Below are 115343 nucleotides of genomic sequence, written 5' to 3' on the forward strand. Positions count from 1 at the left end.
CCCCAGGGTCAGGTCCAGGACCGTCAGCGACTCCTCCGCGCCCTCGGGACCCACCGGCACCAGGGCCTTGGGGAGGGTGTCGGTGTAGGGGCGCAGACGGCGCCCGGCGCCGGCAGCCAGTACGAGGCCTATCATCGCGGTTTCTCTCCTTTGTTTCAGCTGTGCCGAGGCACTGTACGTCGTGACCCGGCTCGGGCACCCGGGGAGAACTCGCTCCAAGGCCCCGACAAGAGGGTGTGGCCCTGCCCGAAGGGACAGGACCACACCCGGTGGGACGAGGCTCAGTCCTCGTCCGCGGCGGTGGAGACCGTGGTGGTCTTCTTCGCCGTCGACTTCGCGGCGGCCGTCTTGGCGGTCTTCGCCGTCTTCTTGGCCGTCGTCTTCTTGGCGGCCGTCTTCTTGGCCGCGGTCTTCTTGGCGGCCGTCTTCTTCGCCGTGGCCTTCTTGGCCGCCGTCTTGCGGGCGGTCTTCTTGGCCGGCGCGGCCTCCTCGGCGGTCTCCCCGGTCTCCGGAGCCTCGGCGGCCGGGGCCTCGGTGGCCTCCTCCGCCGTGGCCGACGGGACGACCACGACGGCCGCCTCCTCGGGCGCGGTCGGCGCGGTGGCCTTGCGCACCGCGCGGCGGCGCGGACGAGCCGGGGCGGCGGCGCTCACGGCCTCCGCCGGCTTCTCGCCCTCCGCCGGAGCCTCGGCGACCGGAGCGGGCTGCTCCGCCGGGGCCTCCGCGACGGGCGCGGTCTCGGACACCGTCACCACGGCGGCCTCGGCGCCCGCGGGAGAGCCGGCCGGGGCCGACACCTTCCGGGTCGCCCGCCGGCGCGTACGGCCCTTGGGCGCGGCCTCCTCGGCGGCCGGGGCCTCGGCCTGCGGCGCCGGAACCACCTGGTCCTCGGCGGCCACGGGCTCGGCCAGCGCCTCGACGGCCGGCTCCGGCCGCACCGGGAGCGCCGCCGCCTCCTCGGCGGTGACGTCCTGAGCGGTCGGAACCGCGGCCTCCACGGCCTGCTCGGCCGCGGCGGTCTGCTCGGTCCCGGCGGCCTCGCTCGCAGCGGCCCTCTCGGCCCTGGACGCCCGCCCGGCCTTCTCCGCCTTCGGCGCGCCCGCCGGAGCGGACACCCGGCGGCTCGCCCGGCGCCGCGAACGGCCACGGGTGGCCGCCGCCTCGGCCTCGGCGACGCTGCTGTACAGCTCCTCGTCGGGCGCGAACTCGGGTGACGGCAGGGCCACCGGCTCGGCGGCCTCGGCGGCCACCTCCACGGCGGTCTCCACCTCGGGCTCGACGGCCTCGCCGGTCTCCACGGCCACGGCGGCGGTCTCGTGCACGTGCTCGTGCGCGGGCTCCGGCGCCTCGGCGCCCCGGCCGCGCTTCTTGCGCTTGCCGCCGCCACCGTTGGCGGTCGCCTGGTCCAGGTGGACGATGACACCGCGCCCGTTGCAGTGGACACAGGTCTCGGAGAACGACTCCAGCAGGCCCTGGCCGACGCGCTTGCGGGTCATCTGGACGAGGCCCAGCGAGGTCACTTCCGCGACCTGGTGCTTCGTACGGTCGCGGCCCAGGCACTCCAGCAGGCGGCGCAGCACCAGGTCCCGGTTCGACTCCAGGACCATGTCGATGAAGTCGATCACGATGATGCCGCCGAGGTCGCGCAGCCGGAGCTGGCGCACGATCTCCTCGGCCGCCTCCAGGTTGTTCCTGGTGACCGTCTCCTCCAGGTTGCCGCCCTGGCCCGTGAACTTGCCGGTGTTGACGTCGATGACGACCATCGCCTCGGTCCGGTCGATCACCAGCGAACCGCCGCTGGGCAGCCAGACCTTGCGGTCCAGCGCCTTGGCGAGCTGCTCGTCGATCCGGTAGGTGGCGAAGACGTCGACCTCGGAGGTCCACCTCGACAGCCGGCCGGCCAGGTCCGGGGCGACGTGCGAGACGTACCCGTGGATCGTCTGCCAGGCCTCGTCACCGCTGACGATGACCTTGGAGAAGTCCTCGTTGAAGATGTCGCGCACGACCCGGACGGTCATGTCCGGCTCGCCGTACAGCAGCGTCGGCGCGTTGCCGCCGTTCTTGGCCTTCTTCTGGATGTCCTCCCACTGCGCCTGCAGCCGCTCGACGTCCCGGCGCAGTTCGTCCTCGCTCGCGCCCTCGGCGGCGGTGCGCACGATGACGCCCGCGTCCTCGGGGACGATCTTCTTGAGGATGGTCTTCAGCCGGGCCCGCTCGGTGTCGGGCAGCTTGCGGCTGATGCCGGTCATCGAGCCCTCGGGGACGTACACGAGGTAGCGCCCGGGGAGGGAGACCTGGCTGGTGAGCCGCGCGCCCTTGTGCCCGATCGGGTCCTTCGTGACCTGCACGAGGACGGACTGGCCGGACTTGAGCGCGGACTCGATCCGGCGCGGCCCATTGGCCATGCCGAGCGCCTCGAAGTTGACCTCACCGGCGTACAGGACCGCGTTGCGGCCCTTGCCGATGTCGATGAAGGCGGCCTCCATCGACGGCAGCACGTTCTGGACCTTGCCCAGGTAGACGTTGCCGACGTACGAGGTCGACTGCTCCTTGTTGACGTAGTGCTCGACGAGCACACCGTCCTCGAGGACGCCGATCTGCGTGCGGTCGCCGTGCTGACGGACGACCATCACGCGCTCGACGGCCTCGCGGCGGGCCAGGAACTCGGCCTCGGTGATGATCGGAACACGCCGGCGCCCCTGCTCACGGCCTTCCCGGCGGCGCTGCTTCTTGGCCTCCAGACGGGTCGAGCCCTTGATGGACTGCACCTCGTCGGACGGCTCGCTGGGCTTGCGCGGCTCGCGGACCTTGACGACCGTGCGCTCCGGGTCGTCCTCGGACGGCTCGGCGTCCACGGAGGTGTCACCGGCCCGACGGCGGCGGCGACGGCGCCGGCGGCTGCTGGAGCTGGAGCCACCGGACTCCTCGCCACGCGCCTCCTCGGCGTCCTCTTCCTCCTGCTCGGCGGTGTCCTCGGCGTCCTGCGCGGCCTGCTCGGCGGCCAGTTCCTCGGCGTCGCCGTCCACGCCCTCGCCGGACTCGCCGTCGGCCGCGTCACCGCGCCGGCGACGGCGTCCGCCACGGCGGCGGCGACGGCGCGAGCCGGACTCCTCGAAGCCCTCGGCGCCCTCCGTCTCGTCGCCCTCCTCGCCCTCGGCGAGGTCCTCGGCGGCCTCCGGGGCGTCCTCGGCGTCCTCCGGCTCCTCGGTCTCGGCGGCGGGCTCGACCGGCCTGCTCTCCTCGGCGGCGGCACCACGGCGGCGCCGGCGCCTGCGGCCACCGGTCTCGACGCGCTCCTCCGCGTACTCCTCGGTCTCGTCCGCCTCGGGGGCCTCGTCGACCTCGGCGGCCTCGGCAGCCGCCTCGGCGGCGGCCCGCTCCGGGGTCTGGAACTGGGGCTCGGTGAACACCGGCGCCTGGAAGACGGCGACAGCGGGGCGGGCGGGCCGGCGCGGGGCCTCGGCCTCCTCCGCCTCGGCGGCCCGCGGAGCGGCGAACCCGGACGCGGCGCGGACGACCCGGCGCCGGGCCCGACGCGGCGCCCCGGCCTCGGCCTCGGCGGGCGGTGCGGGAGCCTGCGGAGCCTGGGCGGGCTGGGTGGCCGCGGCCGGCTCGGTGGTGTGCGTGGTCGCGGGGACCTCCGGGGTGTGGGTGGCCACCGCGGCCTCGGCCTCTGCGGCGTCCTCGGTGGCAGGGGTGGTGTCGGGCGCGGACACCCGGCGCGTGGCACGACGGCGGGTACGGCGCGGAGCGGCTTCCTCGGCCACGGGGGCCTCCGGAGCCTCCTCGGCGGCCTTCGGCTCCGTGGCGGCGGGGACCTCCACGGCCTCCGCTGCCTCCACGGTCTCCACCGCTTCCTCGGCGTCGGGCGTGGTGTCGGGCGCGGACACCCGGCGCGTGGCACGACGACGGGTACGGCGCGGAGCGGCTTCCTCGGCCACGGGGGCCTCCGGAGCCTCCTCGGCGGCGGGCGCCTCGGACACGGCGGCCTCCGGCTGCGCGGCCGGAGCGGCGGCGGGGGCCTCCTCGGCACCCGTCGGGGCGCCGGCGGGCGCGGACGCCCGGCGGGTGGCCCGGCGACGCGGACGCGCGGCGGGAGCGGCTTCCTCGGCGGGGGCGGCGGCCTCCGCGGCGGGTTCCCGCGTGGTCTCGGCCTCGGCGGCGGCCGCCGTGGTGGACGCGGCGGCCGGGACCACGGTCTCGGCGGCCTCGGCGGACGACGGCGCGCCAGCGGGCGCGGACGCCCGGCGGGCCGCACGACGACGCGGACGCGCGGGAGCGGCCTCCTCGGCGGGCGCGGTCTCGGCGGCGGGCGCGGTCTCGGCGGCGGGCGCGGTCTCGGCGGCAGCGGCTGCCGTGACCGGGGCCTCGGCGGCCACACCGGACTCGGCGGCACCGGCGGTCGGCGCCGACACGCTGCGCGTGGCCCGGCGCCGGGTGCGGCGCGGCGCGGCCTCCTCGCCGACGACGACCTCGCCGGCCTCGGGGACGGCGGCGGTCTTCTCCGGCTCGGCCGGTACGACGGTCTCGGCGGCCTCGCCGGACGCGGGCGAACCGGCGGGCGCGGACGCCCGGCGAGTCGCCCGGCGCCGCGGACGCGCGGCCGGGGCGGCTTCCTCGGCGGGGGCGGCGGCCTCCGCGGCGGCAACCTCTTCGGTTCCCTCGGCCTCGGTGATCTCGCCGGTCTCGGTGGCCTCGCCGACGTCCTCGGTCACCTCGGTGACCTCGTCGGTCTCCGCGACCGGTATGGCCGGCACGGTGACCTCCGCGGGCGCCTCCGCCGCCGCGGCGGGCGGGCCCGCCGGGCGAGAGGCGGCACGGCGACGCCTGCGCGGCGGCAGGGTGTCGCTCGGAGTGTTCAGTTCGGAACCCTCAGTGGGTTCGGTCGGTTCGAGCATGCGGGCGTTTCTCCCGTCAGGCTCCCGGGCGCCGCACCTGGTCCGGCACCGGTCCCAAGGGACCGTCCGCCGTTGACGTCCGCGGCCCGCGCGTTGCGCGATGGCCGCCGTCCGGGGCGCGGGCGCCGCACGGGAGCACTCTGTGTCCTGTCTCGCCGGTTCCGTACGCCTTGTCGGTACGGCCTGGCGAAAGTCTTCTGGTCGGTGCGCTGCCCGACCCAGGTGGCTCCCGAGTACGAGGGCGGCGCTACGACGTCCGTCCCTACGCGGGACCTTCCGGCGTCGGCGCCGTCGCGGCGGCGGCCGGCTGGGCCGTCAGGGCCCCGGCAGCCTCGCGGTCGGGCGCGAGCGGGTCGGTCACCGTGCCGGTCTCTTCATCGAACAGCCCCTGCGCCAGCCTGGTCACCGCTGCGGGGACCGGCGGCGCCAGGTCGGCCACGGCGCGGAGACCGGACAGGACGTCGTCGGGTCGTACGGCAGGCGTCACGTGCCGAACAACCAGCCGCAGTATCGCACAGGGCTGGTCGGTCGGCCTATCAGCCGGCGCACCGTGCGTCTCCAGGCTCACCACGGCCGGGCGGGCGTCGAAGGTGCGGACGCCGTTCTTGGTCATCCGCTGCACCTCGACGGCGTCGGCCTTGGCGAAGGCCTGGACCGCGCGCTCGGCGTCGACCGGGTCGACGCCGTCCAGCCGCAGCTCCCATACGGAGGCCGTCAGCCGGTCGGCGAGGCCCGAGGTCCGCGCCTCGACCGCCTCGACGACGTCGAGGCCGGCGGGCAGCGACTCGTCGAGGAGGACGCGCAGGGTCTCGGGATCGCGCGCTTCGGTGAGCGCGATCTCCAGGTACTCCGCCTCACTGCCCGTGCCGGTGGGTGCGGCATTGGCGTACGACACCTTCGGATGCGGCGTGAACCCGGCCGAGTAGGCCATGGGCACCTCGGCGCGGCGCAGCGCACGCTCGAAGGCGCGCTGGAAGTCTCGGTGGCTGGTGAACCTCAGGCGGCCGCGCTTGGTGTAGCGCAGTCGGATGCGCTGCACCGCGGGTGCGGGCGGCGGGCCTTCGGGCTGTCGCTTGCCCAGTGTCCTAGTCCTTCGTGAGAGCGGTCGTACTCCTACCAAGAGTACGTGTGTCGCGGGCGGCGGGTTCCCGCCGGTCCACCGCGGCCGGCTGCCGGGGCTCGCCGAACAGCATCCGGCGGAAGTCCGCGCGGGCCTGCCGCACGGTGTCCCGGGCCGTGGCCAGGGCCTCCCGAGAGACCCGGCCCACCGCGCGCAGGCCCTCGGCGACAGGCCGCAGGACGGCGTCCCGTACGACGTGTCCGACCGGGGTGAGGACGGTCCGGTACAGCCAGCGCACCGGCTCCACGAAGATCCACCGGAAGAGGGTCCCCAGCGCGCGCCCGACGGCCAGGGAGATCCGCCCGGCGACCCGCCAGGCGTGTCCGAGGGCCTCCCCCACCTCGCGCGCGACGACCGCGAGGAACCGGCCGACGGGGGCGAGCACCCAGCGCCACAGCGCGAGCGCCGGCAGCACGAGCAGGACGCGGGCGGTCCAGTACAGGGCCAGACCGGCACCGGTGACGAGCAGTCCCAGCAGCCGTGCCAGCCCCCGTGCGCACCAGGCGACGGCCCGGCCCACGGGAGCGAGGACCCAGGTGTACAGCCACCGCGCGGGTACGACGAGCAGGTACCGCAGCAGCCAGGCGACGGCCGTGTACACCCCGGCCCCGAGGGCGGCCAGCACCACGCCGACGCCCTTGAGCAGCCAGGCCACCGCGTGCCCGACCGGGGTCAGCACGCGCCCGTACACCCACGCGAGCCCGGCGCCGGCCCCGCGCGCCAGCCGGGCGAGGGCGTGGCCGACGGGGGTGAGGACGTGCCGGTGGAGCCACACGGCCGGTATGACGAGGAGGACCTTGCCGAGCCGGCCGAGCGCCCAGCCGGCGGGCACCAGGACGTACCGCCACAGGCCCACGAACGGCCACACGAACACCGCCCGGCCGGCCCACAGCAGGGCCCGTCCGAGCGGCCTGAGCACGGTGTCCCGCAGAAACCGCCCGGTGACGACCAGCGCGTCCCACACCATCCGCACCGGCACGACCAGCACCAGGACGACGATCCGCACCGGCAGGCGGACCGCGACGACGAGGCACCCTTCGGGCTGGTGGGACGCGGGCGGCGGCTTCTGGAGGTCCATACAGGCGTAGACGCGCCGACCGCCCGTTCGGATCCGGTCAGGTCACGCGCGCTTTGTAGGACTCCGGATAGCGTTGCGTGAACTTCACGGCCACGACCAGCAGGGCGATGGGGACGACCCAGTTGAACCAGTCGTCCTGGGCCGGGTACCGCACGGCCAGCCAGGTGGAGACCGTCATCAGGGCGAAGGCCACGCCCCACAGGGCCGTCAGCACCCGGTTGATGTGCCGGAAGACGGGCGAGTCCCAGAACTCCCGGGGTGTCTGTTCGCGGGCGTACTGCGCGGTGAAGGGGTCGGTGAGCAGCGAGCCGAGCGCCACGGCGGCCACCAGCCCGTTCGAGATGACCTGGGCGTACGTCTCCAGCCAGGCGAGTTCCCCGCGGTCGAGGGCCAGCGCCAGGACCGAGAGGACGGCGAAGAAGACGATGCCGGTCACGTCGAGGACGCGGAGTCTGCCGTGCAGCATGTCCTGCGCCGACAGGACGATCGAGGCGACCAGGGCGGCGAGGGCCGCGTACTCCCAGGTGCTGGGGCCGGCGACCACGCCGAAGATGATCCACGGGGCGAAGGAGAAGAAGACGCCGCCGGTGCTGACGGGCTTCCTGACCGGGGTCGTCGTCGCCGTCTGCTGAGCCATGGGAGGCCTCCCGTCGGGTCGCGCGGCCACCCCCGCTTCCTCCTATCGTGCCGCCGGATGGCCGCCCGGCGCCCGTCGTGCGGTCCCGGCGGAAGACCCCTAGCGTGAACATGCGGTCCGGACGGTGGAGGGGTGCCGCTGCGACCTGCCCGGGAACCGCCATGAACTACCGATTCAGCGAGAACGCCCAGTTCGACTACGAGATCCTGATCGCGCTGGGCTCGGCCTGGCGACGGGGCGCCGATGTGGGCGAGGTGCTGGCCACCGCCTCCGCCGTGGCGGACGGTGACGCGGAGACGTGGTTCGGGGCCTGGACGCGGCTGGCCCGAAGGGTCCGTGAGCAGGCCGACCGCGGCGCGGCCGAGGGGATGGCGGTGAGCGCGCGGGACGGCTGGCTGCGGGCCGCCGGATATCTCGGCACCGCCCTGGTGGGCGTCGACGCGGTCGCCGGTCCGCAGGAGCGGCTGGCGGAGGTGTTCCCCGAGCACCGGGCGTGCTTCGACCGCTTCCTGCGGGCCTGGGACCCGCCCGCCGAGCCGGTCTCGATCCCGTACGAGGACACGTCCCTGCCCGGGTATCTCGTCAGCCCGCCCGGCGCCTCGGGACCGCTGTCCACACTCATCGCCAACAACGGCAGCGACGGCCCGATCAGTTCGGCCTGGACGCTGCTCGGCGCCCCGGCGGTGGCCCGTGGCCACCGCGTCCTGCTCTTCGACGGCCCGGGCCAGCAGTCGATGCTGTTCGAGCGGGGCGTCACCTTCCGGCCCGACTGGGAGAAGGTCATCACCCCGGTCGTGGACTTCCTCCTCTCCCGACCCGACGTGGACCCCCGGCGGATCGCCCTGGCGGGCATCAGCCAGGCCGGCTACTGGGTGCCGCGCACGCTGGCCTTCGAGCACCGGATCGCCGCCGCGGTCGCCGACCCGGGCGTGGTCCGCGTCGCGGACAGCTGGTGGCGGAACCTCGGCCCCGACCTGCGCGCCCTGTGGGAGTCCGGTGACCGCGAGGCCTTCGACGGCTACGTCGGGGAGGGGCTGAAGCAGGACCCGGCGCTGGCCGCGACGTGGCGCTGGCGGGCGAAGCCGTACGGCATCGAGTCGCCGTTCGCCCTGCTGACCGAGGTGTCCCGGTACGACGTCACGCCCGTCGCCGGACGGATCACCACCCCGCTGCTGATCACCGACCCGGACGGCGAACAGTTCTGGCCGGGCGCCTCACGGGAGTTGTACGACCTCCTGCCCGGGCCGAAGCAGCTCGTGCGCTTCACCGAGGAGGAGGGGGCCCATCTGCACTGCGAGCCGATGGGCCGGGCCCTGTTCGAACAGCGGGTCTTCGACTGGCTGGACACGGTCCTGGGCGCGCTCTAGCCCGGTGCCCGGACGCGTCACCTCTTGCGGCTTCGGCGGGGTCGTTGCCGTCGCCCGGGGGCGGCGGGCCCGGGGCCGGAGGTGACGTGCGGTGCCGAGAAGTGCCGGTTGGCGATGACCTGTTGGCGAATGGCCTCCGGCAGGTCCGGCAGGGCGAGCAGCAGGTCGCAGGCGCGTACGGCGGCGGTGTGGTCGCCGACCCAGTGGGCGGTGACGGAGAACTCGAACAGCAGCCCCCACCGGTACACCCAGGACCGGGTGAAGAGCAGGTCGTCGGGTTCCGGCCGGCCGATCACCTGGGAGAGGAGGGCGTGCGCGGTGCGGTGTCTGCCCTTCGCCCGCAGCCTGGACGCCAACTCGTAGACGGCTTCAAGGCGTTGCGGCCGCGCCTCCCAGGCCCTGCTGAACGCGTCCAGCGCCCCGGGCCAGTCGTCGGTGCGCTCCGCCCGCAGGATCCCGGACTCCAGCAGGGAGACGTACACCTCCTCCGGCCAACCGCCCATCGCGGCGCGGCGTTCGTAGAGGGCGACGGCCTCCTCGGCGTGCCCGAGGTCGCGTTCGGTGTTGGCCAGGTAGAAGACGGTGCGCGGGTTGTCCGGGTCCCGGTCGAGTTCGCGGCGCAGCAGCCGCGCGTCGCGCTCGAACTTCTCGGCGCGGCAGCCGCCGTCGGCGTGGTCCTCGATGACCAGCGCGTCCAGGTTCTCCTGGGTGTCGGGCCCGTCGGTGCACGGGTACTCGTGGGTGACGCCCTCGTAGCGCCACTCCAGGTCGCCGCTCATGAGGTGCTTGAACCGGTGCTGGGTACCGGGAGTGTCGTAGCGCAGCATGTACGACGTCGCGGTGAGCCTCGGCAGCGGGGCGTCCTGGCGCAGTACGTGGTCGGCGTCGAGCGTGAGCAGGTAGTCGGCCTTGCCGCGGGCCCGGCGGATGTTGCTGGTGCGGTTGTGCCCGAAGTCGACCCACTCCTCCTCGACGAGTTCGCCGGGGACGCCGTCCAGCACCTTGCGGATCAGTTCCCGGGTGCCGTCGGTGGACCCGGTGTCGGAGATGACCCAGGTGTCGATGAGCGGCCGTACCGACGTGAGACAGCGCTCGATGACGAGGGACTCGTTCTTGACGATCATGCACAGGCACAGGGTCTGCGGCTTCACGGCGGCCAATGTGGCACATGCTCCTCGCCGGGCCGCCGTTCCACGCGCGGAGCCGGTGCCGGGGAGCCCCGAATGGCCGTGCGATGGGGCGATCGGGTGACAGAGGGTAAACAATGACCCATCAGACGGCATGGATTCGCCCGACTTGGGGATAAGAGGCCCCTTTTGGCCCGTACGAATCGGCCGGTCTCGAAAGTTCGGGTCACGCTCGCACTGGAGTCCGGGATCTCCCCCGGACAAGAGTCCGGACCCCACCCGGACCGCTTCGAGTCAAGGAGCACGACTATGAGTCCTGACCACAGGACGTCCCCGCTCGGACCGCTGGCCCGGGACGGGATCAGGAAGGCCGGGATGCTGGCCTCGCTCGCCCTGGTCCTCGCGGCCGGAGTGGCCGGCCCCGCCGCCGCGGCGGCACAGAGCACGAGCGGCCGGGCGGCCGTCACGGCCCGCACGGCGGGCGGCGAGGGATGCGACGGCCACTCCCACCACACCCCGAAGGCGCCGGCCACGTCCCCCCGCGCCACCGGCGGGGAGGACGGCTCGTGCCCGACGACCGGCCCCACCGGCCCGACAGGTCCCACCGGTCCCACGGGTTCGACCGGCCCCACCGGGCCGACCGGCTCCACGGGTCCGACCGGCCCCACCGGACCGGGCGGGCCGTGCTCCGACATCGACGCCGTCCAGTTCAACAACGACTACGAGCTGCGGGCCGCGCTCACCGGCGGCCGCACCTACGCGGGCATCCGGGACATCAGCGGTGCCGTGCCCGGCTTCCTGTGGACCGACCTCAGCAACCTGCCCAACTATCCGAGCACGGCCTGCGGCGTCGCCATCAACGAACACAGCAACGGTCCGAACAGTGTCAAGATCGACGTACTGACCACGAGCGGCCAGGTCTGGGAAACGACCTGTTCGGAAACCAGCTCCCCGCCCCCGCCGCCGATCCATCCCATCCTGACCTGCACCAGCCCCTGGGTCCTCCAGCACTCCCCGACCCCGGACGCCGTCAACGGCTAGCGCGGCCCCGCCGCACCCGAGCCTCCTCCCCGCGGGAGGAGGCTCGCCCGATCACCGGCCCGTCAGCCGGCCGGCTGCGCGGTGCTCAAGGGCGAGGATCCGTCCCGATCCCACCAGGACGCCGGCGCGGCCGGGAGCCGGTCCCCGGACCACAGCTCGAACCAGACGGTCTTGCCGGTGGCCGTCCGCGTGCTGCCCCAGGCGTCCGCGAGCATGTCGATCAGTTCCGTGCCCCGGCCGCCCTCGGCGTCCGGTCCGGCGACGACGCGTACCGGGCCGGCGGACTCGGTGTCCTCGACCTCGCACAACAGCCGTCCCTCGCGCAGCCGGAGGTTGAGCCTGAGCGGACCCCGCGTGTGGCGCAGCGCGTTGGTCACCAGCTCGCTGACCAGCAGTTCCGCGGCGTCGACGAGGTCACCCACAGCCCACTCGGCCAGTTGCGCCGTCACCAGCCGCCGGGCTCGGCGCACCGAGGTCGGCTCCCGCCGCAGGGGCCAGGACGCATCCCAGGCGGTGGCCCGGCCGCGGGGGGCCTCCAACTGCCGCAGCGGTGCGAGCGTGCGGGTCCACAGAGCCCGTTGCCTGGTGAACCACGACGGTGCGGCACTGCGGGGGGACCGGCCCTGCGAGCGCAGGGCGAGGGGGGCGGCGATGACGTGAGCGGCCATGACGATCAGTCTTTCCGGGGCGGGTGGTGGCCGGCCGCCGGTGAACGCGCCAGGTTCGGCCACGCGCGTTCATGTAGCGGCCGCTACACTCAAATATAGACGTAATGGGTGCTACGGTAAAGACAGGTAAAAAAGTAACGAAACGGGGTCATCTGGAACGTCCGTCACGTGCTCAGGAGCCCGCATGCCCCGCCCACCCGACCCGGCCAAACGACGCGCGCTCCTCGACCACGTCCGCGCCTACGTCATGCGCAACGGCCTCACCGACCTCTCCCTGCGCCCGCTGGCCCAGTCTCTGGGCACCAGCGACCGCATGCTCCTGTACTACTTCGGCACCAAGGAGCGCATGGTCGCCGAGGCACTCGCCCTCTACGAACGGCGCCCCCTCCTGCGCACCCGCGCGTTGCTGGAGACGGTCGGCCCCCCGCGGACGTCGCCGGCCTGCGACGTTTCATGGAAGAACTGTGGCGACGGTTCAGCGAGCCCGACGTGCGCGCCGCGCTGCCCCTCTTCCTGGAGGTCATGAGTGCCAGCGTGCTCCACCCTGACCGCTACGGACCCGTCATGCGCGACGTCGTCACCGAATGGACGGACCTGCTCGCCTCCGTCTTCCGTGGCCTCGGCATGGACGAGAACCTGGCCCGGACGCACGCCACCCTCCTCACCGACGCCTCCTTCGGCCTCCTGATCGCCCCCCTCGCGGACGGGCACTGGGAACGGGCGGACGCGGCCTTCCACGCCCTCCTGGACGCCCTGGAATCCGGATGGTCGACAGCGGGAGGGCGGTGAAGCCGCTGTGATTCAGTCGGCGTCGTCGCCGCACCCCGGCTCGGCCGGCCTCGGCGGGTGCGGCTGGGTGCCGTCCTTGGCGACCGGCCGGAAGTAGTGGTCCAGCGCCCAGGCGGCCACGCGGGTGCCGGCCCGGCAGCCGGCCACGTCCGCCGTACGGGAGTGGACGCCGCCCCACACACGGGCGTCGACGACGTCCCGGTCGAGGTCCTCGGCGGACCCGTAGAACCGCGTGGTGCCGGTGACCTCGGAGTGGACACGGAGGTCGATGCGCGAGGTGCCGAGAACACCGGTCAGGGCGCGTGCCACGGCAGCGGCGACGGTCGTGTGGCCGGCGACGTAGTCCGGGTGCGGTGGCGTGGGGAGCAGCGGCTCCCAGGCCGGGTCCGCCGTCGTCGCGGGGTTGCCGTCGGTGTCGGCGAGGCGGATGGCGGTGATCGGCCGCCAGGAGCCGTAGTGGAGCTTGGAGTCCCACGCGGTGACCACGGCGTCGGTCGCCGACGCGTTCACCGCCGCGAAGAGCCGGGCCGTCTCGGCGATGCCGAGCCGGTGCCGGGCGGCGTGGTCCCGTACGGCTGTCTGGACCTGCTCGACCAGGTTGCCACTGAAGAAGAGGGCGGTCTCGGTCTGCCGCGCGCTCCTGCCCGAGCCGGTCTTCGCACCCATGACCTTCAGCTCCTGGACGTCCTCGGCGTATGCGGCCGAGGAGAGGGCGGGTGGTGCGCCGGGGCGGAACTGCCGCGGGGAGACGAGCAGGAGCGGGCGGAGCCTGGCGAGCCAGGTGTCGATGAAGGGCTGGAACGCGGGCGGGGTGGGCCGCCAGACCCCCGGTGCCGGGGACGCGGTGAAGGGAACGTCCGCGAACCTGCCGTCCCCTTCCCGGAGTTCGATGACGCGGGCGGCGGCGCGCTTCCCGTAGTCGACGCCCCGGTCTCTGGCCCGACCGGCCGGGAGCGCCGCGAGCGAGTCCGCGTAGGCGGTGTCGAGCCGCTCCTCGAACGCGGGGAAGTAGGTGAGCAGCACGTCGTGGGCCGCGGTGGCGGCGGCCGCCGCGGAGGACGCCCCGGCCGGACCGCGCCCGTGCCATTTGTACAGGTCGTAGCCGCCTTCGATCCCGACCACGGCGTTGTACACGGCGACGGAGACGAACCCCTCCCAGATCGCCACCTGCCCGGAGGGGCGTGGACCGAGGCTGGTCGTGATCGTGTCGGTGGCGATGGCGTTCCATTCGCGGACCACGGCCGCCGGATCCGCCGCGGCCCGGGTGTCCGCGTCGGGGGGAGGTGCGGCGGCGGTGAGCGCCATAAGAGCGACGGCCGCGACGGCACAGAGGATCGACCGGACAGACGAACGTGGAGGAACGGCAAGAGGGGGCTCTTGAGGCACGGCGTGCTCCCTGGAGTCGGGGGGTGCCCAAGGCGTAACAGCGGCCCGGTGTGTGAGCAAGACAACGCGCCGCCGAACGCCGACATGCATCCGCTCGCGGACGGTCTGCTGACCGGGATCCTGGATCGCGTAACGGCCTGGTCCGCTTGCCGTGCGTGAGATATTGCGGGCCCGGGAAGTCAATCCGCCCTCCGCACGGGCTGGTTGGGACCTCGCGCTCCTTCCTCCACCGCACGGACTCACTGAGCGGCGTGCCGTGGATCACGGTCGGCCCACGCCGGCGTGGCCCCCCAAAAGCGCGTTCTGATCCGGGCCCGAGGGTGGCTCACCCGCTCGGATGCGCTCGGCGAGCAACTGGTCGCGGGGGTGTGCATGGTGAGTTCATGAACACAACACCTCACTCCAAGAAGGCCGTTTCCCGGATTCCGCGAGTATTCGCGGTGAGCGCCGCCGTGGGCATCGTATGTGCGACGGGTGTGGCGACGGCCACGTCCGCCGTGGCAGCGACGCCCGCTGCGCACGTCGTCACGAAGGCCACCCCAGCCTACGGCCACGGCGGCGGGGGCGGCGGCGACGAGTTCCAGTGCGGCAACGGCCTCCTCCCCATCCTCAACTTCTGCAACTGACGCACGGATAGCGGCAGTTCCTGCCTATCGACCGCGCAACCGCACAACCGCACATGTCAACTCCACCCAACGCAGGGCGGTCTGGAACAGGGACAGGATCCCTCTTCCCGGCCGCCCTGCCGGCCGCATCCGACGGTCTGCGCCCACTGCTCCGGCCGGTGCGAGGAAACTCGTCGTGACCCAGGGCGTCGGGGGACCCCATGCGCCCGCACCACCCGGTCGGGGGCCTCACTCACGTCCGTGCGCGAGACGAGGCCGAAGGCGCCGACGGGTGATGACGCGAAGCGCTGACCGCAGCCGACACAGCGGCCGCCTCCTCCTCGCTCACCCCCTTCAGCGCCTCCACCACCCGATCGAGCGCCTCGCTCACCTCAGTGCGTGTGACCGCTCGCAGCCGGCGTCGGTCCCGCGTTCTTCACCGTGAGGGGCAGCAGCTTCTTGCCGGTCGGGCCGATCTGGATGTGGGTGTCCATCTGCGGGCAGACACCGCAGTCGAAGCACGGGGTCCAGCGGCAGTCCTCGACCTCCGTCTCGTCGAGGGCGTCCTGCCAGTCCTCCCAGAGCCAGTCCTTGTCCAGGCCGGAGTCGAGGTGGTCCCAGGGCAGGACCTCCTCGTAGGTGCGCTCGCGGGTGGTGTACCAGTCGACGTCCACGCCGTAGGGGGCGAGGGCCTTGTCGGCGCAGCGCATCCAGCGGTCGTAGGAGAAATGCTCGCGCCAGCCGTCGAAGCGGCCGCCGTCGTCGTACACCGCGCGGATGACCGCGCCGATGCGCCGGTCGCCGCGGGAGAGCAGACCCTCCACGATGCCCGGCTTGCCGTCGTGGTAGCGGAAGCCGATGGAGCGGCCGTACTTCTTGTCGGCGCGGATCTTGTCGCGGAGCTTCGCGAGGCGCTCGTCCGTCTCCTCGGCGGAGAGCTGCGGGGCCCACTGGAAGGGGGTGTGGGGCTTCGGGACGAAACCGCCGATCGAGACCGTGCAGCGGATGTCGTTCGAGCCCGAGACCTCGCGGCCCTTCTGGATGACGCGGGTCGCCATGTCGGCGATCTGAAGGACGTCGTCGTCGGTCTCCGTCGGTAGGCCGCACATGAAGTACAGCTTCACCTGGCGCCAGCCGTTGCCGTAGGCCGTGGCGACCGTCCGGATCAGGTCCTCCTCCGAGACCATCTTGTTGATGACCTTGCGGATGCGCTCCGAACCGCCCTCCGGGGCGAAGGTCAGACCCGAGCGGCGGCCGTTGCGGGTCAGCTCGTTCGCCAGGTCGATGTTGAAGGCGTCGACGCGGGTGGAGGGGAGGGACAGACCGATCTTGTCGTCCTCGTAGCGGTCGGCGAGGCCCTTGGCGACGTCGCCGATCTCCGAGTGGTCGGCCGACGACAGCGACAGCAGGCCGACCTCCTCGAAGCCGGTCGCCTTGAGGCCCTTCTCCACCATCTCGCCGATGCCCGTGATGGAGCGCTCGCGCACCGGGCGGGTGATCATGCCCGCCTGGCAGAAGCGGCAGCCGCGCGTGCAGCCGCGGAAGATCTCCACCGACATCCGCTCGTGAACCGTCTCGGCGAGGGGCACCAGCGGCTGCTTCGGATACGGCCACTCGTCCAGGTCCATGACCGTGTGCTTGGACACGCGCCACGGGACGCCCGACTTGTTCGGGACCACGCGGGCGATACGGCCGTCGGGAAGGTACTCGACGTCGTAGAACGCCGGTACGTAGACCCCGCCGGTCTTCGCGAGACGGAAGAGGACCTCCTCGCGGCCACCGGGGCAGCCCTCGGCCTTCCACTCGCGGATGATCCGGGTCATGTCGAGGACGGCCTGCTCGCCGTCGCCGATGACCGCCGCGTCGATGAAGTCGGCGATCGGCTCCGGGTTGAAGGCAGCGTGACCGCCGGCCAGGACGATCGGGTCGTCGATCGTGCGGTCCTTGGCCTCCAGCGGGATACCGGCCAGGTCCAGCGCGGTGAGCATGTTCGTGTAGCCCAGCTCCGTGGAGAAGCTGATGCCGAACACGTCGAAGGCCTTCACCGGGCGGTGGCTGTCCACCGTGAACTGCGCGACGCCGTGCTCCCGCATCAGCGCCTCGAGGTCCGGCCACACGCTGTAGGTGCGCTCGGCGAGGACCCCTTCCTGCTCGTTGAGGACCTCGTAGAGGATCATGACGCCCTGGTTGGGCAGTCCGACCTCGTACGCGTCCGGGTACATGAGCGCCCAGCGGACGTCGCACTCGTCCCACGGCTTGACCGTGGAATTGAGCTCTCCGCCGACGTACTGGATCGGCTTCTGCACGTGCGGGAGCAGAGCTTCGAGCTGCGGGAAAACCGACTCGACAGGCATCTCGCGAACCTTCATGAGCTGACAGGGGGGACCATCAAGCCTAACCCGCCCGACGGCCTCCCCCGAACGCTCAGCGAACCGTCCCGGACCTGATCCCCCTCCAGCGGCCGGGCAGCTCCGCCTCGGTCGCCGCCGCCCGCGCCTCCTCCCTGCCGTAGAGCACCCCGTAGGTGAACGCGCTCTCCCCCGCCGCGTGCGCCACCGCCGCGAGTTCCCGGAGGGTGCGGCGGGCCATGACGCCGTCCTGGTGGTCGCCCAGGAGGGTGGTCAGGGACTTCATGGCCTTGGTGAGGGCGCGGGCGGGGGCACCGAGCGCCTCGGTGGCGGCCTCGGCGGCGTAGCGGGTGCGCTTGGCCTTCTTGCGGGCCTCGTGCAGGGCGAGGTCGCGGTCCTGCCCCGGCGGCAGCGCCAGCGCGTGCTCCACGAGGTCCGTCAGCTTCTTCTCGTCCTTGCGCAGGGCCTTGGCGAGCGCCTTTCCCGGCTTCCGGCCGGCCGCCTCGCGCAGCGGCGGGTCCGCGAGGAGGGCGTCCAGGGCGTCCAGCAGGGCCAGATGGCGGCGGGAGTCCAGCACGCCGGTGAGGTGGGCGTGGGAGCCGCCCTGCCGGGCCCGGGACCAGGCGGCCAGCCGCTCGGGGACGGGGCCGGCGATCAGGGCGTCCGGGAGTGCGTCGAGGGCGGCGGTCAGGCGGTCGGCCAGCACCTCCTGGTCGCGGTCGACGCCCAGTTCGCCGGCGAGCCACTTCAGCTCGGCGGCGACGGGGTCGGTGACGGTGCGGTCCAGGACGGCGCCGAAGGTGCGCAGGGTGCTGCGGGCGCGGCGGGTGGCGACCCGCATGCGGTGCACGGAGTCGGGCAGGTCGCGGCGGACGGCGGGGTCCAGCTCGACCAGCGCGTCCCGCTGGGCGCGGAGGTAGGCGAGGACATGGTCACCGGCGGTCACCGGCGGCGGGGGCCCGGCCTTCTTCCGGGGCCTGCCGCCGGCTGTCTGTTCCAGGGCGCGGGCCAGCTTCGACGGCGACGGGGACGGCCGCACGCCCGCCTTGCGCAGCCGTTTCTCCACCTGGTCCAGGAGGGCCGGGTCGCCGCCGTCGGCCAGTTCCACCTCGATCTCGGTCCACTGGGCGACCCCGCCCTTGCCGCTCAACCGCTCGGCGGTCACGGCGTCGACGCTGGCCTCGGCCAGCAGCGCGCCCCGGGCGTCGACGAGGTGCCGGACATCGCGGGCGGAGCGCAGCCGGACCAGCGGGACGAGCTCGGCGTCCCGGACGCGGGAGCGGACGAGGGCCGCGATCTCCTCGGGGACGGTGTCGGAGAGCGGGGCCTGGATCTCGTCGCGGACTCCGGGGGCGACCGGGAACTTCAGATGCCAGCCGGCGTCCGCGCCGCCGGTGCGGCGGCGCAGGGTGAGTGCGGCGGCTGCCAGGCGTTCGTCGACGGTGTCGTAGTACGTGGCGTCGAGTTCCATCAGGCCCTTGTCCAGGACGGCCGCCACCGCGCCGACGCCGGTCAGGTCGGGCAGCCCGCTGTCGTCGGACTCGTACTTGCGCTCGATCTCGCGTTTCTCATCCGCCATGCACCGAATCTAGTGTCCGGGGCGCCCGTTCGGCAGGGGGCGCCGCCTACGCCGACATGGGCCGTTGCACCTTGATCGACTGCAGGAGTCCCACCGCGACCCACACCGCGAACATGGACGAGCCTCCGTACGACACGAACGGCAGGGGCAGACCGGTGACCGGCATGATGCCGAGGGTCATGCCGATGTTCTCGAAGGACTGGAAAGCGAACCAGGCCACGATCCCGGCGGCGACGATCGTCCCGTACAGCTCGGTCGAGTCACGCGCTATCCGGCAGGCGCGCCACAGCAGGACCCCGAGGAGGAAGATGATGAAGCCGGCGCCGACGAAGCCCAGCTCCTCCCCCGCGACCGTGAACACGAAGTCGGTCTGCTGCTCGGGCACGAACTGGCCGGTGGTCTGCGAGCCGTGGAACAGCCCGGCCCCGGTGAGTCCGCCGGAGCCGATGGCGATGCGGGCCTGGTTGGTGTTGTAGCCGACACCGGCCGGGTCCAGGTCCGGGTTGGCGAAGGCCGCGAACCGGTTGATCTGGTACTCGTCCAGGATGTGCAGCTGCCAGATCGCGATGCAGCCGATGACACCGGCGGTGAGCAGACCGAACACCCAGCGGTTGGAGGCGCCGGAGGCGAGCAGCACGCCGAGGATGATCGCCACCATGGCCAGCACCGAGCCGAGGTCGGGCATGAGCAGCAGGATCAGGATCGGTACGGCGGCCAGGCACAGGGACTGGAACACGGTCCGGTGGTCGGGGTACGGCTTGTCGCCCGCGTCCACCCGCGCGGCCAGCATCATGGCCATGCCCAGGATGATCGTCACCTTGAGGAACTCGGCGGGCTGGAGCGAGAAGCCGCCGATGACCAGCCAGTTGCGCTGGCCGTTGATCGTGGCGCCGAGCGGGGTGAGGACCACCAGGGCGAGGCACACCGACAGGCCGTAGAGGATCGGCACGGCATTGCGCAGGGCGCGGTGGCCGAGCCAGACCGTGCCGATCATCAGGGCGATCCCGATGCCGAGGTTCATCAGGTGCCGGATCAGGAAGAAGTACGGGTCGCCCTGGTTCAGCTCGGTGCGGTTGCGGGTCGCCGAGTACACCAGCAGGGAGCCCAGCAGGGACAGGGCGGTGGCCGCGAGCAGTATCGGCCAGTCCAGCCTGCGGGTGAGCGAGTCGCGGGCGAAGATCCTGGTCCAGCCGGCCCGCTCGGGGCCGTACCCGGAGACGGAGAAGCTGTTCGCGCCGGTCATGAGGGCATCCTCCGGCTTCCCCTCCTGCGAGGCCGCCTGCGGGTGTCGCGGTTGCCCGAGGTGGGCGGGGGCGTGGTACCCGCGGGCTGCTGGTCGTCGCCGTTGGTCGGGTTGTTCTTCTGGGCGGCCTCGGCGTCCTTCGCCGGGTCGCCGGTGATCTTCGGGGCGGTGATGGTGCCGTCCGTGCGGACCTTGGGCAGGCCCTTCTGCGGCTCGGGCAGCAGTGCCTTCCCGGCGTCGATGGAGCCGTCGCCCTGGACGCCGTAGAGCGCGCTGTAGATGTTGCGCACGGCCTCACCGGAGGCGCCGGAACCCGTACCGGCCTGGGCGATCGTCATGATCACCGTGTAGTCCTTGGAGTAGGTGGCCAGCCAGGACGTGGTCTGCTTGCCGTAGACCTCGGCCGTACCGGTCTTGGCGTGCAGCGGGATCTTGTCCTGCGGCCAGCCGCCGAACTTCCAGGCCGCCGTACCGCGGGTGATGACGCCCGCGAAGGCGTCGTTCATGCCCTTGAGGGTGGCCTGGCTGACGGGCAGCCTGCCCCGCTTCTTCGGCTTGATCTCCTGGACGGTCTTACCGTCGGCGCTGATGATCGCCTTGCCGATGGTGGGCTGGTACATCGTGCCGCCGTTGGCGACGGCTCCGTAGATCACGGCCTCCTGGATCGGGGTGACGAGGGTGTCACCCTGGCCGATGGAGTAGTTGATCGAGTCGCCCTCACGCATCTTGTTGCCCTCGAGGCAGTTCTCGTAGGCGATCTTCTCGACGTAGGAGCCGTCCTTCTTGCCGCTCTTGCACCAGGCGTCCTTGTTGGCCTTCCAGTACGCCTGCTTCCACTGGCGGTCGGGGACGCGGCCGGTGACCTCGTTGGGCAGGTCGATGCCGGTCTCCCTGCCGAGGCCGAACTGGTGGGCGGCCTTGTAGAAGTAGTCCTTCGGCTGGCCCTTCTTCGGGTTGATGCCGCCGTCCTTCTTCCACTCCTTGTCGGCCAGGTAGTAGAAGACGGTGTCGCAGGAGACCTCCAGGGCGCGGCCGAGCGGGATCGGGCCGAAGCTCTCGCCCTCGAAGTTCTTGAAGACCTGGCTGCCGACCGAGTAGGAGCTGGTGCAGGGGTAGCGGCCGTCGAAGTCGTAGCCGGCCTCGACCGCGGCGGCCGTGGAGACCACCTTGAACGTGGAGCCCGGGGCGGCCTGACCCTGTATGGCCCGGTTGAGCAGGGGGTAGTCCGAGTCCTTGCCGGTGAGGGCCTTGTAGTCCTTGGCGGAGATGCCGCCGACCCAGACGTTCGGGTCGTACGTCGGCGCCGAGGCCATGGCGACGATCCGGCCGGTCTTGGCCTCCATCACCACGACGGCACCGGAGTCGGCCTTGTAGTTGGTGCCGGTGATCTTGTCGAACTGCTTGCGGGCGGCCTTCATCGCCTTGTCCAGCTCGTACTCGGCGACCCGCTGGACGCGGGAGTCGATGCTGGTGACCAGGTTCGAACCGGGCTCGGCCGCGTCCGACTTGGCCTTGCCGATGACCCGGCCGAGGTTGTCGACCTCGTAGCGGGTGACGCCCGCCTTGCCGCGCAGCATCTTGTCGTACGTCCGCTCCAGGCCGGAGCGGCCGACCATGTCGGAGCGCAGGTAGGGGGAGTCGGTGTCCTTGGCCTGCTGGATCTCGGCGTCGGTGACGGGCGAGAGGTAGCCGAGCACCTGCGCGGTGTTGGACTTGCCGGGGCCCGGGTAGCGGCGGACGGCCTCGGGCTCGGCGGTGATGCCGGGGAAGTCCTCGGAGCGCTCGCGGATCTGGAGGGCCTGCTTGGCGGTGGCCTCGTCGGTGATCGGGATCGGCTGGTACGGCGAGCCGTTCCAGCAGGGCTGGGGGGTCTTGGCGTCGCACAGCCGGACCTTCTGCATGACCTCCTCGGGGCTCATCCCGAGGACGCCGGCCAGCTTGGTGAGGACGGCCTTGCCGTCGTCCTTCTGCTTCAGCAGGTCGGTGCGGGAGGCGGAGACCACCAGGCGGGTCTCGTTGTCCGCGAGGGGGACGCCCCGGGCGTCCAGGATGTCGCCGCGCACGGCCGGGTCGACGACCTGCTGGACGTGGTTGCCGGACGCCTCCTTCTGGTACTCCGCGCCCTCCCGGATCTGCAAGTACCACAACCGGCCGCCGAGCGTACCGAGGAGGGAGAGAACGAGGATCTGGATCACGACGAGCCGGATCTGGACCCGTGGGGTCCGACCGGTCTCGGGGATGTTGGTCACTGCGGCTGCCTCCCCCTCTCAGTGCGCCTGTGCGAGAACGCGTACGAATGATGAACGACCAGCCTGTGAACCCGCGTTCCAGGAACGCTGACCCGTTCGAGTGAACTCGTCAGGGTGGAACTCCCCGCCCCTCACAGCCGCTTGACCCCCTTGATGCGGCCGGCCCGGGCGGAGCGCGTGCGCGCCTTGGCCTTCAGGACGCCCAGACCGCTGCGCTGGCTGCCGATGCGCAGGCCCGTGCCGGAGGAGAGCCAGCCCGAGGAGATGTCCCCGGCCTTGGCCGCGGGCCCGGTCTCGGTGAGCGGGTCGTTGTCGGCGCGGCGGGCCAGCCACATCACGCCGGGCACCACGAACGGGGCGAGCAGCAGGTCGTACAGGGCGGCGGAGAACAGCAGCCCGGACAGGCCGACATGGCGGGCGGCGGTGTCGCCGACCAGGGCGCCCACCCCGGCGTAGAGCAGGGTGGAGCCGATGGCGGCGGCGACCACGACGGCCATCGGGCCGGTCGCCGACTTCAGCCGGCCGTTCTCCGGCCTGATGAGTCCGGCGAAGTAGCCGATGACGCACAGCACGAGCGCGTACCGGCCGGCCGCGTGGTCGGCCGGCGGGGCCAGGTCGGCGAGGAGACCGGCGCCGAAACCGACGAGGGCGCCGCCGACATGGCCGTAGACCATCGCCAGGCCGAGGACGGTGAGCAGCAGCAGGTCGGGGACGGCGCCCGGCAGGTGCAGCCGGGCGAGGACGCTCACCTGGATCACCAGGGCGACGACGACCAGCGCGGTGGAGAGCAGGATCCGGTTGACACGCATGGGGATACAGCTCCTACTGCTGCTCGTCGTTGGCGGGGGCGTCGGCCGACGGGGTGACCGTCACGGTCACCGTCGGCGTCGGGACCGGCTTCGGCTTGGCCGGGAGGACGGTGTCCCGCGGGTCGCTCTTCGGTGGCGCCACGACCACGCCGACGATGTCGAGCTTGGTGAAGCTGACGTATGGGGTGACGTACAGCGTGCGGGTCAGGCCGCCGCCGGAGGGGTCGACGCGGGAGACCACGCCGACCGGGACACCGGGCACGAACGGCTTGTCGGCCTGCGAGCCGAAGGTGACGAGCCGGTCGCCCTTCTTCACCTCCGCCTTGCCGTTGAGCAGTTCCACGCGCAGCGGGCGGTCGCCCTGCCCGGAGGCGAAGCCGAGTTCGTCGCCCGCCTCCATGCGGGTGCCGACGGTGAAGTCGGGGTCGTTGGCGAGCAGCACGGTGGAGGTGCTGGGGCCGACGGTGGTGACCCGGCCGACCAGGCCGTCGCCGTTCAGGACGGTCATGTCCCGCTTGATGCCGTCGTCGGCGCCAGCGTCGATGGTGATGGTCCAGGAGAAGCCCTGGGCCGATCCTATGGCGATGACCTGGGCGCCCTTGATGCCGTACTGCCCCTCGCCGGCCACCTTGAGCAGCTTGTCGAGCTGCCGCAGGCGGCTGCGGTTGCGGTCGTCGCTGCCGAGCTTGGCCTTGAGGGCCGCGTTCTCCTTCTCCAGTGCGGCGAGCCGGTCGTGCCGGCTGCCGGAGTCGCGGATCGCGGAGACGGCGTTGCCCACCGGGTCCACCGCGGAGGACAGTCCGTTCTCGACCGGGCCGAACACCGCCGCGGCGGCGTGCCGGGCACCGTCGACCGGGGAGTTCCGGCCTCCGCGGATGTCCACCGTGATCAGCGCGAACGCAATGGCGACCAGCAGGACCAGGAGCAGCCGGCTCTCTTTCGTGTCCCTCACGTGCGGCGGCCGTGCCCTTCCTCAAGTAGGAATTCGTCGGACCCCTGGTCGACGCGCATGCTGCGGCGCGACCCAAGAGGCCCGTTTGCGGGAGCTTATGCCTCTATATCAACGATCCGCCGCACGAGAGGAGAACGTCTCGTACGGCGGAATCGAAGAGTTACGTCATCTGCGCGGCTGGGCGTCCAGGACCTGCTGCAGCGCCTCGAACTCCTCGACGCACTTGCCGGAGCCGAGCGCGACGCTGTCCAGCGGGTCCTCGGCGATGTGGATCGGCATGCCGGTCTCCCGCCGCAGCCGCTCGTCGAGCCCGCGCAGCAGGGCTCCGCCACCGGTCAGAACGATTCCGCGGTCCATGATGTCGCCGGACAGCTCCGGCGGGCACTTGTCGAGGGTGGTCTTCACCGCGTCCACGATCGCGTTGACCGGCTCCTCGATCGCCTTGCGGACCTCGGCCGCCGAGATGACGACGGTCTTCGGCAGCCCGGACACCAGGTCCCGGCCGCGGACTTCGGTGTGCTCGTCGGTGTCGAGGTCGTACGCCGAGCCGATCGTGATCTTGATCTGTTCCGCCGTGCGCTCACCCAGGAGGAGGCTGTACTCCTTCTTGATGTACTGGATGATCGCGTTGTCCAGTTCGTCGCCGGCGACGCGGATGGACTGGGCGGTGACGATCCCGCCGAGCGAGATGACCGCGACCTCCGTGGTGCCGCCGCCGATGTCCACCACCATGTTGCCCGTGGCCTCGTGAACCGGCAGACCGGAGCCGATGGCGGCGGCCATGGGCTCCTCGATGATGTGCACCTGGCGGGCGCCGGCCTGGGAGGACGCCTCGATGACCGCCCGGCGCTCGACGCCCGTGATGCCCGAGGGCACACAGACGACGACCCGCGGCCGGGCCAGATACCGCCGCTTGTGGATCTTCAGGATGAAGTAGCGGAGCATCCGCTCGGTGATCTCGAAGTCGGCGATGACGCCGTCCTTCAGCGGACGGACCGCCACGATGTTGCCCGGCGTCCGGCCGATCATCTTCTTCGCTTCGGCACCGACCGCGAGGATCCCACCCGTGTTGGTGTTGATCGCCACGACGGACGGCTCGTTCAGTACGATCCCGCGACCCCTGACGTACACCAGCGTGTTGGCGGTCCCGAGGTCGACAGCCATGTCACGGCCGATGAACGACATTGAGTTCCCCATCCGGATTCATCTGGCCTCCCTGAGCCTTTGAGGGCATGTCAGGTCGGCGAGGCGGGTGCTGTGACGTGAAGGCTTCCATCGTAAACGCGCCTGCACGAACACTGCGCGAGGGTCTCCGCCATTGTCACCAGATGGCGTGCCGCCCCGCTTGTGGAGACGGGCGTTCGGGGGCGCTCGTTCCCTCAAATGCCAGGACTGTGCCGGTGAGGTCCGGGCGTGCTCCCGGACCTCCTCCGCGGCGGGCGGGCGTTACGCGCGGCCCGGGAAGAAGATCTTCACCTCGCGCTCGGCGGACTCCTCGGAGTCGGAGGCGTGGATCAGGTTCTCCCGCACGATCACGCCGTAGTCACCGCGGATCGAACCGGGCGCGGCGGCGATCGGGTCGGTCGGGCCGGCGAGCTGGCGCACGCCCTCGATGACCCGCTCGCCCTCCACGATCAGCGCGACGACCGGACCGGAGGACATGAACTCGACCAGCGGCTCGTAGAACGGCTTGCCCTTGTGCTCGCCGTAGTGCTGCTCCAGCGTGTCCTGGTCCAGGGTGCGCAGCTCCAGCGCGGTGATCTGCCAGCCGGCCTTGCGTTCGATGCGGCTGATGATCTCGCCGGTCAGGCCGCGACGGACGGCGTCGGGCTTGAGGAGGACGAGGGTGCGCTGGCTCACGGGAGGCTCCTTACACGACTTGCGGGTGCGGTGGGACGAGGTTACAGGGCGTGTCGGGGCCTTTGTTACGCAGCGTCAGCCGTGGAGGAGGAGGACCGGTCCTGGGCCGCGAAGCGGGCCTTCGCCTCGTCCACCTTTCTCCCGAAGTGCACCGAAGCCCACCACAGCGCCGCGAACACCGCGCCCAGGAAGTACATGGTCGGGACGACGACACCGGAGGCGATCAGGGCGAGCTGAAGGGCCCAGCCGAGGGCCACCCCGCCGGGCCGGGTCACCATGCCGCACAGCAGCACGCACAGCAGCATGGCGATGCCGCTGACCAGCCACACCGTGGACGTGGACAGGTCCGGGTCCTTCATGGCGACGAGTCCGGCGAAGCCGATGACGAAGAACTCGCCGATCAGGGTGGATGCACAGAGCGTACGCATGGCCGACTCTCAGCCCTTCCCCAGGAGCAGCCGGGCCTCGCCGACCGTGATGACGGAACCGGTCACCAGCACACCGCCGCCCGCGAACTCGCCCTCCTCCTCGGCCAGCGTGATCGCGGCCTCCAGGGCGTCCGGCAGCCGCGGCTCGACCTGCACGCGCTCGTCGCCGAACACCTCGACGGCGATCGCGGCCAGCTCGTCCGCGTCCATGGCGCGATGGCTGGAGTTCTGCGTGACGACGACCTCCGCGAAGATCGGCTCGAAGGCCTCCAGCAGCCCGCGCACGTTCTTGTCGCCGCTCGCGCCGACGACCCCGATCAGCCGGGTGAAGTCGAACGCCTCCCGCACGGCCTCGGCGGTGGCCTCGGCGCCCGCCGGGTTGTGCGCGGCGTCCAGCACGACGGTGGGAGAACGCCGCACGACCTCCAGCCGGCCCGGGGACGACACGGCCGCGAACGCCTTGCGCACGGTGTCGATGTCCAGCGGCTCCGCACGCTGCGCGCCGACGCCGAAGAACGCCTCCACGGCGGCGAGCGCGACGGCCGCGTTGTGCGCCTGGTGGGCGCCGTGCAGCGGGAGGTACACCTCGGGGTACTCGCCGCCGAGGCCGCGCAGTGTGAGCAGCTGCCCGCCGACCGCGACCTGCCGGGCCACGACACCGAACTCCAGCCCCTCGCGGGCGACCGTGGCGTCCACCTCGACGGCCTTCTTCAGCAGCACCTGCGCCGCGTCCACCGGCTGCTGGGCCAGGATGACGGTCGCGTCCTGCTTGATGATGCCGCTCTTCTCGCCGGCGATCTGCGCGTGCGTCTCGCCGAGCCGGTCGGTGTGGTCGAGGTCGATGGGGGTGACGACGGCGACGTCGCCGTCGATCACGTTGGTGGCGTCCCAGGATCCGCCCATGCCGACCTCGACGACCGCGACGTCCACGGGGGCGTCCGCGAAGGCCGCGTAGGCCATGCCGGTGAGCACCTCGAAGAAGGACAGCCGGTACTCCTGCTGCCCGTCCACCATCTCGACGTACGGCTTGATGTCCTGGTACGTCTCGATGAACCGCTCGGCGGTGATCGGGGCGCCGTCCAGGCTGATCCGCTCGGTGATCGACTGCACGTGCGGGCTGGTGTAGCGGCCGGTGCGCAGCTCGAAGGCGCCGAGCAGGGCCTCGATCATGCGGGCGGTGGAGGTCTTGCCGTTCGTGCCCGTGATGTGGATCGAGGGGTACGACCGCTGGGGCTCGCCCAGCACGTCCATCAGCGCGGCGATGCGGCTGACCGAGGGCTCCAGCTTCGTCTCGCCCCAGCGGGTGGCCAGCTCCGCCTCGACCTCGCGCAGGGCCTTGTCGACTTCGGGGTCCTCGGGGCGGGCGGGTACGTCCGCCTGCGGGGAGCCGCCCTGGGTGCGCAGGGTGCGGCTGCCGGCCTCGATGACCGCGAGATCGGGGTCGCGGGTGGTCTCGGCTTCGATGATCTCGTCGAAGGAGTCGAGGGGGTCGGGGGTGTCGCTGGTGCCGGGCGCTTCGCTCACGAGGCCCAGTCTACGGAGCGGGTGCCTGCGGCGCGGCGCCGGTATGGGGTGGCTTGTCTCGCCGGCCGGCCGCGGGCCGCCCTGGGCTGGTCGCGCCCGCGCGGCGGAGCCGCATGCCGATACGGTCCCGCGTCCCTGACGGGACACGCCGAGGGCCCCGGCGCCTCATCGGCGCCGGGGCCCTCGGCGACGGCTCACGCCTGCGGCAGCTTCTCCAGCTGGGCCTGGATGCGGGCGATGTCCTCGTCCGCCTTGGCCAGGCGCGTGCGGATCTTGTCCACCACGTTCTCCGGGGCCTTCGCCAGGAACGCCTCGTTGCCGAGCTTGGCCGTGGCCTGGGCCTTCTCCTTCTCCGCGGCGGCCAGGTCCTTGGCCAGACGCTTGCGCTCCGCGGCGACGTCGATCGTCCCGGAGAGGTCGAGGGCCACCTCGGCGCCCGCCACCGGCAGGGTCGCCGTGGCCGTGAAGCCCTCGCCCTCCGGCTGGAGGCGGAGCAACTGGCGGATGGCGGCCTCGTGCGGGGCGAGCGGCGTGCCGTCCAGCGTCAGACGGGCCGGGACCCGCTGGCCGGGCTGGAGTCCCTGGTCGGCGCGGAAGCGGCGGACCTCGGTGATGACCGACTGGAGGGTGGAGATCTCCTGCTCGGCCGCCGCGTCCCGGAAGCCGCTGTCGGTCGGCCAGTCGGCGATGACGACCGACTCGCCGCCGGTCAGCGTCGTCCAGAGGGTCTCGGTGACGAACGGGACCACCGGGTGCAGCAGCTTGAGGGTGACGTCCAGGACCTCGCCGAGGACCCGCTTGGAGACCTCGGCCGGCTCGCCGCCCGCCTGGAAGACCGTCTTGGACAGCTCGACGTACCAGTCGAAGACCTCGTCCCACGCGAAGTGGAAGAGGGCGTCGGAGAGCTTGGCGAACTGGAAGTCGTCGTAGTACGCGTCGACTTCGGCGACGACGGAGTTGAGGCGGGAGAGGATCCAGCGGTCCGTGGCCGACATGGCCGACGGGTCCGGCAGGGGGCCGTCCACCGTCGCGCCGTTCATGAGCGCGAAGCGGGTCGCGTTCCAGATCTTGTTGGCGAAGTTGCGGGAGCCCTGGACCCAGTCCTCGCCGATCGGCACGTCGACGCCCGGGTTGGCGCCGCGGGCCAGGGTGAAGCGCAGGGCGTCGGAGCCGTACTTGTCCATCCAGTCCAGCGGGTTGACCGCGTTGCCGAAGGACTTCGACATCTTCTTGCCGAACTGGTCGCGGACCATGCCGTGCAGGGCGATGGTGTGGAACGGCGGGGTGCCGTCCATCGCGTACAGGCCGAACATCATCATCCGGGCGACCCAGAAGAAGAGGATGTCGTAGCCGGTGACCAGGACGGAGTTCGGGTAGAACTTCGCGAGCGACTCGGTCTGTTCGGGCCAGCCGAGGGTGGAGAAGGGCCACAGGCCGGAGGAGAACCAGGTGTCGAGGACGTCGGTGTCCTGGTGCCAGCCCTCGCCCGAGGGGGGCTCCTCGTCCGGGCCGACGCAGACGACCTCGCCTTCGGGGCCGTACCAGACCGGGATCCGGTGACCCCACCAGAGCTGGCGCGAGATGCACCAGTCGTGGAGGTTGTCGACCCAGTCGAAGTACCGCTTCTCCATCTCCTGCGGATGGATCTTGACCTTGCCCTCGCGGACGGCGTCGCCGGCGGCCTTGGCCAGCGGGCCGACCTTGACCCACCACTGCATGGACAGACGCGGCTCGATGGTGGTCTTGCAGCGCGAGCAGTGGCCGACGGAGTGGACGTACGGCCGCTTCTCGGCGACGATCCGGCCCTCGGCGCGCAGCGCGGCGACGATCGCCGAGCGGGCCTCCAGGCGGTCCATGCCCTGGAAGGGGCCGTGGACGGTGATGACGGCGTGCTCGTCCATCACGGTGATGGCCGGCAGGTCGCGGCGCTGGCCGATCTCGAAGTCGTTCGGGTCGTGCGCCGGGGTGACCTTGACGGCGCCGGTGCCGAACTCGGGGTCGACGTGCGTGTCCGCGACGACCGGGATGGAGCGGTCGGTCAGCGGCAGCCTGATGAGCTTGCCGACGAGGTGCTTGTACCGCTCGTCGTCGGGGTGGACGGCGACGGCGGTGTCACCGAGCATCGTCTCGGCACGGGTGGTGGCGACGACGATGGTGTCGTCCCCCTCGCCGTACTTCATGGAGACCAGCTCGCCGTCGTCGTCCTGGTACTCGACCTCGATGTCCGAGATCGCGGTGAGACAGCGCGGGCACCAGTTGATGATGCGCTCGGCGCGGTAGATCAGCTCGTCGTCGTAGAGCTTCTTGAAGATGGTCTGGACGGCCTGGGAGAGGCCCTCGTCCATGGTGAAGCGCTCGCGCGACCAGGCGACGCCGTCGCCGAGGCGCCGCATCTGCCCGGAGATCTGCCCGCCGGACTCGGCCTTCCACTGCCAGACCCGCTCGACGAAGGCCTCGCGGCCCAGGTCGTGCCGGGACTTGCCCTCCTTGCCCAGCTCGCGCTCGACCACGTTCTGCGTGGCGATGCCGGCGTGGTCCATGCCGGGCTGCCACAGCGTCTCGTAGCCCTGCATCCGCTTGCGGCGGGTGAGGGCGTCGATGAGCGTGTGCTCGAAGGCGTGCCCGAGGTGCAGGCTGCCCGTGACGTTCGGCGGCGGGATGACGATCGTGTACGGAGGCTTGTCGCTCTTCGCGTCCGCCTCGAAGTAGCCCCGCTCTACCCAGCGCTCGTACAGCGGCCCCTCTACATCGGCCGGCGCGTACTGGGTCGGCAGTTCGGTGTCGGGCGCGGGTGGCTGCTGCTGAGCGTTCTCGGTCACGGGGGTCAGTTTAGAGGTGTCACGGGGTGGTCCCGAAACGCCTTTGTTCTGTAACGGTGCGGCCCCCGGTGCCGTGCGGTTCCCACGCCTGGGTCAGGATGTCAGGAACGCATAAGCTTCTGGAGGGGAACCCAGGAATGAGCAACAACCAGCCGGGCCCGTACGGCCAGCAGCCCCAGCAGCCGGGTCCGTACGGCCAGCAGGGGCAGCCTGGGCCGTACGGCCAGCCGGGCCCCTACGGCCAGCAGCCGCAGGCTCCCCAGCCCGGCTATGGCTACCCCCAGCAGACCCCGCCGCCCCAGCAGCCGGGCTACGGCTACCCGCAGCAGGGCGCGCCGCAGCAGCCCGGCCCGTACGGCCAGCAGCCGAACCCCTACGGGCAGCAGCAGCCCTACGGCATGCCGCAGGCACCGCAGCCGGCCGGGGGCAAGAAGAAGACGGGTCTGATCATCGGCGCGGTGGCCGTGGTGGCGGCCGTGGCGGTGGGCGCGTACTTCCTGCTCTCCGGCAGCGGCAGCGGCGGCGGCGTGGCGGACGACGGACCGCACAAGCTGACCACGCCGGCGACGGTGCTGTCCGAGTACAAGAAGTCCAAGGGCGACAGCGGCAGCATGACGGACAGCGACCTGAAGGACGCCGAGAAGTGGGGTGTGCACGACCCCAAGGACGTCAGCGCCGCGTACGAGGCCGGGGACCCGGACAATCCGCTGAGCAAGAAGGGGCTCAACTTCGGCGGTGTCTACGGCACCATCGACGACCCCGAGAAGACCGTCGACGCGATGTTCGCGTACTTCAAGTCCGAGTCGCAGAAGGACAGCGACAGCAAGGACGTCGCCCTGAAGGGCGAGCCGAAGGAGTACAAGCCGGCCGGGCTCGACGGCGCGATCCTCAAGTGCCAGCAGGCCACGGCACCCACTGGCGCGGGCAGCGGCGGACCGAAGGACGTGACGCTCACGATCTGCGTCTGGGGCGACCACAGCACCATCGGCATGGTCATGCCGATGGACTTCGCCAACCTCGCGGCTGGCCGGGGCAGCGACCCGGCGAAGGACGCGGAACTCACCGCCAAGTTCCGCTCGCAGGTCCGCGTCAAGGCCTGACGCGTTCCACGGCGACGACGAAGGGGCCCCGGTCGGTCGACCGGGGCCCCTTCGCGTGCGTGACGGGTGCGGCTACGCCGTCTTCTGCTCCCCCGAGCCCCGTCCCCGGGCGTCCCTCGGGATCAGGGTCGGGTTGACGTTGGAGAGGACCACGTCGGCGGTGATGACGACTCGGGCGACGTCCTTGCGGGACGGGACCTCGTACATCACACCCTGGAGGACCTCCTCCATGATGGCGCGCAGTCCGCGGGCGCCGGTCTGGCGGAGGATGGCCTGGTCGGCGATGGCTTCGAGGGCCTCGCGTTCGAAGTCCAGCTCCACGCCGTCGAGTTCGAAGAGGCGCTGGTACTGCTTGACGAGCGCGTTGCGGGGCTCCACCAGGATCTTCAGGAGCGCTTCGCGGTCCAGGTTGTGGACCGACGTGATCACCGGCAGACGGCCGATGAACTCCGGGATCATGCCGAACTTGACCAGGTCCTCCGGCATGACGTCCTCGAAGACGTCCTTGGACTCCAGCTCGCGCTTGGAGAGGATCGTGGCGCCGAAGCCGATGCCCTTGGCGCCGGCCCGGGCCTCGATGATCTTCTCCAGCCCGGCGAAGGCGCCGCCCACGATGAACAGCACGTTCGTCGTGTCGATCTGGATGAACTCCTGGTGGGGGTGCTTGCGGCCGCCCTGGGGCGGGACCGACGCCGTGGTGCCCTCCAGGATCTTCAGCAGGGCCTGCTGAACGCCCTCGCCCGACACGTCACGGGTGATCGACGGGTTCTCGCTCTTCCGCGCGACCTTGTCGATCTCGTCGATGTAGATGATCCCGGTCTCGGCCTTCTTGACGTCGTAGTCGGCGGCCTGGATGAGCTTGAGGAGGATGTTCTCGACGTCCTCGCCCACGTAGCCCGCCTCGGTCAGCGCCGTGGCGTCGGCGATCGCGAACGGAACGTTCAGCATGCGCGCCAGCGTCTGCGCGAGGAGCGTCTTGCCGGAGCCCGTGGGGCCCAGCAGCAGGATGTTGGACTTCGCCAGCTCGATGGCGTCGTCCCGGCCGCTCGCGCCGCCGTTCTCGCCCGCCTGGACCCGCTTGTAGTGGTTGTACACCGCGACGGAGAGGGCCTTCTTCGCCGCCTCCTGGCCGACCACATAGCCTTCGAGGAACTCGTAGATCTCGCGGGGCTTGGGCAGTTCCTCCCAGCGCACCTCGCTGGTCTCCGCGAGCTCTTCCTCGATGATCTCGTTGCAGAGATCGATGCACTCGTCGCAGATGTACACACCGGGCCCTGCGATGAGCTTCTTGACCTGCTTCTGGCTCTTGCCGCAGAACGAGCACTTGAGCAGATCGCCGCCGTCACCGATGCGTGCCACGGTGTGCTTCCCCTTCGCCTGGGAGACGCCTGGACGCTATGAGTCCAGCGGCTCCTGGTGCTGCCTTATGTCCGACGGTACCTTGCCGGGCCCGGTGTTCGGGCCCCCCTTGGCAGGGTTCACTTTGACGTGCACCGTGCCAAGAGGGGCCGGACGTGCGTGGTTGCGCTGTCAGCGGACCGCGCTGTTGTTCAGCTTGCGGGTGGAGATGATCTGGTCGACGAGGCCGTACTCCAGCGCCTCCTCGGCCGTGAGGATCTTGTCCCGCTCGATGTCCTCGCGGACCTGCTCGATGGGCCGGTTCGAGTGCTTGGCCAGCATGTTCTCCAGCTGCTCACGCATCCGGGTGAACTCGTTGGCGATGATCTCCAGGTCGGAGAGCTGACCGCGGCCGGTGGAGCCGGCCGGCTGGTGGATCAGCACCCGGGAGTTCGGCAGCGCCATGCGCTTGCCGGGGGTGCCCGCGGCGAGCAGGATGGCCGCGGCGGAGGCCGCCTGGCCCATGCAGACCGTCTGGATGTCGGGCTTCACGAACTGCATCGTGTCGTAGATCGCCGTGAGGGCGGTCATGTCGCCACCGGGGCTGTTGATGTAGATCGAGATGTCCCGGTCGGGGTCCATCGACTCCAGGCACAGCAGCTGCGCCATGACGTCGTTGGCGGAGGCGTCGTCGATCTGGACGCCCAGGAAGATCACGCGCTCCTCGAAGAGCTTCGCGTACGGGTCGTACTCGCGGATGCCCTGGGAGGTGCGCTCGACGAAGCGCGGGATGACGTAGCGGCTGTCGGGGCGGGGCCCTTCGTACATGCCGCTGGCGGCGCCGGGGAAGTTGCTCATGGGGTTCACCGTCCTGGTGGCGTTCGGGGGGCTGGTGTCTCGGCGGTGCGTGGCGTGGCCGGACCGGTCAGGCACCGGTGCCGCCGCCTCCCGGAACACCCGAGGCGTGCGTGATGATCTCGTCAATGAGACCGTACTCCTTGGCCTCCTCCGGGGTGAACCAGCGGTCGCGGTCACCGTCGCGGATGATCGTCTCGACCGTCTGGCCGGAGTGCTGCGCGGTCAGCTCCGACATGCGCTTCTTGGTGCGCATCAGGTACTCGGCCTGGATCTTGATGTCCGAGACCGTACCGCCGAGGCCGGCGGAGCCCTGGTGCATCATGATGTCCGCGTGCGGCAGGGCGAAGCGCTTGCCGGCGGCGCCGCCGGTGAGCAGGAACTGGCCCATCGAGGCCGCCATGCCCATGGCGATGGTCACCACGTCGTTCGGGATGTACTGCATGGTGTCGTAGATCGCCATGCCGGCCGTCACCGAGCCGCCCGGGCTGTTGATGTAGAGGTAGATGTCCTTGTCCGGATCGGCGGCAAGGAGCAGCAGCTGCGCGGTGATCTTGTTGGCGATGTCGTCGTCAACCTGCTGACCGAGGAAGATGATCCGCTCGTTGAGCAGCCGGTTGTAGACCTGGTCGCCGAGGCCACCACCGATGGAAGGCTCGCCGGCGGCGGAGGGCATCAGATTCGTCACGTATCCACCTGCTCGTCTTACGACGGCGCCGGGCCGTCTCATTGTTCTGCCTTTCATGGACCCTAACGCGACGTTCCCTTCGGGGAATCCCGGTAAGTGAGCTGTTCGCTGTCAGCGCAGGTCGCTCCACGGGGGCGCCGGGGAATGCCCGGGACCACGCTCCGCGCGGGCCGGCACGCCCCGTACGGCGCCGCCGGGGAAGGCGGCGGGGGTCGGGTGCCGGGGAAGGCAACGGGCCCCGGGGGAAGCCCCCAGGGCCCGTCGTACGTGCCTTACAGGCGCCGTAGGGCCGGCTCAGCCCTCGGTCTTCTCCTCGGCGGAGTCGGACGCCTCGGCGGCCTCGGCCTCGGCCGGCGCCTCCTCGGTCTCCTCCTCGTCGTCCAGGTTGACGATCTCGCCGTTGGTGTCCTTCACCGTGGCGGACTCGACCACGACGGCCAGGGCCTTGCCGCGGGCGACCTCGCCGACCAGGAGCGGCACCTGGCCGCCCTCGACGACGGCCTGGGCGAACTGGTCGGGGGACATGCCGGAGGAGGCCGCACGCCGCATGAGGTGCTCGGTGAGCTCCTCCTGGTTGACGTTGAGGTTCTCCTTCTTGACCAGCTCGTCGAGGACGAACTGGGTCTTGATGCCCTTGACCGCGGCCTCGCGGGTCTCGGTCTCGAACTCCTCGGCGGTCTTGCCCTGGATCTCGAGGTACTTGTCGAGGGTGAGACCCATCTGGGCGAGCTGGTGGTGCTCGAGGTTGTGCTTGCGGGTGTTGATCTCGTCCTCGAGGAGCTTCTCGGGAACCGGGACCTCCACCAGCTCCAGCAGCTTCTCCAGGACGCGCTCCTGGGCCTGCGTGGCCTGGTCGAACTGCTTCATGTTGGTGAGGCGCTTGCGGCTGTCGGCCTTCAGCTCCTCCAGGGTGTCGAACTCGGAGGCCAGCTGCGCGAACTCGTCGTCCAGCGCGGGCAGTTCACGGGCGGCGACCTGGGTGACCTTGACGGTGACCTCGGCCTCCTTGCCCGCGGCGGAGCCGCCCTTCAGCTCGGAGGTGAAGGTGGCCTCCTCACCGGCGGACAGGCCCTTGACGGCGTCGTCGATGCCGTCCAGCAGCTCGCCGGAGCCGATGGTGTAGGAGACGCCGTTGGCGATGCCGTCCTCCAGCACCTCGCCGTCGACCTTGGCCTCCAGGTCGATGGTGACGACGTCGCCGTCCTCGGCGGCACGCTCGACGGGAGAGGTCGACGCGAAGCGCTCACGCAGCTGCTCCACGGACTTCTCGACGTCCTCGTCCGTCACCTCGACGGCGTCGACCTCGACCTCGATACCGGAGTAGTCCGGGATCTCCAGGGTCGGACGGATGTCGACCTCGGCGGTGAAGTTCAGCGTCTCGCCGTCCTTCAGCTCGGTGATGTCGACCTCGGGCTGGCCCAGCGGGCTCAGCTCGGCCTCGTTGACCGCCTCGGTGTAGAACTTGGGCAGCGCGTCGTTGACGGCCTCCTCCAGCACCGCACCGCGGCCGAACCGCTGGTCGATCACGCGGGCCGGGATCTTGCCCTTGCGGAAGCCCTTCACCGTGACCTGCTGGTTGATCTTCTTGTACGCCGCGTCGAGGCTGTCCTTGAGCTCCTCGAAGGGCACCTCGACAGTGAGCCGAACCCGGGTCGGGTTCAGGGTCTCCACGGCGCTCTTCACGGTTCGGTCTCCTTGTGGCTGACTTCTCGGGTTCTGCCGGAGCCCGATGGGTCCGGCCGATTTCGCCGCCCGGAGGAGTTCGTAGGCCGTGAGGGCCGGGACACACGGGCGCGCAGCTTGCATAGTAACCGCAGCCGGTCAGCGCCCCAAAAGGCGATCATCACGACGTCACTGAGCCGGACGTCACGAGCCGGTGGTCGGGGTGGCGGGATTTGAACCCACGGCCTTCCGCTCCCAAAGCGGACGCGCTACCAAGCTGCGCCACACCCCGTCTGGTGCGACACGTAGGGTACATGCCTCGGCCCGATCCGTCGGCCGCATTCTCCGAGGCGGGACGCGCGGTGCCGCGTCGCCCTACTCGTTGGCCCCGACGGCGGGCGACCCGCTACGATGCCTTCAGTGCCGCGGTCGCCGACCTGCGGCGCACTGCTGCGGGCGTAGCTCAATGGTAGAGCCCTAGTCTTCCAAACTAGCTACGCGGGTTCGATTCCCGTCGCCCGCTCTGGATGCCGAAGGCCCAGGTGAGAGGGTGTTTTCCTCTCCCTGGGCCTTCTGCCGTCACGGGGGTCGATCAGCCCTCCGTGCCCCCCGCGTGCCCCTTCGGCCGGCGACGCCGCTTCAGAGCGTTCACGATCACCGCGTCGACCCCGTCGGCGATCTCCCGCTCACGGTGATCCGAAGTGTGCTGATAGATCAGCGCCGCACGGGTCGAGCTATGGCCGAGCCGGGTCATCAACTCGCGCGTGCTGGCGTTGGTCTGGGACGCCAGGGTGTTCCCGGTGTGCCGAAGATCATGGAACCGGAGACCGGTCACACCGACTTCGGCGCACGCCTTGTGCCACAGCACGTTGAAGTGGTTGCGGCGAGGAGTGGCACCCTTCGCGCCGACGAACACTCGGCCGTCAACACCGGGCTCCGCGAACTGCTTCATGTGAGCGACGACCACCGGCATGATCGAACGCGGAATGGCCACGGACCGCTTGCCCGCCTCGCTCTTGGGTGCCTTGTAGATCCGCTCGCCGTTGTTCAGCTCCGAGACCGAGCCGCGCACCCGAATCATGCCCGCCTCCAGGTCGACGTCCCGTCGGCGCAGTGCGACCAGTTCGCCCCACCGCAGGGCGCAGAAGGCGCCGAGCAGCACCAGGGCGCGGTAGCGGGGCTGTGAGGCGTCGGCGATGGCGAAGACGTCCAGGACGGAGGCGGTGGGCCGCTCCGGGGTGGACACCGTGCCGCCGTTGCGGATCTGACACGGGTTGCGGCGGATCAAGCCGTCTTCAACGGCCGTCCCCATGATCGTGCGGAGCAGCGAGTAGGCCTTGGCGACCGTGGTCGGGCCGATGCCCTGCTTCAGCCGGGCATGCCTCCAGGCACGGACGGCAGCCGGCGTGATGTCGGCGATGGACAGACGCCCGAAGGTGGGCGCCAGGTGTACCCGGACGAGGATCTCGTACAGCTCCTCGGTGGACTTGGCCAAGGGCCGTTCGGCCACCCACGCCTTCGCGTACTGCTCGAAGGGCACCTTGGCCGCGTCGGGGTCGCGCCAGTCCCCCTGCCGCATCTCGGTCTGGACGTCCGCGAGCCAGTCGTCCGCCTCACGCTTCGTCCGAAACGTGTCGGGGGCAGGGCGCAGCACGCCGTCAGGGCCGACGTAGCGGGCCTGGTAGCGGCCGGACGGGAGCTTGCGGACCCGGCCGAACTGTCGACGCCTACCGGCCATCAGGCAGCCACCTCCTGGCGGGCAGAGGCCCGGCGGCGCGGCTCGACGGTGTTGGCGGCGATGAAGTCGCGTACGGCGCTCTCGGGGATGCGAACGTGCCGGCCGACCTTCACGTAGGTGATCCGCCGTTCTTCGATCAGGCGCCGGGGGAAGCGCGCGGTCGTGCCGAGTACTTCGGCCACCTGGTCCACGGTGAGATACCGCTCATTCATGGTCGTGCGCTCCTTCCAAGACGGGACGTTCTTCGCGTGCGATCTCGCGGCTCTGCTGAATGTCGCGGCGGATGTTGGCGGCGAGCCAGGACTCACCGGGGGTGTGGCCGTGGCCGGCGTAGGTCCAGTGGGCGAGGGTCAGGGTGGTTGCTTCCTCGTCGTTGGGGTCGGGCAGGCCGAGGGCGGCGCGTTGCTGGGCGGCGCGGTAGTCGGCTCGGGTCTGGCGCAGCGCGCCGAGGGTGGTGGAGTAGCGGCGGGACTTGGTGGAGAAGTGGCCGCGGAAGCCGAGCATGTGGGCCCAGTCGCGCAGCTTGCGGTCCGGGTACAGCGCGTGCAGGTCGAGGCATGCCTCGATGAGCCGGGCCGGGTGGTCGGGGACGCCGAGCAGGGTCAGGGCCTCTTTGTTGCCGATGCGGCGGTCGACGGTGCCGGTGGTCTCGGCGGCTTTGGTCGCGTACTTGGCCACGTAGGAGGCCACGGCCTGTTCCGTGATCTCCTCACCGTCACCGAAGGCGCGGATCGGGCGGACGTCGAGCTGCGTTCCCCACGTGAGCGTGCGGGCGGGCTGGTCGCCGGCCGGGTCGACGTCGACAGCGACGCGGGCGGCTGCGGCGCGGATGGCGTCGGTGAGCAGGTTGAGGGTCGCCCAGGCCGGCGGCGGGCTGTCGGGGCCGTCAGGTCCGTCGAAGCGGATCACGGCGTGGAAGTGGACGGCTCCGCGCTTCTGGTACTCGGCGACCTTGCCGAAGGAGACCCGGGACTGCTCCCGCGCGGCCTTCTGGGTGAGGCCGGCACGCTTCGCGATCTCCCGGCGCAGGTAGATCGTGAAGTACCGCCACAGCTCGGAGGCGTGGTTATTCCACAGCACGGCGCCCGCGTAGTCGTATGTCTCGGGGTCCAGCGGGGTGCCGAGTTCGGGTGCGTCCTCGGGGTGGCGGGTGCCGCAGCGGCAGGGCCGGTTGCCGGGTCGGTTGTGGACGGGGCCGAACGAGGGGGCGGTGAGGGTGGCGAAGACGCGGGGGTGGTCTCGGATGGTCTCGGGGGTGCCTTTGGCGGGGTCGCCGACGAGGCCGGCGCGGATGAGGTGGTAGGTATCGCCGGCGTAGGTCCAGGCGCAGGAGGGGCAGCGGGAGGCACGGCGGTTGCCGCACGCCACACGGAGGACACCTCCGGGCTCGGTGTCCGTGGAGTACGCGTGCAGCACCTGCCCCGTGGACGCGTCTCGGGTGACCGTGGCGCCCGTGAGTCGGATCGGGTCGGTGCAGCCGCCGGTGCGGCGGATCTGGTCTTGGATGCGGTCGAAGCCGTCTGACCCGGCCAGCCTCAGCAGGTCGTTGAGGGTGGCCGGGTCCAGGCCCGCCCGGGTGGCGGCGTCGGTCAACGCTGCTCCTCCTTCGGCGGGTGGGTGTCGATCCACTCCTCGGCGCACACCTTGTGGACGGGCTTGCCGGTGTCGGAGCGGAGCGGGGTGGGCTTGGTGCAGATCACGCAGGGCTTGTCGCTGCTGTGGTCGAAGTGCTCGGGCGAGCGCCAGTCGAGGAACGCCACGGCGGTCACCTCGTCCGGGTGAGCGTGGGGGCGGGGGTGGTGTGGCCGGTGCCCTTGCAGGTCGGGCAGGTGACGGTGAGGGTGGCGCGGGTGCCGTCCGGGTGGCGGGTGCCGGAGGTGATGGCGGCGGTGGCGAAGCCGTCGCAGTCGCGGCAGATGGGCGTGTTCTGGGCGCGCTGGGGCATGATGAGGGTTCCCTTTCGGGTCCGTTGGATCTGGAAGAGGTGCAGGCACCCGGGGCGGCGGAAGTTTGGCGACCGAGGCCGCCCCGGGGGCCGTTTAGCGGCGGCGGTTGCGACCGCGCGGGATGGGCGGGATGGAGTCGTAGGACTCCTGGCCGGCGCGGAAGTCGCTCAGGTCGGTCACGTCCTTGTCGGTGCCGATCTGGCGCATGATCCGGTTCATGGCCCTGGTGTCGCGGTGGCGGCGGGCGATGGCGTACTCGCGGCCGAGTTCGACCATCTCTTCGTTGCGGGCGGGTTCCGGGGCGTTGTTCTTGCGGCTGAAGATGCCCATGTCAGCGCTTCCTTTCAGCGTTCAGCATCGAGCGGAGGACGACGGCGCACACGGCCACGGAGGTGGCGGTGATGGCGACCGCGAGGAGCATGGAGACCAGGACCGCGCCGACGACCAGAACGACGGCCGTGCCGCCGCCGACGAGGGCGAGCGCGGTGCCGGGGGTGAGCTGGACGGTCGGCCGGTTCGACACCGGGGCGGGCGGAGCCGGGGCCTGTGCGGCCGGGACGGGTGCGGTGGCCTGCGGTTGGACGGTGGCCGGGGGCGGGGCGGTGTCCTGGGGCGGGTACTTCGGGGTGAACACGGCGATTTGCCCCTTCCGGTTGGGTTAGTTGACGAGGGAGGCGACGACGGGGCCGAGGAAGCTGTGGGCGACGAGGTAGCCGCCGAGGAGGAGCAGGGCCACGAGCCACCACGGCGGGTGGACGTGCTTGACGCCGAGGTAGCCGATCGCGGCGACGGCGAGCCAGAGCGGAACGTCCATGGCGGGATCTCCCCTTTCAGGACTTGCAGCGGTGGGTGCGGGCGGCGAGTTCGGCGGCGGCGCGGCTGTCGTAGTCGGCGGAGAAGCCGCAACGCGGGGCCGTGCAGGCGGCGGTGTGCTTGTCACGGCCACGGCCGTCGTAGGAGGTGGCGACCTGGACGGGGCCGATGCGGATCACGTCACGGAAGCGGCGGTGGACGGTCACGGGCGATTCCCTTCGGGTCAGGCGAGTTGGAGTTGGTCGGTGATGGTGCGGGTCATGTCCTCGGGCAGGCCGAGGCGGGCGGCAAGCACGTCGGCGGGCATCGGGGAGCCGGTGGAGACCCGGTGGGTCTCGGCGAGCTTGCGGGCGTGATCCAGCAGCGCTGCCGGGATGACCGGGGCGGAAGCCGCGGGCTTCACCGGGGCTGGTTCCGGCGCGGGCGCGGGAGCCAGTTCGGGCGCCGGCGCGGGTGCGGATTCGTCGGCGCGGTGGACGGCGACTTCCGGCACGACGGGTTGCTCGGTTTCCGGCTCAGCCGGGGCCGGGGGCGGGGTGGTGGGTGAGTGGACGAGCAGGGTTCCGCCGAGGAAGGCCAGGGCGGGCCAGCCGGCCACGAGGATGCGCAGCCAGGCCGGGACGTTGCCGAGGTCGAGGAGTCCGGCGGTGGCGATGTTGGCGCCGAGCGAGGCGCCCAGGGCGATGACGAACCAGGTCCAGGCCGAGCGGTCACGCCGGGCGTTGCGCAGCCGACGCCACGCGGCGACCAGCAGCAGGTCGACGGAGACCGGGTAGGCCCAGGCCTTCCACCCGGACTGACCTGCCGCTGCGGCCAGGTCATGCAGGTGGGCGAAGGACAGCGCACCGGCGATCACAGCCTGAACGAGCACGGCGTCCGGGCGGAGGGACGAGCGAGGCATGGAGAACACCTCCCTTCACGGGAGTCGGGCCCACAGGCGGGGCGAAGATCAGTCGGGGTTGTGGCCGGAGCCGAGGCAGTTGAGGCAGAGGCCGACCTGCTTGCCGACCGTGCGGCGCTTGCGGCCGACGCGGACCGTGCGGGAGACCTCGCCGGTGCCCTTGCACACCGGGCACTGCTCGGCCTCGCCGGAGCGGGTGGTCTTGGGTGCTGCCACGGTGGAACCGCCTTCCGGTTTTCGGCATGGACCGGGTAGGGACCTGGCGCGAGAGCGGTCGCGCCGACCGTGGAACGGGGAGGGGGTTACTCAGTGACCGGTCGCGGCTTGACCAGCGACGGGGAGTCCGCTGGCGCCGTGGCGGGCACGTAGGGGCGGAACGGGTCGAGGAACGGCAGGTCCGGGACCAGGTGGGCGAAGGCCCGGCAGACCGTCACCACTTCTTCCTGCGTGACGGCGGGGGTGCGGATCTTCGACCAGCCACCGGAGGTGTCCGCAGCGACGGCGGTACCGGGCCGGTCCATCTGGATCAGGCTCGCGGCCGGCACGGCGTCCGGGGCGACGTCGGCGAGGCCCATTTCGGCGGTCTGCTTGTCGTTGACCCGGTGCACGACACGGCCGGTGAGCTGGGCGCGGAGCATGGTGGCGCCCTTGCCCAGGTCGGAGCCGAACCGCTGTCCGCAGATCTCCAGGTAGATCCCGACCGCGCGAGCCATCTGCGCCAGCCGGATCAAGCCGGTGACGATCCGCTCCCGCCGCTCCTCATCCTTGCGTGAGGAGATCAGGAACAGTTCCGCGACCTCATCCACCAGGACCACCACCGGCACCGGCCGCAACGCTTCGGGCAGTTCCCAGATCTCGGAGACGCCGTGCTTGCTCAGCAGGTCGAAGCGGTCTTCCATCTCCGCAACCAGGATGCCGAACAGGGACGCGGCGTCATCCGGGGTGGTGACCAGGGCCGACAGACGCGGGGCGTAGCGGGACTGCTCGACGCCGCGCTTGCAGTCCACTCCCACCAGCGCGACCGGCAGTTGGGCGAGGCCCTTGATCAGGTTGCGCTGGTACATGGACTTGCCGGACTGGTTCGCGCCCAAGGTGAGCGCCATCGGGGCCTTGCGGTAGTCGCGCTCGAAGGCGGTCCCGTCCTCCCGCAGGGCCACCGGCACGATCATGTCGTGCGGCACCGCCTTACGCGGCATCCGAACCCGGCGCAGCACGTCATACCCGGTCATCCGCAGCTCAACGAAACCCGGCTTGGTCTCCACCACGGTCACCGAGTGCACACCCCAGGCATGCCGCAGCCGTTCCGAGGCCGCAGTCACGTCCGCAGGCTCCAAGCCAGCCGGGAGCCGCAGGGTCACCCGCAGCCCGGTCGACGTGCCCCGCACCCGGCGGATCTTCGGCGGCACCGGCTGCACCTCACGGCGAGCCAGGTTGCGGGTCATGAACGCCCGCAGACCCGACGGCTGCACCGTCAGCCCGCACACGTCCATCGTGGACCGGTACGAGAACCCGAACCGCGTCAGCGTCGCCGGCAGACCCACCAGCGCCCAGTACGCGCGCGGAGCCCGCACCCTCGCGTAGCCGACACCACCGGCGGCGGTTAAGCCGGCCGTGGCCTCCAGCCACATCGTCACGTCGGTCATGGTCAGGCCGCCGGGGTGATCGCAACCGCGCGGAACGAGATGCCGTGCCGCTTCTGCCCGTTGAACTCGTTCTCCCAGTCACGGGCCTTCAGCCCGATCACCTTCACCGGCATGCCCGGCACCAGGTCCCCCTGGTAGCCCGTCTCCGGGATGGTCACCTGGTACAGGTTCCCCTCCCCCTCGTCCGAGACGAGCAGGCCCACGGTCGACAGGCCCGCACCGGTCTCCCGGTCGATGGCCCGCTCACCGGTCTTGGCATTCGCCATCTTCGGCACCGGTGCGGTCGCCACGAACACCACAGCGGTCGAAAGGTCGATCTTGAACGATGGCATTCTGGAGTCTCCCTCATGGGATGAGCCCCGGGCTGCGTCGTGATCTTGGCGGATGGCACGTAGCCCGGGGCGCCTTGTTTTGCGACACCACCGAAGCTACTCGCAGAAAAACTGCGAGTCAACAGAAAAACTGCGACTAGTAGCGGAAGTCCGGGTCTGCGAGACTGACTACTAAGCCAAGGGAGGAACATATGAGCAACTACGGGCTCTTTGTCCGCTTCACGCTTCGCGACGGTGCTGGCGAAGCGTTTGACGCCCTGGTCCGGGAGACCGTCGCAGGCATCCGGGCGCACGAACCCGGCACGCTGGTCTATGCGTGCCACGAGGTTGAGGGAGCGCCCAATGAGCGGATCTTCTTCGAGATCTACGCCGATCGAGAGGCCTTCGAGGAGCACGAGCGTCAGCCGCACACGCGTCACTTCCTGGCGGAACGCGACAAGTACGTCGAGAAGACCGAGGTGGACCGCCTCCAGCCGTACGCCGGCAAGTACCCCACCGGAGCAGAGAAGTGACGACCCCTGACACCAAGGCCCTAGGCCCGAGGGTCAAGGAGCTGCGACGCGCCGCAGGCATGTCACAAAGCGACCTTGCCGTCGCCATGGGGCGCTCGGAAAGTTGGGTGTCACAGGTCGAAAGAGGCGTACAGCCCGTCGAGCGGCTATCGGTTCTGCAAGCTCTGGCCGACGCGCTCAACGTACCCGTACGAGAACTCCGGCCAGACGCCCCGCCGGCAGAGGAAGTCGAGCCGGAGGCCGAGGCGAGGAGCAACGACCTCGACGGACTACGAGTAGCCCTCACCGGTCACCCAGCACTGGGCAGTCTCTTTCAGCAGCCGCCAGCCGAACCGACCCCATCGCTCGCCGACTTCCGTCGACAAGTGGATGAGGCGTGGAGCCTCGTGCACGCGTCGAGCTACGCGGCACTCAGCGATCACCTCGCCAAGCTGTTGCCCAGGATCGAGACCGCAGTACGTCACGCGCCCGCGGGTGACCGCACGGAGCTTCACTCCTTGCGCGCCAAGGCGTATCAGGTGGCCGCAGCCAGCTTCACGCGGCAGGACCAGGCGGATGCGGCGTGGATCGCAGCGGACCGGGCATTGCAGGCAGCCGAGCTGGCGGGCCAGCCCTTGGAGGTGGTCGCGAGCCTGTTCCGCATGGCGCACGCCTTCATGAGGCAGCAGCACATGGAGCAGGCGGAGCAAGCAGCGAAGTCAGCTGTGGCCGTCATGGAACCGAGGGCGGAGGCGCCGGCATGCCCGCCGGAAGAGCTGTCGCTGTTGGGCGCCATGAACCTGGTCCTTGCGGTGATCAACGCGAGGGAGGGCAACCGAGCACGAACCCATGAGCACATTGCGCGGGCACGAGGGATCGCTGCGCGGTTGGGTGAGGACCGCAACGACTTTGACACGGAGTTCGGGCCGACGAATGTGGAAGTCCACGCCGTGAGTACAGCGGTCGAGCTGGGAGATGCAGGGCTTGCCCTAGAGGTGGCCCAGGACGTGGACACGTCCGGCTTGTCACCCGAACGGCAGTCGCGTTTCTTGCTTGACGTGGCGCGAGCACACGCGCAGCGGCGACACGTCGGCGAGGCCACAGCCGCGATCTTGGAGGCTGAGGCCTTGGCGCCCGAGCAAATCCAGGACCACCACCTTGCCCGCGAGGTCATTCGCGACTTGATCCAGCTCTCCGGGCCCCGGGTGCCAGACGCGCTGCGAGACCTAGCCGAGCGGAGCGCTGTCCTCTAGACCGACCTGTTACAGGTTTCTCTACCTCATCAAGCCCCGGCTTCGCTCCGCTCCGCCGGGCGCGCTCCCGGCTCCGCTGCGGGCGACGCTCCTGCCTTCGGCCCGCTCCGCCCGCGCTGCGCCGACGCGCGCCCACTGGTGGATAGGGCCGGCGGCCATGAGTCGATCACCGCGCACACTGACGGTCAGAACAGTGCCTCCGGCGGGGGATCGGCCGGCACCGGGATGGAGGGGGCGCCGTCGCCGACTGCGGGCCCGTTGTGGCAGATGCTGGGGGCTCCCATCCCGCACACCATCGACCCAGGCAGAGCCGAGCAGACGCGGCCCCTGGCGTCCAGGTCGTTCGTACAGTGGCGCGCTCCACCTGGACGCCAGGAACCACGCCCGCTCCACGGTGTGTGGGTCGACGGCGTACGGGATGGAAGCTGGGGACAGTGGTGGGTTGAGGCAGTTGGCCAGGGAGGACCAGCAACGGCATGGCAACATTCCGGCCAACCTTGGCGTAAGCGCAACCGCATGCTGCGGCGAGCAAACGTGAGTTTCGGTGAGTGGACGCGAGTGTCCGTGAGTCTCACCCCAAATGCTTACTTGCTGGAAGTGACCAGACGTGGAGACGGCCGGATGAGCACTGGGGCGCCCACTGTTACCGTCTTGAAGCAGCTCAGGACCGCATGCTCGCAAGTGGCAGCCAGCGCAGGCGAGTTGCAGCCGCACGCATGCTAGGGTACGCAGCTACACACGCAGATACGCCAAAAGGACGTCCGCGACACCTCTCACCGCGCGCTGACGCCTGATGGCCAACAGGAGGACCCCTTGCTGGAGAAGAAGCCCGCCCAACCCTCAAAGGCATTGCATCACAATGCCTATCGGGATACGCCGGACAGTACAGCAGTGAGACCACAGGAGGCAAGCAAGCTAGCCCAGGCAGCGGCACTGATCTCGGCTCTTGCCAGTTTGATCACGGCGCTGACAGGAGCCGCAGTCGTGTTGCTGCACTATTCCTGACCTCTGGGCAGCGTGCCCCCGGCGTGCCCGTTGGAAGGGCACACAAGGGGGAACCACGGGGAAGAGCGGCCATTCCTCAGCCGACATGCAGGTCAGCGTTCTGCCAGCTCGCAGCGGACCCGCGTACGCGATCTTCCAAACTAGCTACGCGGGTTCGATTCCCGTCGCCCGCTCTGGATGCCGAAGGCCCAGGTGAGAGGTTGAATGCCTCTCACCTGGGCCTTCTGCCGTTCCCGGGGCCTGTCCGGCTGAGGGCGGTGTCGGGCCGCTGCGGTTCGGGATGTCGCCGGCAGAGGTCGTCGAGGCGCTGAAGGTCTCCGAGCCGGGACTGGGTGCTCCACACCCCTGACGCATCGCTCGCTCCTTACGCGCCCACTGTTCGTGAAGGAGGAGTGGTCGGAGTCGGAGTACTACCGGGACCGCCTGCCGCAGGAAGGCGCCCCGGACAGGACGGGGACCGCCGTGGTGCTGTCTGGGCGGCGCGCCGGGCGGTGGCACGAGGTGGCCCGGGTGTGTGCGAGCGGGGGCAGCGCGTCCTGGCCGTGACCTGTCGACGGGGATTGCCGGTGGCGGGGTCGGCCGGGTTCAGGTCCCGGTGGACCATTCCGGCCCGGCGGATGTCGTGCGGGGCCTCGGCGGCGAGTGCGCGCGGTCCGACGGGCGGGAGCGGGCCGTGTCGGCGGTTGCCGTGAAGGCGTCGCGGGCGGCGGTCACCTCGCTGCGGAACCGGATGCGGCGGCCGGAGGCGATGGGGCACCTCTTGTTCAGGGCGAGGTGGACCACGGCCATGCCGGCGTTGCCGGCGCCGCCCTCGGCCGGGTGGTCGCCGGCCTCCGGCGGCCGCAGGCGCCCCGGCGCCCTACCCGTACACACCCCCGTCGTGACCCCCGGCTCCCCTGCCGGTCAGAACCTGATCGAGTTGATGGACTCCGCTATCGAGTTCAGGAAGCGGTTGATCGATGGGGCCATGCCGGTCGAGGCGAGGAAGAAACCGAAGAGGATGGCGACGATGGCCGGGCCGGCCTTGATGTTCCCCCCTCGGATCAACACCACCAGGATGATCGCCAACAGCAGCACCACAGACAGTGAAATGGCCACAACTGATCACACCCTCGGTCGGTCCGCTCTCCCGGCCCGGAGGTACGGCCCGCGCACCCCCGCCAGAACCATCGTGCCACCAACCCGCCCACCGTATGCGGGTCCTGACACAACGCCGGACGAACACACATGCGCGGGACACCTCGCACAGGAATGCGACCGGTGACGCGGTCACGAAATCCACACGAATTCCCGGGAGTTCGTTTCAATAACCACGCAATGCACGGGACAGGGAATCCGCGTACGGGACACAGAGACGCCGTATGCCCGAATTAGTCTGTATTAATCGGTACATCCGGGGCGAACGGACGACACCTGTGTGCCCATCATCACGTCTACCAGGATGGCAAGTTCAGTGAATTACGGGGTACCCGGGCGGGATAACCAGGAATGACAGTGCGGGTTTTACGGAATCCCACAGCCGACGCTAGGGTGCCTGAGATGTTCGACGCCGCAACGTCCCCCGGCCACAGCCGCAGGCCGCTCCCCCCGGCACAGTCGCCGGTGCGCGGGGTGCCCGACCGGCGAACCCCGACGCACGCGCAGGAGCAGTCGCGGACCGACAGACCGGGCAGGCAGCGCGACGCGTTCTTCGACAACGCCAAGTACCTGGCGATCGTGCTCGTGGCGCTGGGGCACTCCTGGTCGGCCATCAAGACCGACAACCGGGCCCTCGAAAGCCTGTACAACGTCGTGTACACCTTCCACATGCCGGCGTTCATCGTCATCTCCGGCTACTTCTCCCGCAGTTTCGACATGCGCCCGGACCGGCTGAAGCGGCTGGTCACCGGCATAGCGGTCCCGTACCTGCTGTTCCAGATCGCCTATTCGCTGTTCCGGCGGTACGCGGGCCAGGCCGACGACCCGATCAGTCTCGTCTCCCCCTACTACCTGACCTGGTTCCTGTGCGCGCTGTTCATCTGGCGCCTGACCACCCCCCTGTGGAAGCTGGTCCGCCGGCCGCTGCCCCTGGCGCTGGGCATCGCCATGGTCGGATCGGTCACCCCGGGCCTCGACGACAACCTGGACCTCGGCCGCGTCCTGCAGTTCCTGCCCTGCTTCGTCCTCGGTCTGCTGCTGAAGCCCGAGCACTTCGCGCTGATACGCCGACGCGCGGTGCGGGTGCTGTCCGTACCGGTGTTCGCCGCGGCGCTGGCCGTCGGCTGGTGGAGCGTGCCGCGCGTGGACGGCGGATGGTTCTACCGGCAGAGTTCGGCGCCGGACATCGGCGCGCCCTGGTGGACCGGGCCGCTGATGACGCTGGCCATGTTCGGCTGCGCGCTGCTGCTGACCGCCTGCTTCCTCGCGTGGGTGCCGGGCCGCCGGACGTGGTTCACCGCGCTCGGCGCGGGCACGTTGTACGGCTATCTGCTCCACGGCTTCGTGGTCAAGGCCACGCTGTACACGGGCGGGTTCGACCTCGCCGAGCAGTACGGCGCCCTGGGCACGGCCGCCGTCACCGTCCTCGCGACCGCCGCCGTCACGGTGCTGTGCACCAAGCCGGTGCAGCGGGTCTTCCGCTTCGCGATGGAGCCGAAGATGGAGTGGGCGTTCCGGGAGGACGCGGCCGAACTGGCCCGCGAACGGCACAAGCAGCGGGAGACGGTCGGCGTCTAGCCGCTCCGGGTCCCGGCGGCCAGCCGCTCCCGCCCCCTCCCCCGTCGGAAACCACGCTCAGGCTTCGAGACCGAGAAGTGCGCGCGTCCTCGCGTACTTCTCGGTCAGCCGTTCCCGGGTCGGCTCGTCGAGCGCCGCGAGCCGCCGCGGGTCGGCGTTGTGCGCCAGGTCGGCCTCCTTCACCAGCAGCGCGCCCGGGGTGGCGAGGATCCGGCGCGTGTACGCCTCCAGCTCCTCCCCCGGCCGCTTGGTGAGGGCGTCCACGATGGCCTTGGTGCGCGGGGTCAGGGCGGCGGCGGCCAGCCACTCCCGGCTGAGCGCGTCGTCCTCGACGGAGTCGTGCAGCCAGGCCGCCGCGATCTGCTCCGGGTCACCGCCGCGGGCCCGCACGCCCTCGGCGACGGCCACGAGGTGCTCGGCGTACGGCTGCCCCGCCTTGTCGGTCTGCCCCTCGTGGGCGGCCCGCGCGACGGCCTCGACCTCTGCGAGCGTGAGCTGCGTCATGGCTCCAGTGTCCCCCCGCGCCGCACCCGGCGCCCACCACGGAGGACCGGGCGGCCCGGCGGCCGGCTCAGCGGCCGTTCGCCGTCGGCTGGCGGCAGATCAGGAGCAGCGCGCGGTCGTCGTTGACGTCCTTGGCGACCGCCTCGATGAGGTGCCAGGCGGCGCCCTGGAAGCCGCCGCCCACATAGCGGTCGGCCTCGCCGGTGAGCCGGTCGATGCCCTCAACGATGTCCCGGTCGGAGGTCTCCACCAGTCCGTCGGTGAACAGCATCAGCACGTCACCGGGGCGCAGCGAGCCCTTCACGGGGTCGAACTGGGCGCCGTCGTACACCCCGAGCAGCGGCCCCTCGGCGGCCTTCTCCTCCCAGCGCCCGCTGCCCGCGCTGAGCTGGAGCCCCGGCGGGTGTCCGGCGGAGTACAGCTCGTAGTCCCCGGAGTCCAGGTCCAGGACCAGATGGATGGAGGTGGCGAAGCCCTCCTCCCATTCCTGGCGGAGGAGGTAGCCGTTGGCCGCCGGGAGGAAGGCGTGCGGCGGGAGGGAGCCCAGCAGGCCGCCGAAGGCGCCGGACAGCAGCAGGGCGCGCGAGCCGGCGTCCATGCCCTTGCCGGACACGTCGGTGAGCACGACCTCCAGCGTCCGGCCGCCGTTCGTGCGGGCGGCGACGACGAAGTCGCCGGAGAAGGACTGGCCGCCCGCCGGGCGCAGCGCCATCTCGTGGTGCCAGCCCTGCGGCAGCTTCGGCAGCTTGCTCTGCACCCGGATCCGCTCGCGCAGGTCGAAGAGCATGGTGCCGCCGCGCCGCCAGGGCACGCCGACCCGGCTGCGGAACTGCGCGGTGAGCAGCCCGAAGAAGCCGCAGGCGGCCACCACCAGGACCACGCCCGGGGTGACCCGGGAGGGGCCCTCGGTGTACGGGCCGAGCTGTACCGACTCCACGATCAGCGCGGTGGCCGCCGCCGCGTACAGGCCGAGCAGGCTCGCCGGGCGCAGCAGCAGACCGCCGGCGACGATCGGCAGCACCAGGGTGGCCGGGGAGCACCACACGGAGTCGAGGAGGGTCATGGTCGCGAGGACCGGGATCATCAGCAGCAGTCCGGCGAAGGCGATCCAGTCGGAGCCGTCCCCGCGGAAGTAGTCCACGGCGCTTCTGCGCAGCCCGACGCGGGCCCGGTGCCACTGCATCTTCCACCGGGCCGTGAACGTCTCGGCCTTCGAGCGCCGCTGTCGTCCTGCTGCCATCAGTTCGCGACCCTATCCAGCGGACCCGCTGCTTGGCACGGGAGGTCCCACTTGTCCCCCCTGTGGGATTCCACTTCGCCGTCCGTCGGCCGGGTTCCGGCGGGCCGGGCCGGGGCGAAAATCACTGGCTCGCCCCCCTTCGCCCTGGTAGGCATGGCACATGGGGACTGAGAGCGCGACCGAGTTGAAGACCCTGCGTCCGGAGGAGTTCGACCAGTGGTGGGACCACCTGGTCCGCGCGTTCGGCGGCGGACCGGCCTCCGCCGAGGAACGGGAACTGGACAGATCACTCACCGAGTTCGACCGTTCCCTGGCCGCCTGGGACGGGGACGTGCTCGTCGGCACGTCCGGGGCCTTCAGCTTCCGGATGACCGTGCCGGGCGGGGCGGTGGTGCCCACCGCCGGCGTGACCATGGTCAGCGTGGCCGCGACGCACCGGCGGCGCGGGGTGCTGACGTCGATGATGCGGCGGCTGATGGACGACGCGCGCGCCAAGGGCGAGCCGCTGGCCGCGCTGTTCGCCTCCGAGCCCGCGATCTACGGCCGCTTCGGGTACGGCGCGGCGACCCCCCAGCTCATCGCCGAGATCGACACCGGCAGGGTGACCCTGGAGGTGCCCGAGGGCACCGACGGGGTGCGCGTGCGCTACGCGGCGCCCGCGGACGTCCTGGCGGAGTGCGAGGCGGTGTACGCGGCCCTGGTGCCCCGGCGCCCGGGCATGCTGGCGCGGCAGCCCGGCTGGGAGCGGGCCGCGCTGGTCGACCCGGAGAGCGAGCGGGAGGGCGCGTCGGCGCTGCAGTGCGTGGTCGCCGAACGGGACGGTGAGATCACCGGGTACGCGCGCTTCCGTACGAAGATGGTCTGGGGGCGGAGCGGGCACGACGGCACGGTGACCCTGGAGGACCTGGCCGCGCTGGACCCGGCGAGCGAGGCGGCGCTGTGGCGTTTCCTGTTCGGCGTCGACCTGATGACGACGCTGAAGATGCGGGCGCGGCCGGTCGACGACGCCTGGCAGTACCTGGTCTCCGACATCCGCCGCTGCCTGCCGCAGCAGCGGGACGCCGGGTACGTCCGGCTGGTGGACGTGGGAGCGGCCCTGTCGGCCCGTACGTATCTGACGCCCGTGGACGTCGTGTTCGAGGTCGAGGACGCCTTCTGTCCGTGGAACGCGGGGCGTTGGCGGCTGACCGGCGACCCGAAGGGCGCGTCCTGCGAGCGGACGACCGACGCGGCCGACGTCGCCCTGTCCGTGCGGGAGTTGGGCGCGGCGTATCTGGGCGGGGTGACCCTGCTGTCGCTGGCGACGGCCGGGCGGGTGCGGGAGCTGCGGCCGGGGGCGCTGACGGAGGCGTCGGTGGCGTTCAGCTCACCGGTGGCCCCGTGGCTGCCCCACGGCTTCTAGGCCGGCGCTTCCGGCGGGTCAGGGGCCCGGTCAGCGTTTCTGGCAGGTCGGGCACCAGAAGAGGTTGCGGGCGGCGAGGCCGGCGATGTGGATCCCGTCGCCGCAGATGTGGCAGGGCAGGTTCGCCCGGCGGTACACGTACACCTCGCCGCCGTGGTCGTCGACGCGGGGCGGGCGGCCCATGGCCTCGGGGGTGTGCTCCGGGCGGACGGTGTCGATCCGGTTGTTCCGGACGCCCTCCCGCATCAGCGCGACCAGGTCGGCCCAGATCGCGTCCCACTCGGCCGGGGTGATGTCCCGGCCCGCGCGGTAGGGGTCGATGCCGTGCCGGAACAGCACCTCGGCGCGGTAGACGTTGCCGACGCCGGCCACGATCTTCTGGTCCATGAGCAGCGCGGCGATCGTCGTACGGCTGCGGGAGATCCTGCGGTAGGCCGCGCCCGGGTCGGCGTCCGCGCGCAGCGGGTCGGGGCCGAGCCGGTCGTGGATCGCCCGCTTCTCGGCGTCCGTGATCAGGGCGCAGGTGGTGGGGCCGCGCAGATCGACGTACGACGTGTCGTTGGCGAGCCGGAGCCGGACGGTGTCGGCCGGCGGGGGCGCCGGGGCGTCCCCGAAGCCGACCTTGCCGAACAGGCCGAGGTGGATGTGGACCCAGTCGCCGTCCCGGAAGCCCAGGAAGAGGTGCTTGCCGTGGGCTTCCGTGGCGGTCGGCTCGGTACCGTCCAGCAGGGCGGCGGCGTCGGAGAACTTGCCCTGGGGGCTGGTGACGCGGGCGGCCCGGCCCACGAAGCGCTCGGCGTAGTCCCGGGCCAGCCGGTGGATCGTGTGCCCCTCTGGCACGGGTCCCTGTTCCTTCCCGCCCCCTGGGGGCTCAGTCCTGCTGCGGGTGGTGGGCCGGGATGGGCGGCAGGTCGCCCGTGGTCTCGTACGCCGACAGCATGTCGATGCGGCGGATGTGACGCTCGTCACTGGAGAACGGGGTGTTGAGGAAGACCTCGACGAACTTGGTCGCCTCCTCCGTGCTGTGCATGCGCGCGCCCACGGCCACCACGTTGGCGTCGTTGTGCTGCCGGCCGAGCGTCGCCGTCTCCTCGCTCCAGGCCAGCGCCGCGCGCACGCCCTTCACCTTGTTCGCGGCGATCTGCTCGCCGTTGCCGGAGCCGCCGATGACGATGCCGAGGGCGTCCGGGTCCGCGGCCGTCCGCTCCGCGGCGCGGAGGCAGAAGGGCGGGTAGTCGTCCTGGGCGTCGTAGATGTGCGGCCCGCAGTCGACGGGCTCGTGGCCGGCGGCCTTCAGCCACTCGACGAGGTGGTTCTTGAGTTCGTAGCCCGCATGGTCGGAGCCGATATACACGCGCATGCCACGAGTGTGACACGCCCGTATCGGGGCAGCAGCCCCAGGGTGTCGGCGGGCACCCGTGGCGGAAATTGTGAGGCAGGCCATAGATCCTCAAGGGAACCTCAAGTAACGATACGGATTCAGAGGTTCCCGAATTCGTTCACCTCGGATTCACTGGACCGACTCGTACACCGCTCGTGCGGGCAGCTCTACCTGGCGCAAAGGAAATCCGTCCATGACCTCTGGTTCGGGCCTCCAAGCAGGACTGAAAAACCGCCACCTTTCGATGATCGCGATCGGCGGCGTCATCGGAGCCGGCCTCTTCGTCGGTTCCAAAGCCGGTATCGCCACCGCGGGACCCGGCATCCTCCTGTCCTACGCCCTCGTCGGCACGCTCGTCGTACTCGTGATGCGCATGCTCGGCGAGATGTCCGCCGCCAATCCGACCTCCGGCTCGTTCTCGGCGCACGCCGACCGCGCGCTGGGCCGCTGGGCCGGGTTCTCCATCGGCTGGCTCTACTGGTTCTTCTGGGTCGTCGTGCTCGCCGTCGAGGCGACCGCCGGTGCCCAGATCCTCGAAGGCTGGGTCCCGGCCGTCCCGCAATGGGCCTGGGCACTCATCGTGATGATCGTGCTGACCGCGACCAACCTGGTCTCCGTCGGCTCCTACGGCGAGTTCGAGTTCTGGTTCGCCGGCATCAAGGTGGTAGCGATCGGCGCGTTCATCGTCGTCGGCCTGCTGGCCATCTTCGGCGTCCTGCCGGGCGTGGACGCCGACAAGGCGAGCTTCGGCAACCTGACCTCGCACGGCGGGTTCCTGCCGCACGGTCCGGGATCGATCCTCACCGGTGTGCTGCTGGTCGTCTTCTCCTTCATGGGCAGCGAGATCGCCACGCTGGCGGCCGGCGAGTCCGAGGACCCGCAGCGCGCGGTCACCAAGTCCACCAACAGCATCATCTGGCGGATCGGCGTCTTCTACCTGGGCTCGATCCTCGTCGTGGTCTCGCTGCTGCCGTGGGACGACGCCTCCATCGCGAAGGACGGCTCCTACGTCGCCGCGCTGAACTCGCTGGGCATCGCGCACGCCGGTCAGATCATGAACTTCATCGTGCTGACCTCGGTGCTGTCCTGTCTGAACTCCGGCCTGTACACGGCCTCCCGCATGGCCTTCTCGCTCGGCGAGCGGGGCGACGCGCCGAAGGCGTTCGCGCGGGTCAACGGCCGGGGTGTGCCGATGACGGCGATCCTCGCGTCGGTGGTGTTCGGCTTCGTCGCCGTCTTCTTCAACTACCTGTCCCCGGACAAGATCTTCCTCTTCCTCGTCAACTCCTCCGGCGCGGTGGCCCTGTTCGTGTGGCTGGTCATCTGCTTCTCGCAGCTGCGCATGCGGAAGATCATCCAGCGCGAGGCGCCGGAGAAGCTCGTCGTGCGGATGTGGCTGTACCCGTACCTGACCTGGGCGACGGCCGCGCTGATCGTGTTCGTGCTCGGCTACATGCTGACCGACACCGAGCACGACGGCCGCGAGACCGTGCTGCTGTCGCTGCTGGTCGCGGCGGTCGTGCTGGTGATCGCCGTGGTGAAGGAGCGGATCCGGGCGGGCCGCCCGGCACCCGCCGCCGAGGCCCCGGCCGACAAGGTGTCCGTCGGCTGATCCGGCACCGGCCCGGCAGGCCGCACGACCTGGCCGCATAACCTGACGGAAGCTGTCAGGTTATGCGGCCATGCTGCGTTCCATGACGCACACGGACCAGCGCACCGGCCTGACCCTCCTCCGCCCCGGCGACGTCGGCTACGACGACGAACTCGCCGCCTTCCAGCTCGGCTTCGTCCAGCGGCCCGACGTGATCGCGCCCGCCCGCACGGCGGAGGACGTGGTGGCCGCCGTGCGGTACGCCGCCGAGCGCGGCCTGCCCGTGGGTGTCCAGGCCACCGGGCACGGTTTGCCCGGCGGTTACGAGGGCGGGCTGTTGGTGACGACGAAGCGACTGGACGGGATCACCGTCGACCCCGAGGCGCGTACGGTCCGGGTGCGGGCCGGGGTGCGCTGGGGGCAGGTGGTCCGGGCGGCCGAACCGTACGGGCTGGCGCCCCTCAACGGTTCCGCGCCGGGCGTGGGCGCGGTGTCGTACACCCTGGGCGGTGGGCTCGGCATCCTGGCCCGCGAGTTCGGCTACGCGGCCGACCACGTGCGGTGGCTGGAGCTCGTCACCGCCGACGGCACGCTCCGCCGGGTCACCCCGGACTCCGACCCGGACCTGTACTGGGCGCTGCTCGGCGCCGGCCAGAACCTCGGCGTCGTCACCGAGCTGGAGATCGGGCTCGTCCCGGTGCGGACGCTGTACGGCGGCTCGCTCGCCTTCGACGGGCGGACGGTGGACCCGGCGGCCGCGCTGCGGGCGTACGAGGCCTGGACGCGAACCGTGCCGGACGGGCTGACCTCGTCCTTCGCGGCCGTCCCGTACCCGGACGTGCCCGCGCTGCCGCCGCATCTGCGCGGCACGTACGTGGTCTCGGTCCGGGTCGCCCACACGGGTCCCGGCGGCGCGGACATCGTCGCCTCGCTGCGGGAGATCGGCCCGGTGCTGTCGGACTCGCTGCGCGAGATGCCGTACGCCGAGAGCCACACCATCCACAGCGACCCGGACTTCCCGCACGCCTACTACGGGGACAGCGCGGTGCTGCGGGAGCTGGACGTCGAGCGGTCCGGGGAGCTGCTGCGGCGGACCGGTCCGGCGGCGGACCTGATGTGTGTCGTGCAGGTCAACCACCTGGGCGGGGCGCTCGCGCGGCCGGCGCCGAACGCGGTGCCGTACCGGGAGGGGCGGTTCCTGGTGCGGGTGCTGACGGTCGGGGACCGGAAGCGGGCGCGGACCGTGCTGGACCCGGTGTTCGCGCTGCTGGCCGACGACACGCTCGGCCGGTCGCTCAACTTCGCCTTCGGCGCGGGCGACCGGGGTGCGGGGCTGTACGACGCCGAGACGCGCAAGAGGCTCGCCCGGGTGAAGGAGACCCACGACCCGGCGAACCTCTTCCGCAGGAACTACGGCGTCAGTCCTTGTTGACCAGCTTCCAGGCGGTGGGCAGCGCGCCCATCGCCAGCGCGGCCTTGAGGGCGTCACCGATCAGGAAGGGCGTGAGGCCGGCCGCGATCGCCTGGGACGCGGACAGGTGGGCGGCCAGGGCGAGGTAGGGGACGCCGACGGCGTAGACGACGGCCTCGCCGAGGATCATCGTGCCGGCCATGCGCAGCGGGGAGCGGTCGGCGCCGCGGCGGGCCAGGGCGCCGACGAGGGCGGAGGCGAGCAGCATGCCGAGGACGTAGCCGAAGGAGACCATGCCCGCGCCGGAGGTGCCCTGCGCGAACCACGGCACGCCCGCCACACCGGCGACCGCGTACAGCGCGAGGGAGAGGAAGCCGCGGCGCGCGCCGAGCGTGGTGCCGACGAGCAGCGCGGCGAAGGTCTGGCCGGTCACCGGCACCGGGGAGCCGGGCACGGGCACGGAGAGCTGGGCCGCGAGACCGGTGAGCACCGCGCCGCCGACGACGAGGGCGACGTCACGGACGCGGGACGCGGGCAGCAGGTCGGCGAGAACGGCGCCGGGGCGGGCGGTGGCGGTGGCGGTGCTCATGGGGACTCCGCGGGTGACGGGGACATGCTGGGACAGGGTGACGCTATCCGAGCGGGCCGCGGCCGATCACCGTCAGCGCCCGACAAAGGGCGGAACGAGAGCTTCGTGGGCTCCGGACAAAGAGTGCCGGTTACACGAGTCCGGGCGTGACACTGATCACTGAGGCAGGGACGTTTCGCTCACGTGGAGCGGGTGCTGACGAAACTGTGCGGTCTCACCAAACGAACCCTGGTCGTCTGGTCGGATTCATTCCTCCTGCCCTACCCTTCAGCCATGGTTGCCCAGGCCCGCCATCTCACCTCGCGTCGCTACGTCGATCTGCGACGCCAGGGCACGGCCACCTGTCGCCGTCCGGGATAGGGGCGGGCCGTCCGGCACGCCTCACCCTCTCCGAGCCTCCGAGACGTGTCGACCCCGCTCCCGAGGACGGTCCTCCATGCCCCGTACCGCCGTTCCCACCCTGCCCTCGCCCGTGCCGCGCGCCGCCGACAGCGACCGGCGGCGCACCAGCGCCAGTGTCGTACTGCGCTCCGTGCTGGAGCACGGCCCGGTGGCGCGCAGCACCATCGCCCGGCTGACCGGGCTGTCCCCCGCGTCGGTGACCGAGCACTGCGCCCGGCTCGCCGAGCGGGGCCTGATCCGGGAGTCGGCCGCGCCCCGCCGCTCGAACGGGGTCGGCCGGCCGCACGTGCCTGTCGACCTGGACGACAGCTGCTTTCTGGTCGCCGGTGTGCACGTGGCCGTGCCGTACACCACGGTGGCGCTGCTGGACCTGCGGGGCCGGGTGGTGGCCCGGCGGGAGCTGCGGCACGAACGGACCGACCCGGCCTGGGTGGTGGCGCGGGCGGCCGAGGGCCTCGCGGGGCTGCTCGCCGGGGTGCCGGGCCGGTGCCCGCTGGGGGTCGGGGTGGCGGTCGGCGGCTGGGTGGACCGGGAGACGGGCACCGTGGTCGAGCACGAGCTGCTGGGCTGGCGGGACGTGCCGGTGCGGGAGCTGCTCGGCGCCCGCATCGGCCTGCCGGTCCAGGTGGACGGGCACGCGCGGGCCCTGGTGCACGGGGAGCGGCTGTTCGGGCGGGCCCGGGGCAGCCGGAGCGTGCTGCACCTGTTCGTCGGCAACGTGGTGGACGCCGCCTTCGCCACCCACGACGAGGTGCACTACGGCCCCCGGTCCGCGGCCGGCGCGATCGCCCATCTGCCGGTGCCGGGCGGCACCGAACCGTGCGCGTGCGGCCGTACCGGCTGCCTCCAGGCGGAGCTGAGCGAGCGGACGTTGTGCCGGCGGGCGCGGGCGGCCGGGTTGGCCGACTCGGCCGACCCGATGCGTGTGGTGGCCGCGGCGACGGGCGCGGACCCGGTGGCCCGGCGGCTGCTGGTGGAGCGGGCGCGTGCGACCGGGCGCGCGGCCGGGCTGCTGCTGGACGTGCTGAACCCGGAGACGGTCGTCGTCACCGAGGTCGGTGTCATCCATGTCGAGGGCTGCCTCGACGCGTTCCGGGACGCGGTCGGTCCGGCGCGTTCCACCGCTGTCCTCCCGACGAGTTTCCCGGATTCCGTGCTGGCGGTGGCGGGCGGGTCCGTCGTACTGGACGCGTTGTTCCGGGATCCGCTGGGCGCGTCACCTGAAGGTATTTAATTCAGAAACTCGGAATGTTGACAGGGGTCCAGCGCGGCCGGGAACATCCTGGTCATGAGCCCCCTCACGAGCTGTCGCACTCTCTGTTGCTGACATGTTGCCGCGCATGAAGCGCGTGTTTCCCACTGCGTGAGTCCTCTTCCTCCGGCCTGCTTCCCCCGGAATTCCTCCTGCTTTTCTCTTCTTTTTCTCCTGGGAGTCCTCCCATGCACCGTCGTGCCTTTCTCACCTCCGTGTTCGGCGCGTCCGCCGCCGTCGCCGGACTGTCCGGCTGCGCGCGGGGCGACGCCGCCGCCGACACCCGTGGTGCCGCCACCGAACCGCTCGCCCACAAGGTCCCGGCCGGCACCAGCCTGAAGATCGCCTCCTACCTGGGCCAGCAGCAGCTCCAGTTCAGGCTGGCGAAGCTGCCCGGACTGCCGTTCAAGGTGTCCGACTGGGTGAACATCGGGGCGGGCCCAGACGTGATCAACGCGTTCCGCGCCCGGTCCCTGGACCTCTCCAACAACGCCGGCATCCCGCCGATCCAGGCCCACTACCAGGGCTTCGACGCGAAGATCGTGGCGATCGACATCACCCGCAAGCCCAACTACCTGTTCGCCACCAGGCCCGGCAGCGACATCCGCGCGGTCGCGGACTTCAAGGGCAGGAAGCTCGCCTTCTCGCAGGGCCAGGCCCAGGGTGTCGTGCTGCTGCGGGCGCTGAAGAAGGCGGGCCTGGCCTACGACGAGGTGAAGCTGGTCCCGCTGACCAGCAACCAGTTCTTCACCGCCCTCCAGTCCGGGCAGGTGGACGTGGCCCCGCTCGCCATCAACCAGGCGCCCGCGTACCTGAAGCAGTACGCGTCCAAGGGTGCCCGCTCCATCCCCACCGACGTCGTCGACCTGCTCAACCTGCTGTGGGCGCCGCAGTCCGTGCTGAACGACCCGGCGAAGGCCGCGGCGATCGCCGCCTACATCCCGCAGTGGGCCAAGGGCCAGGTGTGGCAGTACGAGCACCCGGACGTGTGGAACGAGGAGTTCTACGTCAAGACGCAGAACCTGACCCCCGCCCAGGCGCGGGGCATCACCGAGCTGGCCAACAAGCCGCTGTTCCCGCCCAGCTGGGACGAGGCGGTCACGTGGGAGCAGGAGACCGCCGATCTGCTCGCCGAGGGCGGCTTCGTGAAGAAGTTCGACGTGTCCTCGCTCTTCGACCACCGCTTCGAGTCCCTCGCCGCCGAGGCCGTACCCGAGGAGTACCGGAGGTGACCGCCGTGACCACGACGACCGCCGTTCCCCGGACCGCCGCCGGGGACCTCCCCCAGGTCCGCCGGCGCCGCCGGCTCTCCCCCGGCCGCCGGCTGCCCGCCGCCCGGCTCATCGGCCCGCTGGTGCTGTTCGCCGTGTGGGCCGCCGCCTCGGCCGCCGGAGCGCTGGACCCGGGGGCGATCCCCGCGCCCTGGACCGTCCTGCGCACCGCCGGCCGCCTGTGGACCGACGGCACCCTGCCCACCGATGTGCTGACCTCCCTCCAGCGGGCCGGCTACGGCTTCGCGATCGGCCTGAGCGCCGGGGTGCTGCTCGCCCTCGCGTCCGGTCTGAGCCGGGCCGGGGAGGCACTGATCGACGGGACGGTGCAGCTCAACCGGGCGATCCCCACCCTCGGTCTGATCCCGCTGTTCATCCTCTGGCTGGGCATCGGCGAGACCTTCAAGATCGCCATCATCGCGATCGTCGTCTACGTCCCGGTCTACCTGAACACGCACGCCGCGCTGTCCGGCATCGACAGCCGCTTCGTCGAACTCGCCGAGGTGCAGGGCCTGTCCAGGCTCACCTTCGTCCGCCAGGTGGTGATCCCCGGCGCGCTGCCCGGATTCTTCGTGGGACTCCGGCTCGGCGTGACCGGCTCCTGGCTGGGCCTGGTGGTCCTGGAGCAGATCAACGCCACCAGCGGTCTCGGCTACCTGATGTTCCAGGCGCAGAACTACGGCCAGACCGACGTCATCCTGGTCGGCCTGCTGATCTACGGCGTGTTCGGCCTGGTCTCCGACAGCGTGGTCCGCCTGATCGAACGGAGGGTGCTGTCATGGCGCCGCACACTGAGCAACTGACTCGCCCCGCCGTCCGGCTGCGCGAGCTGACCCGGTCGTTCGCGGACCGTACCGTCCTCGACGGCATCGACCTCGATCTGCCCGCCGGACAGTTCACGGCCCTGCTCGGGCACAGCGGCTCCGGCAAGTCGACCCTGCTGCGGGCGGTCGCCGGGCTCGATCACGGCGTGGCCGGCAGCGGGCGGCTCACCGCGCCCGAGCGTGTGTCGGTGGTGTTCCAGGACTCACGGCTGCTGCCCTGGCGCCGGGTGCTGGACAACGTCCTGCTGGGCCTGGACGGCAAGGACGCCGTCGAACGCGGCCGGGCCGCCCTGGCGGAGGTCGGCCTCGCGGGCCGGGAGCGGGCCTGGCCGGGGGAACTGTCCGGCGGCGAGGCACAGCGGGCGGCGCTGGCCCGCTCCCTGGTCCGCGAACCGGAGCTGCTGCTGGCGGACGAACCGTTCGGGGCACTGGACGCCCTCACCCGGATCAGGATGCACCACCTGCTGCGCGAGCTGTGGACGCGCCACCGGCCGTCCGTCCTGCTCGTCACCCACGACGTGGACGAGGCGATCGTGCTCGCCGACCGGGTCCTCGTCCTGGACCGGGGCCGGATCGGCCTCGACCTGACCATCGACCGTCCCCACCCGCGCTCCTACCGCGAGCCGCTGCTGGGCGAGTACCGCGAGCGGCTGCTGGCCGCCCTCGGTGTCACGGAGGACCACCGGTGACCGCAAGACAGCTCCACCTGAACGCGTTCCTGATGAACACCGGCCACCACGAGGCGTCCTGGCGGCTTCCCGAGAGCGACCCGTACGCCCATGTGGAGCTGAGCCACTACGTCCGGCTCGCCCGGACCGCCGAACGCGGCACCTTCGACTCGCTCTTCCTCGCCGACGGCCCCCAGCTGTGGAGCAACCTCGCCCAGCGGCCGGCCGGCGCGCTGGAACCGCTCACCCTGCTGACCGCGCTGGCGACGGCCACCGAGCACATCGGCCTGATCGCCACCGCGTCCACCTCCTACAACTCCCCGTACAACCTGGCCCGCAGGTTCGCCTCGCTGGACATCGTCAGCGGCGGCCGGGCCGGCTGGAACGTCGTCACCACCGCGGGCAAGGAGGCCGCCCGCAACTTCGGGCTCGACGAGGAGCCCCCGCACGCGGAGCGGTACGCGCGCGCCGCCGAGTTCCTGGACGTGGCCCTCAAGCTGTGGGACAGCTGGGAGGACGACGCGATCGTCGCCGACAAGGCGGCCGGCGTCTGGGGCGACGACACCAAGATCCACCCGCCCCGGCACCGGGGGACCTACTTCAGCGTCGCCGGCCCGCTCAACGTGCCGCGCACCCCGCAGGGATACCCGCTGCTGGTCCAGGCCGGGTCCTCCGAGGACGGCAAGGCCTTCGCCGCCCGGTACGCCGAGGCGGTGTTCACCGCCCAGCAGACCCTCGCCGGCGCCCAGGCCTTCTACGCCGACCTCAAGTCCCGGGCCGCACGGGCAGGCCGGGACCCCGGGCACCTGAAGGTGCTGCCCGGGATCGTCCCGGTGCTCGGGTCGACGGAGGCCGAGGCACGGGCCGCCGAACGGCTGCTGGAGGACCACATCGTGTACGAGCACGGCGTGGACCGCCTGGAGAACCTGCTGCGCCTCCCGGCGGGCACCCTGGAGCTGGACGGCCCGCTGCCCGCCGATCTGCCGCCCGAGTCCGCCATCGAGGGCGCCAAGAGCCGCTACACGCTCGTCGTGGAGCTGGCCCGGCGTGACCGGCTCACCGTCCGGGAGCTCATCGGCCGGCTCGGCGGCGGACGCGGGCACCTCACCTTCGCCGGGACACCCGAGCAGGTCGCCGACCGGATCGAAACCTGGTTCACGCGCGGCGCCGCCGACGGTTTCAACGTCATGCCGGCCGTGCTGCCCTCCGGCCTGGACGCCTTCGTCGAGCACGTCGTACCGCGCTTGCGCGCCCGCGGCCTGTTCCGCGCCGAGTACGGGCCCCGGCAGACCCTCCGGGAGCGCTACGGCCTCCCCCGCCCCGCCAACCAGTACCTGAGCCCCGCCTTCAGCTGAGAGGAACCCCGATGTCCATCGAGATCACCAAGGTCACCGCCCGCATCGGCGCACGCGTCTTCGGCGTCGACATCACCCGGCCGCTGGCCCCGGAGGAGGTCACCGCGATCCGTGCGGCCCTCGACGTCCACAAGGCGCTCGTCTTCGACGCCGACGGCCTGGACGACGCCGGCCAGCAGGCCTTCGCCCGCCACTTCGGCGACCTGACCACGGCGCACCCGACGGTCGGCGCGGTCGACGGCGCCCCGCACGTGCTTCCGGTCGACAGCGAGCGGGGCCGCGCCAACCACTGGCACACGGACGTCACCTTCGTCCTCAACCCGCCGCAGGCCAGCACCCTGCGCTCGCTCACCGTCCCGCCGTACGGCGGCGAGACACTGATCGCCAACGCGGCGGCGGCCTACCGCGACCTGCCCGAGCCGCTGCGCCGCCTGGCCGACACCCTGTGGGCGGAACACACGAACGACTACGACTACGCGGTGCCGGACGAGGAGATCGACGAGGCGCGGGCGGCCCAGCGCGCCCAGTTCACCTCCATCCGGTACCGCACCGCCCACCCCGTGGTCCGCGTCCATCCGCTCACCGGCGAACGCGGGCTGTTCATCGGCGGGTTCGCGCAGCGGATCGTCGGCCTGTCGGCGGGCGAGTCCCGCAAGGTTCTGGACCTGCTCCAGGCGTACGTCACCCGCCCGGAGAACGTGCTGCGCCACCGCTGGTCGGAGCACCAGCTGGTCCTGTTCGACAACCGCATCACCCAGCACTACGCCATCGACAACTACGACGGTCTGCCGCGCCGTCTGCACCGGGTGACCGTCGCCGGGGACGTCCCGGTCGGCATCGAGGGCAAGGAGAGCTACGCGATCGAGGGCGACGCGTCGCACTACACGCCCGTGGCCGCGTAACCGGGAATTCACCCTGCGTACGCCGGGTGTCCGGATAATGGGCGGCCCTGTCGTGTGAGCGGACGGGCCGCCCACACTGGCGGGGTTTTTGCCCGCCTATTGCACTGGGAGAGCCGCCTCCATGCCCAGCAGCACGACCTCGGAGACGCCGCCGCAGCAGCGGGCGGACGCCTCCCTCTCCCACGGCCTCAAGCAGCGCCACCTGTCGATGATCGCCCTGGGCGGGGTGATCGGCGCGGGCCTCTTCGTCGGCTCCGGCGCGGGCATCGCCGCCGCCGGCCCGTCGATCGTGATCGCCTACACCCTGTCCGGCGTCCTGGTGATGCTGGTGATGCGGATGCTCGGCGAGATGTCGGCCGCCTACCCGTCCTCGGGTTCCTTCTCCGCGCACGCCGAGCGGGCGATCGGCCCCTGGGCGGGCTTCGCGGCGGGCTGGTCCTTCTGGGTCCTGCTCTGTACGGCGGTGGGCCTGGAGGGCATCGGCGCCGCGAAGATCGTCCAGGGCTGGCTGCCGGGCACCCCGCAGTGGATGTGGGTCGCGCTGTTCATGGTCGTCTTCTGCGGGGCGAACCTGGCCGCGGTGAAGAACTTCGGCGAGTTCGAGTTCTGGTTCGCCGCGCTGAAGGTGGGTGCGATCAGCCTGTTCCTGATCCTGGGCGGGCTGGCCATCGCGGGTGTGCTGCCCGGCACCGACTCCCCCGGCGCGTCGAACCTGACCGACTTCCTGCCGCACGGCAGCGAGGGCCTGCTGGTCGGCCTGCTCGCCTCGGTCTTCGCGTACGGCGGCTTGGAGACGGTCACCATCGCGGCGGCCGAGTCGGAGGACCCGGTGCGGGGCGTCGCCTCCGCCGTCCGCACGGCGATGTGGCGGATCGCCCTGTTCTACATCGGCTCCATGGCGGTCGTCGTCACCCTCGTCCCCTGGAGCTCCGCGGAGGTCGTGGCGAAGGGCCCGTACGTCGCCACCCTCGACCACCTGGGCATCCCCGGCGCGGGCCAGCTGATGAACGTGGTCGTCCTGGTCGCCCTGCTGTCCGCGATGAACGCCAACATCTACGGCTCCTCGCGCATCGCCTACTCGCTGGTCGAGCGCGGCCAGGGCCCCAAGGCGCTGGCCAGGCTGTCCGGCGGGGTACCGCGCGTCGCGGTCCTCACCTCCTGCTTCTTCGGCTTCGTGTGCGTGCTGCTCAGCTACTGGCGGCCGGACGACGTCTTCCCCTGGCTGCTGAACATGATCGGCGCGGTCATCCTGGTCGTCTGGATCTTCATCGCGGTCTCCCAGCTGCTGCTGCGCCGCCGCATCGAACGCGAGGCGCCGGAGAAGCTGGTCGTCCGCATGTGGGGCTTCCCGTGGCTGACCTGGGTCGCCCTGGCCGGCATGGCGGCGATCTTCGTCCTGATGGCCCGCGAGCCGGACACCCGCATCCAGCTGTACTCGACGGGCGGGATGACGCTGGCCCTGGCGGCGGTGGGGTACGCCTGGCAGCGGGCGCGGGCCAGGAGCTGACCACCCCCGCCCCGGGCGAGGCCCCCACGTGCGACACGTGGGGGCCTTTCTGTTGTTCCGATGTTGTTGTTGCTAGCGTGTAGTTGCAAGTTACTTGCAACAAGGTTCCGGAGGGGATCACCCATGCCCGTCTACACGCTGCCCGACCTGCCCTACGACTACGCGGCGCTCGCGCCCGTGATCAGCCCCGAGATCATCGAGCTGCACCACGACAAGCACCACGCGGCCTATGTGAAGGGCGCGAACGACACGCTGGAGCAGCTCGCCGAGGCGCGGGACAAGGAGTCGTGGGGCTCGATCAACGGCCTGGAGAAGAACCTGGCGTTCCACCTGTCCGGGCACATCCTCCACTCGATCTACTGGCAGAACATGACGGGCCCGAAGGACGGCGGCGGGGAGCCGCTGGCCGCCGACGGCGTGGGCGAACTGGCCGAGGCGATCAAGGAGTCCTTCGGCTCCTTCGCCGCCTTCAGGACCCAGTTGTCCAAGGCCGCCGCCACCACCCAGGGTTCGGGGTGGGGCGTCCTCGCCCATGAGCCGCTGAGCGGGCGGCTGGTCGTGGAGCAGGTCTACGACCACCAGGGCAACGTCGGCCAGGGCTCCACCCCGATCCTGGTCTTCGACGCCTGGGAGCACGCCTTCTACCTCCAGTACCGCAACCAGAAGGTCGACTTCATCGAGGCCATGTGGCAGGTCGTCGACTGGCAGGACGTGGCGAAGCGGTACGAGGCGGCGAAGTCCCGCGCGAACGTGCTGCTCCTGGCCCCCTGAGAACGTCCTGCCTCGTGATCGTCTTCTCACCCTTCGCGGCGGCAGGCGGATGAGAGAAGACCCCCGTGAGGACGTGACTCACGGGGGTCTTCCCCTACCCGCAGGGCAGGTTGAGCGAGAGCAGCCCGGTGCTGTCCCCGTCGACGCGGATCTCGCTCACCGCCGCGTTGCGCAACCTCGGGAACGCCCGGCGGTACTCCGCGAGAGGGATGCCCAGCAGGGAGCACAGCGTCAGGCGCAGCAGGGTGTTGTGGGCGACGACCAGGACGCGTCCGCCGGGGTGGGCGGCGGCGATCCGGCGCAGCGCGGCCGTTCCGCGCGCCGCCGCCGCGCGGGGGTCCTCCGCGCCGGGGAACGGGTGCGCCACCGGGTCGGCGCGGTACGCCTCAGCCGCGGCCGGGTGCTCCGCCGCGAACTCCGCCAGGGTACGGCCCTCCACCACACCGAAGTCGCACTCGCGCAGGCCGGGGTCGCGCCGCGCGGCCACACCGAGGGCCCGGCAGGCCGGCTCGGCGGTGTCGACCGCCCGGGAGAGGGGCGAGGTCCACACCGCGTCCACGGGATGCCCCGCGGCCCATCGCCCCAGCGCCTCGGCCTGGGCGCGTCCGGTGTCCGTGAGGGCCACGTCGCTCACCCCGGCGTACCGGTTCCCGGCGTGCCAGACGGTCTGACCGTGACGGGCGAGGAGAAGGGTGGTGGCGGTCACGGGCGGCAGTATCCCAGCCGACGCCCGCCGCGTTCCCGTGATCGTCGCTGCCGGCCGACGGCGACGGTACGGGAACGGGCCCGGCGCCGAACCGGGCCCGTCACCGAGGCTTACAGGTTGCTGAAGTCCGGGCCCTGGGTGCGGGTCCGCTTGATCTCGTAGAAGCCCGGTACCGACGCCACGGCGATCGTGCCGTCCCACAGGCGGGCCGCCTCCTCGCCCTGGGGGGCGGGGGTGACGACCGGGCCGAAGAAGGCGATCTGCTCGCCGTCGGGGCCGGGCACCGCGATGACCGGGGTGCCGACGTCCTGGCCGACCTTCTCGATGCCCTCCTTGTGGGAGGCGCGCAGCTCGGGCTCGTACGGGGTGGAGTCCCAGTGGTCCATGAGGGACTCGGGCAGCCCGACGTCCTTCAGGGCGGCGGCCACGGCGGACTTCTCCGGGCCCTCGCCCTGGTTGTGGATGCGGGTGCCGAGCGCGGTGTAGAGGTCGCCCAGCACCTCCGCGCCGTGCTCCTGCTGGGCCGCGATGACGACGCGGACCGGACCCCACGCCTTGGTCGCGAGCATCTCGCGGTACTCCTCGGGCAGCTCGTCGAGCCTGTTCTCGTTGAGCACGGCGAGGCTCATCACATGCCAGCGGACCTCGATGTCCCGGACCTTCTCCACCTCCAGCACCCAGCGGGAGGTCATCCAGGCCCAGGGGCACAGCGGGTCGAACCAGAAGTCGACGGGGGTCTTGTCCGACATGTCTCTCCTCGTGGGGAACTCTTTTTCCGGGAAACGCCACCGTCGGCCGTGCCATTCCCCGTCACCCCTGTCAGGGGCACATGGCAGGATCGGTGCTGTTCAGCCGCCATCCGCACGATCACGAGGGAGTGCCGTCCGTGCCCGGTGAGAATCTGTCCCGCGACGAGGCCCGGGAGCGGGCCGCCCTGCTGTCCGTCGACGGCTACGAGGTGTCCCTGGACCTGCGGTCCGCCGTCGGCGACGCGGGCGGCGAGCCGCGCACGTTCCGCTCGGTGACCACCATCCGCTTCCGCTGCAACGAGCCGGGCGCGTCCAGTTTCGCCGATCTGGTCGCGCCGGGCGTGACGTCCGTGTCGCTCAACGGGCGGGACCTGGACCCGGGCGAGGTCTTCGACGGCTCCCGGATCGCGCTGGAGGACCTGGCCGCGGAGAACGAGCTGGTGGTGGACGCGCGGTGCGCCTACTCCCGCACGGGCGAGGGCCTGCACCGCTTCGTCGACCCGGAGGACGGCGAGGTCTACCTGTACACGCAGTACGAGCCGGCCGACGCCCGCCGTGTCTTCGCCAACTTCGAGCAGCCGGACCTGAAGGCGCCGTACCGCTTCGAGGTGCGGGCGCCGGAGGGCTGGACGGTGTGGAGCAACGGCGCCGGTGAACTCGCCGACGGGGTCTGGCGGTTCGCGGAGACCAAGCCGATCTCGACGTACATCACGTGCGTGGTGGCGGGCCCGTACCACTATGTGACGGACTCCTACACCCGGACCTTCGAGGACGGCACGAAGCTGGAGATCCCGCTCGGCGCGATGTGCCGCAAGGGTCTCGCGCCGCACTTCGACGCGGACGACGTGTTCCTGGTGACCAAGCAGGGCCTGGACTTCTTCCACGACCACTTCGACTACCCGTACCCGTTCGGGAAGTACGACCAGGCGTTCGTGCCGGAGTACAACCTGGGCGCGATGGAGAACCCGGGCCTGGTGACCTTCCGCGAGGAGTACATCTTCCGCGGGAAGGTGACGCAGGCGTCGTACGAGGCGCGGGCCAACGTCATCCTGCACGAGATGGCGCACATGTGGTTCGGCGACCTGGTCACCATGGAGTGGTGGGACGACCTGTGGCTGAAGGAGTCCTTCGCGGACTTCATGGGCACGTTCGGATGCGTGGGCGCGACCCGGTTCAAGGACGCGTGGATCACCTTCGCCAACCGCCGCAAGGCCTGGGCGTACCGCGCCGACCAGCTCCCGTCCACGCATCCGATCACGGCGGACATCCGTGACCTGGAGGACGCCAAGCTGAACTTCGACGGCATCACCTACGCCAAGGGCGCGTCCGTGCTGAAGCAGCTCGTGGCGTACGTCGGCCAGGACGCGTTCCTGGAGGGCTCCCGGCGCTACTTCAAGCGGAACGCGTACGGCAACACGCGCCTGGGCGACCTGCTGTCGGTGCTGGCGGAGACCAGCGGCCGGGACATGACGGCGTGGGCGGCGTCGTGGCTGCAGACGGCCGGGGTGAACTCGCTGACCCCGCAGGTGCTGCTGGACACCGAGGGCGGCCGGATCGCCGAGCTGGCGATCCTCCAGGAGGCTCCGGAGTCGCACCCCGAGCTGCGTCCGCACCGGATCGCGGTGGGGCTGTACCGGCGTACGCCCGAGGGCGCCGTGGAGCGGTACGCGCGCGTGGAGACGGACGCGCACGAGCCCCGTACGGTCGTGGCCGAGCTGGCGGGCTCCGAGGCGCCGGAGCTGGTGCTGGTCAACGACGACGACCTGACCTACTGCAAGGTGCGGTTCGACGAGACCTCGCTGGCGACGCTGCGGACGCACCTGGGCGCGCTCGCCGATCCGCTGGCCCGCGCGGTGTGCTGGTCGGCGCTGTGGAACATGACCCGGGACGCACTGCTGCCGGCGCGGGACTTCATCGATCTCGTGCTGCGCTTCGCGGGCCGCGAGTCGGACATCGGGGTGCTCCAGATGCTGCACGCCTGGGCGAACTCGGCGCTGACGCACTACGCGGCGCCGGACTGGCGGGAGACCGGCGGGGAGCTGCTGGCCGAGGGGGCGCTGCGGGAGCTGCGGGAGGCGGAGCCGGGCAGTGAGCACCAGCTCGCGTGGGCGCGGTTCTTCGCGTCCGTGGCGTCCGCCGGGCCGGACCTGAAGCTGCTGACGGACCTGCTGGACGGCACGGTCGAGATCGACGGGCTGGAGGTGGACCAGGAGCTGCGCTGGGCGTTCCTGGAGCCGCTGGCCGCGCGCGGGGCGGCGGACGAGTCGGTGCTGGCCGCGGAGCTGGCCCGGGACGACACGGCGTCGGGCAAGCGGCACCAGGTGCGCTGCCTGGCCGCGCGGCCGTCGGCGCCGGTCAAGGCGCAGGCGTGGGCGCAGGTGGTGGAGTCCGACGCGTTGTCGAACGCGCTGGTGGAGGCGACGATCTCGGGCTTTCAGCAGCCGTCGCAGCGGGAGCTGACCGCGCCGTACGCGCAGCTGTACTTCGCGGCGATCGAGCGGGTGTGGCGGGAGCGGTCGATCCAGATCGGCATGGACGTGGTGCGGGGTCTGTTCCCGGCGTACCAGGACCGGCCGGAGACGCTGGACGCGACGGACGCGTGGCTGGAGGCGCACCGGGACGCGGCGCCGGCGCTGCGCCGGCTGGTGCTGGAGGCGCGGGACGACCTGGCGCGGGCGCTGCGCGCGCAGGAGTGCGACGCGGCGGCCGACCGGTGAGCTTTGGCCTGAGCTTGCCCGGCCGGTGACCGTTACGAAATTCGGGCAAACATAGCCGTAACCCCTGGTCCGCACCCGATCGGACCAGGGGTTTTCCGTCTCTACTCGGCATCCGAACAACTGACCTTTAGTCCTGTCTTGTCCGCATTTCTCGACGAGCGTGTAACAGCGGTTACGGTCCGCACCGGGTGCGGGAATCCCGAGGCCATGACCCACAACACCCCGCTCTCCCCCCGCCCCCTGAGCCACCTCGCCGACGTCCACCGCCGCGTCCTGACGGCCGCCCAGCTGCGCGCCCACGGCGTGACGACGGCCGAACTGGCCGAGCAGTGCCGCCCCGACGGCCCCTGGCGGGAGCTGCTCCCCCACGTGATCCTGCTGCACCCCGGCCCGCCCACCGGCGAGGAGCGGCTGCACGGGGCCCTGCTGTACGCGGCCCGCGCGACCGAGCCGGGCGTCCCGGTCCAGCCGACGGCCGACAGCCCGCACCGGCCGGTGTACCAGGACGCGGTGCTCACCGGACTGGCGGCGCTAACCCTGCACGGCTTCTCGTCCACCCCGCCGCTGACCACCCTGGACCACGTGGACGTCCTGGTCCCCCGCCAGCGCCGGCTGCGCTCCACCGGCTACGTCAGCGTCCTGCGCACCTCCGACCTGCCCGCCCCGCAGGCGGTGACCGGCCTGCCGGTGGCGCCGGTGCCCCGGGCGCTCGCGGACGCGGTGGCGGAGCTGACGGACGCGGAGGCGGTACGGCGGCTGCTGACCGAGGCGGTGCGCGGCGGCCACTGCGAACCGGCGGCGGTCGTGCGGGAGCTGACCCTCGCCAAGCTGCTGAACCGCCCGCACGTGGTGGACGCCGTGGACGCGCTGCTCGCGGAGGGCCGCTCGATCGCCGAGGACCGCCTGTACCGGATGGTCCGCGAGTACGGCCTGCCCGACCCGGTCTGGAACGTCGACCTGCGCCTGCCCGGCGGCCCGCACCTGGGCGGCCTGGACGCCTACTGGCCGGACAAGGCGGTCGCCGTGGAACTCGACACCCGCGCGCCCCGGCAGGACGACGACGCGCTGTGGTCCGAGTACGCCCGCAAGCGCGAGCACCTGGAACGCCTCGGCATCACGGTCGTGTACATCACGCCCAGGAAGCTCCGGGACTCCCTGGAGCAGCAGGCCGCGGTGGTGCGGACCGCGCTGATGGCGTCCGGGGACCGCGACCCGGCCGCGTACGTCGTGGTGCTGCCCCGGTAGCGACGGCCGCCCGCTTGTCCTGTTCTCCTGCGCCGGCCGGGTGAACGGTCACCGGAACGGACCAGCAGGGCGGGCGGGGCGCGGGCGGGCCACGGTACAGGAGAGTCATGAGACACCCCCGAATAGCGGCAGGCGCGTGCTCCCTCCTCCTCGCGGCCGCCTGCGCGTTCGCCGATCCCGCGACGGCACAAGTGGCGCCCCGAACCGTGTCCGGCGGCTACGTGGCCCTGGGCGACTCCTACTCCTCCGGTGCCGGAGCCGGCGACTACCTGGACTCCGGCAAGGAGTGCAAGCGCAGCAACCGGGCCTTCCCCGTGCTGTGGGCCGAGGCCCACGCGCCGGCGTCCTTCACCTTCGCCGCGTGCAACGGCGCCGGCGCCGACGACGTCCTGACCGACCAGCTCGGCCACCTCAGCCCGCGCACCGGACTGGTCACGCTCACCGTCGGCGGCAGCGACTCGGGCTTCGTCTCCGTCATCGCGAACTGCGCGCTGGGCGGCGCCAAAGGGTGCCTGTCCGCCGTCTCCCGGGCCCGCACCACCATGGACGGGTCCCTCTCCGCCGGCCTCGACCGGCTCTACTCGGCCATCCGGAAGCGGGCCCCCGCCGCCCGTGTCGTGGTCCTCGGCTACCCGCACCTGTACCACCTCCAGGGCGCCTGCGCGCTGGGCCTCCCGGACAGCGAACGGGCCACCCTGAACGACGCGGTGGACCACCTCAACGCCGTGATCGCCCGGCGCGCCACCGCCCACGGGTTCACCTTCGCCGACGTCACCGCCGCCTTCGCCGGCCACGAGATCTGCTCGTCCCAGCCCTGGCTGCGCGGTGTCGACGTACTGGCGATCACCGAGTCGTACCACCCGACGGCGCCGGGGCAGTCCCTCGGCTACCTCCCGGTGCTCACCCGGCTGTCGTGACCGCCGGCTACAGCGGCTCGGGCAGGCGCGAGGCCTCCGTGTGCACGCCGTCGAGCAGTGCGGCGTAGGCCGCGATCATGCGCGTACGGCTGAAGCGTTCGCGGCTCGCCGCCAGCGCCGGGGCCAGCCCGGCGCGGTCGGCGACCGCCGCCGACCAGGCCAGGGCGATGGCCTCGGGGTCCTGCGGGGTCACGAACCCGTGGCCCCGGACGATCTCCGCGCTGTCGCCCACGTCCGTCGTCACCGGGACCGCGCCGCACATCATGCCCTCGATCAGGCACAGCGGCGCCGCCTCCCCGGAGACGGAGGTGAGGGCCACGACGTCGGCGGCGGCGTACACGGTCTCCATGTCACGGCGTACGCCGAGCAGGCGCACCCGCTCCGCGAGGTGCCGGTCCGCGCCGAACGCGACCTCGATGTCCGCCCACAGTGCCGGGTTGGTGCCGGTCATGCCCGCGCCGCACATCAGGACGTGCCCCTCGGGCTCGCGGGCGAGCCAGGCGCGGGCGGCGCGCAGGAAGAGCGGGACGTTCTTCATCGCGGCGTAGCGGGCCGCGAAGACGGTCACCGGTGCCGGGGCCGGGATGCCGAGGGAGGCACGGAACGCCACCCGGGCGGCCGGGTCCGGGCGGAAGCGGAGCAGGTCCACCCCGTTGGGGATGACGTGCAGCAGCTCGCGCGGGACGCCGGCCGCCGCGTAGGCCTCCCGCGTGGACTCGGCGCAGCACACGCAGGCCACCACGGTGCCGTCGGCGATGGCGGCCTTCAGCTCGGCCAGGGCCGGTCCCTGGTTCTCCGGGTCGGAGCGGTGCAGGCCGACCACCACCGGGCGGCGGGGCAGCCCGGCCTGGTTGAGCAGCGCCAGCGGCTGCTCCTTCAGCGACAGGATGACGTCCGCCGCCGCCATGGACCGGGCGGTTTCGGCCAGCTCGGGCCCGCTGAAAACGTTCGCCGCGACCGTGCCGTCCACCAGCCCCGCCGTACGGCCGAGCGAGGTGACGCCGACGCCGCCGGCGGTCAGCGCCCGGTAGCAGGCGTCGTCCTCCATGCGCTGCCGGGTGGCCTCGCGGTGGACCTCGCCATGGATGCTGAGTACCTGGTGGAACTGGCCTCCCTCGGCCAGTCCCAGAACGACGTCGGAGTGCACGATCCGGGCCCCTCCGGAGAAGAAACCCTCGTAGACCGACAACACACGCAGTCCGTGCCTCGCGCGCACACGACCACCCGCCTTGCACAAAAATCGAGCCATCCCCGTGAACAGCGGGTTAGCCGATATGAGGCGGTACGGACATTGCGCGCGAGTTAACGCGGAACTACGCGAACGAAACGTTGGCTAACAGAATTCCTTCTCCAGCACGTCGCCCGTGTTCCCGGCCCAGTCCCCGTTGAAGCCGACCGCCACGGAGTGCCGGCCGTCCGCCGTGGACGCCGCCTCGGACACCGAGCCGTGGATCCCGCCGTCGTGACCCCAGACGTGGACGCCGCAGGTCAGCCGGGTGTCCATGAGACCGAGGCCGTAGCGGACGAGGGGCGAGGCGTCGGTGTCCACGGTGGTCTTCATCTCCTTGAGCTGCCGGGCCGGGAGCAGCTCGCCGCCGAGCAGGGCTCCGTAGAAGCGGGACAGGTCGGCGGAGTCGGAGATCATCTCTCCGGCGGAGGAGGCCATGGACGGGTTGAGGGTCGTGACGTCGTACGCCGGGCCGCCGGGGACCTTGAACGTCGAGTACGCCCTGCTGCTCGGCCGCGGCAGGGTGACCCGCGTCCCGGGCACGGAGGTCGCCCGCAGGTGCAGCGGGGCGATGATCCGGCGGTTGATCTCGGTGGCGTACGACCGGCCCGTCACCTTCTCGATCACCATCCCGGCGAGCACGTAGTTGATGTTGGAGTACCGCCAGGAGGTGCCCGGCGCGAAGTCCGGCGCGTGCCGCATCGAGAGGTCCACCAGGTCCTGCGGGGTGAGGGTGTCGTAGCGGTGCCGGAAGAATCCGTCCTTGGTGAAGTAGGCGCCGGCGAAGCCGGGGTCGGCGAGGTAGTCGTGGATGCCGCTGGTGTGGTTCAGCAGCTGCCGGACGCTGATCCGGCGGCCGTCGTGGCCGTGGCCGCGGACCACGCCCGGCAGCCACCGGTCCACCGAGTCGTCGAGCGAGAGCCGGCCCTCCGCCTCCAGTTGGAGCAGGACGGTGGCGACGAAGGTCTTGGTGATGCTGGCGACGCGGAAGCGGTCGGCGGGCGAGCGCGGCGCACCCGTGCGGGTGTCGCCCACCCCGGCGGTGGCGGACCAGACGCCGTGGCGGTCCCGCGCGGTGACGGTCGCGCCGGGGACACCGGCAGCGACCGCCGCCTCGACGGCTTCGCGGGTGCGCTCGTGGGGTGCGGGGCCGGCCGCGACGGCCGGTCCCGCCAGGGCCGCCGAGAGGAGCAGGGCGGTGCTGCCCACCAGAGCTGTGCGTGCGCGCATGTCTTCCCCAACCTGTGGTCTGTGGGTGCGGTCGGGGGAAGGGACTGGGGAGCGTTCTGCGAAGGTTGCCTCGGTGTAGGCCGGTTGAGTGACTTTCAGCCCTTCCGCAGCACCAGTTCGGTGTTCCGGTCCGCCGCCTTGCCCGCGAACGTCTTGCTCGCGCCGGGGGCGTTGAAGGACAGCTCGCGGTACAGCGCGGCCAGGCCGGTCTGCGAAAGGTCGGTGAAGTCGGTGCGGTGGGGGGCCGCGGACTCGACGAGGGTGGTGAAGACGGAGAGCGTGCCGTCCTTGTTGTCGACCAGCTCGACGATGCGGGCGAGCTGGGGGTGGTCGATGTGCGAGGCGGTGGAGATCTCCCAGAAGGAGCGGCCGCCGGAGGCCGCGTGCGGGGTGATGATGTTCTTGTGGACGTGGCCGTTCACCCAGGCGAGCACATTGCGGTGCCGGGCGAGGAGGGCCACCAGTTCCTCGCCGGTGTGCCGGCGCTCGCCGGGGCGGGCCGGGTCGGGGCGGGTGTTGGTCATGGTCTTGCTGGTGTGGTGGCTGAAGACGACGGCGCAGGAGTCCTTGTTGTCCTTCAGGGTCCTGTCCAGCCAGTCGAGCTGCGCGGTGCCGAGGGAGCCCTCGAAGTGGCCGCCGGCGTCGTTGGTGTCGAGGCTGATCCCGATGACGTCGTCGGAGACGCGGAAGGAGTAGTACCGGGTGCCGGCGTCGAGGTTCGCGGAGGAGTAGCCGTGCCCGACCGGACCGACGCCCTGGTGGGCGGGGTCGAGGTGGGCCTTGAGGTAGTCGGCGGGCGTGTACGGTGCCCGCTTCTCGTCGGGGGTGACGGAGCGCATGGCGCGCGCGTGCGCCTTGAGGAAGTCGCGGTAGCCGACGCCCTGCGGGTCCCGGGCGTTCTTGTTGGTGTCCCGGAACTTCTTCGCCTCGGCGGCGGAGACGGTCATCAGCTTCCTGCCGCCGATGGCGGCCTCGGCGAGGTAGGGGTCGCCGTGGGAGCCGTAGACACCGAGCTGGAGCATGTCGTGGTTGCCGACGGTGGAGTACCAGGGCAGCCTGAGGCCGGGGCTGCGGACCTCGCGGATCGCGGCGGCCAGGAAGCCCTCCAGGTGCGGGAAGCCGAGTGCCTTGTCGTTGTCGCGCAGGGCGGCGTCGGACTGCCAGTACAGCTTCAGGCCGCTGTTCTGCACGCCCTCGTAGCGCGCCGGGTCACCGGAGTTCGGGGTGATGCGGCCACCGCTCATCACCTTCATGTACCACTCCAGCTCGGACAGCGCGTTGTTGTCGGTGTTGTCGCCGGTGGTCATGACGAAGCGGAGCGGGGCGCCGGTGACGGGTCCGCCGCGCAGCGCGTTGACCCGTTCGACGAAGGCGATGGCGCCCTGCACGGTCAGCGCTTCCTGCGGGCGCCAGGCGTGCGGGTCGGCGGCGCGCACGAACTCGGCCCGCAGGGGGTGCTGTACGTCCGTCAGGTGCATGTCAGTGAACTGCACGAACGCGGCGAGGGTCTTGCGGCGGTCCGCGCGGCCGGCCTTGGGCGTGGCCAGCTCGTCGCGCACGACCCGCTTCCATCCGGGACCGTCACCGAGGCGGCGGTAGCCGGAGCTGTTCCGTGGGGCGGCGACGGAGGCGAGCGTCGTGCCCTTGGTGTAGGGGGCGAGCGGGGCGGACGGGAGGGTCCGCCCGCTGTGGGCGACGGGCTCCCCGGCCGCGGTGGCGGCCTGGCTGTCGATGGGGCGCAGGGCGTAGCCGACGCCCGCGGAGAGCGAGACCGCTCCGGCGACGGCGAGGACGGTACGGCGGTTGACCCCCGGAGCGGAGGTGGCGACAGAGCGTGTGCGCGACATGCGCGATCTCCCCGAGTGCGAACGCGTCGGCAGTGGTCGCGGGCCGTCACGGACGCGAACGCCCCGCTCACTGTGGATCGTTGGCACCGGGGATGACCTGCGCGTGAACGCGGCGGCAACGCGCAGCGCCAATCACCGTACGTGGATCACGGGTCACCGGGCGCGGTCATGGAGCGGATCGCCGATGGACCGGGACCGGTCACTCCTCGTTCATCTGCCGGGGCAGGGGGAGGTCCTCCAGGTGTCCGTGCGCCGGCTGTTCGCGCCACAGCCGCAGGGCCGTGTCGACCAGCCGGACCCGGGTCAGTCCGGGTACGGCGTCGAGGTCCTGCCAGGCGGCGAAGTCGGTGGAACCACCCACCTCGTAGCGGAGTTCACCGCCGACGACCTCACCCGTGTAGAGGATGCGCACCCCGTGGTGGTCGGTGCGGCGGCGCGGGCGCCCACTGGGGAAGACGTGGCGGGAGGAGTCGATGCCGAGGAGGCCGGTCACCTCGATGCGGTAGCCGGTCTCCTCGCCGACCTCGCGGCGGACGGTGTCGTACGGGTCCTCGCCGTGCTCCATACCGCCGCCGGGCAGCACCCACTCGGGCGTGCCGTCGGGTGCCGGCGAGCGGGCGAGCAGGAGTTGTCCGTCGCGGACGCACACGGCGTAGGCCGCCACCCTCAATTTCCGTCGCATGGACGGACGTTAGCGCGCGGTGTGCGGATCGGCGGGCGAACGTCCCGGCGCGGACCAGCGCGGGGGCACGGCGGCCGGGGTCCACAGGGCCCCGGCACGTCCCGGAACGGCACTCCACGACGGTGCTCGATGGCCAAGCCCGCCCGTCATCGGGCCCGTTCGGGGGAGAAACAAGCAAATTCCGTCCCACACCTGCCCGATTCGCTCATACCCCATCGCGGGTTTTCCCCATACCTTCATTTCGATTCGGTCAACGGTCCCCAAAATCGGAACCCTTCGGTCAGGCTGAGCGCTCTCGTCCGCCCGTTCCTTGACCCGAGGGATGCCGATGACCCACACGCCCGAGCGTGATCCCATAACCGGTCCGAGACGCCTGGCCCGCATAGCCGTGGCCGTGGGCGTCGTGGCCGCCCTCTCCGCGGCGGGGCCGGTACCCCTGGCCCTCGCCGCGGACCCGGCCCCCGCCCCGGCCGCCGACCCCGCCGTCAAGTCCGCCCACGACAAGCTCGGCTCGGACGACGCCGCCCTGCTCGCCGAGGCCAAGGCCGACGGCGACAAGAACGTCACGATGATGATCGCGACCTCGCCCGGGAAGACCGAGCAGGTCGCCGCGGAGCTGGACGCGGTCCAGGGCGGTCTGGTGGGCCGTACCGACGACAAGCTCGGTTACGTCCGCGCCACCGTCCCCACGGGCCGGGCGGACTCGGCGATCGCCGCCGCGGTGAAGCTCTCCTCCGTCCAGGCCATCGACCTGCGGCAGGAGATCCCGCTGGACGACCCGGCGCCCAGCGGCGCCAAGTCCTCCTCCGGCGGCGCCACTTACCCGGCGCCGGGCAGGAAGACCCCCGCCGAGAACCCGTACAACCCGTCCTTCGAGACCGGCGCCGTCGACTTCGTCGAGGACCACCCGAAGGCGGACGGCCGTGGCATCACCATCGGCATCCTGGACTCCGGCGTCGACCTCGGCCACCCGGCCCTGCAGAAGACCACCACCGGCGAACGGAAGATCGTCGACTGGGTGACGGCGACCGACCCGGTCGTCGACGGTGACGGCACCTGGCGGCGGATGACCACCGGTGTCTCCGGCCCGTCCTTCTCCATCACCACCGCCACGCAGGGCACCGAGAAGTTCACGGCGACCGCGGGCTCGTACAAGTTCAACTACATGTACGAGTCCGCCACCGCGGGCGGCGACGAGAAGGGCGACCTCAACCGGGACGGCGACACCACCGACGCCTGGGGCGTGCTCTACGACCCGGCCGCCGGCACGGTCCGCGTCGACACGAACGACAACCTGGACTTCACCGACGACCCGGCGATGAAGCCGTACAAGGACGACCACCAGGTCGGGTACTTCGGCACCGACGACCCGGCGACGGACGTCGTGGAGCGCGTCCCCTTCGTGGTCGAGACCCGCAAGGACGTCGTCTACAACTCCTCCGGCGCCAAGGCCGACTACGTCAACATCGGCGTCATCGAGTCCGAGCACGGCACCCACGTCGCCGGCATCACCGCCGCCCACGGCCTGTTCGGCGGCAGGATGAACGGCGCGGCCCCCGGCGCCAAGCTGGTCTCCTCACGGGCCTGCACCTGGACCGGCGGCTGCACCAACGTCGCCCTCACCGAGGGCATGATCGACCTCGTCACCAAGCGCGGGGTCGACATCGTCAACATGTCGATCGGCGGCCTGCCCGCGCTGAACGACGGCAACAACGCGCGCGCCGAGCTGTACACCCGGCTCATCGACACCTACGGCGTCCAGCTGGTGATCTCCGCCGGCAACTCCGGCCCCGGCGCCAACACCATCGGCGACCCCGGCCTCGCCGACAAGGTGATCTCCGTCGGCGCGACCATCTCCAAGGAGACCTGGGCCGCCAACTACGGCTCGGTGGTGGAGAAGAAGTACGCGATGATGCCCTTCTCCTCGCGCGGCCCGCGCGAGGACGGCGGCTTCACGCCGACCCTGAGCGCGCCCGGCGCCGCGATCAACACCACCCAGACCTGGCTGCCGGGCTCCCCGGTCGCCGAGGCGGGCTACTCGCTGCCGGCCGGCTACTCGATGCTCCAGGGCACCTCGATGGCCTCCCCGCAGGCCACCGGCGCCTCCGCGCTGCTGCTGAGCGCCGCCAGGCAGAAGGGCATCGACCTCACGCCCGCCAAGCTGCGCACGGCCCTGACCTCGACCGCCGACCACATCAAGGGCGTGCAGGCGTACGAGGAGGGCGCGGGCCTCATCGACATCGTGGACGCGTGGGAGTCCATCGAGGACGACGCCACCGCGCACGAGTACACCGTGAAGGCCCCGGTCGACACCGCGATCGACTACGCCCTCAAGACCCCGGGCTACGGCACCGGCCTGTACGACCGCGAGGGCGGCCTGAAGGCGGGCGAGAAGAAGACGTACGACGTGACGATCACCCGCACGTCCGGCCCGGACAAGGCGGTCCGGCACGAACTGCGCTTCGGGAACAACGCCGGCGGCACCTTCCGGATCGTCGGCGACGACGACGTCCGGCTGCCGCTGAACCAGCCGGTCACCGTCAAGGTGCAGGCGGCCCCGAAGTCCGAGGGCATCAAGAGCGCGATCCTGGAGGTCGACGACCCGCGGACCGAGGGCACCGACAAGCAGATCCTCTCCACGGTCGTCGTCGCGTCCCCGGTGCACTACACCTACTCCGCCTCCGGTTCGGTGCAGCGCAACAGCACGCGCTCCTACTTCCTGACCGTGCCCGAGGGCGCGACGTCGCTGGAGGTCGCGATCGGCGGGCTGAAGGACAAGAGCCAGACCCGGTTCATCGCCATCCACCCGTACGGCGTCCCGTCCGACAACACCTCGACGCCGTACTGCTACAACAACTACCTGGACGGCAACGGCTGCAAGCCCGACGTGCGCTCCTACGCCGACCCGCAGCCCGGCGTCTGGGAGGTCGAGGTCGAGTCCCGGCGGACCTCCCCGCTGCTCGACAACCCGTACCGGCTGGACGTCACCGTCCTCGGTGCCGCCTTCGACCCGGAGACCGTGACCGTCCCCGAGGCCAAGGTGGGCACCCCGGCCGACGCCTCCTGGAAGGTGACCAACAAGTACGCCGCTCTGGACGGCAAGCTGGTCGGCGGCCCGCTCGGCTCCGCCAAGACGGCCCGCCCGGCCATCAAGGAGGGCGAGACGCAGACCACCACGGTGACGGTCCCGGCCGGTGCCACCTCGCTCGACGTCGCCATCGGGGGCGTCTCGGACACGGCGGCCGACCTGGACCTGACGGTGTACGACGCGTCCGGTAAGGAGGTCGGCAAGTCCGCCGACGGTGACTCCGAGGAGGCGGTCTCCGTGCCGTCCCCGGCCGCCGGCACCTACACCATCGAGGTCGTGGGCTACGCGGTCCCGGCCGGCTCGACCGACTACGACTACCGGGACGTGTTCTTCTCCACCGCGCTCGGCTCCGTCACGGTCGACGGCTCGGCCCCGGTCAAGCTGGGCACGGGCGCCTCGGCGACGGTGACCGGCCAGGTCACGGCCGCCGCGGAGGCCCCGGCGGGCCGCGAGTTCTTCGGGCGGGTCCAGCTCGTGAACGCGCGCGGCACGGTCGCGGGCAGCGGCAGCGTGAAGATCGAGAAGGTCACGCCGTAACGGGGTGACACGCACGAAGAGGGGCGGGCGTCCTGACGGGCGCCCGCCCCTCCTTTTCCCGCTTTTCCCGCTCAGGACGCGTCGCCCGAAGGGCAGGTCAGGGTCCGGGAACCGGGCAGGGCCTCGGTGATCCAGGCGCGTGCGGCGGCCACGCGGGAGTCACCGACGGCCCACAGGCTCGCCTGCCGCTCGCCCCGACCGACCCGCACCAGCACGTGCTGTCCCACGCGGGGTGCCGGCCGCGCGTGCGCGTCGAGCAGGAAGCGGACCTCGGCCGGGCCGTACGCGGGCCGGTAGGAGCGGACCACGGTCAGCGTGACCCGGCTGCCGGGGACGCTCGCGGCGCTCCCAGGGCCGCTCCGGGGAGCGGCGCTCCCGGAGGCGGCGCTCCCGGGAGCGTCCTTCTCCCGTTCCACCCGCGCCACGGTGCCCTCCACGACGAGCCGGGAGCAGGCCAGCTCCCGCTCCGGGTCCGCCGGCCGCCCGCCGGCGCCGGCCTCGTGGCCCGCCGAGCCGACATCGCCCTTGGCCGACGACGCCCCGCTCTTGTCGTCCGCTCCGCCACCGCCCTGGGCCACCAGCCAGCCGAAGCCGAGGACCAGGGAGAACGCCGCGGCACCGGCGAGCGAGCCGAGCGCGATCCGCAGGGCCCGGCGGGGCCCACTCGCCCGTCCGGGGCGGGGCGGCCCGGCCGGCCGGGTGGGGGCGGAGGAGTGGGTACGGCCGCGGGGGCGTCGGGCGGGGGTCGGGGCGGACACGGCGCCCGGGGACGCCCCGGCCTCCTCCTCGGTGCTCCCCTCCCCCGTCAGCGCCCCGGCCAGCCGCACCAGTTGCGCCCGCAGCACGGCCACGTCGGCCTCGGCCTCCCGGTGTTCGGCGAGGAAGACGGGGTCCCGCCGGGCCTCCTCCGGCAGGGGGTCGCCGGTGATCGCGGCCATGAGGGCGTCCATGCCGTCGTACTCCGCGTGCCCGCGGTACTCGCCGTTCCCCCGCTGTGCTCCGTGCTCCCCGTGTCCCCCGTGCTGTCCGGCGCGTTCGGCGCCCCGTGCGTCCTCGTGTCCGGCGGTCATGTCACGCCACCTCGTCCTCGTGCAACCGGTCGCGCAGTGTGCGGACCGCCGTGTGCAGCCTGCTCTTGACCGTGCCCTCCGGGATGCCCAGCTCCTCGGCGATGTCCCGCACCGGCAGGTCGGCGAAGAAGCGCAGCACGACCACCTGCCGCTGGGCGGCCGGCAGCTCGTCCAGCCCCCGGGCGACGGCGAGGGACAGCAGGCTGGTCTCCTCGCCGGAGGCGTGCGCGGGCGCGCGCAGCGAGGCCAGCCGCTCCCCCAGCCGCTCCTGGCGCCGCTTGGCCCGGTGCCAGTCCATGGCCAGGTTGGAGGCGACCACCGCCGCCCAGGCCGACACGTCCCGCGGCGCCTCGCGACCGCTCGCGGCCCGTTCCAGCAGCCGCAGCCGGACCTGCTGCACCCCGTCCGGCAGGTCCGACTGCGGCACCCCGCCGAGCGCGAGCACCGCCCGCACCCGGCGTTCCTGGGCCGCGTCCAGCGGATCACCGCCGGTACCGTCCGTACCGGCGGCGTACGCCGCCCCTCGGTCGCGGCGCGCCTTTCCGCGCAGCACAAGCCACCCCCTCACGCGTTTGCCCCTACGACGTGGCGGCGGGCCGAAACGTTCGGCCGGCGCCGGAAGTCCTCGGAGGCGTACGTCACACCCTCGTATGGCCCGGAGCCGGACGGGCAGGGGCGGGACAGCACAGCTTCCGGCGCGGGCCCCCGGCGGAGGGAATTTCTGCAGCTCAGCCGGGTGCCCGGCGGAGGTATGGAACCGTCCGCCGGGTGACCGTGTCCCACCCTTCGGGCACGCGCGGCAAAGAATTGGACAGGTGGACCGGGGTCGGCCGCATGATGGAAAGGCCCCGGTCAGGCAAGAGACACATAGAGGGAGTCGCTGTGAGGGTCGGAATCGTCGGAGCCACCGGTCAGGTCGGCACGGTCATGCGCAGGATCCTCGCGGAGCGGAACTTCCCGGTCACGAAGCTGCGCCTGTTCGCCTCGGCCCGTTCCGCCGGGACCGTGCTGGACGGCGTGACGGTGGAGGACGCGGCGACCGCCGACTACACCGGCCTGGACATCGTGCTCTTCTCCGCGGGCGGCGCGACCTCCAGGGCGCTGGCCGAAAAGGTCGCCTCCCAGGGCGCCGTCGTGATCGACAACTCCTCGGCCTGGCGCAAGGACCCCGAGGTCCCGCTGGTGGTCTCCGAGGTGAACCCGCACGCCATCGCCGACCGTCCCAAGGGCATCATCGCCAACCCGAACTGCACCACGATGGCCGCGATGCCGGTGCTCAGGCCGCTGCACGAGGAGGCCGGCCTGGAGGCGCTCGTCGTCGCCACCTACCAGGCGGTGTCCGGCTCGGGTCTCGCGGGCGTGGCCGAGCTGCACGGCCAGGTGCAGAAGGTGGCCGCGGAGGCCGACAAGCTCACCCACGACGGCGCGGCGGTCGACTTCCCCGAGCCGCAGGTCTACAAGCGCACCATCGCCTTCAACGTGCTGCCCTTCGCGGGCAACCTCGTGGACGACGGTCTCAACGAGACCGACGAGGAGCAGAAGCTGCGCAACGAGTCCCGCAAGATCCTGGAGATCCCCGGCCTGAAGGTGTCCGGCACCTGTGTGCGCGTCCCCGTGTTCTCCGGCCACTCCCTCCAGGTCAACGCCCGCTTCGCGCGCCCGATCTCCCCGGAGCGCGCGACCGAGATCCTCTCCGGCGCCCCCGGCGTGGCCCTCTCCGACATCCCGACCCCGCTCCAGGCGGCCGGGCAGGACCCGTCGTACGTCGGCCGCATCCGCCGCGACGAGACGGTGGACAACGGCCTCGCCCTGTTCATCTCCAACGACAACCTCCGCAAGGGCGCCGCGCTGAACGCGGTCCAGATCGCGGAGCTGGTGGCGGCGGAACTGTCGTCGAAGTAACCCACACCTCGGAACAAGGGGCGGCCCCTCCCGGCCGCCCCTTTCCCGTGTCCCGGTGCCACGCGGACGTCAGCAACGCCGCTGACGCTCCCGCCTGCCCCGCCACCACGTCCGCAGCCACAGCACGTGGATCCCGCCGAGGGCGAGGACCACCGCCAGGGAGTCCAGTCGCTGGGTGACCGGCCGGCCCGGTCTCAGACGGGCTCCCGGGCGGGCGAGGAGAGCGATGTCGGCGGGCAGGGTCACGGTGGCCAGGAACACCAGGCACAGGGCGGTACCGAGGACGAGCGACAACAGGGCGAGGGCGGCCAGGATGCGCCGCGGGGTGCCGTCCACGGCGAGCGTGGCGAGCGCGAACGCCGAGGCGAAGGCCAGGTTGGTGGCGATGCCGGCCAGGTAGGCCGTCAGCCGGTGCCGGCGCGGCGCGAGCTCGATGCCGCTGATGTCGGTCTGCACCACCAGGAACTGCAACCGGGTGCCGAGCCGCATCCGCCCGGCCACACCGGCGGCCCGAGCCGTCAGCAGATGGGCGCACTCGTGCAGCAGGAGCAGCGCCCACCGCGAGCCCCGCGCCCGCGTGACCTACCCCCGCCGCACCTCGTACAGGAAGCACCCGTACTCCACCGCCCGCACGTGCACCACCGCCACCTCAGGGTCGGCGAAGACCTCCGTCAGGGCGGGGGCGAAGGCGTCCGCGTGCTCCACCAGGCGGCCGCCGAGGATGCGGCCGTCGGCCGAGTAGCGGCGCAGGACGCGGTGGGAGCCGGTGAAGGGCAGGGCGTCGCCGGCCGGGCCGGGGCACTCCTCGGCGTGGATGAAGACAGGGCCCTGCTCGTCGTAGGCCCCCGGGTCGGCGCCCGTCGCGGCAGCCCAGCGGCGCAGCGGGGCGTACGAGACCAGGGCGATCCGCTCGCCCGGCGTGCTGTGGCGCAGGCAGCAGCGCAGCGGGGCACCGCCCTCCGCGTCCGGCACGGCGGCCATGGGGCGGCCGGCGTCGTCGGCGGTGCGCAGCTCCTCGAGGACCTCGGCCGGGACGGGCCGTGCGGTGTACGTCGTCATGCGCCCAGCGTCCCGCCGCGGCGCCGCGCCGACCGGCGGGATACGGACATCGCGTTCCCCCTCGATCCCATGGAAGGATGACGCAACCGACACATAACGAGGAGATGACCGCGTGCCTGGCACAAACCTGACTCGCGAAGAGGCGCAGCAGCGGGCCGAGCTGCTCACCGTTGACTCGTACGAGATCGATCTCGACCTCTCCGGCGCGCAGGAGGGCGGTACCTACCGGTCCGTGACCACGGTGCGCTTCGACGTGGCCCGCGGCGGTACCGAGTCCTTCATCGACCTGGTGGCCCCGGCCGTCCACGAGGTGGTCCTCAACGGTGACCACCTGGACGCCGCCGAGGTCTTCAAGGACTCGCGGATCGCGCTGCCCGGGCTGCTGGAGGGTCCCAACGTCCTGCGGGTCGTCGCGGACTGCGCCTACACCAACACCGGCGAGGGCCTGCACAGGTTCGTCGACCCGGTCGACGACCAGGCGTACCTGTACACCCAGTTCGAGGTCCCGGACGCCCGCCGCGTCTTCGCCTCCTTCGAGCAGCCGGACCTGAAGGCCACCTTCCAGTTCACCGTGAGGGCGCCCGAGGGCTGGACGGTCATTTCCAACTCGCCGACCCCGGAGCCGAAGGACAACGTCTGGGTCTTCGAGCCGACCCCGCGGATCTCGACGTACATCACCGCGCTGATCGTCGGCCCGTACCACTCCGTGCACAGCGTGTACGAGAAGGACGGGCAGTCCGTGCCGCTCGGCATCTACTGCCGGCCCTCGCTCGCCGAGTTCCTGGACTCCGACGCGATCTTCGAGGTCACGCGGCAGGGCTTCGAGTGGTTCCAGGAGAAGTTCGACTACGCCTACCCGTTCGAGAAGTACGACCAGCTCTTCGTGCCCGAGTTCAACGCGGGCGCGATGGAGAACGCGGGCGCGGTGACCATCCGCGACCAGTACGTGTTCCGGTCCAAGGTGACCGACGCGGCGTACGAGGTCCGCGCGGAGACCATCCTGCACGAGCTGGCCCACATGTGGTTCGGCGACCTGGTCACCATGGAGTGGTGGAACGACCTGTGGCTGAACGAGTCGTTCGCCACCTACACCTCCATCGCCTGCCAGGCCGCGGCCCCCGGCTCGCGCTGGCCGCACTCGTGGACCACGTTCGCGAACTCGATGAAGACCTGGGCGTACCGGCAGGACCAACTGCCGTCCACGCACCCGATCATGGCGGACATCCGCGACCTGGACGACGTCCTCGTCAACTTCGACGGCATCACGTACGCCAAGGGCGCCTCCGTCCTGAAGCAGCTCGTCGCCTACGTCGGCGAGGACGAGTTCTTCAAGGGCGTGCAGGCGTACTTCAAGTCGCACGCGTTCGGCAACACGCGCCTGTCCGACCTGCTGGGCGCCCTGGAGCAGACCTCCGGCCGCGACCTGAAGACCTGGTCGAAGAAGTGGCTGGAGACGGCCGGCATCAACATCCTCCGCCCGGAGGTGGAGACCGACGCCGAGGGCCTGATCACCTCCTTCGCCGTCCGCCAGGAGGCCCCGGCCCTGCCCGCCGGCGCCAAGGGCGAGCCGACCCTGCGCCCGCACCGCATCGCGATCGGCCTCTACGACCTGTCCGACGCCGGCAAGCTGGTGCGCACCGACCGGATCGAGCTGGACGTCGACGGCGAGCGGACGGCCGTACCGCAGCTCACGGGCACGCGCCGCCCGGCGGTCATCCTCCTCAACGACGACGACCTGTCGTACGCCAAGGTCCGTCTGGACGAGGAGTCGCTGAGGACCGTCACCGAGCACCTCGGCGACTTCGAGGCGTCCCTGCCGCGCGCCCTGTGCTGGGCGTCGGCCTGGGACATGACGCGGGACGCCGAGCTGGCCACCCGTGACTACCTCTCCCTGGTGCTGTCCGGCGTCGGCAAGGAGTCCGACATCGGTGTCGTGCAGTCCCTGCACCGCCAGGTCAAGCTGGCCATCGACCTGTACGCCGCCCCGGCCGCCCGCGAGGCCCTGCTGACCCGCTGGACCGACGCGACGCTGGCCCATCTGCGCGCGGCCGAGCCGGGCAGCGACCACCAGCTGGCCTGGGCCCGGGCGTTCGCGGCGACCGCGCGCACCCCGGAGCAGCTCGACCTGCTGGAGGCCCTGCTCGACGGCACGCAGACCGTCGAGGGCCTGGCCGTGGACACCGAGCTGCGCTGGGCGTTCGTCGAGCGGCTCGCGGCCGTCGGCCGGTACGACGAGGCGGAGATCGCGGGCGAGTACGAGCGGGACAAGACGGCGGCCGGCGAGCGGCACGCGGCCACCGCCCGCGCGGCCCGCCCGACGCCGGAGGCGAAGGCGGAGGCCTGGGCCTCGGTCATCGACTCCGACAAGCTGCCGAACGCCGTGCAGGAGGCCGTGATCGGCGGCTTCGTGCAGACCGACCAGCGGGAGCTGCTCGCGCCGTACACGGACAAGTACTTCGAGGTCGTCAAGGGCATCTGGGACTCCCGTTCGCACGAGATCGCCCAGCAGATCGCGGTCGGCCTGTACCCGTCCGTCCAGGTCTCCGAGGAGACCCTGGCCAAGACGGACGCCTGGCTGGCCTCGGCCGAGCCGACCGCGGCCCTGCGCCGCCTCGTCTCGGAGTCCCGCGCGGGCGTCGAACGGGCCTTGAAGGCCCAGGCGGCGGACGCGGCGGGCTCCGCCGCGTAGCCGCGGACACGACGCGGGGGCGCCCGGTGCCGCACCGGGCGCCCCTGCGCGTGCGTGGTCCCCACGGCATGCCGATGCCGGGCGGGCTCTGCCCGTCCGGCATCGGGGTCGGGTTCAGCGGTCCGGGACCGTGACCGGCTGTCAGTTGACGACGACCACCACGACGCCGCCGCCGCCGAAGCCGGGGACGAAGCCCGAGCCGTAGAAGCCGTTGCCGAAGCCGTAGCCGTAGCCGTTGTTGAAGCCGTTGCCGTAGCAGTTGTTGAACCCGAAGCCGCGGTTGAAGCAGCCGTGGTTCGTCGTGACCTGATGCGGGGTGGCCGCCGAGGCCGTACCCGCCGTACCGATCGCGGCACCACCCGCCAGGAGGACGCCGGCGGCGGATACCGCGAAGAGACGCCTCACGCTACGTACTGTCATGGGCCTACCTTCCTTCCACGCCCTCACGGGGTTTCCGGTCCGGGGGCGATGGCCGCGGCCGCGGTGCGAACGTGGCACGGCGCGGTCATAGGTGTTGCCGCGGGGGACGAGCAGCAGGCCTGGCCACATCGGCTGCCAACCCCGGTGAACAGGGCACTCGCCGCCTGCGGCGGGCACACCCCTGATCGCGGCCCTTTTACTTCACGCTAACCGGCCTCCGGTGAGTCAGCATCTCGGACCGCGACGGACCGTGACCGCCCGGCCGCCGACGATTGCGTCCGGTGTACGGTCCCCGCCCGCCTCCGAACTGGCCCGCCACCGTCGCCCCGAACGCCAGCGCCATGCCCGCGAGCTGCACCGGGGTGAGCGTCTGGCCGAGGGCCGCCCAGCCGGTGACCGCCGCGGTCAGCGGGGAGAGGGGGCCGAGGAAGGCGGCCTGGGTGGCGGGGAGCCGGCCGATGCCGCGGAACCAGAGCCAGTAGGCGACGGCCGTGTTGGCCAGGGCGAGGTAGAGGTAGCCGCCCGCGGCGCGGGCGTCGAGGGCGGGCGGGGCACCCTCGGCCAGGAGGGCGACCGGGGCGATGAGCAGGCCGCCCGCGGTGAGCTGCCAGCCGGTGAGCGCGAGCGGACCGACCCCGTCGGGGCGGCCCCAGCGCTTGGTCAGCACGGTGCCGGCGGCCATGGCGGCGGTGGACGCGAGGGCCGCCAGGACGCCGACGAGGTCGAGGGCTCCGGCCCCCTTGAGCACGACCAGGCTGACGCCGAACGCGGCCACCAGCCCGGTGAACAGCGTGCGCGGGGCCGGCCGCTGCCCCAGGAGCAGGGCCGAGAGTCCGACGACGAACAGGGGGCCGGCCGAGCCGACGACCGCGGCCATCCCGCCGGGCAGCCGGTACGCGGCGACGAACAGCAGCGGGAAGAACGCGCCGATGTTCAGCGCCCCGAGCACGGCCGCCTTGCCCCACCAGGCTCCGCGTGGCAGCACCCGGGTGAGCGCGAGCAGCAGCAGCCCGGCGGGCAGGGCGCGCGCCAGGGCCGTGAACAGGGGGCGGTCCGGCGGCAGGAACTCGGTGGTGACCGCGTAGGTGGTGCCCCAGGAGACCGGGGCGAGGGCGGTGACGGCGATGACCGTGGTGCGGGGACGGGTGGGCATGGCAGTGGCCCCCTTCGGGAAGCGTGGACACTTGGTGGCTCGCTTCTAAGTAGCTTAGCTCTAAGCTACTTAGCGTCAAGTGGCTTTCTTGCGGACGAGCCAAAGGGGGCCGATACTCTCCGCATGCAGCCACAGCCCGCCGACACCGTCGACGCGATCATCGAGCAGTGGGCGCGTGTGCGGCCCGATCTGGACACCCGGGCGATGGAGGTCTTCGGCCGGATCTTCCGGCTCTCGCGCGCGATGGGCGACCGGATGGAGAGGGCGTACAAGCCCTACGGCATCTCCCGCGGCGAGTTCGACGTCCTGGCCACCCTGCGCCGGTCCGGCGAGCCGTACACGCTCTCGCCCCGAGAGCTCTCGGCCACGCTCATGCTCACCACCGGCGGTATGACCGGCCGGCTCGACAAGCTGGAGCGCGCCGGACTGCTGCGCCGCTCCCCGGACCCGCACGACCGGCGCGGCCTGAAGGTCACCCTCACCGAGGAGGGGCTGCGGCTGATCGACGAGGCGGTGGGCGCCGGGCTCGCGGAGGAGAGCGCCGCCCTGTCCGCCCTGGACGCCGAAGAGGCCGGCCACCTGGCCGGCCTGCTGCGCAAGCTGCTCGACGCCACGGCCGGCTAGGCGCGTCGTCGCCCGACGGCCGCGCGGCGACAGGTGCGTGCTCTGGGGGTCCCCCGGCCGAAGCTGGGGAAGTGCCGGCGAGAGTGCGCGCACGGCGTCGCGCGGCAGACGCGCAGTGCCAGGCAGGCCCTTAGCCGCCGTCGGCGGCGCGGAGGGCGCTCACGAGGGCGCCGGGTGCGTGTACGAGGACACCGGGCGCGCTCGGGAAAGCGCCGGGGGCGCCGGTCTCACCCGGGTACGGCGTGCGCGCGTACCGACGGGAGGACCGGCGCCCCCGGCGAACGGACCGACGGTCGCTCAGGCCTTGGCCCGGGCGTCGGACTTGACGTTGATGTTGGACGAGGTGGTGTCCTTCTTGGCCCGGGACTTGTCGAGGGCCATCACCAGACCGGCGATGATCAGGAACAGCACGACCGGGGCGAAGACGTAGAGGCCCAGCGTCTCGATGACGCTCAGGCCCGTGCCGGGGTCGTCGCCGTCGTCGCGGGTCAGCGCGAGCGCGGGGGACGACATGAGCAGCATCATCAGCGTCGTACCGGCGGCCAGGGCGCCGGCGCGCAGGGCGTTCTTCTTGTCCACGGAAATCACGGTAGCGAACCGCCGTCGGGGCCGCGCGGCCGGGGTGCCCGTACGGGGCGGGGCGGTCAGCGGAGCACCTCCAGCAGGGCCCGGAGCCGGGGCGAGGCCACCAGTTCCTCCAGCGGCACCGGGCGGCCGTCGGAGCCGGCGACCGGCAGCCGCCAGTTCGGGTACTGGTCCCAGGTGCCCGGCAGGTTCTGCGGGCGGCGGTCGCCGACGCCGTCAGGGAGCCAGACGCCGATCAGCCGGGCGGGGGTGCGCAGCAGGAAGCGGTGGACGGCGCGGATCTCCTCCTCCTCGTCGGAGCCGGGCGGTCCGGCCGCCGGGCTGTCCAGCAGACCGAGGCTGCCGAGCAGGGCGAGCCACTCCGCGGTGTCGGCGGCGGCCTCGGCGCGTTCCTCGGCGGCCGAACGGGTGAGCAGGCCGAGGCGGTCGCGCAGCTCGACGTGGTCTCCGGTGAGCCGGGCGGCGGTGGGCGGCAGGTCGTGGGTGGTGGCGGTGGCCAGGCAGTCGGCGCGCCAGCGCTCGGGCGGCAGCGGGTGGCCGTCGCCCTCCCAGTCCCGTTCGAACCAGAGCACGGAGGTGCCGAGCACCCCGCGCCGCTGGAGCGTCTCGCGCACGCCGGGCTCGACGGTGCCGAGGTCCTCGCCGATCACGACGGCTCCCGCACGGGTCGCCTCCAGGGCCAGGAGGGCGAGCATGGCGTCGGCGTCGTAGCGGACGTAGGTGCCCTCGGTGGGCGGGCTGCCCTGGGGGACCCACCAGAGCCGGAAGAGTCCCATGACGTGGTCGATGCGCAGGGCGCCGGCGTAGCGGAACAGGGCGCGCAGGAGGTCGCGGTAGGGGGCGTGGCCGGTCGCGGCGAGCCGGTCGGGGCGCCAGGGCGGCAGGCCCCAGTCCTGGCCGCGGGCGTTGAAGGCGTCCGGCGGGGCGCCCACGGACATCCCGGCGGCGAACACGTCCTGCTGCGCCCAGGCGTCGGCGCCCGCCGGGTGCACGCCGACGGCGAGGTCGTGCACGATCCCGACGGGCATGCCGGCCTCGCGGGCGGCGCGCTGGGCGGTACGGAGCTGGCCGTCGGTGAGCCAGGCGAGGCGGGTGTGGAACTCCACCCGGTCGGCGAGCTCATCCCGCGCCCGTGCGGTGGCGGCCGAGCGGGGGTCACGCAGCCCGTCCGGCCAGCGGTGCCAGTCGGAGCCGTGGATCTCGGCGAGGGCGCACCAGGTGGCGTGGTCGTCCAGTGCCTGGCCGTGGTCCGTGCGGAAGGCGTCGTAGGCGGCCTGGCGGCCGGGCCCGAGGGGGACCCGCGCGACCAGCTCCAGCGCCTCCCGCTTCAGCTCCCACACCGCGTCCCGGTCGATGAGGGCACCCTTCTCCAGGACGGCGGCGCGCAGCCGCCCGGCCCGCTCCAGCAGCCCGCCGAGCCGCTCACGGCCCTCGACGTACGCGTGTTCGGGGATGTCCTCGATCCGCAGGTGCACGGGGTCGGGGAAGCGGCGGGAGGAGGGGCGGTACGGGGAGGGGTCGGTGGGGGCGCCGGGCACGGCCGCGTGCAGCGGGTTGACCTGGACGAAGCCCGCGCCGGCGGTGCGTCCGGCCCAGCCGGCCAGCTCGGCGAGGTCGGAGAGGTCGCCCATGCCCCAGGAGCGGCGGGAGAGCAGGGAGTAGAGCTGGACGAGGAGGCCGTAGGAGCGGCCGGGCGGGGCGGGCAGCCGGTCCGGGGCGACGACGAGACACGCCTCACCGGTCCGCCCGTCGGGCGCGGTGGCGGTCAGCCGGTGGACGCCGAGCGGAAGATCACCGGCGCCGTCCCGTTCCTCCCCGTCCTCGGTCTCGACGCGCAGCCGGGTGCCGGCGGGCAGCGCGGTGAGGGCGGCGGGCGGTTCCGCGCCGGCCCACTGGACCACCGTCGGCGGCAGCAGGCGCTCGCGCAGCTCGCGTTCCCGGGCGGCGAGGGCCGCGCGTACGGCGTCCGGGCCGGTCGCGTCGACGCCGAGGGCGGCGAGGGCGGCGGTCACGGCGGAGGCGGGGACCTGGACGGTACGGTCCGGGGCGGGGCGGTAGGACGTGGCGACCCCGTGCAGCTCGGCGAGCCGGGCGAGGTCCGCGGGGTGTTCGTCGGAGTGCTCGTCGGGCGCCGCGGCCATCTACAGCCCCGGCGCGAAGGAGTTCGGTACCGGGTCGGACTCGCTGGTCAGCGGGGCGGCCTCGGCGAGCGGGGGCTCGCTGGTCAGGGGCTCGGCGTCGGGCAGCGGCGGCTCGCTGGTCAGCGGTGCCTGCGCGCAGGCGCTCTCCGCGCTGAAGACGCACAGCACCGTCGCGTCGGTCTCGGCGGACGGCTCCGCCACGGGTTTGAGCTGGGCCGGGATCGTGAGTCGAGCCGGTGCGGCCACGGGGGCCTCCTTGTCGGTGTGCGGATGCTGCGGCTTTGGACGGGTTACGGCAGGCCTACCCCGTGAGCCCGTCGCCACGCGCGGCAAAAAACCGGTGCCGGGGGTGATCCGGTGATCCGGCACCGCTCCGGTGATCGATAGAGGGGGTGTGAGACTGTTCCGCCCCATGGGGGGCCAGCGGGAGAAGGACGACGGGAGCGGCGGGGACGCGGCCCTGTTGCGGGCCGTCGCGCAGGGGGACGCCTCGGCGATGGCCGCCCTGTACGACCGGCACGCCGGGTGGCTGCACGCGCGGCTGACGCGCCGGTGCGCCGACCCCGAGCTGGTGCGGGAGGTGCTCCAGGACACGTTCGTCACGGCGTGGCGGTCGGCGGCCGGGCACCGGGGGCAGGAGGCCGGCGGCTGGCTGTGGACGATCGCCGCGCGCCGGCTGGTCGACGCGCGGCGGGCGCAGGAGCGGACCGCGCGGGTCGCGGGACCGCTGCCGGAGCAGGAGTCCTCCGGGCGCTGCGAGTCCGCCGCCGCGCCGTCCGCCGAGGACCGGGTGCTGGCGGGTCTGGAGTACGGCGATGTGGGGACCGCGCTCGACCGGATCTCCCCCGAGCTGCGGGAGGTGCTGCGGGCGACGGTCGTCGACGGGCTGAGCACCCGTGAGGCGGCCCGGCTCCTCGGCATCCCGGAGGGCACGGTCAAGTCCCGGGCCCGCCGCGCCCGCGCGGAACTGCGCGAAGCGCTGGCCCAGCTGAACCCGTCCCCGTTGGGAGGCACGGCATGACCCACCGCGACAGCCACCAGTGGCACGCCCCCGACGACCAGGTGACCCGCTACGCCGAGGGCACCCTGCCGGAGCCGGACGCCTGGTCCCTGGAGAAACACGTGGAGGACTGCGCGAGGTGCGCGTCCCGGGTGTCGGCCGCGGTACGCGGCACGGCGGCGGGGCCGGTGCTGGCGGCGGTACGGGCGGCGGTGCTGGAGTCGGCGCCGGGGGCGGCCGGAGCGACGGAACCGGTCCCCGGCCGGGCCTGGGCGCCGGAGCCGGCCGTACCGGTGCGGACGGCGGCCGGTCCGGCCGGCGGGCGGCCCGTGGTGTCGCCGCGGCTCGCCCGGCTGCTGTGGGCCGCGGGGCCCGCCGTGCGGGGGGCCTGGCTGCCGGCCGTGCTGGGCGTGGCCGTGGCCGCGCCGGCCCTGTCGTACGGGGCCGGGTTCCCCGGGACACGCGCGCTGCTGCTGGCCATCGCCCCCGTGGTGCCCGTCGCCGGGGTCGCCCTGTCCTACGGCCCGCACGCGGACCCCTTGCACGAGGTCACCGCGGCCACACCGGGCGGCGGGCTGCGGCTCGCGCTCACCCGAACGGTCGCCGTGCTCGCGGTGAGCCTGCCGCTGCTGACCCTCACCGGGCTGCTGCTGCCCGCCTCCGGTGCCCCGGCCGCGGCGGCCTGGCTGCTGCCCGGGCTGGCGCTGGCGCTGGCCTCGCTGGCCCTGGCCTCCTTGATCGGGTGCCGGGCGGCGGCCGGGGTGACGGGCGGCGGCTGGCTGTGCGCCGTCCTGGCACCGGTGGCCGTCACGCCGGGCGGTGCGGCGACCCTGCGGCTGGCCGAGCAGCTCTCCCGCTGCCTGGACGGCGTCGCCGCGCAGAGCTCCTGGGCGGTGGCGGCCGTCCTGAGCGCCACCCTGCTGACGGCGCGGCGTCCGGCGTACGACCGGCCCCTGCGCCCGTGACGACGTCCGCGCCGCTTCGCCGCGCGGAGCCCCGCGCCGCGGCCACGCCCACCGCGCCGACCGGAGCCTGACTCCGGTCACGTCTGACCACGCCCCGGCACCACCGGCGGCCGTGGCCCGCCCGCGAGCACCCACCGCCGTCCCGTTGCCGCGCCCGGAGCGCCCCGACCGAACGCGCGGGCCCCACCCCGGGTCCCGTGCCCTCCCCTGGAGAGACGATGAGTTCCATACGTGTGACCGGCCTGCGGGTCCGGCACCGCAAGACGCTTGCCCTCGATTCGCTCGACCTGGTGCTCGGCACCGGTGTGCACGGGCTGCTGGGTCCGAACGGGGCCGGGAAGACCTCGCTGATCCGGGTGCTGGCCACGGTGGCGCGGCCGGACGCCGGCCGGGTGGAGCTGCTCGGTGAGGACACCGCCGGTCACCGCGGGCTGGCCGGGGTGCGGCGCCGGCTGGGCTATCTGCCGCAGGAGTTCGGCTACTACCCGGGTTTCACCGTGCGCGAGTTCGTGGCGTACGTGGCCTGGCTGAAGGAGATGCCGGCGGCGGACGTGCCGGCGGCCGTGGAGCGGGCGGTGACCCGGGTGGGCCTCGCGGACCGTCTCGACGCCAAGGTCCGGACGCTGTCCGGCGGCATGGTCCGCCGGGTCGGCATCGCGCAGGCCATCGTCAACGACCCCGCCGTCCTGCTGCTGGACGAGCCGACCGCCGGTCTGGACCCGGAGCAGCGGGTGGAGTTCCGCGAGCTTCTGCGCCAACTGGGCGCCTCGGCGACGGTGGTGGTCTCCACCCACCTGGTGGAGGACGTGGCCGCCGCCTGCACGGAGGTCACCCTGCTGGACGGGGGCCGGATCGCGTACCGGGGCACGCCCGAGGCGCTCACCCTGCTCGGCGAGGCGTCGGACGGGCCGGGCGACCATCCGATCGAGCGCGGCTACACGGCGGCGCTGCGTGCGCACCGCGCCCCGGGTGCGCGGGAGGCGGTGCGATGACCCTCGTCACCGAGCACGTCACCGGGCCACAGGCGGCCCCGCGTGCGCCGCACCCGCTGCGCGCCGAGTGGGTGCGGGGTTTCGCCCCTTGGGCCGGGGCCGCCGTACTGCTCACGGTCGGCGTGACGCTGTGGGCGAAGGCGGACCAGTGGCAGGGCGGCTGGTCGGAGACCGCCGGCCAGGTGCACTCGACGATGCTGATCACCCTCCCGCTGGCCGCGGCGGCGGGCTGCTGGCAGGGCGGCCGGGAGCGCCGGCGCCGTACCGAGGAGCTGTGGGGGACGACCGTACGGCCGCCGCTGACCCGTCTGCTGGTCGCGGCACTGCCCGTCGCGGTCTGGGTGGCCGTGGGCTACCTGCTGACAGTGGCCTCGGCCCAGCTCGCCACCTGGCCCTACGCGCAGGGCGACCGTCCCCATCTGACGCTGGTGCCCGGGGACACGGTCGCCGTGGCGGCGGGCGCGCTGGCCGGGCACGTGGTGGGCCGGGCGGTGCCGACCCGGCTCGCGGCGCCGCTGCTGGCGATGGCCGGCTATGTGGGCCTGGGGATCGTGACGACCGACCGCTCGGTCTCCGGCCACGCCCTGAGTCCCACCATCTCGCCCGTCGGCGGACTGCCCGTGTGGTGGCAGCCGTGGGCCATGGCGGTGTGGACGGGTGGCCTCGCGGTCGCCGCGGCACTGGCGTACGCGGCCCGGCGCCGGGTGACCGCCCTGCTGCCGCTGGCCGCCGCGCTGGCCGCGGGCACGCTGCTCGCGCAGACCGGGAACGGCCTGTGGCACGCCGACCCGATCGCCCGCCGTCAGGTGTGCGACACCTCCACCACCCCGGCGGTGTGCGTGAACGCGCGGTACGCCGGGATGCTTCCGCAGGTCAGGGAGGCCCTGTCGGGGGTCACGGGCAAGCTGGAGGGTGTGCGGAACCTGCCGGTGCGGTGGGCGGACCACGGCGGAGCCCCGCGCGCCGGCGAGGCCCGGCTACCGGGCATCACGCCGCTGGGCTGGTCGGCCGTACGCGGGCGGCTGACCGATCCGGAGCAGTTCGCATGGGAGGCCGTCACCGCGCTGGAGGGTTACGACTGTCCCGAGCGGACCCCGACGGCCCGGGAGCGCGAGGCGGACGACGCCGTGGAGCACTACCTCGCGCCGACCTCGGCGCGGAAGGCGATCGACGAGGACGACGCCCGCGGTGACACGGCCCGTCGCGCCGAGTTGCGCGAGCGCCGCGCGGCCCGGGCGAAGCTGGCCGGCATGGACGAGCGGACGCGCCGCGCGTGGCTGTCGGCCTACTTCGCGGCCCACGCCGACTGCGACGCCAAGGGGGTGCCGGCGCTGTGACCGGACTCCTTCTGTACGCCCGCTCCCGGGCGCTCCCCGTCACCGTGGCCGCGCTCGTCGGCACCGCCGCCTTCGCCCTCTGGGCGGCCGGCCGGCTGGACGCGTACCTCGATCCCGACCGCCGGGTGCCGATCGTCGCGCTGGCGCCGCTGCTGGCGTCGGCGGTGATCGGAGCGAGCCTGTACAGCGCCTCGGACGAGCTGGACCGCACGGCCGTGCGCCCCTGGTGGCCGCGCCGGCTGGTCCAGCTGACGGCCCTGACCGCGCTGGCGGCCCTGCTGGTCGTCCCGGCGGTGCTCGGCCACGCGGAGAACTTCGGCCCGCCCGCCGTCGTCCGCAACACCCTGGGCTGCACGGGCGTCACCGCGACGGCGGCCGTCCTCCTGGGCGCCCGGCTGAGCTGGCTCCCCGCGTTCGCCTACGTGACCGCCGTCTACCTGGGCTCCTCGGCCGCGCGCGGGCGCGCGGCGACGGTGTGGGCGTGGCCGATGCAGCCGGGCGCCGAGCCGGGCGCCTGGGCGGTGGCCCTGGCCGCGTTCGCGGTGGGCGCGGCCCTGTACGCGGCGCGCGGTGCCCGCCCGGAGGGGGTAGGCGGCTAGACGGGGGCGCGGGGAACCGCGCGGCCGGCCCCCACGCACCCACGGCCGCCGACGAGCCACCACGCCCCTTGCTCATGTGGTCATGGGGCGCAAACACACCGGCCCGGATCTAGGCAGAGATGCCGTCGATCCGGGCCATGGCGTCATCCGCGCCGTACGGCTGCAAGTACGGCAACCAGCGCGGGTCACGATGCCCCGTGCCGATGATCCGCCAGGCGAGCCCCGTCGGCGGAGCCGGTTTGTGCCGCAGCCGCCAGCCCAGTTCCACGAGGTGACGGTCGGCCTTCACGTGGTTGCAGCGGCGGCACGACGCCACCACGTTGTCCCAGACGTGCTTGCCCCCGCGACTGCGCGGGATGACGTGGTCGACGCTGGTTGCGACGCCACCGCAGTACATGCACCGGCCCCCGTCGCGCGCGAACAGCGCACGGCGGGTCAGAGGAACAGGCCCCCGATAGGGGACCCGGACGAATCGCTTGAGCCGGACCACGCTGGGCGCGGGGAGGGTGACGGTTGCGCTGTGCATATAGGCGCCGGATTCCTCGAGGGAGACTGCCTTGTTCTCCAGGACGAGGACGAGCGCGCGGCGGAGCGGTACGACGCCGAGCGGCTCGTACGACGCGTTGAGGACCAGGACATGCGGCACGGGTGCCTCCTTGGGCGTCGGCGGCGCGTGGCTCGCGCCGGGACGATCTGCAGTCAGTCTCTCCTCATGCCTGGTGGACGCGCCACCATGTCCCGGTAACGGGCTGGGAGTGTTTTCGACCACATCCTGATTCATCCCCCGGATCATGGCCTGTTCAAGCCCGCGTGAGCCGTGTCTCTCCTGCGCGCCTCCTGTGCGGATCGGCGCCAGGCATTCACAATGCCCCGTTAGTGTGGTGGTCCTGTCCGTCCGGTGACCTTTTCGTGACCTTGACCGCCCGCCGGTACGGACCGCGCAGCACCTGGGAGGTACCTGCCGTGTCGTCCCTGCCCGCCGCCGTCCTGGCCGCCGGCGCATCGCCGTCTCCTTCGCCGTCGCCGTCGGGATCGACGGCCCCGGCCGTGCCGACGCTCCAGGACGCCCAGGAGAGCGCGACGAACGCGGCGAGCTGGGTCGAGCAGAACTGGTCGACATGGCTCGCGATGGCCCTGCAGATCCTGCTGATCGTGGCCGTGGCGATCGCGCTCCGGGCGGTGGTCCGGCGGGCGATCACCAAGCTGATAGACCGGATGGGCCGTAGCCCGCAGGCGACGGAAGGCAGCTCGCTGGGCGGGCTGCTGGTCAACGCCGAGCGGCGCCGGCAGCGCTCGGCCGCGATCGGGTCGGTGCTGCGCTCGGTGGCGAGCTTCCTGATCCTCGGCACGGCCGCGCTGATGGTGCTGGGCACCTTCAAGATCAACCTGGCGCCGTTGCTGGCGTCGGCCGGTGTCGCGGGTGTGGCGATCGGTTTCGGCGCGCGCAACCTGGTCACGGACTTCCTGTCCGGCGTGTTCATGATCCTGGAGGACCAGTACGGCGTCGGGGACGTGATCGACGCGGGTGTGGCGACCGGCGAGGTGATCGAGGTCGGCCTGCGCGTGACGAAGCTGCGCGGCGACAACGGGGAGATCTGGTACGTCCGCAACGGCGAGGTCAAGCGGATCGGCAACCTGTCCCAGGGCTGGGCGACGGCCGGGGTCGACGTGACCGTGCGGGCGAGCGAGGACCTGGACCGGGTGAAGGCCACGCTGGACGAGGTCGCCGAGAAGATGAGCAAGGAAGAGCCCTGGAACGAGCTGCTGTGGAGCCCGGTCGAGGTGCTCGGACTGGACTCCGTGCTGATCGGCTCCATGGTGGTCCGGGTCTCGGCCAGGACGATGCCGGGCAAGTCGGTCACGGTGGAGCGGGAGCTGCGCTGGCGGATCAAGCGGGCGTTCGACGCGGCGAGCATCCGCATCGTGGGCGGCGCGACGGCCGTCGAGGACCAGGAGGACAGCCCCGACCCGACGGCCACGGTCGCGGCCCCGTCGGTGTACTCCAACGCGGACTCCCCGCAGTCGGCGGCGGCCACCCCGATCGCTCCGCAGCGCTCGGCACCCTCGGGGAAGTAGCGGAACGGTTCGGCACACACGTTCGAGTGAACGGGCGGGGCATTCCGGCGCACGGTGCGCACGGGGTGCCCCATCGTTCTGCCGCATGAACACCGACCGCCCCGGGGAGCCGGACCTCATGGCCCGCATGGAGCCCGTCCAGCTCCTGGCGGCGTACGAGGCGGTCTCTCCCGTGCCCGTACGCGCCGAGTTCATCGAAGGCCGGGCCTACCTACCGCTGGCGCCGCCCGGTGACGGGCACGGCGACACGGTTCTGGAACTGTGCTTCCAGCTCCGATCGGCAGCGGTCCCACACGTCGGCACCGGCAACGGCTTCCGGTTCGCCGCTCCTGCCGACGGCACGACAGCGTTGATCATCCCGGACCTCCACGTCATGCGCCGCAAGCCGACGGGTGCGGACGAGGCGCACTTCGCCGCGCATCCCGGCTGGTACCCCATCGACATGCTCGCCCTGGTCGGCGAAGTCACCTCCACCAACCACGAGACCGACACCGGCCCCAAGCTCCGTACCTACGCCGCCGCCGGCGTCCCCGTCTACGTCATCATCGACCGCCACTCCGGAACGGCCCACTGCTACACGGACCCCGTCCTCCCCGGCGACGACCCCACCGAGGCGTACTACGCCACCGACGCCAAGGTCGATCTCGGCGAGCCCCTTCCGCTCCCGGCGCCCTACCCGACTCTGGACACCGCCCCCTTCATCGAGGGCTGAGCGGGCCGCAGGCCAGCTGGTAGGCCTCGCGGACCCACGCCTCCCCGCCCGGGTCGGTGCCGCAGGACAGGGACGCGCCCTGGGTGCCGGTGAGCCAGGTCGTCACGCTGCCGTAGTGCGTGCCGTCGGGGCAGCTGACGGCGAAGCTCGCGTCCACCACCTTCACGGCCTCCGCGGTGACGAAGCGGCCGGCGCCGTCGAAGTCGATACGGTCGGGGTGCCGGGGATGGCGGGCCGTGTTCTCCCCCGGAGCCATCAGGTCGCTCGTGTCGTAGCCCAGGTGCCGCGCGAGCGAGGCCATCGCCCGCCGCCGGGACAGCTCCACGCCGTTCGTCCGGATCCAGGCGACGACGGTCCGCACGGGCACGTTGTGGAAGGTGGTCCAGCCGTCCTCCTTGCCCAGCGGCACCACCGGGGAGACACCGGTCAGCCGCGTCTCCTGCCGTACCGCCCCCCAGCGGAAGGTGCCGGAGCCGCAGGGCGGCGACGCGGGGGGCTCCACCGAGGGCGCCGTCCGGACCTGACGCGGCTGCTGCGCCGTACACGCCACCGCTCCCAGCAGCAGCACGACCGCCACCGCCATCGAGCCGCTTCTCACTCGGTCTCCCCCAGTCTCGTCACCTGGCACAGCGCCACGAACGCGCTCGCCATGCGCTGCCCCGGCATGCCCATCAGCCCTTGGTCCGCGCGCAGCAGGACCCGGGCCCGGCCCGACGACCGGTCCACGGTCAGGGAACCGCTGACCGCGTGCCGGCCGCGGAACGGGCGCCACTGGAAGTCCCACGCCCCCGCCTCGCCCGTCACCTCGTACGCCCGCCCGGATCCGGCGATCCCCGCCCGCAGCCGTTCCGCCTCCCCCGCCGGGAACGCCCGCTCCTGCGCGGCCCGGAGGGCGTCCACGGTGACCGGGATGCCGGTGCCGCGCGCCCGGCGGACCAGGGCCGCGTACACGTAGAAGGCGGCGAGCAGGCTGAGGGCGGCCCAGACGAGCAGGGTGAGGCCCAGGTCTTCGGCGGACGACCGGGACAGGCCCTCGCCCAGGAAGTCGCTCAGGCCCACCGTGATCAGCAAGGGCACGAAGCCGGACATCGTGGCCGTCCACAGCCTCCACACCAGCCTCGGGTCGGCCATCCCCACCATCCCCGCTGTCCCCCCAGTTCGTCCGTCGCCCGAATGTAGGCCCTGTGACCAGCGAAAACCACATCCTTGACGGACTCGTGACGCGCCCTTGGCCCCCGCCCGAACGCAGATCGTCTTCACAGGAACCCCGCGCTTCCTCCGCATCCTGTGATCGTCTAGGGTCGCCTCCACAACGGGCCCTTGTTCTGGAGCGCGACGCCGCCCGGGGGCCCGTGTCGAATGTGGGGAAACATGCGCAAGCTCGCCATCGGCACCGCCCTGTCCGGTGCCCTGGCCCTGGCCGGCCTGGCCGCACCCGCCGCGTCGGCGGCCGGTACGCCGGACCTGACGTTCGCCGGCGTGACCGTGAACAAGGGCAAGCCGATCGTGGTCGGCACCACCAAGGTCGTGAACGTGCCGGTGTCGTACACCCTGACCCGGCCGAAGGACCTGGTCATCGACCAGAAGAAGACGGTCCAGGGCGTGCTGCTGTACCGCGGCACGCTCAAGTCGCTCGACAACGAGCTGGGCCCGCAGAAGGCTCCCGTCTGCACGGCCACCGCCACGACGGACACGACCGTCACCGAGAGCTGCACCGAGACGATCGTCGCCGCCCCGGACGAGGCGCTGTACGAGGCCGCCGACGCGGGCACCTGGAAGGCCGCCGGTGTCTACGCGCACAGCGACGGCAGCGCCTCGGACGACTACCTGCACAGCGAGAACGACGTCACCATGTGGGGCAACCTCGCCTCGACGCAGGTCAAGCGCGCCGCCCAGCTCACCGCGAACGCCGCCCCGGAGCCCGTCGTCAAGGGCCGGACGCTGACCGTCAAGGGCAAGCTGACCCGCGCCAACTGGGCGACCGGCACGTACACCGGGTACAAGGACCAGAAGGTCGTCCTGCAGTTCAAGGCGGACGGCGGTGCCTACGCGAACGTCAGGACGGTCACCTCCGGCACCGGCGGCGCCCTGTCCACCACGGTGAAGGCGGGCAAGAGCGGCACCTACCGCTTCGTCTTCGCCGGAACGGCCACCACGGGCGCGAAGACGTCCGCCGGGGACCACGTGACCGTGAAGTAGGCCCGGCACTCCCCCGTACCGCAGCGCCCCCGAGGTAACGACTCTGTTGCCTCGGGGGCGTTGTCTATTGACGCCCCCTTCGTCCTCGGCTTACGTTCCTCCCACCCCAATAGGAAAGTTTCCTAACAGTGATCTCCGGGCGACCGTTGATCAAGACTGGACGTCATGCCCAGGTCACTGAAAAGCTGGGCGGCTGGAAAGGCAGGTGTCGACCCCCATGGCAGGAACCGCCGGTACGCCGGGCACCCCGCGCGTCCTGCGCGCCATGAACGACCGCGCCGCCCTGGACCTGCTGCTGGAGCACGGGCCGCTGTCGCGCACCCGGATCGGCAAGCTCACCGGCCTGTCCAAGCCCACCGCCTCCCAGCTCCTGGCCCGTCTGGAGGCGGCCGGACTGGTCCGGGTCACCGGCACCAGCGAGGGCCGGCCGGGCCCCAACGCCCAGCTCTACGCGGTCAACCCCGCAGCCGCGTACGCCGCCGGGCTCGACGTCACCCCGCACCGCATCCGGGCCGCGGTCGCCGACATCACCGGCCGCACGGTCGGCGAGTACGAGCTGCCCACCCCGGGCCGGCGCCCGGCGCACCCCGTCGTCCGGCAGGTCACCGACGCCCTCGACGGCGCCGTCAAGGCCGCCGGGCTCGCCCGGTCCGACGTGCACCGGCTGGTCATCGGCACGCCCGGCGCCTTCGACCCCAACACCGGGCGGCTGCGCTACGCCTCCCACCTGCCGGGCTGGCACTCCCCCGCACTGCTCGACGACCTGGCGGCGGCCCTGCCGATGCCGGTCGAGTACGAGAACGACGTCAACCTCGTCGCCATCGCCGAACAGCGGCTCGGCGCGGCCCGCGGCCACGCGGACTTCGTGCTGCTGTGGAACCAGGAGGGCCTCGGCGCCGCCCTGGTCCTCGGCGGCCGGCTGCACCGCGGCTGGACCGGCGGCGCCGGCGAGGTCGGCTTCCTGCCGGTGCCGGGCACCCCCCTGGTCCGGCAGGTCACCAAGGCCAACAGCGGCGGCTACCAGGAGCTGGCCGGCTCCCAGGCCCTGCCGAAGCTGGCCCGGGAACTCGGTGTCGAGGACGTGCCCTCGGGGCCGTACACCGAGGCGGCCACCGCGCTCGTCGCCCGCGCCGCCGACCACGCGAGCGGCCCGCACCGGGAACTGCTCCAGACCTACGCCACCCGGCTCGCCACCGGTCTCGCCTCGCTCGTCTCCGTCCTCGATCCCGAACTCGTCGTCCTCAGCGGCTCCGCCCTGACGGCCGGCGGCGAGGTGCTGCGCGCCCTCGTCCAGGCCGAGCTGGAGGAGCTGGCCGCGGCCCGGCCCCGGCTGGTCGTCGGCGACGTCCAGGAACACCCCGTGCTGCGCGGCGCGCTGGAGTCCGCGCTCGCCGCCACCCGCGACGAGGTCTTCGACACCTCGCGCTGAGCGCCCCCTCTTTTCCCGACCCCGTCCCCCTGGGAGACCTCGCCATGCCCACAGCCATACCCGAAGTCGCCCGAAAGGCGGCTTTTGCCCTGACTGCCTCCGCCGTGCTCCTCACCGCCGCGTGTACCGGCCAGTCCGACTCCGGTGCCACCGACGACCCCTCGAAGGACACGACGATCAACTTCTGGCACGCCTGGAGCGCGCCGAACGAGGTGAAGGCCGTCAAGTCGCTGGTCGCCGGCTTCGAGCACGCGCACCCCAACATCCACGTGAACGTCGTCGGCAACATGACCGACGACAAGATCAACCAGGCGCTGCGGGCCGGCGGCGAGAAGGCCCCGGACGTGATCTCGTCGTTCACCACCAACAACGTGGGCAAGTTCTGCTCCTCGGGCGCGCTGGTGGATCTGAACCCGTTCTTCGAGAAGTCGGGGATCGACCCGGAGAAGACGTTCCCGAAGCCGATGAACGAGTACACCCAGTTCGACGGCAACCGCTGCACGGTGCCGCTGCTCGGTGACGCGTACGGGCTCTACTACAACAAGACGGCGTTCGAGAAGGCGGGCATCGCGCACCCGCCGAAGACCTGGTCCGAATTCGAGGCGGACGCCAAGAAGCTGACGATCTCCCAGGGCGACGGCTACAAGCAGCTCGGGTTCATGCCGAACTACCACGGCTGGGAGTCCACCACCGAGCACTACCTCGGCCAGTTCTCGCCGACGTACTTCGACAAGGACGGCAAGTCGAACCTCGCCAAGGACCCCGCCTTCGAGAAGGGCTTCACGCTCCAGAAGAAGCTCGTGGACGAACTCGGCGGGTTCCAGAGGCTGGAGAAGTTCCGCGCCACGCTGGGCGACGAGTGGGGTCCCAAGCACCCCTTCCACACCGGTCAGGTGGCCATGCAGCTCGACGGCGAGTGGCGGCTCGGGATGGCCGAGGAGGCGAAGCCGGACTTCGAGATCGGGGTGGCCCCGCTGCCGGTCCCGGACGACCAGGCCGACCAGTACGGCAAGGGCTACATCACCGGCACCATCGCGGGCATCGCCGCCACCAGCCACAAGCGGAACGCGGCCTGGGAACTGGTGAAGTACATGACGACGGACACGGACGCCGTGGTCGGCTTCGCCAACGACATCCACAACGTGCCCTCCACGCTGGCCGCGCTGAAGTCGCCGAAGCTGAAGTACGACCCGCGCTTCAAGACCTTCCTGGACATCGCCGCCAACCCGCACTCGACGACGACTCCCGCCTCGATCAACGGCGGTGTGTACCTGGTGACGATCCAGCAGTTCGGCTACGACTACGAGAGCGGCAAGGTCACCGATCTCAAGGCCGGGCTGAAGAAGACGGCCGCGCAGATCGACACGGACATCGCGCAGGCGAAGTGATGAGCGCCGTATCCCTCGCGTCGAAACGCCGGCGCTCGGCCCTGCGCACGCTCGCCTTCATGTCCCCGTGGCTCATCGGCTTCGCGGTCTTCTTCGCCTACCCGCTGATCTCCACGGTCTACTTCTCCTTCATGCACTACGACGGCTTCCGGCCGCCGACGTGGAGCGGCGGGAAGAACTGGACGTACGTCTTCGAGCACTACCCCCTGTTCTGGCCCGCCCTGCGCAACACGCTCTGGCTGGTCGTGATCATGGTGAGCCTGCGGGTGCTCTTCGGGCTGGGCGTCGGGCTGCTCATCACCAAGATCAAGACCGCTACGGGCGTCTTCCGCACCCTGTTCTACCTGCCGTACCTCGCCCCGCCGGTCGCGGCCACCATGGCCTTCGCGTTCCTGCTCAATCCCGGCACCGGCCCGGTGAACTCGATCCTGGAGAAGGCCGGGCTGCCGGCGCCGGGCTGGTTCAACGACCCCACCTGGTCCAAGCCGGCGCTGACCCTGCTGGCCCTGTGGGGCGTCGGCGACCTGATGGTCATCTTCATGGCCGCGCTGCTCGACGTACCCACGGAGCAGTACGAGGCGGCGGAGCTGGACGGCACCTCGGCCTGGCAGCGCTTCCGGTACGTGACCCTGCCGAACATCGCCCCGATCGTGATGTTCGCCGTCGTCACCGGCGTGATCCAGACCATGCAGTACTACACGCAGCCGCTGGTCGCGGGGAAGGTCGCCTCCGGCGTGATCCAGGGCGCCGGCACCCAGTTCGAGCCCGGTTACCCCGACAAGTCCACGCTCACCCTCCCCCAGCTCGTCTACAACCTCGGCTTCCAGCGCTTCGACTACGGCTCGGCGTGTGTGGTGGCGCTGGTGCTGTTCGCCCTGTCGATGGCGTTCACCGCGCTGCTGATGCGGCGCCGGGGCGGCCTGATCCAGGCAGGTGACTGACCATGACCCAAGTACTGGACCAGCCGGTGAAGCCGGCGCCGCTCGTCACCGGAGCGGAGCGCACCGCCCGCCGCCGGGCGCTGCTGGAGTGGATCGCGGTCCACTCGCTCGGTGTCGCCGCCGCGCTGTTCTTCACGCTGCCGTTCGTGTTCGTGGTTCTGACCTCGCTGATGAGCGACAGCCAGGCCCTCAGCCGGGACCTGATCCCGCACACCTGGGAGTGGGGCAACTACCGGAAGGTCTTCGACACGCCCGGCTTCCTCACCTGGTGGAAGAACACCCTGATCTACGCCGGTCTCGGCACCCTGCTGACCGTGGTGTCCTCGATCCCGGTGGCGTACGCGCTCGCCAAGTTCCGCTTCCGGGGCCGCAACCTGTCGCTCATGCTGGTGATCTCGATGATGATGCTGCCCCCGCAGGTGGTCGTCATCCCGATGTACCTCTTCTGGGCGAAACAGCTCGACCTGTCGGGCACCCTGTGGCCGCTGATCGTCCCGATGGCGTTCGGGGACGCGTTCTCCATCTTCCTGCTGCGCCAGTTCCTGATGACGATCCCCAACGAGTACCTGGACGCGGCGAAGGTGGACGGCTGCGGCGACCTGCGCACCCTGCTGCGGGTCGTCCTGCCCATGGCGAAGCCGGGCATCGCCGCCGTCGCCCTCTTCCAGTTCTTCTACGCCTGGAACGACTACTTCGGCCCGCAGATCTACGCCTCCGAGAACCCCGGCGCCTGGACGCTGTCCTACGGCCTGGAGTCCTTCAAGGGCGCCCACCACACCGACTGGAACCTCACCATGGCCGCCACCGTGCTGGTCATGGCCCCCGTGATCCTCGTGTTCTTCTTCGCCCAGAAGGCGTTCGTCGAGGGCGTCACCCTCACCGGAGTAAAGGGTTGAACTGGCTATGAAACTCACCGTGGTCGGCGGCGGCTCGACCTACACACCGGAACTCATCGACGGCTTCGCGCGGCTCAGGGACACCCTGCCCGTCGAGGAACTGGTCCTGGTCGACCCGGCCGAGGACCGACTGGAGCTGGTCGGCGGCCTGGCCCGGCGGATCTTCGCCAAGCAGGGCCACGGCGGCCGGATCGTCACGACGTCCGACCTGGACGCGGGAGTCGACGGCGCCGACGCCGTCCTGCTCCAGTTGCGCGTCGGCGGTCAGGCGGCCCGGCAGCAGGACGAGACCTGGCCGCTGGAGTGCGGCTGCATCGGCCAGGAGACCACCGGTGCCGGCGGCCTGGCGAAGGCCCTGCGCACCGTCCCGGTGGTCCTGGACATCGCCGAACGGGTCCGCCGGAGCAACCCGCGCGCGTGGATCATCGACTTCACCAACCCGGTCGGCATCGTCACCCGCGCCCTGCTCCAGGCCGGGCACCGGGCGGTCGGCCTGTGCAACGTGGCGATCGGCTTCCAGCGGAAGTTCGCGGCCCTGCTGGGCGCGGCCCCGGCGGATGTGCATCTGGGCCATGTGGGCCTGAACCACCTCACCTGGGAAACCGGTGTGCGTCTGGGCGGACCGGAGGGCGAGAACGTCCTGCCGAAGCTCCTGGCCGAGCACGGCGAGGCCATCGCCGACGACGTCCGCCTCCCCCGCCCCCTGCTGGACCGCCTCGGCGTCGTCCCCTCCTACTACCTGCGCTACTACTACGCGCACGACGAGGTCGTCCGGGAACTGCGCACCAAGCCGTCACGGGCGGCCGAAGTGGCGGCGATGGAACGCGAACTCCTGGCGATGTACGGCGACCCGGCCCTGGACGAGAAGCCGGCCCTGCTCGCCAAACGCGGCGGTGCCTTCTACTCGGAGGCGGCCGTGGACCTGGCGGCGGCCCTCCTGGGCGGAGGGGGCAGCCCGTACCAGGTGGTGAACGCGCTCAACAGGGGCACGCTGCCCTTCCTCCCGGACGACGCGGTGATCGAGGTGCAGGCGGCGGTCGGCCCGGCCGGCCCGGTCCCGCTTCCGGTCCCCGACCTGGACCCGCTCTTCTCCGGCCTGGTCGCGAACGTGACGGCGTACGAGGACCTGGCCCTGGAGGCGGCCCTGCGCGGCGGCCGGGACCGCGTCTTCCGCGCGCTGCTGGCACACCCCCTCATCGGCCAGTACGCGTACGCCGACGCCCTCACCGACCAGCTGATCGCACACAACCGGGAGCACCTCGCGTGGGCCTGACCGCACCCGACCCGCTGACGGTCCTCGCCATCGACGCGGGCAACAGCAAGACCGACGTGGCCGTGGTCACCGCCGCCGGGGAGGTGCTGGCCACCGCCCGCGGCGGCGGCTTCCGGCCGCCCGCGGTGGGCGTGACGGCGGCGCTGGACGCGCTGGCGGAACCGGTGGCCCGGGCGTTCGCGGACGCCGGGGTCACCTCCGTCAGCCACGTCGCGGCCTGCCTGGCCAACGCCGATCTCCCGGTGGAGGAGGAACAGTTGGCGGCCTCGCTGCACGCGCGCGCGTGGGGCGCGTCGGTGGAGGTCCGCAACGACACCTTCGCGATCCTGCGGGCGGGCGTCGCCGAGCCGCGCGGGGTGGCGGTGGTGTGCGGCGCGGGCATCAACTGCGTGGGCATGCGGCCCGACGGCCGCACCGCCCGCTTCCCGGCCATCGGCCGTATCTCCGGCGACTGGGGCGGCGGCTGGGGCCTGGCGGAGGAGGCCCTGTGGCACGCCGCCCGCGCGGAGGACGGGCGCGGCGACCCGACCTCCCTGGCCCGCACCCTGCCCGCGCACTTCGGGCTGCCCACCATGTACGCCCTCATCGAGGCGCTGCACCTGGAGCGCGTGGACCACGACCGCCGGCACGAGCTGACGCCGGTCCTGTTCGCCACGGCGGCGGACGGCGACCCGGTGGCCCGCGCGATCGTCACCCGGCTCGCGGAGGAGGTCACGGTGATGGCGACGGTCGCCCTGACCCGCCTGGACCTGCTCGACGAGGAGACCCCGGTCCTCCTCGGCGGCGGGGTCCTGACCGCCGGCCACCCCCAGCTGAACGACACCGTCCGCGCCCTCCTGGCGGCCCGCGCCCCCAAGGCCGACGTCCGCGTGGTGACGGCGAGCCCGGTGCTGGGCGCGGTCCTGCTGGGCCTGGACCGGCTGGGGGCGGACGCGGGGGCGCAGGAGCGGGCGCGGGGTCACTGGGAGGCGGGCTGATCCTGAGTCGTCCCTGGGGCGTGGCGGGGCAACAATGTGACCAGAGGTGCGGACCCGACCTCGGGAGGCGTCATGAGCACATCAGGCGAGCCAAGAGTGTCCGGTCTCGAAGTCCGGTCCATCGACTACGTCCCGCTGGACGAGCGGCACGGCAAGCTCTGGCACCTGGGCCCGCTGTGGTTCATGTCCAACGCCCAGATCGCCACCCTGGCGGTCGGGCTGGTCAGCATCACCCAGGGCGGCAACCTCGTCTGGTCGCTGCTGGCCATCGTCTCCGGCACCGTCATCGGCACCTTCTTCATGGCCTTCCACTCCGCCCAGGGGCCCCAGCTCGGGCTGCCGCAGATGATCCAGTCACGGCCCCAGTTCGGCTACGTCGGCGCGCTGCTGGTGTGGCTGTTCGCCTATGTGCAGTACGCCGGGTTCAACGTCTTCAACAGCATCCTCGCCGCCGACTCCCTGCACACCACGCTGCACGGCGGCGTCAAGCTGTGGGTCGTCGTGGTGACCGTCGTCGCGCTCGTCATCGCGCTGGTGGGCTACGACATCATCCACAAGGCCGAGCGGATCCTGACGTACACCTTCCTGGTGATCTTCGGGATCTTCACCGTGGGCGTCCTGGTCACCCTGCACTACCCGGCGGGCTCCTTCGACCTCGGCGGCTTCCGGTGGACGCCGTTCCTCGCGCAGTTCGGCGTGGTCGCGGGCTACCAGATCAGCTGGGCCATCTACGTCTCCGACTACTCCCGTTACCTTCCTCCGGACGTGACCGTCCGCAAGACCTTCTACTGGACCTACTTCGGCTCCGCGCTGGGAGGCATCTGGCTGATGGTGCTCGGGGCGCTGCTGGCGGCCTGGGCGGGCCCGAAGACCTTCCAGACGATCCCGGCGATCGACTCCGCGGGGGACAAGGTGTTCACCGGCTTCGGCGCCGTCGTGCTGCTGTTCTCGGCACTCGGCCTGGTCTCGGTGACCGCGCTGAACATGTACGGCGGCTCCCTCACGCTCATCAGCGCCATCGACTCCTTCAAACGGGTCCGGCCGACGCTCGCCGTACGGCTGCTCACCCTCGGCCTCACCGCGGCGCTCTCCCTGGTCGGCGCGCTGGCCGCGACGTCGAACTTCCTGGCGAACTTCGAGAACTTCCTGCTCCTGGTGCTCTACCTGTTCATCCCGTGGACCGCGGTGAACCTCATGGACTACTACGTGGTGCGCCGCGGGCACTACGCCATCGCCGAGATCTTCAACCCGCACGGCATCTACGGCCGCTGGGGCTGGCACGGCATCATCGCCTACCTCGTCGGCTTCGCCGCCATGGCCCCGTTCTTCTCCGTCGGCACCCTGTTCCTCGGTCCCGCCGCGAGGGCGCTGGGCGGCGCCGACATCTCCCTCTTCGTCGGCCTCCCCGTCAGCGCCCTGCTGTACTGGTGGCTGACCCGCTCGATCGACGTGGAGGCGGAGACCCGGCTGGCGGCGGCGGAGGCGGTGGCCCTGGAACAGGCCGCCCACGAGCACCGCGAGCCGTGAGGCCGTCCCCGCCGGCCCGTCGCACAGGGAACCGATCCCCCGTCACCATCGTGTTCCAGCAGGGGGGTGGTGCGTCCGCCGGTACGCGCCCCCGGGGCACGCTGCGATCCGATCAAGATCCAGTGAAGGCCGGTGCGGAATGCCGGTGCGGGCGGTGATACTGGGCGGCGTACGGATGACCATGGGGGAGGTCGAGTGACACACCCGCCGAAGAGCAGCGCGGCGCCACCGCCGGCCGGGCCCGCCGGTGTGGCCGGTGTGGCCGGCATCCCCGGCATCCCCGCTCAGCCCGGGCCGCCCGGACCCCCCGCGGCCGTCGGTCCTGGGGTGCCGCCCGCGCGCCGGACCGCCTTCGCCGAGGGTGCCGAGCGGTTGCGGGCCGCCGCGACGACCGAGCCGGGGCGGTTGCGGATCATCGGTGCCGTCCTGGCGCTGCTGGTCGTCGGGTTCGGAACGGTCACCGCCTGGCAGACCAGCGACCGCGCGGCCGCCGCCGACGACGTGCTGCACCACAGCCAGCCGCTCAGTTCCGGCGCGGCCGGCATCTACCGGTCGCTCGCCGACGCCAACACCGCTGCCTCCAGCGGGTTCCTGGCGGGCGGACAGGAGAACGCGCGGTCCAGGGACCGGTACGAGAAGGACATCCGCACCGCCGCCGACGGGCTCGTCAACGCCGCCGCCAACGCCGAGCCGGGCTCCGCGTCCGAGGAGACCATCACCGAGCTGAACCGGCTGCTGCCCGAGTACAAGGGCCTCATCGAGCGGGCCCGGACGTACAACCGGCAGGGCTATCCGGTCGGCGGCGCCTACCTGCGGTACGCCAACGAGAAGATGCAGAAGGAGATGCTCCCGGCGGCGGAGGATCTCTACACCACGGAGAACCGGCGGCTCGACGCCGACTACGCGGACGCGACGCCGTACCCGTGGATCGCCATCGGGCTCGGGCTGCTCGCGCTCGCCGCGCTCGGCTGGGCCCAGCACCGCATGTACCGGCGCACCCACCGCGTCCTCAACCACGGCCTGGTCGCCGCCAGCGCCGCGACGACCGTCGCCCTGCTGTGGCTGGTCGTGGGTCACGCCGTCGCCCGGTCGGGGCTCGACGGCTCCTACCAGCACGGCATCCGCTCGCTCAACGTCCTGCACGACGCCCGGATCGCCTCCCTGAAGGCGCGCGGCAACGAGAACCTGAGCCTGGTGGCGCGCGGCGCGGAGACCGTCACGGTCGACGGCACGACGTACGACGCCTACTACCGCGACTTCGACAAGGACATCGCCGTGCTCGGCAAGGGGCTGACCGAGGCGGCGCGGCTCGCCGACGACCAGGGGGGCACCGCACCGGTCGAGGCGGCCGAGGGCAACATGACGGTGTGGAAGCAGCGCCACTCCGCGGCCCGCGCCGAGGACGAGAACGGCAACTACCAGCAGGCGCTGGACAAGGTGATCGGCGCCAAGGGCGCGACCGCCGAGTGCTTCGACGGCGTCGACCGCAGTCTCGCCCGGGCCATCGACCATGAGCAGGCCCAGTTCCAGAAGGCGGCCGCGGACGGGCGGGACGCGATGACCGGGCTGCCGGAGGGCGCCGCCGTCCTGGCGGTGCTGGGCGCGGCCGGCGCCGTGGCCGGCATCGGCCGCAGACTTTCGGAGTACCGGTGACAGGGGGCAAGGCGATGGACCTGAGCCGTGCGCGGTCCGCCCTGCGGGGCTGGGGCGGGGTCGCCGCGATGGCGGTGCTGTGCGCGCTGGCGCTGGCGTTCGTCCTGCTGCTGCCGTGCACCCAGCGGACGCCGGACGACCCGCAGCGGGCCGGGCAGAAGGTCGCCACCGGCACCCAGGCCCGCGCCGACGGGTGCGTGGACGCCGAGGCGCACGAGCAGACACTGGCACCGTCGGACGCGGACGGTCCGACGATCGACGCGATCAAGGCACGCACGGGCGCCAAGCGGAAGCTGATCGTCGGCGTCGACCAGAACAGCTACCGCTGGGGCTACCGCAACCCCAACACCGAGGGCGCCCGGCTGGAGGGCTTCGACATCGACCTCGTCCACCGGATCGCCGAGGACATCCTCGGGGACCCGGATGCGGTGCAGTTCAAGGCCATACCGACCAACCAGCGCATCCCGGCGGTCGAGGACGGACGCGTCGACATGGTCGTGCGCACCATGACGATCACCTGTGACCGGCTGAAGCAGGTCGCGTTCTCCGCGCCCTACTTCAAGACCGGCCAGCAGGTCCTCGCCCCCAAGTCCTCACGGATCACGGGCTACGACGACTCGCTGGCCCACAAGAAGGTGTGCACGGCGGCCGGTTCGACCGCCCACGCCAAGCTGGCCGCCGACAAGAAGGACGGCCGGCTGCCCGCCACCACCGACATCTCCACCACCGTGCCGAACCAGCTCGACTGCCTGGTCCGGCTGCAACTCGGCGAAGTGGACGCGGTGGTGACCGACGGCGCGCTCGCCGCCAGCCAGGCCGCGCAGGACCCGACCGTCGCACTGAAGGGCGAGCCGTTCACGACCGAGTACTACGGCGTGGCGATGAAGAAGGACGCCGACGATCTGGTACGCCGGGTCAACCGCGTTCTGGTGGACTACCGCGCACACGGCTGGCAGACGTCGTACGACGACTGGCTGTCGGCGACACTGGGCAAGGACTCGGCCGCGTCGAAGCCGCCCGCGCCGCAGTACCGGCGCAGCAGTTGAGCCGTACCCGACCGGAACAGACAGCAAGCGAGAGGTGATCGATGGGCGTCACGGACCCCGCCGGGCCGGTGATGGACCGGGACGAGGTGGACCGTGCGCTGGCGCGGCTCGGCCAGGAGCACGAGGCGATCGAGACCTCGCTGCTGGCCCTGCAGGACCACGCGGGCCGCAGACTCCTCGAAGGCGCGGAGCTGACCGGTGCCACCAAGGAGCGCTGGCAGGCCACGGAGGAGCGGATCACCCGGCTGTGGGCGTACTTCGACGCCTACACGGCCGCGCTGCGCGGCGCCCGCGAGATCCGCTCCCGGCGCCGCTGGTCCAGCCGGGAGGACCTCGCGGAGCTGACCGGGCTGCTGCGCGGCGAGTCCGTGACCGTCCCCGGCGGCGGGAACGGCAGGCTGAGCGAGACGTTCTCGCTGTCCGCGCTGGTGGACCGGATGAACGAGCTGTACGCGACGAGCCTGGACATGATCGTCGCCGCCGACGCGGTCTGGTCGGCGCTCCCCGCGCGGATCGATTTACTCGCCGCGGAACTCCAGCGCACCCGGCAGCTCGCGCACTCCGTCGGGGTGCGCCCCGGCGAGCACCCGGCCGGTGACGACCTGGAACGGATCACGCGCACGCTGACCAGACTGCGCGAGGACGTCGTCTCCGACCCGCTCGCCTTCTGGGTGCCGGCCGAGGGCAGTTCGGCGCCCGGCGGCGGACGCCCGGACACGACGGTGTACGACCGTGAGGCGCGCGCCCTGGAGGACGTGCGCCGGGAGATCGACGCCGTGCTGACCGTCCGCCAGGACGCGGAGGCGCGGCTGATCCGCCTGCGGGACGTGCTCTCGCGCGCGGACCGCACCCTGGCGGAGGCGCGTACCGCGCGCGGCGAGGTGCTGGCGAAGATCGCCGCGACCGAGGTGCCGGTGGTGAGCGGTCCGCCGACCGCGCTCCAGGAGCAGCTGGCGACCGCGGCCGAGTACCGCCGCCAGGCCCAGTGGCACCGGCTCTCCCCGCTGCTGGAGGCGCTGGAGGAGAAGGCGGAGGACGAACTGCTGCGCGCCCGCGAGTCGTTGACCGCGGTGACCGCGCCGCTCGCGGTCCGTGCCGAGCTGCGCGGCCGGCTCGACGCGTACAAGGCGAAGGTCGCCCGGCACGGCCTCGCGGAGGACCCGCTGCTGGTCGAGCGGTACGACGCGGCCCGCCGCATGCTGTGGAGCGCGCCCTGCGACCTGCGCGTGGCGGAACAGGCCGTGCTGCGCTACCAGCAGGCGGCGGCGGAACTGCTCGGCAGCGCGAGCGCGCCGCGGGACCGTGAGGGGGACGAGTCATGAGTCAGCCGGTGCAGGCCTGCCAGCGGCCGGGCTGCGAGGGGACGTACGAGGACGTCGGCGGCGGCGAGCTGTACTGCGACACGTGCGGTCTCGCGCCGGTCGTCTCGGCGAGAGGCATGGTGGGCTCGCCGCCCACCGGGGTCGCCCGGGGGGCGGCCGACAGCGGCAGTTCCCGCAGCTCGCGCAGCTCGCGTACGTCCTCGCAGTCGTCGAGGTCGCGCCGCTCGGTGTCCGGGCGGCTGTCCCGGTCGCTGTCGGGGAAGCCCACGGGCCGCTCGGTGTCGGTGCGCAGCTCCGGCTCGTCGTCCGGGGCCTCCTCGCGGGGGCGGCTCGGCGCCGGGCTGG

At 71.9% G+C, this 115343-nt stretch carries 107 protein-coding genes, 2 tRNA genes and 1 pseudogene (1 of these 110 running past the window's edge); 48 read left to right on the forward strand and 62 right to left on the reverse strand.

Features of this window, described 5'->3' with window-relative positions:
* The 5 genes from OO52_RS23930 to OO52_RS23950 all read right to left on the reverse strand — a co-directional run.
* On the reverse strand, positions 1–135 hold a 135-nt coding region (locus OO52_RS23930; RefSeq protein WP_030643188.1), incomplete at its 3' end, for a sugar phosphate nucleotidyltransferase.
* A gap of 146 nt (positions 136–281) precedes the next feature.
* Positions 282–4898, reverse strand: coding sequence for an Rne/Rng family ribonuclease (locus OO52_RS23935; RefSeq protein WP_199819950.1), 4617 nt, complete (start codon positions 4896–4898; stop codon positions 282–284).
* A 262-nt stretch (positions 4899–5160) separates the two neighbouring features.
* Positions 5161–5937, reverse strand: a complete 777-nt coding sequence (locus tag OO52_RS23940) for a TIGR03936 family radical SAM-associated protein (RefSeq protein ID WP_030648561.1) — start codon at positions 5935–5937, stop codon at positions 5161–5163.
* Positions 5938–5983: 46 nt separating this feature from the next.
* Positions 5984–7096, reverse strand: coding sequence for a hypothetical protein (locus OO52_RS23945; RefSeq protein WP_030648563.1), 1113 nt, complete (start codon positions 7094–7096; stop codon positions 5984–5986).
* A gap of 37 nt (positions 7097–7133) precedes the next feature.
* Positions 7134–7733 (reverse strand): hypothetical protein, encoded by a 600-nt coding sequence (locus OO52_RS23950; RefSeq protein ID WP_030648566.1) that lies wholly within the window; start codon positions 7731–7733, stop codon positions 7134–7136.
* Positions 7734–7894: 161 nt separating this feature from the next.
* On the opposite strand from OO52_RS23950, the gene OO52_RS23955 reads away from it, so the two are divergent.
* Positions 7895–9100: an alpha/beta hydrolase family protein gene (locus OO52_RS23955; protein ID WP_030648569.1), complete on the forward strand. Its 1206-nt coding sequence runs from the start codon at positions 7895–7897 to the stop codon at positions 9098–9100.
* Positions 9101–9117: 17 nt separating this feature from the next.
* Here OO52_RS23955 and OO52_RS23960 read toward each other — a convergent pair whose 3' ends face one another.
* A complete protein-coding gene (locus tag OO52_RS23960; RefSeq protein ID WP_234339643.1) occupies positions 9118–10251 on the reverse strand; it encodes a tetratricopeptide repeat-containing glycosyltransferase in 1134 nt (377 codons plus the stop codon).
* A 285-nt stretch (positions 10252–10536) separates the two neighbouring features.
* Here OO52_RS23960 and OO52_RS52145 point away from each other — a divergent pair, with 285 nt between their 5' ends.
* Positions 10537–11268 (forward strand): hypothetical protein, encoded by a 732-nt coding sequence (locus OO52_RS52145; protein WP_030648574.1) that lies wholly within the window; start codon positions 10537–10539, stop codon positions 11266–11268.
* A 62-nt stretch (positions 11269–11330) separates the two neighbouring features.
* Here the strand turns inward: OO52_RS52145 and OO52_RS23970 are convergent, their stop codons facing one another.
* Positions 11331–11936: an ATP-binding protein gene (locus OO52_RS23970; protein ID WP_063738811.1), complete on the reverse strand. Its 606-nt coding sequence runs from the start codon at positions 11934–11936 to the stop codon at positions 11331–11333.
* Positions 11937–12120: 184 nt separating this feature from the next.
* Between OO52_RS23970 and OO52_RS52910 the strand changes: the two genes are divergently transcribed.
* Positions 12121–12462 carry a TetR/AcrR family transcriptional regulator gene (locus OO52_RS52910; RefSeq protein ID WP_234339645.1) on the forward strand — a complete coding sequence of 114 codons (342 nt, stop codon included), beginning with the start codon at positions 12121–12123 and terminating at the stop codon, positions 12460–12462.
* A gap of 38 nt (positions 12463–12500) precedes the next feature.
* A complete protein-coding gene (locus OO52_RS52915; protein ID WP_245240320.1) occupies positions 12501–12725 on the forward strand; it encodes a hypothetical protein in 225 nt (74 codons plus the stop codon).
* A 12-nt stretch (positions 12726–12737) separates the two neighbouring features.
* On the opposite strand, the gene OO52_RS23980 is transcribed toward OO52_RS52915, so the two are convergent.
* On the reverse strand, positions 12738–14030 hold the full coding sequence (locus tag OO52_RS23980) for a vanadium-dependent haloperoxidase (RefSeq protein WP_063738812.1): 1293 nt from the start codon (positions 14028–14030) through the stop codon (positions 12738–12740).
* 464 nt (positions 14031–14494) lie between these two features.
* Between OO52_RS23980 and OO52_RS23985 the strand changes: the two genes are divergently transcribed.
* Positions 14495–14737: a hypothetical protein gene (locus OO52_RS23985; RefSeq protein ID WP_158712549.1), complete on the forward strand. Its 243-nt coding sequence runs from the start codon at positions 14495–14497 to the stop codon at positions 14735–14737.
* A gap of 371 nt (positions 14738–15108) precedes the next feature.
* On the opposite strand, the gene OO52_RS23990 is transcribed toward OO52_RS23985, so the two are convergent.
* The 11 genes from OO52_RS23990 to OO52_RS24040 form a co-directional block, all read right to left on the reverse strand.
* Complete coding sequence (locus OO52_RS23990; RefSeq protein ID WP_030648585.1) at positions 15109–17070, reverse strand: TIGR03960 family B12-binding radical SAM protein; 1962 nt, start codon at positions 17068–17070, stop codon at positions 15109–15111.
* Between the two features lie 70 nt (positions 17071–17140).
* Positions 17141–18643, reverse strand: a complete 1503-nt coding sequence (locus OO52_RS23995) for a CYTH and CHAD domain-containing protein (RefSeq protein WP_030648589.1) — start codon at positions 18641–18643, stop codon at positions 17141–17143.
* A gap of 46 nt (positions 18644–18689) precedes the next feature.
* Positions 18690–19886, reverse strand: a complete 1197-nt coding sequence (rodA, locus tag OO52_RS24000) for a rod shape-determining protein RodA (protein ID WP_030648592.1) — start codon at positions 19884–19886, stop codon at positions 18690–18692.
* Positions 19883–22135 carry a penicillin-binding protein 2 gene (mrdA, locus tag OO52_RS24005; RefSeq protein WP_030648595.1) on the reverse strand — a complete coding sequence of 751 codons (2253 nt, stop codon included), beginning with the start codon at positions 22133–22135 and terminating at the stop codon, positions 19883–19885. Before mrdA ends, rodA begins: the two co-directional genes overlap by 4 nt.
* A 131-nt stretch (positions 22136–22266) precedes the next feature.
* The gene (mreD, locus tag OO52_RS24010; RefSeq protein WP_030648597.1) at positions 22267–22944 is read right to left on the reverse strand and encodes a rod shape-determining protein MreD; all 678 of its coding nucleotides are present in this window, start codon (positions 22942–22944) and stop codon (positions 22267–22269) included.
* A 13-nt stretch (positions 22945–22957) separates the two neighbouring features.
* Positions 22958–23896: a rod shape-determining protein MreC gene (gene mreC, locus OO52_RS24015; protein ID WP_030648599.1), complete on the reverse strand. Its 939-nt coding sequence runs from the start codon at positions 23894–23896 to the stop codon at positions 22958–22960.
* 165 nt (positions 23897–24061) lie between these two features.
* Positions 24062–25081, reverse strand: coding sequence for a rod shape-determining protein (locus OO52_RS24020; RefSeq protein ID WP_014672705.1), 1020 nt, complete (start codon positions 25079–25081; stop codon positions 24062–24064).
* A gap of 261 nt (positions 25082–25342) precedes the next feature.
* Positions 25343–25756 (reverse strand): nucleoside-diphosphate kinase, encoded by a 414-nt coding sequence (gene ndk, locus OO52_RS24025; RefSeq protein ID WP_014672706.1) that lies wholly within the window; start codon positions 25754–25756, stop codon positions 25343–25345.
* Between the two features lie 65 nt (positions 25757–25821).
* Entirely contained in the window at positions 25822–26184 is a 363-nt protein-coding gene (locus OO52_RS24030; protein ID WP_030648601.1) for a DUF4233 domain-containing protein, read from the reverse strand.
* A gap of 9 nt (positions 26185–26193) precedes the next feature.
* Positions 26194–27708 carry a bifunctional tetrahydrofolate synthase/dihydrofolate synthase gene (gene folC / locus OO52_RS24035; protein WP_030648603.1) on the reverse strand — a complete coding sequence of 505 codons (1515 nt, stop codon included), beginning with the start codon at positions 27706–27708 and terminating at the stop codon, positions 26194–26196.
* A 194-nt stretch (positions 27709–27902) separates the two neighbouring features.
* Positions 27903–30527 carry a valine--tRNA ligase gene (locus tag OO52_RS24040; protein ID WP_030648605.1) on the reverse strand — a complete coding sequence of 875 codons (2625 nt, stop codon included), beginning with the start codon at positions 30525–30527 and terminating at the stop codon, positions 27903–27905.
* Positions 30528–30664: 137 nt separating this feature from the next.
* Here OO52_RS24040 and OO52_RS24045 point away from each other — a divergent pair, with 137 nt between their 5' ends.
* A complete protein-coding gene (locus OO52_RS24045) occupies positions 30665–31627 on the forward strand; it encodes a hypothetical protein (protein WP_030648608.1) in 963 nt (320 codons plus the stop codon).
* A 72-nt stretch (positions 31628–31699) separates the two neighbouring features.
* On the opposite strand, the gene clpX is transcribed toward OO52_RS24045, so the two are convergent.
* The 5 genes from clpX to OO52_RS24070 form a co-directional block, all read right to left on the reverse strand.
* A complete protein-coding gene (gene clpX / locus OO52_RS24050) occupies positions 31700–32986 on the reverse strand; it encodes an ATP-dependent Clp protease ATP-binding subunit ClpX (protein WP_030648610.1) in 1287 nt (428 codons plus the stop codon).
* Positions 32987–33157: 171 nt separating this feature from the next.
* A complete protein-coding gene (locus OO52_RS24055; protein WP_030648613.1) occupies positions 33158–33823 on the reverse strand; it encodes an ATP-dependent Clp protease proteolytic subunit in 666 nt (221 codons plus the stop codon).
* A 67-nt stretch (positions 33824–33890) separates the two neighbouring features.
* Positions 33891–34496, reverse strand: a complete 606-nt coding sequence (locus OO52_RS24060; protein ID WP_030648616.1) for an ATP-dependent Clp protease proteolytic subunit — start codon at positions 34494–34496, stop codon at positions 33891–33893.
* Between the two features lie 306 nt (positions 34497–34802).
* Positions 34803–36191 (reverse strand): trigger factor, encoded by a 1389-nt coding sequence (gene tig, locus OO52_RS24065; RefSeq protein WP_030648626.1) that lies wholly within the window; start codon positions 36189–36191, stop codon positions 34803–34805.
* Positions 36192–36385: 194 nt separating this feature from the next.
* Positions 36386–36462 (reverse strand) — tRNA-Pro (locus OO52_RS24070).
* A gap of 160 nt (positions 36463–36622) precedes the next feature.
* On the opposite strand from OO52_RS24070, the gene OO52_RS24075 reads away from it, so the two are divergent.
* A tRNA-Gly gene (locus tag OO52_RS24075) sits at positions 36623–36693 on the forward strand.
* 69 nt (positions 36694–36762) lie between these two features.
* Here OO52_RS24075 and OO52_RS24080 read toward each other — a convergent pair.
* The 13 genes from OO52_RS24080 to OO52_RS24130 form a co-directional block, all read right to left on the reverse strand.
* The gene (locus OO52_RS24080) at positions 36763–37908 is read right to left on the reverse strand and encodes a tyrosine-type recombinase/integrase (protein ID WP_051818693.1); all 1146 of its coding nucleotides are present in this window, start codon (positions 37906–37908) and stop codon (positions 36763–36765) included.
* Positions 37908–38120 (reverse strand): excisionase family DNA-binding protein, encoded by a 213-nt coding sequence (locus OO52_RS24085; RefSeq protein WP_030648629.1) that lies wholly within the window; start codon positions 38118–38120, stop codon positions 37908–37910. Before OO52_RS24085 ends, OO52_RS24080 begins: the two co-directional genes overlap by 1 nt.
* Positions 38113–39501, reverse strand: coding sequence for a replication initiator protein RepSA (gene repSA, locus OO52_RS24090; protein WP_030648632.1), 1389 nt, complete (start codon positions 39499–39501; stop codon positions 38113–38115). Before repSA ends, OO52_RS24085 begins: the two co-directional genes overlap by 8 nt.
* Positions 39498–39668, reverse strand: a complete 171-nt coding sequence (locus OO52_RS51625) for a hypothetical protein (RefSeq protein WP_167347934.1) — start codon at positions 39666–39668, stop codon at positions 39498–39500. The genes repSA and OO52_RS51625 overlap by 4 nt, the downstream gene beginning before the upstream one ends.
* A 5-nt stretch (positions 39669–39673) precedes the next feature.
* Entirely contained in the window at positions 39674–39853 is a 180-nt protein-coding gene (locus tag OO52_RS24100) for a hypothetical protein (protein WP_030648640.1), read from the reverse strand.
* A 94-nt stretch (positions 39854–39947) separates the two neighbouring features.
* Complete coding sequence (locus OO52_RS24105; protein ID WP_030648643.1) at positions 39948–40184, reverse strand: hypothetical protein; 237 nt, start codon at positions 40182–40184, stop codon at positions 39948–39950.
* A gap of 1 nt (position 40185) precedes the next feature.
* Positions 40186–40488: a hypothetical protein gene (locus OO52_RS24110; protein WP_030648646.1), complete on the reverse strand. Its 303-nt coding sequence runs from the start codon at positions 40486–40488 to the stop codon at positions 40186–40188.
* Between the two features lie 24 nt (positions 40489–40512).
* Positions 40513–40668, reverse strand: coding sequence for a hypothetical protein (locus OO52_RS51630; protein WP_167347935.1), 156 nt, complete (start codon positions 40666–40668; stop codon positions 40513–40515).
* 16 nt (positions 40669–40684) lie between these two features.
* A complete protein-coding gene (locus tag OO52_RS24115) occupies positions 40685–40873 on the reverse strand; it encodes a mobile element transfer protein (protein WP_030648649.1) in 189 nt (62 codons plus the stop codon).
* 17 nt (positions 40874–40890) lie between these two features.
* Positions 40891–41568 carry a DUF2637 domain-containing protein gene (locus tag OO52_RS24120; protein ID WP_030648652.1) on the reverse strand — a complete coding sequence of 226 codons (678 nt, stop codon included), beginning with the start codon at positions 41566–41568 and terminating at the stop codon, positions 40891–40893.
* A 48-nt stretch (positions 41569–41616) separates the two neighbouring features.
* A complete protein-coding gene (locus OO52_RS51635; RefSeq protein WP_167347936.1) occupies positions 41617–41784 on the reverse strand; it encodes a hypothetical protein in 168 nt (55 codons plus the stop codon).
* 86 nt (positions 41785–41870) lie between these two features.
* On the reverse strand, positions 41871–43211 hold the full coding sequence (locus tag OO52_RS24125) for an FtsK/SpoIIIE domain-containing protein (RefSeq protein WP_030648656.1): 1341 nt from the start codon (positions 43209–43211) through the stop codon (positions 41871–41873).
* A gap of 2 nt (positions 43212–43213) precedes the next feature.
* Positions 43214–43543, reverse strand: a complete 330-nt coding sequence (locus OO52_RS24130; protein ID WP_030648659.1) for a hypothetical protein — start codon at positions 43541–43543, stop codon at positions 43214–43216.
* 191 nt (positions 43544–43734) lie between these two features.
* On the opposite strand from OO52_RS24130, the gene OO52_RS24135 reads away from it, so the two are divergent.
* From OO52_RS24135 to OO52_RS50965, 3 genes are all read left to right on the forward strand, one after another.
* Positions 43735–44055, forward strand: a complete 321-nt coding sequence (locus tag OO52_RS24135) for a putative quinol monooxygenase (protein WP_030648662.1) — start codon at positions 43735–43737, stop codon at positions 44053–44055.
* Positions 44052–45287 (forward strand): helix-turn-helix domain-containing protein, encoded by a 1236-nt coding sequence (locus tag OO52_RS24140; protein WP_030648666.1) that lies wholly within the window; start codon positions 44052–44054, stop codon positions 45285–45287. The genes OO52_RS24135 and OO52_RS24140 overlap by 4 nt, the downstream gene beginning before the upstream one ends.
* A gap of 813 nt (positions 45288–46100) precedes the next feature.
* Positions 46101–46292, forward strand: coding sequence for a hypothetical protein (locus tag OO52_RS50965; RefSeq protein ID WP_158712550.1), 192 nt, complete (start codon positions 46101–46103; stop codon positions 46290–46292).
* A 585-nt stretch (positions 46293–46877) separates the two neighbouring features.
* On the opposite strand, the gene OO52_RS24145 is transcribed toward OO52_RS50965, so the two are convergent.
* Both OO52_RS24145 and OO52_RS24150 read right to left on the reverse strand, forming a co-directional pair.
* A complete protein-coding gene (locus OO52_RS24145) occupies positions 46878–47165 on the reverse strand; it encodes a hypothetical protein (protein ID WP_030648669.1) in 288 nt (95 codons plus the stop codon).
* Between the two features lie 30 nt (positions 47166–47195).
* Positions 47196–47390 (reverse strand): hypothetical protein, encoded by a 195-nt coding sequence (locus OO52_RS24150; RefSeq protein WP_030648672.1) that lies wholly within the window; start codon positions 47388–47390, stop codon positions 47196–47198.
* Between the two features lie 513 nt (positions 47391–47903).
* Between OO52_RS24150 and OO52_RS24155 the strand changes: the two genes are divergently transcribed.
* Positions 47904–49007 (forward strand): acyltransferase family protein, encoded by a 1104-nt coding sequence (locus tag OO52_RS24155; protein ID WP_030648675.1) that lies wholly within the window; start codon positions 47904–47906, stop codon positions 49005–49007.
* A gap of 57 nt (positions 49008–49064) precedes the next feature.
* Here OO52_RS24155 and OO52_RS24160 read toward each other — a convergent pair whose 3' ends face one another.
* On the reverse strand, positions 49065–49511 hold the full coding sequence (locus OO52_RS24160; protein ID WP_030648677.1) for an HD domain-containing protein: 447 nt from the start codon (positions 49509–49511) through the stop codon (positions 49065–49067).
* Between the two features lie 67 nt (positions 49512–49578).
* Positions 49579–50751, reverse strand: coding sequence for a PP2C family protein-serine/threonine phosphatase (locus OO52_RS24165; protein WP_030648680.1), 1173 nt, complete (start codon positions 50749–50751; stop codon positions 49579–49581).
* A 160-nt stretch (positions 50752–50911) separates the two neighbouring features.
* Here OO52_RS24165 and OO52_RS24170 point away from each other — a divergent pair, with 160 nt between their 5' ends.
* Positions 50912–52153 carry a GNAT family N-acetyltransferase gene (locus OO52_RS24170; RefSeq protein WP_030648683.1) on the forward strand — a complete coding sequence of 414 codons (1242 nt, stop codon included), beginning with the start codon at positions 50912–50914 and terminating at the stop codon, positions 52151–52153.
* A gap of 30 nt (positions 52154–52183) precedes the next feature.
* Here the strand turns inward: OO52_RS24170 and OO52_RS24175 are convergent, their stop codons facing one another.
* Positions 52184–52993: an Fpg/Nei family DNA glycosylase gene (locus OO52_RS24175; RefSeq protein WP_030648686.1), complete on the reverse strand. Its 810-nt coding sequence runs from the start codon at positions 52991–52993 to the stop codon at positions 52184–52186.
* Between the two features lie 31 nt (positions 52994–53024).
* Complete coding sequence (locus OO52_RS24180; RefSeq protein WP_030648689.1) at positions 53025–53513, reverse strand: ribose-5-phosphate isomerase; 489 nt, start codon at positions 53511–53513, stop codon at positions 53025–53027.
* A gap of 214 nt (positions 53514–53727) precedes the next feature.
* Here OO52_RS24180 and OO52_RS24185 point away from each other — a divergent pair, with 214 nt between their 5' ends.
* Together OO52_RS24185 and OO52_RS24190 are read left to right on the forward strand one after the other, a co-directional pair.
* Complete coding sequence (locus OO52_RS24185; RefSeq protein WP_030648693.1) at positions 53728–55146, forward strand: amino acid permease; 1419 nt, start codon at positions 53728–53730, stop codon at positions 55144–55146.
* An 82-nt stretch (positions 55147–55228) separates the two neighbouring features.
* Positions 55229–56557, forward strand: coding sequence for an FAD-binding oxidoreductase (locus tag OO52_RS24190; protein WP_030648696.1), 1329 nt, complete (start codon positions 55229–55231; stop codon positions 56555–56557).
* Here OO52_RS24190 and OO52_RS24195 read toward each other — a convergent pair.
* Positions 56544–57125: a biotin transporter BioY gene (locus tag OO52_RS24195; RefSeq protein WP_030648699.1), complete on the reverse strand. Its 582-nt coding sequence runs from the start codon at positions 57123–57125 to the stop codon at positions 56544–56546. The genes OO52_RS24190 and OO52_RS24195 overlap by 14 nt on opposite strands.
* Positions 57126–57561: 436 nt before the next feature.
* Here OO52_RS24195 and OO52_RS24200 point away from each other — a divergent pair, with 436 nt between their 5' ends.
* The 8 genes from OO52_RS24200 (at position 57562) to OO52_RS24235 (ending at position 66077) form a co-directional block, all read left to right on the forward strand.
* Positions 57562–58761, forward strand: coding sequence for an ROK family transcriptional regulator (locus OO52_RS24200; RefSeq protein WP_030648702.1), 1200 nt, complete (start codon positions 57562–57564; stop codon positions 58759–58761).
* A gap of 206 nt (positions 58762–58967) precedes the next feature.
* The gene (locus tag OO52_RS24205; RefSeq protein WP_030648706.1) at positions 58968–60011 is read left to right on the forward strand and encodes an ABC transporter substrate-binding protein; all 1044 of its coding nucleotides are present in this window, start codon (positions 58968–58970) and stop codon (positions 60009–60011) included.
* Positions 60008–60853 carry an ABC transporter permease gene (locus tag OO52_RS24210; protein WP_030648709.1) on the forward strand — a complete coding sequence of 282 codons (846 nt, stop codon included), beginning with the start codon at positions 60008–60010 and terminating at the stop codon, positions 60851–60853. The genes OO52_RS24205 and OO52_RS24210 overlap by 4 nt, the downstream gene beginning before the upstream one ends.
* Positions 60829–61563: an ABC transporter ATP-binding protein gene (locus tag OO52_RS24215; RefSeq protein WP_030648713.1), complete on the forward strand. Its 735-nt coding sequence runs from the start codon at positions 60829–60831 to the stop codon at positions 61561–61563. Before OO52_RS24210 ends, OO52_RS24215 begins: the two co-directional genes overlap by 25 nt.
* Positions 61560–62897 (forward strand): LLM class flavin-dependent oxidoreductase, encoded by a 1338-nt coding sequence (locus OO52_RS24220; protein WP_030648718.1) that lies wholly within the window; start codon positions 61560–61562, stop codon positions 62895–62897. Before OO52_RS24215 ends, OO52_RS24220 begins: the two co-directional genes overlap by 4 nt.
* A gap of 11 nt (positions 62898–62908) precedes the next feature.
* The gene (locus OO52_RS24225; protein ID WP_030648720.1) at positions 62909–63799 is read left to right on the forward strand and encodes a TauD/TfdA dioxygenase family protein; all 891 of its coding nucleotides are present in this window, start codon (positions 62909–62911) and stop codon (positions 63797–63799) included.
* Positions 63800–63920: 121 nt separating this feature from the next.
* Positions 63921–65306 (forward strand): amino acid permease, encoded by a 1386-nt coding sequence (locus OO52_RS24230; RefSeq protein ID WP_030648724.1) that lies wholly within the window; start codon positions 63921–63923, stop codon positions 65304–65306.
* Positions 65307–65429: 123 nt separating this feature from the next.
* Positions 65430–66077 (forward strand): superoxide dismutase, encoded by a 648-nt coding sequence (locus OO52_RS24235; protein WP_030648726.1) that lies wholly within the window; start codon positions 65430–65432, stop codon positions 66075–66077.
* A 94-nt stretch (positions 66078–66171) separates the two neighbouring features.
* Here the strand turns inward: OO52_RS24235 and OO52_RS24240 are convergent, their stop codons facing one another.
* Together OO52_RS24240 and OO52_RS24245 are read right to left on the reverse strand one after the other, a co-directional pair.
* Complete coding sequence (locus tag OO52_RS24240) at positions 66172–66783, reverse strand: histidine phosphatase family protein (protein ID WP_030648729.1); 612 nt, start codon at positions 66781–66783, stop codon at positions 66172–66174.
* Between the two features lie 110 nt (positions 66784–66893).
* Positions 66894–67532, reverse strand: a complete 639-nt coding sequence (locus tag OO52_RS24245; RefSeq protein WP_030648731.1) for a DsbA family protein — start codon at positions 67530–67532, stop codon at positions 66894–66896.
* A gap of 137 nt (positions 67533–67669) precedes the next feature.
* Between OO52_RS24245 and pepN (OO52_RS24250) the strand changes: the two genes are divergently transcribed.
* The 3 genes from pepN (OO52_RS24250) (at position 67670) to OO52_RS24260 (ending at position 72411) form a co-directional block, all read left to right on the forward strand.
* On the forward strand, positions 67670–70249 hold the full coding sequence (gene pepN, locus OO52_RS24250; protein WP_030648734.1) for an aminopeptidase N: 2580 nt from the start codon (positions 67670–67672) through the stop codon (positions 70247–70249).
* 207 nt (positions 70250–70456) lie between these two features.
* Complete coding sequence (locus OO52_RS24255; protein ID WP_030648738.1) at positions 70457–71494, forward strand: hypothetical protein; 1038 nt, start codon at positions 70457–70459, stop codon at positions 71492–71494.
* Positions 71495–71601: 107 nt separating this feature from the next.
* The gene (locus tag OO52_RS24260; protein ID WP_030648742.1) at positions 71602–72411 is read left to right on the forward strand and encodes an SGNH/GDSL hydrolase family protein; all 810 of its coding nucleotides are present in this window, start codon (positions 71602–71604) and stop codon (positions 72409–72411) included.
* A gap of 7 nt (positions 72412–72418) precedes the next feature.
* Here OO52_RS24260 and OO52_RS24265 read toward each other — a convergent pair whose 3' ends face one another.
* From OO52_RS24265 to OO52_RS24280, 4 genes are all read right to left on the reverse strand, one after another.
* Entirely contained in the window at positions 72419–73603 is a 1185-nt protein-coding gene (locus OO52_RS24265; RefSeq protein WP_030648745.1) for a glycosyltransferase, read from the reverse strand.
* 141 nt (positions 73604–73744) lie between these two features.
* A complete protein-coding gene (locus OO52_RS24270) occupies positions 73745–74869 on the reverse strand; it encodes a serine hydrolase domain-containing protein (RefSeq protein ID WP_030648748.1) in 1125 nt (374 codons plus the stop codon).
* Positions 74870–74964: 95 nt separating this feature from the next.
* On the reverse strand, positions 74965–76716 hold the full coding sequence (locus OO52_RS24275; RefSeq protein WP_030648751.1) for a TIGR03767 family metallophosphoesterase: 1752 nt from the start codon (positions 76714–76716) through the stop codon (positions 74965–74967).
* A 199-nt stretch (positions 76717–76915) separates the two neighbouring features.
* On the reverse strand, positions 76916–77380 hold the full coding sequence (locus OO52_RS24280) for an NUDIX hydrolase (RefSeq protein WP_030648752.1): 465 nt from the start codon (positions 77378–77380) through the stop codon (positions 76916–76918).
* A 346-nt stretch (positions 77381–77726) separates the two neighbouring features.
* Between OO52_RS24280 and OO52_RS24285 the strand changes: the two genes are divergently transcribed.
* Complete coding sequence (locus OO52_RS24285; RefSeq protein ID WP_030648754.1) at positions 77727–81023, forward strand: S8 family serine peptidase; 3297 nt, start codon at positions 77727–77729, stop codon at positions 81021–81023.
* Between the two features lie 71 nt (positions 81024–81094).
* Here the strand turns inward: OO52_RS24285 and OO52_RS24290 are convergent, their stop codons facing one another.
* Positions 81095–82093, reverse strand: coding sequence for a hypothetical protein (locus OO52_RS24290; RefSeq protein ID WP_030648756.1), 999 nt, complete (start codon positions 82091–82093; stop codon positions 81095–81097).
* Between the two features lies 1 nt (position 82094).
* Complete coding sequence (locus tag OO52_RS24295; RefSeq protein ID WP_030648758.1) at positions 82095–82646, reverse strand: RNA polymerase sigma factor; 552 nt, start codon at positions 82644–82646, stop codon at positions 82095–82097.
* A gap of 329 nt (positions 82647–82975) precedes the next feature.
* Between OO52_RS24295 and OO52_RS24300 the strand changes: the two genes are divergently transcribed.
* Positions 82976–83995: an aspartate-semialdehyde dehydrogenase gene (locus OO52_RS24300; RefSeq protein ID WP_030648761.1), complete on the forward strand. Its 1020-nt coding sequence runs from the start codon at positions 82976–82978 to the stop codon at positions 83993–83995.
* A 69-nt stretch (positions 83996–84064) separates the two neighbouring features.
* Here OO52_RS24300 and OO52_RS24305 read toward each other — a convergent pair.
* Positions 84065–84553 (reverse strand): annotated as a pseudogene (locus OO52_RS24305) (hypothetical protein); the annotation flags it as partial.
* Positions 84554–84577: 24 nt separating this feature from the next.
* A complete protein-coding gene (locus tag OO52_RS24310) occupies positions 84578–85054 on the reverse strand; it encodes a DUF1203 domain-containing protein (protein ID WP_030648779.1) in 477 nt (158 codons plus the stop codon).
* Between the two features lie 112 nt (positions 85055–85166).
* On the opposite strand from OO52_RS24310, the gene pepN (OO52_RS24315) reads away from it, so the two are divergent.
* A complete protein-coding gene (gene pepN / locus OO52_RS24315) occupies positions 85167–87743 on the forward strand; it encodes an aminopeptidase N (RefSeq protein ID WP_030648782.1) in 2577 nt (858 codons plus the stop codon).
* Positions 87744–87884: 141 nt separating this feature from the next.
* On the opposite strand, the gene OO52_RS24320 is transcribed toward pepN (OO52_RS24315), so the two are convergent.
* Complete coding sequence (locus tag OO52_RS24320) at positions 87885–88163, reverse strand: hypothetical protein (protein WP_234317138.1); 279 nt, start codon at positions 88161–88163, stop codon at positions 87885–87887.
* A gap of 196 nt (positions 88164–88359) precedes the next feature.
* Positions 88360–89316, reverse strand: a complete 957-nt coding sequence (locus tag OO52_RS24325; RefSeq protein WP_030648788.1) for an EamA family transporter — start codon at positions 89314–89316, stop codon at positions 88360–88362.
* Positions 89317–89439: 123 nt separating this feature from the next.
* Between OO52_RS24325 and OO52_RS24330 the strand changes: the two genes are divergently transcribed.
* Positions 89440–89940: a MarR family winged helix-turn-helix transcriptional regulator gene (locus OO52_RS24330; RefSeq protein ID WP_030648791.1), complete on the forward strand. Its 501-nt coding sequence runs from the start codon at positions 89440–89442 to the stop codon at positions 89938–89940.
* A gap of 297 nt (positions 89941–90237) precedes the next feature.
* Here OO52_RS24330 and OO52_RS24335 read toward each other — a convergent pair whose 3' ends face one another.
* The 3 genes from OO52_RS24335 to OO52_RS24345 all read right to left on the reverse strand — a co-directional run bounded on the left by OO52_RS24335 (position 90238) and on the right by OO52_RS24345 (position 92912).
* On the reverse strand, positions 90238–90519 hold the full coding sequence (locus tag OO52_RS24335) for a hypothetical protein (protein ID WP_030648794.1): 282 nt from the start codon (positions 90517–90519) through the stop codon (positions 90238–90240).
* 65 nt (positions 90520–90584) lie between these two features.
* Positions 90585–92666 (reverse strand): 4-alpha-glucanotransferase, encoded by a 2082-nt coding sequence (gene malQ / locus OO52_RS24340; RefSeq protein ID WP_030648796.1) that lies wholly within the window; start codon positions 92664–92666, stop codon positions 90585–90587.
* Positions 92667–92912: a hypothetical protein gene (locus OO52_RS24345; RefSeq protein ID WP_030648800.1), complete on the reverse strand. Its 246-nt coding sequence runs from the start codon at positions 92910–92912 to the stop codon at positions 92667–92669.
* A gap of 166 nt (positions 92913–93078) precedes the next feature.
* Between OO52_RS24345 and OO52_RS24350 the strand changes: the two genes are divergently transcribed.
* The 5 genes from OO52_RS24350 (at position 93079) to OO52_RS24370 (ending at position 97559) form a co-directional block, all read left to right on the forward strand.
* A complete protein-coding gene (locus OO52_RS24350; RefSeq protein WP_030648804.1) occupies positions 93079–93687 on the forward strand; it encodes an RNA polymerase sigma factor in 609 nt (202 codons plus the stop codon).
* The gene (locus tag OO52_RS24355; RefSeq protein WP_030648806.1) at positions 93684–94631 is read left to right on the forward strand and encodes a zf-HC2 domain-containing protein; all 948 of its coding nucleotides are present in this window, start codon (positions 93684–93686) and stop codon (positions 94629–94631) included. The genes OO52_RS24350 and OO52_RS24355 overlap by 4 nt, the downstream gene beginning before the upstream one ends.
* Before the next feature lie 218 nt (positions 94632–94849).
* The gene (locus OO52_RS24360) at positions 94850–95623 is read left to right on the forward strand and encodes an ABC transporter ATP-binding protein (RefSeq protein ID WP_196942891.1); all 774 of its coding nucleotides are present in this window, start codon (positions 94850–94852) and stop codon (positions 95621–95623) included.
* Positions 95620–96960, forward strand: coding sequence for a hypothetical protein (locus tag OO52_RS24365; protein WP_030648813.1), 1341 nt, complete (start codon positions 95620–95622; stop codon positions 96958–96960). The genes OO52_RS24360 and OO52_RS24365 overlap by 4 nt, the downstream gene beginning before the upstream one ends.
* On the forward strand, positions 96957–97559 hold the full coding sequence (locus OO52_RS24370; RefSeq protein ID WP_030648816.1) for a hypothetical protein: 603 nt from the start codon (positions 96957–96959) through the stop codon (positions 97557–97559). Before OO52_RS24365 ends, OO52_RS24370 begins: the two co-directional genes overlap by 4 nt.
* Positions 97560–97668: 109 nt before the next feature.
* Here OO52_RS24370 and OO52_RS24375 read toward each other — a convergent pair whose 3' ends face one another.
* On the reverse strand, positions 97669–98205 hold the full coding sequence (locus tag OO52_RS24375; protein WP_030648817.1) for an HNH endonuclease: 537 nt from the start codon (positions 98203–98205) through the stop codon (positions 97669–97671).
* Positions 98206–98522: 317 nt separating this feature from the next.
* On the opposite strand from OO52_RS24375, the gene OO52_RS24380 reads away from it, so the two are divergent.
* Together OO52_RS24380 and OO52_RS24385 are read left to right on the forward strand one after the other, a co-directional pair.
* On the forward strand, positions 98523–99635 hold the full coding sequence (locus tag OO52_RS24380) for a mechanosensitive ion channel family protein (protein WP_030648819.1): 1113 nt from the start codon (positions 98523–98525) through the stop codon (positions 99633–99635).
* Between the two features lie 85 nt (positions 99636–99720).
* Positions 99721–100347, forward strand: a complete 627-nt coding sequence (locus OO52_RS24385; protein ID WP_030648821.1) for a Uma2 family endonuclease — start codon at positions 99721–99723, stop codon at positions 100345–100347.
* On the opposite strand, the gene OO52_RS24390 is transcribed toward OO52_RS24385, so the two are convergent.
* Entirely contained in the window at positions 100334–100945 is a 612-nt protein-coding gene (locus OO52_RS24390; protein ID WP_158712551.1) for a hypothetical protein, read from the reverse strand. The genes OO52_RS24385 and OO52_RS24390 overlap by 14 nt on opposite strands.
* Positions 100942–101478, reverse strand: coding sequence for a hypothetical protein (locus OO52_RS24395; RefSeq protein ID WP_030648825.1), 537 nt, complete (start codon positions 101476–101478; stop codon positions 100942–100944). The genes OO52_RS24390 and OO52_RS24395 overlap by 4 nt, the downstream gene beginning before the upstream one ends.
* Positions 101479–101718: 240 nt before the next feature.
* Between OO52_RS24395 and OO52_RS24400 the strand changes: the two genes are divergently transcribed.
* From OO52_RS24400 to OO52_RS24460, 12 genes are all read left to right on the forward strand, one after another.
* On the forward strand, positions 101719–102546 hold the full coding sequence (locus OO52_RS24400; protein ID WP_030648827.1) for a hypothetical protein: 828 nt from the start codon (positions 101719–101721) through the stop codon (positions 102544–102546).
* Positions 102547–102763: 217 nt separating this feature from the next.
* Positions 102764–103975, forward strand: coding sequence for an ROK family transcriptional regulator (locus OO52_RS24405; RefSeq protein WP_030648829.1), 1212 nt, complete (start codon positions 102764–102766; stop codon positions 103973–103975).
* 44 nt (positions 103976–104019) lie between these two features.
* Positions 104020–105363, forward strand: coding sequence for an ABC transporter substrate-binding protein (locus OO52_RS24410; protein WP_048910459.1), 1344 nt, complete (start codon positions 104020–104022; stop codon positions 105361–105363).
* A complete protein-coding gene (locus OO52_RS24415) occupies positions 105363–106304 on the forward strand; it encodes a carbohydrate ABC transporter permease (RefSeq protein ID WP_030648834.1) in 942 nt (313 codons plus the stop codon). The genes OO52_RS24410 and OO52_RS24415 overlap by 1 nt, the downstream gene beginning before the upstream one ends.
* Positions 106305–106306: 2 nt before the next feature.
* Positions 106307–107200 carry a carbohydrate ABC transporter permease gene (locus tag OO52_RS24420; RefSeq protein WP_030648837.1) on the forward strand — a complete coding sequence of 298 codons (894 nt, stop codon included), beginning with the start codon at positions 106307–106309 and terminating at the stop codon, positions 107198–107200.
* Between the two features lie 7 nt (positions 107201–107207).
* Positions 107208–108473, forward strand: coding sequence for a 6-phospho-beta-glucosidase (locus OO52_RS24425; RefSeq protein WP_030648840.1), 1266 nt, complete (start codon positions 107208–107210; stop codon positions 108471–108473).
* Complete coding sequence (locus tag OO52_RS24430; RefSeq protein ID WP_030648844.1) at positions 108464–109450, forward strand: N-acetylglucosamine kinase; 987 nt, start codon at positions 108464–108466, stop codon at positions 109448–109450. The genes OO52_RS24425 and OO52_RS24430 overlap by 10 nt, the downstream gene beginning before the upstream one ends.
* Before the next feature lie 72 nt (positions 109451–109522).
* Positions 109523–110977 (forward strand): purine-cytosine permease family protein, encoded by a 1455-nt coding sequence (locus OO52_RS24435; protein ID WP_199819951.1) that lies wholly within the window; start codon positions 109523–109525, stop codon positions 110975–110977.
* A 195-nt stretch (positions 110978–111172) separates the two neighbouring features.
* A complete protein-coding gene (locus OO52_RS24440; protein WP_420711411.1) occupies positions 111173–112630 on the forward strand; it encodes a hypothetical protein in 1458 nt (485 codons plus the stop codon).
* Between the two features lie 14 nt (positions 112631–112644).
* Positions 112645–113676, forward strand: a complete 1032-nt coding sequence (locus tag OO52_RS24445; protein WP_030648851.1) for a glutamate ABC transporter substrate-binding protein — start codon at positions 112645–112647, stop codon at positions 113674–113676.
* Positions 113677–113717: 41 nt separating this feature from the next.
* A complete protein-coding gene (locus tag OO52_RS24450; protein WP_030648854.1) occupies positions 113718–114998 on the forward strand; it encodes a hypothetical protein in 1281 nt (426 codons plus the stop codon).
* Positions 114995–115343, forward strand: the start of a protein-coding gene (locus OO52_RS24460; protein WP_063738813.1) for a serine/threonine-protein kinase. It continues 2117 nt past the right edge of the window; 349 of the gene's 2466 nt are visible here — the first part of the coding sequence; it begins with the start codon at positions 114995–114997; the stop codon falls past the right edge of the window. The genes OO52_RS24450 and OO52_RS24460 overlap by 4 nt, the downstream gene beginning before the upstream one ends.

The organism is Streptomyces flaveolus, assembly GCF_000716535.1.
GTDB lineage: Bacteria > Actinomycetota > Actinomycetes > Streptomycetales > Streptomycetaceae > Streptomyces > Streptomyces flaveolus_A.

Bases quoted from the DNA above. Each gene is read 5' to 3' on its own strand.
- OO52_RS23935 (WP_199819950.1), bottom strand. From the start codon at position 4,898: ATGCTCGAACCGACCGAACCCACTGAGGGTTCCGAACTGAACACTCCG.
- OO52_RS23945 (WP_030648563.1), bottom strand. From the start codon at position 7,096: ATGGACCTCCAGAAGCCGCCGCCCGCGTCCCACCAGCCCGAAGGGTGC.
- OO52_RS23950 (WP_030648566.1), bottom strand. From the start codon at position 7,733: ATGGCTCAGCAGACGGCGACGACGACCCCGGTCAGGAAGCCCGTCAGC.
- OO52_RS23955 (WP_030648569.1), top strand. From the start codon at position 7,895: ATGAACTACCGATTCAGCGAGAACGCCCAGTTCGACTACGAGATCCTG.
- OO52_RS52145 (WP_030648574.1), top strand. From the start codon at position 10,537: ATGAGTCCTGACCACAGGACGTCCCCGCTCGGACCGCTGGCCCGGGAC.
- OO52_RS23970 (WP_063738811.1), bottom strand. From the start codon at position 11,936: ATGGCCGCTCACGTCATCGCCGCCCCCCTCGCCCTGCGCTCGCAGGGC.
- OO52_RS52910 (WP_234339645.1), top strand. From the start codon at position 12,121: ATGCCCCGCCCACCCGACCCGGCCAAACGACGCGCGCTCCTCGACCAC.
- OO52_RS52915 (WP_245240320.1), top strand. From the start codon at position 12,501: ATGCGCGACGTCGTCACCGAATGGACGGACCTGCTCGCCTCCGTCTTC.
- OO52_RS23980 (WP_063738812.1), bottom strand. From the start codon at position 14,030: ATGGCGCTCACCGCCGCCGCACCTCCCCCCGACGCGGACACCCGGGCC.
- OO52_RS23985 (WP_158712549.1), top strand. From the start codon at position 14,495: ATGAACACAACACCTCACTCCAAGAAGGCCGTTTCCCGGATTCCGCGA.
- OO52_RS23990 (WP_030648585.1), bottom strand. From the start codon at position 17,070: ATGCCTGTCGAGTCGGTTTTCCCGCAGCTCGAAGCTCTGCTCCCGCAC.
- OO52_RS23995 (WP_030648589.1), bottom strand. From the start codon at position 18,643: ATGGCGGATGAGAAACGCGAGATCGAGCGCAAGTACGAGTCCGACGAC.
- rodA (WP_030648592.1), bottom strand. From the start codon at position 19,886: ATGACCGGCGCGAACAGCTTCTCCGTCTCCGGGTACGGCCCCGAGCGG.
- mreD (WP_030648597.1), bottom strand. From the start codon at position 22,944: ATGCGTGTCAACCGGATCCTGCTCTCCACCGCGCTGGTCGTCGTCGCC.
- OO52_RS24020 (WP_014672705.1), bottom strand. From the start codon at position 25,081: ATGTCGTTCATCGGCCGTGACATGGCTGTCGACCTCGGGACCGCCAAC.
- OO52_RS24030 (WP_030648601.1), bottom strand. From the start codon at position 26,184: ATGCGTACGCTCTGTGCATCCACCCTGATCGGCGAGTTCTTCGTCATC.
- OO52_RS24045 (WP_030648608.1), top strand. From the start codon at position 30,665: ATGAGCAACAACCAGCCGGGCCCGTACGGCCAGCAGCCCCAGCAGCCG.
- OO52_RS24055 (WP_030648613.1), bottom strand. From the start codon at position 33,823: ATGAGCAACTTCCCCGGCGCCGCCAGCGGCATGTACGAAGGGCCCCGC.
- OO52_RS24060 (WP_030648616.1), bottom strand. From the start codon at position 34,496: ATGCCCTCCGCCGCCGGCGAGCCTTCCATCGGTGGTGGCCTCGGCGAC.
- OO52_RS24080 (WP_051818693.1), bottom strand. From the start codon at position 37,908: ATGGCCGGTAGGCGTCGACAGTTCGGCCGGGTCCGCAAGCTCCCGTCC.
- OO52_RS24085 (WP_030648629.1), bottom strand. From the start codon at position 38,120: ATGAATGAGCGGTATCTCACCGTGGACCAGGTGGCCGAAGTACTCGGC.
- OO52_RS24100 (WP_030648640.1), bottom strand. From the start codon at position 39,853: ATGCCCCAGCGCGCCCAGAACACGCCCATCTGCCGCGACTGCGACGGC.
- OO52_RS24105 (WP_030648643.1), bottom strand. From the start codon at position 40,184: ATGGGCATCTTCAGCCGCAAGAACAACGCCCCGGAACCCGCCCGCAAC.
- OO52_RS51630 (WP_167347935.1), bottom strand. From the start codon at position 40,668: ATGGACGTTCCGCTCTGGCTCGCCGTCGCCGCGATCGGCTACCTCGGC.
- OO52_RS24120 (WP_030648652.1), bottom strand. From the start codon at position 41,568: ATGCCTCGCTCGTCCCTCCGCCCGGACGCCGTGCTCGTTCAGGCTGTG.
- OO52_RS24125 (WP_030648656.1), bottom strand. From the start codon at position 43,211: ATGACCGACGTGACGATGTGGCTGGAGGCCACGGCCGGCTTAACCGCC.
- OO52_RS24130 (WP_030648659.1), bottom strand. From the start codon at position 43,543: ATGCCATCGTTCAAGATCGACCTTTCGACCGCTGTGGTGTTCGTGGCG.
- OO52_RS24135 (WP_030648662.1), top strand. From the start codon at position 43,735: ATGAGCAACTACGGGCTCTTTGTCCGCTTCACGCTTCGCGACGGTGCT.
- OO52_RS24160 (WP_030648677.1), bottom strand. From the start codon at position 49,511: ATGACGCAGCTCACGCTCGCAGAGGTCGAGGCCGTCGCGCGGGCCGCC.
- OO52_RS24165 (WP_030648680.1), bottom strand. From the start codon at position 50,751: ATGGCAGCAGGACGACAGCGGCGCTCGAAGGCCGAGACGTTCACGGCC.
- OO52_RS24170 (WP_030648683.1), top strand. From the start codon at position 50,912: ATGGGGACTGAGAGCGCGACCGAGTTGAAGACCCTGCGTCCGGAGGAG.
- OO52_RS24180 (WP_030648689.1), bottom strand. From the start codon at position 53,513: ATGCGCGTGTATATCGGCTCCGACCATGCGGGCTACGAACTCAAGAAC.
- OO52_RS24185 (WP_030648693.1), top strand. From the start codon at position 53,728: ATGACCTCTGGTTCGGGCCTCCAAGCAGGACTGAAAAACCGCCACCTT.
- OO52_RS24190 (WP_030648696.1), top strand. From the start codon at position 55,229: ATGACGCACACGGACCAGCGCACCGGCCTGACCCTCCTCCGCCCCGGC.
- OO52_RS24195 (WP_030648699.1), bottom strand. From the start codon at position 57,125: ATGAGCACCGCCACCGCCACCGCCCGCCCCGGCGCCGTTCTCGCCGAC.
- OO52_RS24200 (WP_030648702.1), top strand. From the start codon at position 57,562: ATGCCCCGTACCGCCGTTCCCACCCTGCCCTCGCCCGTGCCGCGCGCC.
- OO52_RS24205 (WP_030648706.1), top strand. From the start codon at position 58,968: ATGCACCGTCGTGCCTTTCTCACCTCCGTGTTCGGCGCGTCCGCCGCC.
- OO52_RS24215 (WP_030648713.1), top strand. From the start codon at position 60,829: ATGGCGCCGCACACTGAGCAACTGACTCGCCCCGCCGTCCGGCTGCGC.
- OO52_RS24225 (WP_030648720.1), top strand. From the start codon at position 62,909: ATGTCCATCGAGATCACCAAGGTCACCGCCCGCATCGGCGCACGCGTC.
- OO52_RS24230 (WP_030648724.1), top strand. From the start codon at position 63,921: ATGCCCAGCAGCACGACCTCGGAGACGCCGCCGCAGCAGCGGGCGGAC.
- OO52_RS24235 (WP_030648726.1), top strand. From the start codon at position 65,430: ATGCCCGTCTACACGCTGCCCGACCTGCCCTACGACTACGCGGCGCTC.
- OO52_RS24245 (WP_030648731.1), bottom strand. From the start codon at position 67,532: ATGTCGGACAAGACCCCCGTCGACTTCTGGTTCGACCCGCTGTGCCCC.
- OO52_RS24255 (WP_030648738.1), top strand. From the start codon at position 70,457: ATGACCCACAACACCCCGCTCTCCCCCCGCCCCCTGAGCCACCTCGCC.
- OO52_RS24260 (WP_030648742.1), top strand. From the start codon at position 71,602: ATGAGACACCCCCGAATAGCGGCAGGCGCGTGCTCCCTCCTCCTCGCG.
- OO52_RS24270 (WP_030648748.1), bottom strand. From the start codon at position 74,869: ATGCGCGCACGCACAGCTCTGGTGGGCAGCACCGCCCTGCTCCTCTCG.
- OO52_RS24275 (WP_030648751.1), bottom strand. From the start codon at position 76,716: ATGTCGCGCACACGCTCTGTCGCCACCTCCGCTCCGGGGGTCAACCGC.
- OO52_RS24285 (WP_030648754.1), top strand. From the start codon at position 77,727: ATGACCCACACGCCCGAGCGTGATCCCATAACCGGTCCGAGACGCCTG.
- OO52_RS24290 (WP_030648756.1), bottom strand. From the start codon at position 82,093: ATGACCGCCGGACACGAGGACGCACGGGGCGCCGAACGCGCCGGACAG.
- OO52_RS24310 (WP_030648779.1), bottom strand. From the start codon at position 85,054: ATGACGACGTACACCGCACGGCCCGTCCCGGCCGAGGTCCTCGAGGAG.
- OO52_RS24320 (WP_234317138.1), bottom strand. From the start codon at position 88,163: ATGACAGTACGTAGCGTGAGGCGTCTCTTCGCGGTATCCGCCGCCGGC.
- OO52_RS24325 (WP_030648788.1), bottom strand. From the start codon at position 89,316: ATGCCCACCCGTCCCCGCACCACGGTCATCGCCGTCACCGCCCTCGCC.
- OO52_RS24330 (WP_030648791.1), top strand. From the start codon at position 89,440: ATGCAGCCACAGCCCGCCGACACCGTCGACGCGATCATCGAGCAGTGG.
- malQ (WP_030648796.1), bottom strand. From the start codon at position 92,666: ATGGCCGCGGCGCCCGACGAGCACTCCGACGAACACCCCGCGGACCTC.
- OO52_RS24350 (WP_030648804.1), top strand. From the start codon at position 93,079: ATGGGGGGCCAGCGGGAGAAGGACGACGGGAGCGGCGGGGACGCGGCC.
- OO52_RS24355 (WP_030648806.1), top strand. From the start codon at position 93,684: ATGACCCACCGCGACAGCCACCAGTGGCACGCCCCCGACGACCAGGTG.
- OO52_RS24360 (WP_196942891.1), top strand. From the start codon at position 94,850: ATGAGTTCCATACGTGTGACCGGCCTGCGGGTCCGGCACCGCAAGACG.
- OO52_RS24365 (WP_030648813.1), top strand. From the start codon at position 95,620: ATGACCCTCGTCACCGAGCACGTCACCGGGCCACAGGCGGCCCCGCGT.
- OO52_RS24385 (WP_030648821.1), top strand. From the start codon at position 99,721: ATGAACACCGACCGCCCCGGGGAGCCGGACCTCATGGCCCGCATGGAG.
- OO52_RS24395 (WP_030648825.1), bottom strand. From the start codon at position 101,478: ATGGCCGACCCGAGGCTGGTGTGGAGGCTGTGGACGGCCACGATGTCC.
- OO52_RS24400 (WP_030648827.1), top strand. From the start codon at position 101,719: ATGCGCAAGCTCGCCATCGGCACCGCCCTGTCCGGTGCCCTGGCCCTG.
- OO52_RS24405 (WP_030648829.1), top strand. From the start codon at position 102,764: ATGGCAGGAACCGCCGGTACGCCGGGCACCCCGCGCGTCCTGCGCGCC.
- OO52_RS24410 (WP_048910459.1), top strand. From the start codon at position 104,020: ATGCCCACAGCCATACCCGAAGTCGCCCGAAAGGCGGCTTTTGCCCTG.
- OO52_RS24415 (WP_030648834.1), top strand. From the start codon at position 105,363: ATGAGCGCCGTATCCCTCGCGTCGAAACGCCGGCGCTCGGCCCTGCGC.
- OO52_RS24420 (WP_030648837.1), top strand. From the start codon at position 106,307: ATGACCCAAGTACTGGACCAGCCGGTGAAGCCGGCGCCGCTCGTCACC.
- OO52_RS24425 (WP_030648840.1), top strand. From the start codon at position 107,208: ATGAAACTCACCGTGGTCGGCGGCGGCTCGACCTACACACCGGAACTC.
- OO52_RS24435 (WP_199819951.1), top strand. From the start codon at position 109,523: ATGAGCACATCAGGCGAGCCAAGAGTGTCCGGTCTCGAAGTCCGGTCC.
- OO52_RS24445 (WP_030648851.1), top strand. From the start codon at position 112,645: ATGGACCTGAGCCGTGCGCGGTCCGCCCTGCGGGGCTGGGGCGGGGTC.
- OO52_RS24450 (WP_030648854.1), top strand. From the start codon at position 113,718: ATGGGCGTCACGGACCCCGCCGGGCCGGTGATGGACCGGGACGAGGTG.